We start from the raw sequence: 113,606 nt of genomic DNA, 5'->3' as shown, positions 1-113,606 counted from the left end.
CGGCTACCTGCGGCGGGACGACATCCGCGACGCGGTGATCCACCCGGAGGGCCTGACGCTGGACCGGCTCCCGGCCGGCAGCCGGATCGGGACCTCCTCGGTGCGCCGGATCGCCCAGCTCGCCGCCTCCCACCCGCACCTGGTCTGCGTACCGATTCGGGGCAACGCCAACAGCCGGCTGGCGAAGCTGGCGGCCGGGGAGGCCGACGCGCTGCTGCTGGCCGCCTCCGGGCTGGAGCGGATCGGCGAGAGCGGCCGGATCACCGAGATCCTCCCGCTCGACGCGATGTGTCCGCCGATCGGCGCGGGCGTACTCGCCCTGCAGTGCCGGGAGGACGACCACGCCACCATCGAGGCCGCCGCCGGTCTCGGGCACCACGACACCTGGCGCGAGGCGACGGCGGAGCGGATGTTCCTGCACGTCCTGCAGGGCCACTGCAACAGCCCGATCGCCGGGTACGCGACCGCCGAGCCGGACGGGCGGCTCGCGCTGCGCGGTCGGGTCTTCTCGCCGGACGGCAAGCAGATCCTGGACGCCCACGAGTGGGCCGGTGCGCTCAGCCCCGAGGACCTCGGGACCTCGGTCGCCCTCGCCCTCAAGCGGCAGGGCGCGCACGAGCTGATCGCCGCCATCCCGCACTGACTCGCCGTCAGGCCGCCTGCCGGAGGGTCTTAGCCCAGGGTGAGGTGGTCGCCGACCCGTAGGTGCCCGGGGCTGGTGACGGTGGCGAGGGCGTCCAGGCGGGCGTCGTGGGCCTGGGCGAGGGCCTTGAGGATCTCGGGGGCGTGCGGCAGGCCGGGCTGCGCCGTACCGGACATGACGCACCGTTCGCTGGCCTGGACGAAGGCGAGGGCCAGGCCGCCCGGGGTGGTGGCCGAGCGGCCGAACCAGCTGTCCTCGACGAACGGGGCGGTGCCCGGCGGGGTGCGGAGCAGGATGTTGGGCCGGAACCGGCGCTCGTCCACCACGGTGCCGGGGAGGGCCTCCCGGATCCAGTCCAGGGTGGCGGTGGTGAGCACGCTCACGGGCAGCTGGTCGAAGTGCGAAACGGTGTCCTCGCGGGCGAGTTCGACACCGTCCCGCTGGAGGTAGGCGCACAGGAAGGCGTTCGGGTCCGGCACGGGGCGGCCCAGCGGGTCGAGCAGTTCGGGGGCGGTCAGCCGGTTGCCGAGCCGGGATCCCAGGCGGAGCAGGCCGTCCATCCGGCGGAACCGTCGGGTGTTCTTCCCGGAGCCGATCCGGCCGGTGCTGTCCCGGACCGCGTACAGCCGGTCTCCGGCCAGTCCGCGTTCGTCCACCTCCACGGAGTCGAGCCGCTCGCCCCCGGTCGACTTGACCGGGTAGCGCCACAGCCGCTCGATCACCCCGACGATCTCTGCCATGGCGCGAGCCTAGCGCTGCCCCCGGTCGATGGTCTAGACCAAGGGGTCCAGGCGGCCGGTCCGGGGACCGCGCCGGCACCGGGAGGTACGGTCGCGGCCCCCGAACCGAGAGGAGTGGGAGGTCAGTTGTTGCCGACGCCGATCACGTTGACGGAGTTGCCGCAGATGTTGATCGGGATGCTGATCGGGATCTGGATGTTGTTGCCGGAGAGCACCCCGGGTGACCCCACCACGACGGCGGACGCGCTGGCTCCACCGGTGTTCACGCAGGTGTTGCCGCCGCCGGTGAACTCGGGGGCGAACTCCTCCTGGTGCTGTACCGGGCCGAGCTCGTCGCAGTCGGCGGCCAGGGCCGGAGCGGTGCAGCTGAGGGCGAGGGCGATGCCGAGACCGACGGTCGCCGCGAACTTCTTGGTTCGGTTCATGGCGGAAGGAGTATCCAGTCCGGACCCGGCTGACCGGCTCCGCCGGGTCCGGTCACCCGATCGACCGGTCGGAATCACACCTGTCGTCAGTTCGACTGGGGCAAGTGGACGACCCGGGAGGCGCTCCGCCGGAAGCTACCCCAGCCGGGCGACCGCCCGGACCGGGGCGCCGTCGGCGGCGGTGAGGCGGAGCGGGAAGAACGAGACCGTGACGGCCAGCCCGGCGGCCGAGGCGTCGAGCAGCGGCGTCAGGTCGGCGAGGTTCTCGCACAGGACGGCGCCGCCCGGGCTGCCGAGCAGCGCCCGGTGGGCGGCCAGGGTGGGCAGGTCCGGGGCGGGGTCGTGCTCGTCGGTCAGGTCGGCGAGCAGGGCGGCCACCGCCGGGTCGGCCGGTCCCGGGTCGGGGGTCGGGTCGATGCTCAGCGCGTCCACGCCCACGCTGCGCACCCCGGCGGCGGCGATCGCCTCGGCGGCGCCCGGGGTGAGCCAGGGGTGGGCGTAGTAGTGGTCGGTGGCCCAGTACCGGTGCCAGCCGGTGGCCAGCAGGAGGACAGCGCCGGGCGTCACGGCGGCCAGCGCAGGGGCGAGCTGACCGGCCGTCACCCCGGTCCGCGGGGGCAGCTCGCGCAGGTCGGCGAGCACGGCGCGGCCGGTGAACAGGCCGAGCGGCAGCCCGTCCAGGGTCGGCCAGGTCACGTCCACGTGGTACGGCGCGTCCACGTGCGTGCCGGACTGCGAACCCAGGTGCAGCGACAGCACGTTGACCCCGTCGGTGGCGGTGGTGAGGGCGGGCCGCAGCGACACGGCCGGGTCCCCGGGGTACACCGGCATCCCGGTGGTGACCGGGTGGGTGAGGTCGATCAGCGTCGGCGGCATGGGTCCATCCTGGCCCGCGTGGCTCGTACGGGCACACGGAACGAGTCTTGCCCGCCGATCTGACGGACTGTAGGTTGCTCGCGTCGTCGGCCGGGTGTGCGTCCCGCCGGAGACTGCTCTCTCCCTGAACCCTCCCGGTCGGCAGCCCGGCGTTCGCTGCCTGTTCGGCCGACTGTGGTGGAGCGAAAGGGAGTTGCGTGAACACCGAGGTAACGACGCGGCAGATCCCGTGCACCGGGGCCCGCACCGGGGAGGGCCCCGTGACCTGGGGCCAGCAGGCCATCTGGACCGCGCTGCAGAAGCTGCGGCCGGGTGACCACGCGTACAACGTCCCGCTGGACGGCCCGGTCCCGGGCGGCATGCCGCTGGAGGTGATCGAGCGGGCGTTCAGCGGGCTGCTGTACGTCCACGACGCGCTGCGCACCCGGGTGGTGGCCGAGCCGGACGGCGAGCTGCGCCAGCACCTGGACGGGGACGGCGGCGCACCGCTGCACCTGCGCCACGGCACGCCGGAGCAGGCGGCCGGGATCGGGGCCGCGCTGCGGGAGGAGCTCTGGGGGCGGGCCTTCGACTACGCCGACGAGTGGCCGGTGCGGTTCGGCGCGGTGGTCTCCGAGGGGCTGGTGCACCACGTGGTGCTGATCTTCTCCCACACGGCGGCCGACGCCTGGGGCCTGCCCAGGCTGCAGGGTGACCTGCAGGCGCTGAGTCTCGGTGCGGATCCGGTCGAGGTACGGGCCGAGGCGGAGCGGGCCGGGGTGCTGCAGACCCTGGAGCAGGCGGCCGAGCAGGCCTCCCCGCGAGGGCGCCGGCTGGACGCGGCGGCCCGTCGGCAGTGGCGCTCGGCGGCGGCCGGCGCCCGGGCCCCGCAGATCGCCCCGGCGCCCCCGGCAGGGGAGCCGCGCTACCGCCGGGCCCACCTGCTCTCGCCCGCACTGCCGGGTGCGCTCGCCCGGGTCTGCGAGACCCACCGGACCAGCACGGCGAGCATTCTGCTGGCGGCGACCGCCGAGACGATGGCCGACTGGGCCGGCACCGGCAGGTGCGGTCTCCAGCTGATGGTCAACAACCGCTTCCACAGCGGGCTCGGCCGGGCCGGCGGACCGCTCGCGATGGAGGGCTACCTCGCGGTGCGCACCGAGGGCGCCGCCGACTTCGGAGAGCTGCTCGCCCGGACCAGGAGCGCCTCGCTGGCCACCTACCGCAGCGCCTTCTACGACAAGCGCGCCCTGGAGGCCGACCTCGCCCCGTACGCCGAGGACGCGGGCGTCACCTTCGAACGGTCCTGCTGGTACAACGACCAGCGGGTGGCCGCCCCCGAACCGGCCTCGGCGGACTGGTCATCCGAGGCGGCCGGGGAGTCGACCCTCAGCTGGGAGCCCGCGACCGACCACGGCGGCACCGTCAGCTACGTCCTGCACATGGCCGACAAGCCGGACGCCATCGAGATCGCGATGACCGCCGACACCCACCTGTTCACCCCCGCCGACATGGAGCGGCTGCTCCGCACCATCGAGCGCACCGTCCTCGACCAGGCGGCGACCTACCGGCCCGCACAGGCGGGCTGAGACGGAGCCCGTGCGGGGAGGGGCCCGGCCCTCCCGGTACGGTCCCCCGAGGCGATCCGGATGATCAAGGGGGACGGACGTGGCGTTCGCGCGTCGGACGAAGGTGCTGCTCGGGGTGGCCGCAGCGGCGGTGCTGGTCGAGCTGATCGGTGGGCTCAACCGGCTGGATGGCGGGTTCGTGCTGCTGCGCGGGCTGCACCGGCCGGGGCTGCTGTTCCCGGTGGTGCTGGTGGCGCTGCTGACGGCGGTGCTGCTCGGGCGGGCGGACGCCGGGACCAAGGTGCTCACGTCGCTCCTGGTGGGCCTGCTGCTGTTCCTGACGATGTCGGTCGCCATGGTCGGCGGCTTCGACGGCCCCCGGCGGACGGAGGTCCTGCCCGCCCCCGACGGTAGCGGCCGCCGCCTGGTGGTGGACAAGGGGGCGGACTGGATCGACCCGCTCTGGTGGGTCTCGGTGGAGTCCGGCAGCGGGCCGACGGCCCGGCGCTGGAAGATCGGCTACTTCGACGGGGACGACCACAGGAACGCCCTGGTCGAGGCGGTCTGGGACGGCCCGGGCCGGGTGCGGCTGGTCACCGGCGACCAGCAGGTCCACCTGATCGACGTGGGATCCGACGGCCGGCCGGGCCGGACGCTGTCGCTCCGTCGGTGACCCCTCGGCCGGACTATCGTGCCCGGTATGAGCAGTGATCAGCAGCAGACGCCACGTCAGCCCTGGGTGGTCGGGGTCTCCGGGGCGTCCGGGACGCCGTACGCCGCCTCGGTGATCCGGGCCCTGCTGACGGCGGGTGAGACGGTCGATCTGGTGGTCAGCCGGGCGGCCCGGCTGACCATCCTGGACGAGACCGGGATCTCCTTCCGGGACGCGCACTGGCGGGCCGACCTGGGGGAGTGGCTGGGCACCGAGGAGCTGGACGGCGTCCGGTACTGGGCCGCCGGGGACTTCGCGGCCGGACCGTCCAGCGGCTCGTACCCGGCGAAGGGGATGCTGGTGGTGCCGGCCACCACCGGGGCGGTGGCCGGGATCGCGCTCGGGCTGAGCAAGGACCTGCTCCAGCGGGCCGCCAGCGTCACCCTGAAGGAGCGCCGGCCGCTGGTGCTCTGTCTGCGCGAGACACCGCTCAACGGGGTGACGTTGAAGCACCTGGTGGAGCTGGACGCGCAGGGCGCCGTGGTGCTGCCCGCCGCGCCGGGCTTCTACGCCGGGGGCTCCACCGCCCGGGAACTGGTGGATTTCGTGGCCGGCCGGGTGCTCGACGCGGTGGGTGTGCCGCACACGCTGTACCGGCGCTGGGCGGGCGAGTTGGGCGACGGGGGGAAGGTCGGGTAGGCGGAGCGGCCGGGCGGGACGGTATGTTCATTGCGATATCCGGGTCGATCCAGGTGTGACGCCTTCGAATCCGGATAATGATCTGTGGGTCTGGAGAGGTTCGGAAGGACGCGGGCGGATACATGGACACGGTGGACAGACAGCTCATCCAGGCGCTTCGGGAGAACGGCCGCGCGTCGTACGCCGAACTGGGCCGCCTGGTCGGCCTGTCGGGCCCGAGCGTGACGGACCGGATCAACCGGCTGGAGCAGGCCGGGGTGATCACCGGCTACCGCGCCACCGTCAACCCGGCCTCGCTGGGCTTCGGGGTCACCGCCCTGATCGGTCTTCAGCTCACCGACGCCGCCGACCACGAGGACGTGGCGCACCGGCTGAAGGACCTCGGCGAGGTCGAGGACTGCTGGTTCATCGCGGGCGACGACTCGTACATGCTCAAGGTCCGGGTCTCCGACGTGGAGGGCCTGGAGTCGGTGGTCAAGCGGCTGTCCGGCACCAAGGGCGTGGCCCGGACCAGAACCACCGTCGTTCTCTCCACCAAGTGGGAGAACCGGGTCAGTGAACTGCCGTTGGAGCCAGGGGAGTAGCTCATGTCGTTGATCGGCCTGGAGGAACTGCGCGCGGCGCAGCAGCGGATCGCCGGAGTGGCGGTCAGGACCCCGCTGATGCCCGCCCCGTGGGCGGCCCAGGGGGAGCGGGCGCTCTGGCTCAAGCCGGAGGGCCTCCAGCCGACCGGCGCGTTCAAGATCCGCGGGGCGTACAACCGCCTCGCCGCGCTGACCGAGGCCGAGCGGGCCCGTGGTGTGGTCGCGCAGTCCAGCGGCAACCACGCCCAGGCGGTGGCGTACGCCGCCCAGCTGCTCGGCATCAAGGCCGTCATCGTGATGCCGGACGTCTCACCCGCCGTCAAGGTCGAGAACACCCGCTCCTTCGGCGCCGAGGTGTTCCTGGTCGGGGCCGGCGAGCGGGACAGCCTGCCCGCCGAGCTGGCCGAGAAGCACGGCTACGTCTGGGTGCCGCCCTACGACGACCCGTACATCATCGCGGGCCAGGGCACGGTCGGCTTGGAGATCGCCGAGGACGCCCCCGACGAGCTGGACACCGTGCTGGTGCCGGTCAGCGGCGGCGGCCTGATCAGCGGCACCGCCGCCGCGCTCAAGCTGGCCTGCCCGGGCGTCCGGGTGATCGGCGTCGAGCCCGAGCTGGCCGCCGACGCACAGGCCAGCTTCCGGGCCGGCGAACGGCTGAGCTGGTCCACCGACCTGACCTACCGGACCATCGCGGACGGGCTGCGCACGCCCAGCGTCGGGGTGCTCCCGTTCGAGCACATCCAGGCGTACGTGGACGACATCGTGACCGTCTCCGAGCAGCAGATCCGGGACACCGTGGCACTGCTGGCCCGGCGCGGCCGGCTGGTCGCCGAGCCCTCGGGCGCGGTCGCCGCAGCGGCCTACTTCCACTGCGCGGCGGAGCTGGAGGGGCGGGTGTTCGGCGCGGTCGTCAGTGGTGGGAACATCGAACCGAGCCTGCTGGCCGAGCTGCTGGCGGCTGCGCCTCACCCGGCAGGGGAGGCCCCGTGAGGAGCGTCGTTCGGTGCGTGCTATCGGCGTGCCGGCCGGAGGCCCTCGTAGCGGAGCTACTTGGGCCTTTGGCCGGTGCGGCGAGAGTGCGTGCCGGGCGGCGCGACGGGGTGGCCCCTGCCGGGTGAGGCGCAGGGCGTAGGCTCGGCGAAGGTCAATTCTCACGGCACGAGGAGGCAGGTCACCGCATGGACGCAGGGCTGAAGCGTGAGCTGGAGGCGAAGGTCTACGCGGGTGAGCGGCTGACCCGCGAGGACGGCGTCGCGCTCTACGAGAGCGACGACCTGGCCTGGCTCGGCGGTCTGGCGCACCACGTGCGGACCGAGAAGAACGGCGACGTGGTCCACTTCAACGTCAACCGTCACCTCAACATGACCAACGTCTGCGCCGCCTCCTGTGCCTACTGCTCGTTCCAGCGCAAGCCGGGCGAGAAGGACGCGTACACCATGCGGATCGAGGAGGCCGTCCGGCTGGCGAAGGCGATGGAGGTCGACTCGCTGACCGAGCTGCACATCGTCAACGGTCTGCACCCGACCCTGCCGTGGCGCTACTACCCGCGCAGCCTGCGGGAGTTGAAGGCCGCACTGCCGAACGTCTCGCTGAAGGCGTTCACCGCCACCGAGATCCACTGGTTCGAGCGGATCAGCGGCCTGACGGCCAGTGAGATCCTGGACGAGCTGATCGACGCCGGTCTGGAGTCGCTCACCGGCGGCGGCGCGGAGATCTTCGACTGGGAGGTCCGCCAGCACATCGTCGACCACGAGACCCACTGGGAGGACTGGTCGCGGATCCACCGCCTGGCGCACGAGAAGGGTCTGAAGACCCCCGCGACCATGCTGTACGGGCACATCGAGGAGCCCCGGCACCGGGTCGACCACGTGCTCCGGCTGCGGGAGCTGCAGGACGAGACCGGCGGCTTCCAGGTCTTCATCCCGCTGCGCTACCAGCACGACTTCCACGACTCCAAGGACGGCGTGGTCCGCAACAAGCTGATGGCCCGCACCGAGATGGCCACCGGCGCCGAGGCGCTGAAGACCTTCGCGGTCTCCCGGCTGCTGTTCGACAACGTCCCGCACGTCAAGGTGTTCTGGGTGATGCACGGTGTCACCACCGCGCAGCTGGCGCTCAGTCACGGTGCGGACGACATGGACGGCTCGGTGGTCGAGTACAAGATCACCCACGACGCGGACAACTTCGGCACCCCGAACAAGCTGGGCCGCGACGACCTGCTCGACCTGATCAAGGACGCCGGCTTCCGCCCGGTCGAGCGGAACACCCGGTACGAGATCATCCGCGAGTACGAGGGTCCGGACCTGAACCGCCGGGAGACCCCGCAGGCGATGCGCCTCTGACTGCTCTGCCAGCACGCCCTCCGAGCCGAACCGGCTCGGAGGGCGTTGTCGTTTCGGGGGGTGCCGTATGCTCACAGGCTCACCACACGCCAGGGGTTCCGTTTCGGCCCACGGCTTTGGAAGGATCGTCCGCATGTCCGGTTCCCATCGTGCCAAACCCCGCAGTCGGGCCGACGTGCCCGCCGACGCGGCGACCAGGCCCCGTGGGCACCGTCGGAAGACGAAGAAGAAGCGCGGTGGCCGCGCCCTGATGGGCAGTACGGCGATGCTGCTGGCCGCCGTCTCGGGTTGGTTCACCGTCGGCCCCGGGCGCTCCACCCCGGAGGTCGCCGCCGCCGGGATGCCGGACCTGCCGCTTCCTGACACCTCGTCGGCCGCCCCGGACGCGGTCGCCGCCCAGGCCGGGCAGCGGACCGAGCAGCCCGCCGCCGACCGCTCCGACCGGAGTGACGGGAGCGTCCTGACCATCCCCGGCCTCGGCCCCAAGTTCACCGCGCAGATCCCCGCCGACACCCGGCAGCTGGTGGTCGCCACCGGCAAGGACAAGAACGCCTCGGAGACCGGCGTCACGCTCTGGACCAGGACCGAGGACAACCGCTGGAAGCCCGGCGCGGTCTGGGCCGGCCACAACGCGTACAAGGGGTGGACCACCGACCACCGCCAGGGCGACCTGCGCAGCCCGGTCGGGATCTTCGCGCTGACCGACGCGGGCGGCCGCAAGGCCGACCCCGGCAGCAAGCTCCCGTACGACCAGGACAAGGCCTTCGTGATCGGCGGCAACGGCTTCAACGGCGAACCGCTGGCCGGCTCCTTCGACTACGTGGTGGCGATCAACTACAACCGGGTGGCCGGCACCTCGCCGCTCAGCACCAAGTACCCCGAGGGCGTCGCCAAGGGCACCGGCATCTGGCTGCACGTCGACCACGGCGGCCCGACCCACGGCTGTGTCTCGCTGCCGGAGGCGCAGATGATCGAACTGATCAAGGCGCTCGACCCGGCCGCCAAACCGATGGTCGTGATGGGTGACGCCGCCGCACTGGCGTCCTGAGGCCGGATTCGGGCGAGTCGTTGGCCCAGACCCCGCAAGGGCTATTGTCCGGCCCCTACAGGTTCCGACCTTGGACGTTGTACCCGGGCGTCACCCACGGACTGGTCGGTAACGTTGTTGAGTGGCGGTATGACCGCCTCCCGTATCGTGTCGCTCGGCCACTTCCAGCCGCCGAAGGTCCTCACCAACGACGACCTCGCCCTGCTGGTCGACACCGACGACGAGTGGATCCGCTCCCGGGTCGGCATCAGGTCCCGGCACCTCGCCGAGGACGAGACCCTGGTCGACATGGCCACCGAGGCGGCCCAGAAGGCGCTCGCCAACAGCGGCCTGCTGCCCGAGCAGATCGACCTGGTGGTGGTCGCTACCTGCACCGCGGTCGAGCGCAGCCCCAACACCGCCGCCGCCGTCTCCGCCCGGCTGGGCATCCGCTCGCCCGCCGCGTACGACATCAACACCGTCTGCTCCGGCTTCTCCTACGCGCTCGCCACCGCCGACCACGCGATCCGGGCCGGCTCGGCCACCCGGGCGCTGGTGATCGGTGCCGAGCGGATGTCCGACACCATCGACTGGAGCGACCGGACCACCGCGGTGATCTTCGCGGACGGGGCCGGGGCCGCGGTGGTGGAGGCGGTTCCTGACGAGCAGTCCGGGATCGGCCCGGTGCTCTGGGGCTCCGAGCCCGACAAGGGCGACGCCGTGGTGATCACCGGCTGGGACCCGACGATCAGTCAGCAGGGCCAGACCGTGTTCCGCTGGGCCACCACCCAGCTCGCCCCGCTGGCCCGGGAGACCTGCCGGAAGGCCGGGATCGAGCCGTCCGAGCTGCGCGGCTTCGTCGCGCACCAGGCCAACCTGCGGATCATCGACGCGATCGCCAACAAGCTCGGGCTGGCCGAGGACGCGGTGGTCGCCCGCGACGTGGTGGAGTCGGGCAACACCTCGGCCGCCTCGATCCCGCTGGCGCTCAGCAAGCTGGTCGAGCGGGGGGAGCTGCGGACCGGGGACCCGGTGCTGCTGTTCGGCTTCGGCGGCGGGCTCGCGTACGCCGGCCAGGTCGTGCGCTGCCCGTAGCCTCCGCAGGACGTGCCGAAGGGGCGGCCCGGGTGGGCCGCCCCTTCTTGGGGTTTGTGCGTGTTGCGCGGTCAACGTCGGCGAACCTCCCCCGAGGACACGGCCGCCGTCCGACGCGCCCCGGACAGGAAACCGGGACGGAGCACGCGGGGTGGACGGGTGGGTTACTTGGGCGGCTTCTTGCCCGTCACACCCAGGTAGACCTGGAGGGCGAGGTTGGGTTTGAGGTCCTTGACCTTCACGCCCCAGGCGGTGAAGGCCTTGGAATGCTCCGCCGCCGAGGCGAGGAGCGAGACCAGGGACCCGGAGAGAGCGGCCGGATCGACCGACTTGTCGGTCTTGGCCTGGTTGGCCTTGATGGCTTCACCGAGTGGCCCGGCCACCGAGTTGAGGACCTTCATGCGGATCTTGAAGAACCGCTTGTCCCCTTCGGCTGCACCGAGAGTGACCACTCGGAGAATGGCATCGTTCTTGCGCCAGAAGGCGAGAAATCCGTCCACCAGGTCTTCCGACGTGGTGAAGCCGGTCTTTCCCACCCAGGACTTTCCATCGAGGAGCTCCTTGAGCTCCACGCTGTCCTCGGCCATTTCCTCGGCGATTTCGAGGACAGCGCCCTCGACATCCGGGAAGTACTGGTAGAAGGTCGCGGGGGAGGTACCCGCCATACGGGCGACGTCGATGACCTTGACGTCCCGGTAAGGCGACGTGCTGAGCATCTCGCGGAGGCAGTCGAGCAGCTTCTGCCGCGTCTCCTGTCCGCGTCGCCCGGCGACGCGACCGTCGACGGTGCGAACTTGTCCTGTCATGCCGTCAGCTTACCGTGGCAAGATCTTGGCGCGATTCGGTGATGTGACTATTACTCCAGGCGAGGGGCGATCAGCCGACGGATATTCAGTTGCCGCTCCCGCGCACGATGCCCCCCCGTGTTCTGACGGAGCCCCAGCGTGACGGGGTGTCGGCTGAGGGATGGTCGGGTCGCGCAGAGTGACCGTCAGGGCCCGGAGCCGTCGGTCCGTCAGTTCCGGTCCGGCACCACGCGGTGCGAGGGCCCCGAGCAGGGCCGATTCGCCTGGCGGCGGGGGAGATTGGATCAGGCGGGGCAGGCGTTGGAGAATCGGGGGCGGCGCACCCCGACCGGGTGGCCGCAGGACGGGGAGGTGGCAGCGGAGTGGACCAGCTTTCAGCGCACGATCCGAGGCGGATCGGGCCCTTCGAGGTGCTCGGGCGGCTCGGTGCGGGCGGGATGGGCCTGGTCTACCTGGCGCGCTCCGCGTCCGGCCGGCGGGTCGCGATCAAGACCGTACGGGGGGAGCTGGCCGAGGACGAGCTGTTCCGGGTCCGGTTCGCCCGGGAGATCGCGGCGGCCAAGACGGTGGGCGGCTTCTACACCGCGGCCGTGGTGGACGCCGACGCCGACGCACCGGTGCCGTGGCTGGCCACCGCGTACGTGCCCGCGCCCTCGTTGGAGGAGCTGATCGGCCACTGCGGGCCGCTCCCGGTGGACGCCGTCCGCTGGTTGATCGCGGGCATCGCCGAGGCCCTGCAGTCCATCCACGCGGCCGGGTTGGTGCACCGCGACCTCAAGCCGTCCAACGTGCTGGTGGTCGAGGACGGCCCCCGGGTGATCGACTTCGGAATCGCCGCCGGGGTCTCCAACTCCCGGCTCACCATGACCAATGTCGCGGTCGGCACCCCCGCCTACATGTCGCCGGAGCAGGCGAAGGACAGCCGCAGCGTGACGGGCGCCAGCGACGTGTACTCGCTCGGCTCGCTGCTGGTCTTCTGCGCCACCGGCCACGCCCCCTACCGGGGCGCCAACCCGGTGGAGACGGTCTTTCAGCTGCTCCGCGACCAGGCCGACCTGTCGGGTCTGCCGGTCGAACTGGCCGACCTGGTCCGGGCCTGCATGCGCCCCGCCCAGGAGGAGCGGCCGACGCCCGCGCAGATCCAGGCCGAGCTGGCCCCGCACCTGTTCTCCCGGGACGACGCGGCCGGCGAGGCGGGGGACTGGCTGCCGACCGTCGCGCTGGACCTGATCGAGCGCAAGCGCACCCGCCGGACCGTCTCACCCCCGCCCGTACTGCCGCCGGTGGTGCCCCCGCAGCCGCCGGGGCCCGCCTCGGTGGTCACCGAGAAGATCGCCGAGCGCCGGCCGCCGGCCGCCGGGGAGATCCGGCTGGCGCCGCCCCGGTCTCGCCGCCCGCGCCGCGCTGGCGGCCGTGGCGGTTCCGGATGTCCAACGACGTCTGGGGCACGCCCGTGGTCGCGGGGGGCACCCTGTTCGTCTCCAGCTTCGAGGTGCACGCCCTGGACATCGGCTCCGGGCAGCGCCGTTACAAGACCCGCGACGTGGCCTGGGCGCTGGCCGTGGACGCCGGGCGGGTGCACGCCGCCGACGGTCCGCACCTCTACACCGTGGACGTGGCCGACGGCACCGAGCGCTGGCGCAACTCGCTGGACGGCTGGATCTACTCGCTGGACGCCGCCGACGGCGTGCTCTGCTGCGGCATCAGGGGCGGCGGCGTGCAGCTCCGTTCGGCCGCCAGCGGTGCCGAGCTGTGGCGGGCCGACGACGCCCAGCAGGACTACGAGAACCCGCAGTCCGGGCCCGCGCTGGTGGGCGGTGCGGCGTACTACTACGGCGGTGGGCGGCTGCGCTGCGTCGATCCGCGCGGCGGGCGGCTGCGGTGGGCCTTCCAGGTCGGCGAGGAGGTGCCGTCCCGGCCGGTCGAGCTGGGTGGAACGCTCTATCTGACATCCGGTACGCGGGTCTACGCCCTGGACGTCGCGACCGGGGCCGAGCGGTGGCGGTTCGAGGCGGCGGTGGTGCTCTTCACCCCACCGGCGGTGGACGGCGGGGCGGTGTACGTCGCGGACTACCTCGGGACGGTCTACTCGCTGGACGCCGCGACCGGACGGGACCGCTGGCGGGGGCGGACCGGGAGCCGGCAGGGGGCCGAGCCAGTGGTGGTCGCGGGCGGCACCGTCCTGGTCGGGGCGGGGGACACCCTGCACGCCTTCGACACCGGGTCGGGGCGGGAGCGCTGGCGCTACAGCGCGCGCGGCGAACTGGTCGGCGCGCCGGCCGTCGCCGACGGCCTGGTCCACCTGGGCAGCCGGGACCACTCGCTGCACACCCTCGATCTGAGCACGGGTCAGCTCCGCTGGGAGCTCGGCACCAAGGGCGAGCTCACCGGCTCCCCGGTGGCGGTCGGCGGCCGGGTCTTCGTCGGCAGCAAGGACCGCTGCGTCTACGCCCTGGACGCCTTCTACGGCACGGCGGTGCCCAGCTGATCGAAGCGGGTCGCCGGGTAGGACCGGGCCCGGCAGGCCGTACCCCCCTTGCGCGGTGGGTGGCCTGCCGGGCCCGGCTGTCGGTGGGTCAGAGACTGCCGAGGGTCACCTCGGCGGTCTTGGTGGCGCCGTCGCGCTGGTAGGTGACGGTGACCTTGGCGCCGGGCTGGAGCGCGGCCAGCGCGGTGGTCAGACCGTTCAGGTTGGTGATGGTGGTGTCGCCGATCTTGGTGATCACGTCGCCGGGCTGGAGGCCCGCGTCGGCGGCCGGGCCGCCCGCGGTGACCCCCACGACCACCGCGCCCGCGGGCTGGTAGTCGGCGTCGAAGTAGGTCCGGGCGGTGATGCCGAGCGCGGCCCGGCCGGAGTTGGTGACCTTGCCGTCCTTGATCAGCTGATCGGCGATGTTGGTGATGGTGGCGGACGGGATGGCGAAGCCGATGCCGGGGGCTGCGCTGCCGTTCATGTCCGGGTCGGTGGCGGCCAGGGTGTTGATGCCGATCACCTGGCTGGAGAGGTTGACCAGCGCGCCGCCGCTGTTGCCCGGGTTGATCGCGGCCGAGGTCTGCACCATGTTGCCGATGGTGGCACCCGGTGAGTCGCCGCCCTTGGGCTCGGAGACGGTCCGGCCGGTGGCCGAGACGATGCCCTGGGTGACGCTGGAGGAGAGCCCGAGCGGGCTGCCCATGGCCAGCGTGATCTGGCCGACCTCGACCTTGCCGGAGTCGCCGAAGGCGGCTGGCTTGAGCCCGCTCGGCGGGCTGTCGAGCTTGATCACCGCGAGGTCGGACTCGGGGTAGCTGCCGACCAGCGTGGCCGCGAGGGCCTTGCTGCTGTTGGCCAGCGTGACGGTGAAGGTCTTGGCGCTGCCGACCACGTGGGCGTTGGTGATGATGTTGCCCTTGGTGTCGTAGACGATGCCCGACCCCAGCCCACTGGCGGTGGTGATCTGCACCACCGAGGGCAGCACGTTGGCGATCACCTTCTGGTAGTCGTCCTGGAGCTGGTTGCCGCTGGACGGTGCCGGGGTCGAGGGGCTGCCGGATGCACCGGCCGAGGAGGAGGAACCACTGCTGCTGCAGCCGCTCACCAGGGCGGCGGCCAGCACCAGGGCAGACCCGGAGAGCAGCAGGCGGGGCCCGGTCGGTCGCGGACCCGCCGGGATCGGGCGGGTGGGTTCCTTCTTGGGGTGCACCTGGACGTCCTCCGGTTCCGTACGCGGACAGCATTGGGCAGCATTGCACCGATATGTCCGATTCGGCAGAATCGACGCGCCGTCACGTCCGGGGCTGTTCTCGTCCGGTCCACCCCGGTGGCGGCAAGGTAGTATCCGGGGCATGACGTGGTTGATCACCGGCGGAGCCGGCTACATCGGCCGACATGTGGTGCACCAGCTCGCCGAAGCGGGTGAACGCGTGGTGGTGCTGGACGATCTCAGCAGCGGTTCGGCCGACCGGATCCCCGCCGGGGTGCCACTGGTGCAGGGATCCACCCTCGACCGAGCGGACCTGGACGCGGTCATCAAGGGCCACGGCGTCACCGGCGTGCTGCACATCGCCGCCAAGAAGCAGGTCGCCGAATCGGTCGCGGAGCCCCTGCTCTACTACCGGGAGAACCTGACCGGGCTGCAGAACGTGCTGGAGGCCGCCGTCGCGGGCGGTGTCCGCAAGGTCCTGTACTCCTCCTCCGCCGCCGTCTACGGCACGCCGGACGTCGACCTGGTCACCGAGTCGACGCCCTGCGCACCGATCAACCCGTACGGCGAGACCAAGCTGGTCGGCGAGTGGCTGATCCAGGCCGCGGCCAAGGCGTACGGGCTGTCCACCGTCGCACTGCGGTACTTCAACGTCGCCGGGGCCGCCGCTCCCGAGCTGGGCGACGACGGTGTCTCCAACCTGGTCCCGATGGCCTTCCAGCGGCTGACCGACGGTCAGGCCCCGCTGATCTTCGGCGACGACTACGCCACCCCCGACGGCACCTGCGTCCGCGACTACATCCACGTCGCCGACATCGCCTCGGCCCACGTCGCCGCGGTGCGCCGACTGAACGCCGCCGCCGAGCCGATCTCGCTGACCCTGAACATCGGCCGTGGCGAGGGTGTCTCGGTCGCCGAGATGCTGGCCGTCATCGCCCGGATCAGCGGCAACCCGGTCGCCCCCCAGGTTGCCCCCCGTCGCCCCGGCGACCCGGCCCGGGTGGTCGCCTCCGCCGAGCTGATCCACCGTGAGCTCGGCTGGAAGGCCGAGCACGACATCGACTCCATGGTCAGCTCCGCCTGGGCCGCCTGGCAGCTCAGGCACTGACCACCCGTCAGCGGGCCACCCGGGTCCGCCAGGGGAGCTCGACGGTGACCGAGGTCGGGCCGCCGGCCGGGCTGTCGACCAGCAGCAGGCCGTCCACCGCGCCGATCCGTTCGGTGAGACCCGCCAGGCCGCTGCCGGGGTAGGAGGCCGCGCCGCCCTTGCCGTCGTCCTTGACCTGGAGCATCAGGCGGTCGGGGGCCTGCCAGACCTCCACCGAGGCGGACCTGGCCCCGGCGTGCTTGGAGATGTTGGTGAGCAGCTCGCTGACGGTGAAGTAGGCGATGCCCTCGACGGCCGAGTCGGGCCGGCCCGGCAGGTCGACCTTCACGGTGACGCCGCCGGGGACGGTGCAGCGGGCGGCGATCGCGGAGAGGGCGCCGTCCAGCCCACGGTCCGTCAGGACGGCCGGGTGGATGCCCCGGGCCAGGTCGCGCAGCTCCTGCAGGGCCAGCTTCACCTCGCCGTGCGCGGCGCCGACCATCTCGGCGGCCGCCTCGACGCTCCGGGGGTCGGAGATCTCGGTGAGCTTCTCCTTGGCGAGACCGAGATCCATCGCCAGGGCCACCAGTCGGGCCTGGGCGCCGTCGTGGAGGTCGCGCTCGATCCGGCGCAGGTCGGCGGCGGCGGTGTCGACCACCGCACCCCGGTCATCCTCCAGCTCGCGGACCCGCTCGGAGAGCGGGTTCGGGCTGAGCAGGCTGTCCACCAGCATCCGGTCCACGGTGGACAGGAAGCGGGCCGCCCACGGCAGCAGGGGCCAGCCGATCAGCACCAGCACCACGGTGAGGGTGAAACTGATGATTCCCCAGGGCAGCAGCAGCACCGCGTACAGCGCCGAGCGCCAGCCCAGCGCATCCGTCAGAGCCGCCGAGACCCGGGCGGCGAGACCCGGACGAGTGGCCAGGACCGGCGGCGCCTCGGTCATCTCCAGATCCAGCGCCAGCGCGCAGCGGTGGCGGGCGAACTGGCCGAACCGGCGGCAGCCGGTCAGCCCCGCAGCCAGCAGCGGCAGGCCGACCACCGTCACGGCGAGCGCGAGCCCCACGCTCAACAGCGTGACCGTGAAGGTGAATCCGACCACCCCGAGCGGCAGATTGAGCAGTAGGTGCTGTACCTGGCGCCAGAGCTTCGCCCCGTAGAGCGGGGGACGGTCCGGGGTCTCCTGCATCATGCACCAAGCCTCTCGTAGAACCTCTGTGACCAGCATCGCGGTTGGGGACGGGCCGGGACCATGGGGGCAGTTGGCATTCCGGGGGTGGGGATATCCCCACCGCGGTGTGTCTTACGGGTCGGGCAGGGGGTAAGGGGAGCAGGGCGCTGCACTTAGACTCACGCCTTGACGGTTTCGGATGTGTGAGATCAGCGGTGCACCGGGAGGCGAACGCATGGAGGGGCAGTCGGCCGTGGCCGACCCTGCCGTGGGTGGTGGCTACTTCGACGCGTACGCGGCGGTGGGCCTGCTCGCGGTCGTCGGAGTGCTGTTCATCGCGGTGTCCTTCACCGCCAACCGCCTGCTCCGGCCGGTGGTGCACTCGCCGGAGAAGCTGCTCGCCTACGAGTGCGGCGTGGACCCGGTCGGTGAGGGCTGGGCGCACACCCAGATCCGGTACTACGTCTACGCCTTCCTCTACGTGATCTTCGCGGTCGACGCGATCTACCTCTTCCCGTGGGCGACCGTCTTCGCCGCCGCCGGGTTCGGGATGGCCACGCTGGTGGAGATGTTCGTCTTCATCGGCTTCCTCGCGGTCGGGCTGCTCTACGCCTGGAAGAAGGGCGTTCTGGAATGGACGTGACGCACTCGCACGGTGCCGGGGGCCCGATCCCGCTGGGCATCCCCGACCCGGCCAACCCCGGTGCGGTGGAGCCCGCCCGGCTCGGCCCGCTGGCCCGGCTGGCGCCGGACCCGGTCAAGGTGGTGCTCAACTGGGGCCGCCGGTACAGCCTCTGGTGCTTCAACTTCGGGCTGGCCTGCTGCGCGATCGAGTTCATCGCCGCCTCGATGGCCAAGCACGACTTCATCCGGATGGGCGTGATCCCGTTCGCACCGGGCCCCCGGCAGGCCGACCTGATGATCGTCTCGGGCACCGTGACGGACAAGATGGCGCCCGCCGTGAAGCGGCTGTACGAGCAGATGCCCGAGCCCAAGTACGTGATCTCCTTCGGCGCCTGCGCCAACTCCGGTGGTCCGTACTGGGATTCGTACTCCGTCACGAAGGGCGTCGACCAGATCATCCCGGTCGACGTCTACGTGCCCGGCTGCCCGCCCCGTCCCGAGGCGCTGCTCCAGGGCATCCTCAAGCTGCAGGAGAAGATCGCGGCCGAGTCGCTGCCGCAGCGGTACGCGGCGCCCGCCGCCGCGCTGCGCCGACCGCTGGTGGCCGGGCCGGAGGCTGACCAGAAGTGACCGACCCCCAGACCACCGCCGAGGCGATCGGCGAGTGGGCCACCGCCGCCGAGGCGTACGACCTGCTCACCGTGGACGTGCCCGCCGAGCACTGGATCGAGGCGCTCACCGCCGCCCGGGACACCCTGGGCCTCACGTACTTCGACTGGCTGAGCGCCGTCGACGAGCTGGCCGACGGCTTCTCGGTCGCCGCGCACCTGGCCGATGCCGGGTCGGGCCCGGTGCGCCACCTGCTGATCCGCACCAGGGTCGCCCGCGCCGCCGCCGCGCTGCCGACCGCCGTCGGCGTCTACGCCGGGGCCGGCTGGCACGAGCGGGAGACCGCCGAGATGTTCGGCATCGACTTCACCGGCCACCCGCACCTGGTCACCCTGCTGCTGCCGGACGGCTTCGAGGGCCACCCGCTGCGCAAGGAGTTCGTGCTCGCGGCCCGGGTCGCCAAGGCCTGGCCCGGCGCCAAGGAGCCCGGCGAGAGCGAGAGCGAAGGCCCGGCCCGCCGCAAGATGCAGCCGGCCGGTGTGCCCGACCCGAACGAGTGGGGTCCGCTCAAGGGCACCCTCCCCCCGATCGCCGAGCGCCCGGCGCGCGCCGCCCGTACGCCCCGCGCGGCCGCCGCAGGGCCGGCTGCGGAGGGCGCGGCAGGCGCTGAGGCCGCACCCCGTCCGCGCCGTACCCGCAGCATCAGCGACGGCTCGGTCAGCCAGAGCGAAGGCACCCCGCCCGCGCCCGAGCGCCCGCGCCCGGCGCGCACCCAGTCCTCGGACGCGCCGTGGCACAACCCGGTCCCGGCGACCGCTGACGAACCGTCGACTCCGCCCGCCCCGCCCGCCCCGCCCGTGAGTGGTGGCCCGGGCGCCCCGGCGGTACCCCCCGTGTCCACGGAGCCCGAGCCGAAGGACGGAGACAGCGCATGACCTTCCTCGAAATGCTGCTGCGCTGCGTCGCGGTGCTGATGGTCTTCCTGGTGTTCCCGCTGGTGATCGGCCAGACCGAGCACAAGGTGATGGCGCACATGCAGGGCCGGCTCGGCCCGATGTACGCGGGCGGCTTCCACGGCTGGGCCCAACTGGTGGCCGACGGCGTGAAGTTCGTCCAGAAGGAGGACATCGTCCCGGCCGACGCCGACCGCCGGGTCTTCCAACTGGCGCCCGCCGTCGCGCTGCTGCCGTACCTGGTGGTGCTGCTGGTGATTCCGGTCGGGCCCGGCGGCTTCGTCGGGCAGGCGGTCGACGCGGGGATCTTCTTCGTGCTCGCCGTGATGGGTATCGGGGTGCTCGGCTCGCTGATGGCGGGCTGGGCCTCGGCCAACAAGTTCTCGCTGCTCGGCGGTCTGCGCACGGCCGCCCAGCTGATGGCGTACGAGCTGCCGATGCTGCTGGCCGCCGCCTCGGTGGCGATGGCGGCCGGCACCCTCTCGCTGCCCGGCATCCTGGAGCAGTTCGAGTGGTGGTGGGTGCCGTGGCAGATCGTCGGCGCCTTCGTGTTCTTCGTGGCGGGGCTGGCCGAGCTGCAACGTCCGCCGTTCGACATGCCGGTGGCCGACTCCGAGATCATCTTCGGCGCGTACACCGAGTACACCGGTATCCGCTTCGCGTTCTTCCTGCTCTCCGAGTACGTGGGCATCCTGGTGATCTCCGCGCTCACCACGGTGCTCTTCCTGGGCGGCTGGCACGGCCCGCTGCCCGACCAGCTCGGCTGGCTCTGGACGATCCTGAAGACCTTCGCGCTCGCCCTGGTGGTGATCTGGCTCCGGGTCACCTTCCCCCGGCTCCGAGAGGACCAGCTGATGCGGTTCGCCTGGACCACGCTGATCCCGCTCGCCCTGGCCCAGCTCGCCCTCACCGGCATCGTCAAGGTGGCGATCACTTCATGAAGCTCCCCGGCAGCGGCCTCGCCAAGGGCCTGGCCGTCACGCTCCGCACCATGACCAAGAAGACGGTCACCGCGCAGTACCCCGAGGTGCAGCCCGACCTCGCCCCGCGTACCCGGGGCGTGATCGCGCTGCTGGAGGAGAACTGCACGGTCTGCATGCTCTGCGCCCGGGAGTGCCCGGACTGGTGCATCTACATCGACTCCCACAAGGAGACGCTGCCCGCCGTCGACCCGAACGCCCGGGCCCGGACCCGCAACGTGCTGGACCGGTTCGCGATCGACTTCTCGCTCTGCATGTACTGCGGGATCTGCATCGAGGTCTGCCCGTTCGACGCGCTGTTCTGGTCCCCGGAGTTCGAGTACGCCGAGACCGACATCCTGGAGCTGACCCACGAGCGGGACCGGCTCCGGGAGTGGATGTGGACGGTGCCCGCACCGCCCGCGCTCGACCCGGCGGCCGAGGAGCCCAAGGAGATCGCGATGGCCCGCAAGGCCGCCGACAAGGCGCACGCCGCCGCCGCGGCCGCGAAGGCGGGTGACGAGTCGTGAGCCTGCTGGCCGCCGCCGGCCCGTTGGAGCCGGCCGCCCGTTCCTTCCTCTCCCCGACCGGGGTGGAGATCGTCTTCCTGCTGGTCGGCGTCGCCGTGCTGGGCGCTGCGCTGGTCACCGTGACCACCAGGCAGCTGGTGCACGCCGCGCTCTGGCTGGTGGTCGCGCTCGGCGGCCTGGCGGTGGAGTTCCTGCTGCTCACCGCCGAGTTCATCGCCTGGGTGCAGGTGCTGATCTACCTCGGCTCGGTGGTCGTGCTGGTGCTGTTCGGCCTGATGCTCACCAAGGCCCCGATCGGCCGCTCCCCGGACGCCGACTCCGGCAACCGGTGGGCCGCGCTCGCCGTCGGCCTGGCCACCGCCGGCACCCTGGTGACCCTGGTGGTGGACGCGTTCCGCACCTCCTGGATCGACCTGGGTGCGGGTGCGGGCAGCGCCAAGGCCACCGGCGAGTACCTGTTCCGGCACTGGGTGCTGCCGTTCGAGGCGCTCTCCGTGCTGCTGCTGGCCGCGCTGGTCGGCGCGATCGTGCTGTCCCGCCGGGACGACGAGGGCAAGAAGCCCAGGCCGCGCCCGGGCAAGCTGCGGGCCGGCAAGCCGGTCGGCACCAGTAGCGGCAAGGAGAGCTGACGATGCATCTGGCCTACCCCGCCGTCCTGGCCGCTCTGCTCTTCGCGATCGGCGTCTACGGCGTGCTCGCCCGGCGCAACACGGTGCTGGTGCTGATGTCCGTCGAGCTGATGCTCAACGCCGTCAACCTCAACCTGGTCGCCTTCGACGTCTGGCTGCGCGACGCGCTGCACGGCGGCCAGGCGCTCACACTCTTCACCATCACGCTGGCCGCCGCCGAGATCGGCCTCGGCCTGGCCATCGTGCTGCTGGTCTTCCGCACCCGCCGCACCGCCGACATCGACCGCCTCACCGCGCTCGGCGACCCGGCCGAGGACGGGCCCGCAGAAGACGACGAAACGTCGGACGCCACGTCAGCAGAGGCCGTCGCATGAACCTCGCCCTCCCCGTCCTGGTCCCGGTGCTGCCCGCACTCGGCGCCGTCGCCACCCTGGCCTCCGGCAAGCGGGCCCCCGGCCTGACCCGGCCGCTGGCGATCCTGCCGGTGGCCGCCTCGGCGGTGCTCGCGCTGGTGGTCGCCCTCCAGCTCGGCACCGGCCAGAGCCTGGACGCCGCCACCCGGCTGGCTCCGACCGGCGGCCCCGAGCTCTCGCTCGCCCTGCACCTGGACGGTTTCAGCTCGCTGATCTCGGTCCTGGTCGGCCTGGTCGCCACCTGCGTGCAGGTGTACTCGACCGCTTACCTCAAGGACGACCCGCGCTACCCCTCGTACGCGGCGCTGGTCTCGCTCTTCACGGCGGCGATGTTCCTGGTCGTCTACTCGGGCGACCTGGTGGTGCTGCTGGTCGGCTGGGAGGTGATGGGCATCTGCTCGTACTTCCTGATCGGCCATCACTGGGAGACCGCCGACGCCCGCTCCGCCTCGCTCAAGGCCTTCCTGGTCACCAAGCTCGGCGACGTGCCGTTCCTGATCGGCATCTTCCTGCTCGGCGCGGACGCCGGCACGTTCCGGATCGAGGGCGTGCTCAAGGCCGCCACCGAGGGCCAGCTCTCGCACCCGACACTGACCGCGCTGCTGCTGCTCGCGGGCGTCGCGGGCAAGAGCGCCCAGTTCCCGCTGCACACCTGGCTGCCCGACGCGATGGCCGGTCCGACGCCGGTCTCCGCGCTGATCCACGCCGCCACCATGGTCGCGGCCGGCATCTACCTGGTGGCCCGGCTGCTGCCGGTCTTCCTGACCTCCGGCGCCGCTCTGGTGGTGCTGTCGGTGATGGCCGCCGTCACGATGGTCGGGTCCGCCCTCTGCGCGCTCGCCCAGGACGACCTCAAGCGGGTGCTGGCGTACTCGACGGTCGGTCAGCTCGGCTACATGGCGGGTGCGCTGGCCGCCGGTGACCGGCAGGCCGCCGTCTTCCACCTGGTCAGCCACGGCGCCTTCAAGGCACTGCTGTTCCTGGCCGCCGGTGTGATCATCCATGCCGCGCACACCAACTCGCTCAGCGCGATGGCCCGGATGCCCGAGCTGCGCAAGAAGGTGCCGGACGCCTACTGGACGATGGGCATCGCACTGATCGCGCTGATCGGCCTGCCGCCGTTCTCCGGCTTCTTCAGCAAGGAGGCGGTGCTCACCGCCGCCGAGCACGCCGCCACCGGCGAGGCGCTGACCAACGGCCTCGGCCCGGCCTCCGCCGTACCGTCCGCCGCCGGCTGGATCGTGCTGGTCGCCGCCGGGCTGACCGCGCTGCTCACCGCCGCGTACGCCGCCCGGCTCTGGCTGCTGGCCTTCCACAGCGCGCCGGTCGCCCTGACCGCCGCCACCGACGCCCCGTACTCCGCCGAGATCGACGAGGCCGACCCGGCGCACGCCGAGCCGCCCGCGATGCGCTGGCCGCTCTGGGTGCTGGCGATCCCGACGATGGGCTTCGGCCTCTTCGGCCTGCGCTCGGACTGGCTGCCCGCGCTGCTGGACGGCGGCTCGCTCCGGCCCGCCCTGGAGACCGCCGTGATCGCCACCGGCCTCGCGGTGGCCGGCGCCCTGATCGGGTACGGCGCCTGGCGCTCCGTCACCGCCCGGGCCGCCGCGGCCGCCGAGCGCGTACCGGAGCAGGCGGGCCCGCCCGCCGCCGAGACGCTGGCCCCGGCGCTGCCCAAGCCGCTCGCCGACCCCGGCCGGCTGCTGCTCGGGCCGCTGTTCGGCCCGGCGCTGCACGGCTTCCACGTGGACCGGCTGTACAGCGCGCTGTTCGTCCGCCCGACCCTGGCCGCCGCGCAGCTGGTCCGCTTCCTGGACCGCGAGGTCGTCGAGACCTACGTCCGGGGCACCGGCACCGGTGCCAACCTGCTCGGCTGGGCGGTCCGCCGGAGCCAGACCGGCAACGCCCAGACCTACCTGAGCGTGCTGCTCGGCGCCGTCGTGGTGCTCACCGTCCTGGTGGCGGTCGGCTCATGACTCTCTCTCACCTCTGCTGCTCCGGAGGCCCCCGGTGAACGTGCTCCTCATCGCCCTCCTCGTCCTGCCGCTGCTGGGCGCCGCCCTCACGCTGGCCCCGCTCGGCGAGCGCGCCGCGCTCCGCCTCGGCGTCGGGGTCACCGGCGCCGTGCTGGCCGGCACCGTCGCGCTGGCCGCCTGGTTCGACCACTCCGCGCCGGGGCGGATGCAGGCGGTCACCGACGCGAGCTGGATCCCCGCGATCGGGGTCAGGTTCCACCTCGGGGTGGACGGCATCTCGCTGCCGCTGCTGGTGCTGACCGCGCTGCTCACCTTCCTCTGCGCGGTGTACTCGACCCGGAAGCTCCCGGCCGGGCCCGGCGCGCGGGCCTTCACCGGTCTGGTGCTGCTGCTCGAAGTGGGCATGCTGGCCACCTTCGTGGTGCTCGACCTGGTGCTGTTCTTCCTGGCCTTCGAGATCGTGCTGATCCCGATGTACTTCCTGATCGCGCGGTGGGGCAGCGGCGCCAAGGTGCCGGCCGCCAACCGCTTCATCCTGTACACCCTGCTCGGCTCCGCCCTGATGCTGCTCGGCTTCCTGCTGATCGGCAGTCAGGCGGGCACCTTCGACCTGACGCAGCTGGCCGCCGCGCACGGCAGCGGCCTGACCCACACCACCCAGGTCACCGCCGCGCTGGCGATCATGATCGGCCTGGCGGTGAAGGCCCCCGCCTTCCCGCTGCACAGCTGGCTGCCGGACGCGCACACCGCCGCGCCCACCGTCGGCTCGGTGCTGCTGGCCGGCGTGCTGCTCAAGATGGGCACCTACGGCCTGGTCCGGGTGCTGCTCCCGGTGGTCCCGGACGGCACCGCCACGCTGGCCCCGTACCTCGGAGCGCTGGCCGCCGTCGGCATCGTCTACGGCTCGCTGGCCTGCCTGGCGCTGGCCAGGCCCGGCGCCAAGGGCGACCTCAAGCGGCTGATCGCGTACTCCTCGGTCGGCCACATGGGCTTCGTGCTGCTCGGCATCGCCTCGCTCACCCCGAGCGGGGTGAACGGCGCGCTGTTCGCCAACATCGGCCACGGCCTGATCACCGGCCTGCTGTTCTTCCTGGTCGGCGCGGTCAAGGACCGCTACGGCACGGCCGACCTGGACACCCTCGCCGGAGCCACCGGCGCCGCCCTCTACGGCCGGGCCCCCAGGATCGGCGGGCTGCTCGCCTTCGCCGCCGTGGCCAGCCTCGGCCTGCCCGGACTGGCCGGCTTCTGGGGCGAACTGCTCGCCATGTACGGCGCCTTCGACCCGGCCGCCGGGCTCTCCCGCCCGGCCTTCCTCACCTACCTGGTGCTGGCCGGCCTCGGCACCCTGCTCACCGCCGGCTACCTGCTGGTGGTGGTCAAGCGGGTCTGCATGGGTGACCCGAAGCAGCCCGGCCTCTCGGACGTGCCCGACCTGCAGGCGTACGAGGCCGTCAGCTGGACCCCGCTCGCCGCGCTCACCGTGGTCGCCGGGCTCTGGCCCGCGCTGCTGCTCGGGCTCTCCGACCCGGCCGTCAAGCACCTGCTCGGAGGTGGCTGACCGTGCTCACCTCCACTCCACTCCTGACTCCACTTCTGGGGCAGCCCGCCATGACTCCTCTCGCCGTCGCCGACCCGGGCGGCCTGGTCCAGTCCGTCGACTGGGTGGCCATCGCGCCCCCGCTGACCGCCGCGCTGGCCGGTCTGGTGGTGCTGGTGGCCGATCTGTTCTTGAAGGGCAGTCAGAAGAAGGCGCTGTCCTGGATCGCGATCGGCGGCCTGGTGCTCGCGCTCGCCGCGCTGCTCCCGCTCGCGCTCGACTCTGACGCCCGCTCGACCTTCTGCCTGGCCGACGGCGGCTGCTCGTACGTCGCGGACCACTTCACCCTCGCCTTCCAGCTGCTCGCGCTCGGCGGCGCGCTGATCGCCGCGCTGCTCTCGGTACACACCGTCGCGGCAGACCGGCTGCCCGGCGGTGAGTTCTGGTTCCTGCTGCTCAGCAGCGCCGCCGGGGCCGCCCTGCTGCCCGCCTCGCGGGACCTGGCCACCCTGGTGGTCGCGCTGGAGGTGGCCTCGCTGCCCGCCTTCGCCCTGGTCGCGCTGCGCCGGGACGGCCGGGGCGCGGAGGCCGCGCTCAAGTTCTTCCTCACCTCGGTCACCGCTACCGCCGTGATGCTGCTCGGCGTCAGCTTCGTCTACGCCGCGACCGGCACCCTGCACCTGTCGGCGATCGCTGACGCGCTGACCGTGGCACCCGCCCAGCTGCGCCATCTGGCCGAGGCCGGGGCGGTGCTGACCCTGGTCGGTTTCGCGTTCAAGACCGCCGCCGTCCCGTTCCACTTCTGGGTGCCGGACACCTACGTCGGCGCCCCGGTGCCGGTCGCCGGTTACCTTTCGGTGGTCGGCAAGGCGGCGGGTCTGGCCGGGCTCGCCCTGGTCACCACCGTCGCGTTCCGCCCGTACGGGCACACCTGGGGCCTGGTGCTCGCGGTGCTCGCGGCCGTCACCATGACCGCCGGGAACGTCGCCGCGCTGCGCCAACGCGCTGCTGCCCCCAACAGCGCGGTGCGCCTGCTCGCCTGGTCCTCCGTCAGCCAGGCCGGGTACCTGCTGGTGCCGCTGGCCGCCGCCGGGTACGCCGACTCCGACCGGCCGGTCGGGGCCACCGTGGCGTACGCGCTGGTCTACGGCGTGGTGAACCTGGGCGCCTTCGCGGCGGTCGCGGCCACCGGGCACTCCCGGCTGGACGACTTCCAGGGCCTGTTCGCCCGGAACCGCTGGACGGCGCTGGCACTGGCGTTCTTCCTGCTCTGCCTGGCCGGGCTGCCGCCGGGCGTGGTCGGCCTGTTCGGCAAGGTGGTGGTCTTCCGCGCGGCGGTGGACGCCGGGCTCGGCTGGCTGGCGGTGGTGATGGCGGCCAACGTGGTGGTCGCGCTGTACTACTACCTCGCCTGGACGGCGAAGCTCTTCGCCGCCGGGGCCAGTGCCCCGGCCCGGGTCCCCGGCCCGCTGCGGGCCACCCTGGGGCTCACCGCCGCGGTCGCCGTGGTGCTCTCGGTGGCCCCGCAGCTGGTGCTACAGGTGGTCTCGGGCTCGCTCTTCTGACCCACCTCGAGTGGTGCCGGGAACGAAGCCGCCTCGTCCTGCCGTTGATCCTGGCAGAGGGACGATTTCAGAAGGCTTCCCACCGCACCACCTGGAGGGCCTGCGTGCACCGGCAGCACAACGGGTTGAGGACGGCTGCACTGCTCGGCGGGCTGTCGGCGCTGATCCTGGTGATCGGCAGCTTCTTCGGCCGGACGGGCTTCGTGCTCGCGCTGCTGATCGCCCTCGGCACCAACGCCTACGCGTACTGGAACAGTGACAAGCTCGCCCTGCGGGCGATGCGGGCCCGCCCGGTCAGCGAGATCGAGGCACCCCGGCTGTACCGGATCGTCCGAGAGCTCTCCACCTCGGCCCGGCAGCCGATGCCCCGGCTCTACATCTCGCCGACCCCGGCCCCGAACGCCTTCGCCACCGGGCGGAACCCGCGCAACGCGGCGGTCTGCTGCACCGACGGCATCCTGCAGCTGCTCGACGAGCGCGAGCTTCGCGGGGTGCTCGGCCACGAGCTCAGCCACGTCTACAACCGGGACATCCTGATCTCCTCGGTGGCCGGGGCACTGGCCACGGTGGTGATGTTCCTGGTGAACTTCGCCTGGCTGATCCCGTTCGGCCGGAGCGAGGACGACGACGGGCCCGGCCTGTTCGGGATGCTGGCGATCATGATCCTCGGCCCGCTCGCCGCCTCCCTGATCCAACTGGCCGTCAGCCGCTCCCGGGAGTACCAGGCCGACGCCGACGGAGCCCGGATCACCGGCGACCCGCTCGCCCTGGCCAGCGCGCTGCGCAAGCTGGAGACCGGCACCCAGCGGCTCCCGCTACCCCCCGAGCCCCGGCTGAAGGCCGCCGGCCACATGATGATCGCCAGCCCGTTCCGGACCGGCGAGAGCGGCACCCGCTTCTTCGCCACCCACCCACCGATGGCCGAGCGCATCGCCCGCCTGGAGCGGATGGCCGGCCACCGGCTGCCGTGACGCCTCGGTCCGGACGCCGCGACGCCGCCCACCATGTGCCGGTCGGTCTTAGTCCCGGTAGGTGCAGAGCGCCCAGACCACGAAGGCGCTCAGCGCGATCGCGACCAGGGACCAGAGCGGGTAGTAGGGCAGGAAGAGGAAGTTCAGCACCAGGTTGAGCGAGACCAGGGCGATGCCGATCACCCGGCCCCAGGCGGCGCCCTTGAGGACACCGAAGCCGACCACGGCGAGCACCACCCCCATCGCCAGGTGGATCCAGCCCCAGGTGGTCAGGTTGAACTGGAAGATGTAGTCCCGGGTGGCCACGTAGAGGTCGTCCTTGGCGATCGCGATGATGCCCTGGAAGATCCCCAGCAGGCCGCCGACCAGCATCATCACCCCGGCGAACATCACCAGGCCGGTGACGGCCCCGGAGTTTCGGCGGCCTGCGCCCGAGACCGGCACGGGACCTGACGGATCGTAGAGCGGACCGGATGCCTGGGCCATGGCTGCCTCCTGTTGATCATCTGACGCTGTACCAGTTTGTCCAAGTATGTGAGGACGGTCAGTGTCCGGCATTTCGGCCGGAGCGGCAGATGGACGGCCGACCGGCGCCGGGAGACGATGAAGTGGCAGGAGAGGGGTCAGTCATGAGCGAGCACCGCTTCCACCGGGACCACGGCAGCCACTCGGTCACCGTCAACCTCCGGCACGGTCGGCACACCGAGATCGAGCTGCTGGTGGACGGCAAGGAGGTCGGGCTGCAGCGCGTCCAAGGCCACGGCCCGTGGACCGTGCGGGACGCGCTGCCGGACGACCCGCCCCGGCCGTTCAGCGTCCGGATCGGCCCGGAGGGGCCGGCCTGCGTGCTGGAGATCGACGGTACCGAATGGCCGATGGTGGTCAGCTGACGTGCAGTTCGGCCCCGGTCGGCGGGTTGGCCCCGGCCCGGGAGACGGTGACCGCGGCGGCCCTGGCGGCGTACCGGAGCAGCTCGGCCAGGACCGCCGGGGTGATCGCGGCGAGGGCCGGGCGGGCGGCCGCGCCGAGCAGTCCGCGGGTGGCCAGTGCGTCCAGGGCGGCCGACATGAAGGAGTCACCCGCGCCGACGGTGTCGACCACGGTGGCCGGTGCGGCGGGTTCCTCGACGGTGCAGTGCCGGGTGAAGGCGGCTGCCCCGTCGCCGCCCCGGGTGATCAGGACCAGCGCGGGGCCGAGGCTCAGCCAGCGCTCCGCCACCTGCTGCTCGGACCACCCCGGGTGGAGCCAGGCCACGTCCTCGTCGCTGGCCTTCACCACGTCGCCGAGCGCGACGCAGCGCTCGACCTCGGGCAGCACCTCGGCGCGGGAGCCGAGCAGGGCGGCCCGAATGTTCGGGTCATAGCTGACCGAGGCGCCCGCCCGGAGCCGTGCCACCAGCCCGAGCGTGGCGTCCGCACCGGGCGGCAGCACGGCCGCGATCGACCCCAGGTGCACGTGGTCGACCCGGACCGGCGGGTCCACCGGCCGCAGTGACCAGTGGATGTCGAACTCGTACCCGGCCTTGCCGTCCGGATCGAGCGTGACGATCGCGGTAGGCGTCCGCACCCCGCTCTGACCATCGGTCAGCACCTCCACCCCGGCCGACCGCAGGTGGGCGGAGATCAGCCCGCCGGCCTCGTCCGCCCCGAGCTGGGTGAGCAGCGCGACGCGGTGGCCCAGCCGACCCAGCCCGTACGCCACGTTGGCCGGGCTGCCGCCGGGGTGCGGGACGTCCGGCTGCCCGGGGGCGCGGACGATGTCGGCCACGCTCTCGCCGACGACGAGGAAGGACGGGGAGGAGGTCATGGACCGTCAGGCTCCAGTACGGGTGGGGAGGGTCGCGGACGACCTTCACCGTACCGATCACCCTGGCTGCCGGGGAGTGGGCCGGTTACGCTGGCCGCTCCTGGGGCGGGAGGTGGGCGTGGTGGGGGAGGGCGAGCTGCTGGCCGAGCTGCTGGCGGCGGTGCGACAGCTGGCCGGCCGGTCGGCGGCCCGGCCGTGGCTGGTGCGGCTGGCCTCCGGGGAGGTGTCTGCCGAGACGCTGCGGGTGGCCGTCGAGGCGGCCGGACTGGACCCGGACGAGGGCTTCCAGGGCTGGGCGGTGGACGGGCCGGAGGCGACGGAGGCACAGGAGCGGCTGGACCGGCTGCCGGGGCGCTGCGCGGTGGGGGAGGGCCCGGAGGGGCTGCTGATTCTCAGTCAGGGTGTCCTGGAGAGCGATCTGCCGGCGGCGCTCGGGGACGTGGGCCGGGTGGCGGTCGGACTGCTCAGGATCGGCCCCCACGCCGCCCGGGAGACGCTGGCGGACGTCCGGGCGGTCGCCGCACTGGCGGGTGGCCGGGCCGGGCTCTGGCGGTATCAGGACCTCTGGCCGCTGGCGGCGACGGCGGCCCTCGCCGACCGGCTCGACCCGCTGCTGGCGCCTGCCGTCGCCACCGCCCGGACCTTCCCTCATCTGGCCGACGCGGTACGGGCGTTCGCCGACCACGGCTTCGCGGTGGACTCCGCCGCCCAGGCCCTGCGGCTGCCCGCCGACACGCTGGCCCGCCGCCTCGACCGCTGGCAGCAGCTCACCGGCGCGGACCTGCGCACGCTGCCCGGGCTGACCGCCTCGCGCACGGCGGTGGAGCTGGCGGCGCGCGGGTCATGAGTCAGCTGGTCTCGGGCGGCAGGCCGACTCCGGTGCGGAACGCCGTGAGGGCGAGGGAGAGTTCGACGATGTGGGCCGGTTCGCCCAGCGTTCGGCTGGTCAGCTGCTCCAGGCGGCGGATCCGGTTCAGCACGGTGTTGCGGTGGCAGTAGAGGCGGTCGGCGGCGGTGGTGGCCGAGCCGCCGGAGTCCAGCCAGGCGGCCAGGGTGTCGAGCAGGGAGTGCCGCTCGGCGTACGGCAGGGCGAGTACCGGGGCGAGCAGCCGGGTCAGCCGCTGGGCCAGGTCGGGCTGGGCCACCAGCAGGGCGGCGGGCAACCGGTCGTCCAGATGGGCCAGTTCGGGGCCGTCGGCAGTGCAGGTCTGCAGGGCGGTCTCGGCCAGCCAGCGGGCCCGTCCGACATCGGCGAGCGAACCGACCACCGGGCTGATCCCGACCCGGACCGGCTGCCCGCCGAACTGCCGCCCCAGCTCGGCCGGTTCATGGCCGCGCAGCTGGACCAGCGCCACCTCGCGGTCGGCATGGATCCGCCAGAGGACCCGCAGGCCATCTTGATCACCAGTCAACTGCTCGTGGCTCGCCCGGGATTGGTGACCGGGCAGGGGGCGGAGCACCGCCACCAGGTAGCGCCCGCGCTCGGGCAGCCCGAGCCGGGAGACCGCCTCCGGGATCGATCCGGTGGCCACACCGGAGCCGTCCAGCAGGGTGTCGAGCAGCGCGGTACGCCGGTCCTGGTCCCGGGCCGCCAGCGCGGCCGCGGCGCTGCGGTACGACTCGGTGACAGCGTCGCAGGTCTGGTCCAGGACGTCCCACAGGTCGGCGGCCAGCGGCAGCAGATCGGGCAATGCCCCGGGGTGGTCGACCCGGACCAGCTCGGTCACCCGCAGCCACATCAGTCGGCCGCCCCGGCGATAGGCGTGCAGCAGTGAGGCCAGCGGCAGCCCCTGCTCGGCCCGGCGGCGGCCGGTCAGGGTGGCGTCGGCCAGGTCGATCGGCCGCCCCTGGGCATGGTCCAGCAACGCGGCCAGCGCCTGGCAGAGGTTGTGCTGGATCCGGGCCCGCAGCTCGGCGGGCGGCACCAGCTCGACGTACGCGGTGTCCTGGCGCAGGATCTCGGCGGTCAGCTGGTGCGCCACCGCCGGGAACCCGGCGGTCAGCGCCCCCTGCACCAGGCCGACGATCCGGATCGCCTCGGAGCGGCCGGGGGCGGTGGTTGTGGCCCGAGCATCCATGCCGCTCTCCTTCGCTGTCGTCCGCCTCGCCTCCGCCGAACGCTGCGCGGCAGGTCAGCGTGGCACGGAAGGCCGGGCGCGGGTAGCCCTCCGTCGCGAACCGTCCGCCGGACTGTGCGGGTGCACAGCCGGGCCGGGGGCGGGTTGGGGAGGTGCAGCGGATTGCCTCGGGGTGCTTCTCCGCCCGGTCGGGCGGGTGCTGTGATGCCTGGCCACCCACCCCCTTCGACTAGGAGACCCCGTGCTCAGCACCATGCAGCGGCACCAGCTGAACGTCACCACCCTGCTGCGGCACGGCGCCACCGTGCACGGCCGCAGCGAGGCGGTCACCTGGGCCGGGGAGACGGCCCGGCGCACCAGCTACGCCGCGACCGCCGACCGGGCCGCCCGGCTGGCCGGGGCGCTGCGCGCACTCGGGGTGGACGGCGACCAGCGGGTCGCCACTCTGATGTGGAATCAGCAGGAGCACCTGGAGGCGTATCTGGCCGTTCCGGCGATGGGCGCCGTCCTGCACACCCTCAACCTGAGGCTGCCCGCCGACCAGCTCGCGCACATCGCCCGGCACGCCGAGGACCGGGTGGTGATCGTCTCCGCGGACCTGCTCCCGGTGCTGCCGACAGCCCCCTCGATCGAGCACGTCGTGGTGGTCGGCGCGGCCGAACTCCCGTCCCTGCCGGGTGTGCTGGTGCACGACTACGAAGCCCTGCTGGCCGCCGCCCCGAAGCGGTTCGACTGGCCGGAGCCGGACGAGGACTCGGCGGCGGCGGTCTGCTACACCTCCGGCACCACCGGCGACCCCAAGGGCGTGGTCTACTCGCACCGCTCGGTCTACCTGCACTCGATGCAGGTCTGCCTGCCCGAGGCGCTCGGCCTCTCCGACGCCGACCGGGCGCTGGCGGTGGTCCCGATGTTCCACGCGATGGCCTGGGGCATGCCGTACGCGGCCTTCCTGGCGGGCAGTTCGCTGCTGCTGCCGGGCCGGCATCTGCAGGCCGCCCCGCTGGCCGCCTTCATCGCGGCCGAACGCCCGACCACGGCCGGGGCCGTCCCCACCGTCTGGGCCGCACTGCTCGCCCACCTGGACGCCGAGGGCGGCGACGTCTCCTCGCTGCGCGAGGTACTGGTCGGCGGCGCGGCCTGCCCGCCCGCGCTGATGACCGGCTTCGAGGAGCGGCACGGCGTCCGGGTGATCGCGGCCTGGGGGATGACCGAGACCTCGCCGCTCGGCACCGTGGCCCGTCCGCCGCAGTACGCCAGGACCGCCGAGCAGCAGTGGCCCTACCGGAACTCGGCAGGCCGCCCGCCGGCCGGCGTACGGCTGCGGCTGACCGCCGAGGACGGCACCGTACTGCCCCAGGACGGCGTCGCCATAGGCGAGTTGGAGGTCAGCGGCCCGTGGGTCACCGGCTCGTACCATCTGACGGCGGCACCCGACAGCTTCCGGGACGGCTGGCTGCGCACCGGCGATCTCGGCACGCTGACCGCCGACGGCTGCCTGCGGCTCACCGACCGGGCCAAGGACGTGATCAAGTCCGGCGGGGAGTGGATCTCCTCGGTCGAGCTGGAGAACCAGCTGATGGCCCACCCCGCCGTCCGGGAGGCCGCCGTGATCGGCGTACCCGACCAGCGCTGGGACGAACGCCCGCTGGCCGCAGTGGTGTTGACCGAGCCGGTGGCACCGGCCGAGCTGGCGGCCTTCCTCGGCGAGCGGATCGCCCGCTGGCAGCTACCGGAGCGCTGGGCAGTGCTGGCCGAGATCCCGAAGACCGGGGTGGGCAAGTTCGACAAGAAGGAACTGCGGTCCCGCTACCGCGCGGGCGAACTGACCGTCACCCTGCTCGGTGCGTGAGAGCGCCGGCCGAGGGTCGGTTCTGGCCCTCGGCCGGCGGTCGGTGCCGTGCTCAGGTGAGCAGCTTGGCTTTTGCCTTCTGGTACTCCTCGTCGGTGAGGGCGCCCTGATCCTTGAGCGCGGCGAGCTTGGCGAGTTCGTCGGCCCCGCTGGCGGCGGCCGCGCCGCCCGCAGGTGTGCCCGCAGCCTCGCGGACGTACTCCTTGAATGCGGCGTCGGCCTTCTGGGCCTGTTCGACATCCCGGTGGCCCATCGACCTGCCACGGGCGATCAGGTAGACGAAGACGCCGAGGTAGGGCAGCAGGATCACGAAGATCAGCCAGCCCGCCTTGCCCCAGCCGCCCATGTCGTGGCTGCGGAAGATATCCGTGATGATCTTGAAGAGCAGGAAGAACCAGAGGATCCAGAGGAAGAGCCACATCATGGTCCAGAACACGTTGAGCAGGGGATAGTCGTCCATGCAACCCACAGTGGTGACTGCTCGGGCGCCCCGCGCGCGGAGCCGCAGCAGGTTGCGCCGTTCGGGGCAGGCCGGCCGCACGGGGCGGGCAGCTGGACTCGCCAGCGGGGGATGAACCCTTGCACGAGCCGGGATCGTGGGAGGGTGGGTGCCATGAAGGTGCTCGGTTTCGTGCTGAACGTGCTCTGGTTGATCTTCTGTGGCATCTGGATGGCTCTCGCCTACGTCGCCGCCGGGATCATCTGTTGCGTCCTCATCGTCACCATCCCGTTCGGCATCGCGTCGTTCCGGATCGCGGGGTACGTGCTCTGGCCGTTCGGGCGGACCACGGTGGAGAAGCCGGACGCCGGTGCGCCGTCCTGCGTCGGGAACGTGATCTGGCTGGTGTTCGCCGGCTGGTGGCTGGCGATCGGCCACCTGGTGACCAGCATCCCGCTGTTCCTGTCGATCATCGGGATCCCGTTCGGGTGGGCGAACCTCAAGATGATCCCGATCTCGCTGATGCCGCTCGGTCGTGAGGTCGTGCCCACGGACGAGAAGTTCGGCGCTCGCTGAGGCGTCGGGGCCGCCGGCCTCAGGCTTGCTGCTGCTCGTTTCCGCGCCGCAGCAGGCCGTACGCCCAGCGTTCGTTCAGTCCGGCGAGGAAGCCGACACTGCCCCAGAAGAACCAGGCCTTGATCAGCGCCTGGTGCCCGGCCGGTGTCAGCGGTACGGCTCCGCAGAGGTCGTCCGGCGTGGCGGGCGGGGTGAGCAGGGTGAGGATGCCGCCGTTGATGAGCAGGAAGAGCGAGGTGGCCAGGAACCAGCCGACCACCACCCGGTACCAGCCCTCCTGACGCATGGTCCGGGCCAGCTGCACGGGGTTGGCCGGGAGGTCGGGCGAACCGCTGCGGAGCGGCCCGCGCTGTATCAGCTGGTAGGCGTCGCGGAGCCGGATGATGACGCTGAAGACCGCGCCCATCGCCCCGCCCGAGAAGCAGACCAGGGAGTACATCAGGCTGAGCTGTTCCGGGCAGCCGAGGGTGCCGTGGAAGAGCGGCGGCACGGCCCGGCCCACGGCGAGGGTCAGGATCAGGACGACCGGGCTGAGGAGTATTCCGAAGGCCAGGCCCGTGTTGAGACCGCGGCCGCCGGCCAGTGCCGCGTCCGCTTCGAGCTGCTGGGCGGCCCCATCCGCCTCGTCCTTGAGGTAGTCGGGCTCTCGGGCGGGGGCGGTCGCCGCCTCCCGCAGGGCGACGCGCACCACGCGCTCCAGAGCCCGGCACACGTCGACGCGCGTACGCCGCTCGAAGGCGTGCTGTGCTGCCGTGTGCAGGCGCTCGATCCGGACGAGAAGCTCCGGCTCCGCATGCCGCAGGTGCTGCAGCCCGGGAGCGTCCTCGGCCAGGCCGAGCGCGGCGGCCAGTGTCCTCGGCTCGGCCGGGGCCGCCCCCAGCAGCCACTCCCTGACCCGTTGTGCCTGACCTGCTCGCTGCTCACTCACGTCTGTCCCTTGGCGTCGTAGTCGATGTGGTCAGCTGGTGCCCGGGGTGGCCCGGGCACGGAGGATCGTGGCGGTGGCCTCGTCGGCCGGCAGGAACGCCTCCAGGTGCAGCTCGGCGAGCGTGACGTCGAGTGCGGTGGCGAACGAGGTGATCGTGGTGATCAGGCGCAACTCCCCGTCCGGCGTGGCGAGTCGGAGTGGGACGGCGAAGCCGAGGTGGTCCGGGTCGGGGGCGGCGGGCGGCAGGTAGCCCTCCAGCTCGGCGATGAAGGCGGCCAGGCGTGGGTCGTGGCCACCGTTCGCCAGGGCCCGGTGCATGTTCTCGGTGACGTGGCGGCCCCACTGGGGGAGGTTCAGCACGCGGCGGGCCATGCCGTCGGGGTGCAGCAGCAACCGGAGCATGTTGACCGGGGGAGCGAGGAGTTCGGCCGAGCAGCCCTCGGTGATCAGATCGACGGCGCTGTTCGCGGCGACCAGTTCACCGTACGGGCGGAGCACCAGCGCGGGGTAGGGCAGATGGCCGCGCAGGATGACCTCCAGCGCTTCCCGCACGGGGCCGAGCATCGGGGTCTCCAGTCGGGACTCGGGGTACACGGGTGCGTAACCGGCCGAGTGCAGCAGGGAGTTGCGGTCGCGCAGCGGCAGGTCGAGGGACTCCGCGATCCGGATCACCATGGTCCGGCCCGGGCGGGAGCGGCCGCGTTCCATGAAGCTCAGGTGCCGCTGGGTGGTGCCCGCCCGCAAGGCGAGGTCGAGCTGGCTGAGCCTGCGTTCGGTCCGGCGGCGGCGTAACTCGGCAGGGAACGGGCTGGGTTCGGTAAGGGTGGTCACCGGACGGTTATAGCCCGCGCCGTCATTCCCTGCACGGAATTGTCCGCACTCGGCGGCTCGCGCAGGATCGTTCCTGTCACCCCGTCGAGGAACGGAAACCACCATGAAGAGCTACCACGTGACCGGCGCCGGCACCGGAACAGCAGGTCTGACACTGCGTCAGCACGATGTGCCGGAGCCCGGCCCCGGGCAGGTGCTGGTGCGGATGCGTGCCAACGCCGTCAGCTTCCGGGACGGACTGATCCTGGCCGACGATTACCCGCTGCCGGTCGTACCGGACGTGGTCGCCGGGTGCGAGGGAGCGGGCGAGGTGGTCGCGGTCGGGCCGGCCGTCGGCACCTTCGGCCTCGGCGACCGGGTCATGCTGACCGTCTTCCCGGACTGGCTGGACGGCCCGTTCGGGCTGGACCGGGCCGCCCAGCTGGGTTCCTCGCTGGATGGCGCGCTGGCCGAGTACCGGGTGGTCGCGGAGCGGGCCCTGGTGCGGATACCGGGCCACCTGTCGTACGAGGAGGCCGCCGCGCTGCCGCTCACCGCGCTGACCGCGTGGAACGCCCTCACCGGCGGCCGGCCGCTGCTCCCCGGCGAGACCGTGCTCACCCTCGGCACCGGCGCGGTCAGCCTGGCCGCGGCGCAGCTGGCGCTGGTGGCCGGGGCGCGGGTGATCGCCACCACCTCGGGCGGGCCGAAGGCCGTACGGCTCAAGGAACTCGGCGTGCACGAGGTGATCGACCGGACCGCCGAGCCGGACTGGCACCAGCGGGTCCGCGAGCTCACCGGCGGCCGGGGTGTGGACCAGGTGGTGCACGTCGCGGGGCCGCTGGACCAGTCGCTGCGCTCGGCCGGGATCGGTGCCGAGCTCGCGTACGTCGGTTACCGGGTCGCCGACGCCCCCACCGCTCCGCCGGTCGACGCCCGGCTGCTGTTCGCCTCGGGGGTGCAGGTGCGGAGTGTCGCGGTCGGCAGTCGGGCGCAGTTCATCGCGCTGAACCGGGCGGTGGAGGTCCACCGGGTGCGGCCGGTGGTGGACCGGGTGTTCCCGTTCGACCAGGCCCCGGAGGCGTTCCGGTACCACCGGGAGGGCGGCGCCTTCGGCCGGGTGGTGATCAGCCACGGGTAGGGCCACGGGTACGGCTCAGGCGCCGGAGCCGAGCCGTCCGCTGAGTGCCCCGTGCAGTTCGGCGCTCCGGGAGTTGAGGCCCACCAGTTCGACGGTCTTGCCGCGCTGGGCGTACTTGCCGGTGATCGCGTCCAGGGTGGCGACCGAGGTGGCGTCCCAGATATGGGCCTCGGTCAGGTCGATGACCACCTTCGCCGGGTCGTTCGCGTAGTCGAACCGGGTCACCAGGTGGTTGCTGGAGGCGAAGAAGAGCGCGCCGGTCACCGCGTAGTTCACCTGGTCGCCGCCGGGTTCGGTGACCGAGGTGACGTCCGCGAGGTGGGCGACCCGGCGGGCGAAGACCACCATGGCGCTGACCGAACCGATGATCACTCCGACCGCGAGGTTGCCGGTGGCGACCACGCAGCCGACGGTGATCACCATGACGGCGCTCTCGCCGACCGGCAGGCGGCGCAGGGTGCGCGGGCTGACGGAGTGCCAGTCGAAGGTGGCGACGCAGACCAGCATCATCACCGCGACCAGGGCGGCCATCGGGATCTTCGAGACCACCGGCCCGAAGACGATGCAGAGCACCATCAGGAAGGCGCCGGACAGGAAGGTGGAGAGCCGGGTCCGGGCGCCGGAGGCCTTCACGTTGATCATCGTCTGGCCGATCATCGCGCAGCCGCCCATCCCGCCGAAGAAGCCGGTGACGATGTTGGCGACGCCCTGGCCGATGGACTCCCGGGTCTTGTTCGAGCGGGTGTCGGTGATCTCGTCGACCAGCTGAGCCGTCATCAGCGACTCCATCAGCCCGACCAGCGCGAACGCCAGCGCGTACGGCGCGATCAGGGTCAAGGTGGCCAGGGTGAACGGCACGTCGGGCAGGCCCGGCAGCGGCAGCCCGGACGGGAGCTCGCCCTTGTCGCCGACCGTGGGCACGGCCAGGTGGGCGCCCACGGTGACGGCGGTCAGCGCAACGATCGACACCAGCGGCGCCGGGACGGCCGTGGTGAGCCGGGGGAGCAGGGCGGTCAGCGCCAGGCCGCCGGCCAGCAGCGGGTAGACGGCCCAGGGGACGTCCACCAGGTTCGGCAGTTGGGCCAGGAAGACCAGGATGGAGAGGGAGTTGACGAAGCCCAGCATCACGCTGCGCGGGACGAACCGCAGCAGCCGGGCCACCCCGAGCGCACCGAGGGCGATCTGGCAGAGACCGCCGAGGATCACGGTGGCGATCAGGTAACCGAAGCCGTGCTCGCGCGCGAGCGGGGCGACCACCAGGGCGATCGCACCGGTGGCGGCGGAGATCATCGCCGGCCGGCCGCCGACCACCGCGATCACCACGGCCATCGTGAACGAGGCGAACAGCCCGACGCTCGGGTCCACGCCCGCGATGATCGAGAAGGAGATCGCCTCCGGGATCAGCGCGAGGGCGACCACCAGGCCGGCCAGCACCTCGGTGCGGGCCACCTTCGGGGCGAGCCAGGACGGGCGGAAGTCGCGCAGGCGCGCGGCGGCGGACAGCATGGCAGTGGGCAAGACGGGTACCTGTCGTACTCGGTTCGTACTCGGTCGCGGTCGACGCGGACACGCGGGGCAGTGGGCGGGCGGCCGAGCCACGGCGCGGTGGCGCCCGGGGCTGCCCGACCGCTCGACTCTACCGGCGCCCGGAGAGCAGCTCCGGCCGTCCGCCCGGTCCGAGGTCGGACGGTGGGGTGCGGAGCGGCCGAACTCCTTTTCTGTGGACGGTGGTTCGCCCGGTGGATGGCGCCACGTGAATTCGGTGTGTCCAGTCCGGGGCGCCATTGCGGGCCGCCGACGGAAGCCCCTATTCTCGCCTGCATGGCAGCCGGAGAGATCCTCGCTGCCCGCCGCCACGTCGATTTCGGCCGACTGGCCAGCGGGCTCTGTAGCGCCGCCGCGTGACCTTCGCGGCCCGTCGCCGCTGATCGCAGCGTCGACGCTGCTTCTGTCGTGAATCCCGGGATGTTCCTTTCCCCCCTCGGGTTCACGCGTTCTCCCACAATCCCGGTGCCGATATCGGTGTGTCCTGCCGTGCGCGCCGGAGTTCACCGACGCCGAAAGGAATTCCGTGGTGCCCGAGAACACCCGTCCCGAATTCGGCCGGCGGGGCTTCCTCGCCGGAGCCGCCGCCGTGGCCGCCGCCGGAGCGGTCCCGCTGGCGGTGGCCGCCGCCCCGGCCGCTGCCGCTACCGCCGCCCGCCCGAACGTCCTGCTGATCGTCACCGACGACCAGCCCAAGCACACCGACTGGGCGATCCAGAACACCATCGCCTGGCTCGGCGGCCAGGGGGTGACGTACTCCAACGGGCACGTCGCGACGCCGCTCTGCGCGCCGTCCAGGTCCTCGATCTTCTCCGGCCGGTTCGCCCACAACCACGGGGTCCGCAACAACGGTGCCTCGGCCGCGTTGGACCAGCACACCACCGTGCAGCGCTACCTGAGCCAGGCGGGCTACCGCACCGGCCTGTTCGGCAAGTACCTCAACTCCTGGGCGCTGGCGGACAATCCGCCGCACTTCGAGGACTGGCTGCTGCTCCAGCCGTCCTACCAGGACGCCAACTACAACGACAACGGCACCGTCCGCACCATCAGCGGCTACGCCACCAACGTGATCAAGAACCACACGCTGGCCTTCCTCGACAAGGCGGCCACCGACACCCGCCCGTGGTTCGCCTACGTCACCCCGTACGCCTCGCACGAACCGAACCAGCCGGCCGCCAAGTACGCCGACACCCCCGTACCGGCCTGGAACGGCCGCCCCTCGGTCACCGAGGCCGACCGCAGCGACAAGCCCGCCTACATCCGCAACGCCACCGCCACCCTGGCCGACGCCCAGGCGCTGCGGCAGCGTCAACTCCGCACCCTGCTCTCGGTGGACGACGCGGTGCAGGCGTTCCACGACAAGCTGGCCGCGCTCGGCCAGCTCGACAACACCCTGGTCATCTACGTCGGCGACAACGGCTACACCTGGGCCGACCACGGCTGGCTGAAGAAGTCCGTGCCGTACTCCCCGTCCCACCAGGTGCCGTTCTACCTCTCCTGGCCCGCCGGCGGGCTCGGCGCGGGCACCACCGACAACCGGATCGCCGCCAACATCGACATCGCCCCGACGATCCTGGACGCGGCCGGGATCGTCCCGAACACGCCGCAGGACGGGCACTCACTGCTCACGGCCTACCGGCGGGACCACCTGCTGGTCGAGTGGTGGCGGCAGGGCGCCGGGACGGGTACGCCGAACACCTGGGCCTCGTACGTGGCCACCGATCGGCAGTACACCGAGTACTACGATCTGAACACCGATGCGAACGGGACGGTCTCCGGCACCGGGCAGGTGCTGTTCCGGGAGTACTACGACCTGGCGAGCGACCCGTACCAGCTGCAGAACCTGCTCCACCAGGCCACCCCACAGCAGGAACAGGCCCTCGGCATCCCGGCGCTGGCCGCCCAGTTGGCGGCCGACCGCGCTGTCTGACCCGCCACCGTCCCCCGGGCCGCCCGGCCCGGGGGACACCTTCGAGAGGACGACCAGCCGTGAGCACCGAGCCGACCAAGCCCTGCTGCACCCCGGCCCGGGCCGAGTCGGGCCCGGCGGTGCTCACCGTGGCCGCCGCTCCGGTACGGCCCGCCCGGGGGCTGCTCGCGCTGCCGGGCGGACGGTTCCTGATGGGCACCGACGACCCGGTGGGCTTCCCCGCCGACGGCGAGGGACCGGTCCGCGAGGTCGAGGTCGGCCCGTTCCGGATCTCGCCGACCGCCGTCACCAACGCGCAGTTCGGCACCTTCGTGAAGGCCACCGGGTACGTCACCGAGGCCGAGCGGTTCGGGTTCAGCTTCGTCTTTGAGGGCTTCCTCACCGCGGCGGTGGCGGCCACCGCGCAGTCGGTGGCGGGCGTCCCGTGGTGGCGCGCGGTGCCGGGCGCCGACTGGCGGCGGCCCGAGGGCCCCGGCTCCTCGGCGGGCGACCGGCAGAACCACCCGGTGGTGCACGTCTCCTGGCACGACGCCCAGGCGTACTGCGCCTGGTCCGGCAGCCGCCTGCCCACCGAGGCCGAGTGGGAGTACGCCGCCCGGGGCGGGCTGGAGCAGCAGCGCTACCCGTGGGGCGACGAACTCACCCCCGGCGGGCGGCACATGTGCAATATCTGGCAGGGCGTCTTCCCGACCCTGAACACCGCCGCCGACGGCCACCGGGGGACCGCCCCCGTGAAGACCTACCGCCCCAACGGCCACGGCCTGTACAACGTGGCGGGCAACGTCTGGGAGTGGTGCGCCGACTGGTTCAGCCCCGACTTCCACCGGACCGGCCCGAGCCACCACCCGGTCGGCCCGCCGGACGGTACCCGCCGGGTGATGCGGGGCGGCTCGCACATGTGCCACGACTCGTACTGCAACCGCTACCGGGTCGCCGCCCGTAGCTCCAACACCCCCGACAGCTCGGCGGGCAACATCGGCTTCCGGGTGGCCGCCCAACAGACTGGCGCCGCCGTCCGGTAGGAGGTAGACAGACCGTCATGAGTGCTGACGTTCCCCTGAACTTCCTGCCCACCTTCGCCCCCGCCGACCTGGCCGGGGACGGCTTCGGGCTCCGCCCGTGGAGCCTGATAGGTGAACCGGCTCGCCGGGCCCGGGAGTTGTCCGCACTCGCCGCCGACCCCGCGATATCCCTCTGGAACCCGCTCCCGGTGAGCAGCGTGGCGCACGCCGAACGCTGGCTGACCGGCCGGGCGGCCGGCTGGGAGCGCGGCGACCTGGCCTCCTTCGCGCTGCTCGCCCCCGACTTCGACGAACTCCTCGGCGCTGTCACCGTCCGCTGGGCGGACCGGGCGGACGGCCTCGCCATGATCGGCTACTGGCTGCTCCCCGACGCCCGGGGCCGCGGCCTCGCCACCCGCGGTCTCGAAGCGGTCACCCGCTGGGCCTTCACCACCGCCGACGCCCGCCGGATCGAACTCGCCCACGCCGTCGGCAACTCCGCCTCCTGCCGAGTGGCCGGCCGGGCCGGCTACCTCCTGGAGGGCACCCTCCGCGCGAGCCACTGCTTCGGCGACGGCAAGTACCACGACGAACACCTGCACGCGCGCCTCGCCAGCGACTGAGTGGGCAGGTGCTCAACCATGTGAGACCAGGGGCTCGGGGAACGGCGACGCCAGCCTCGTAGAAGGTGATCCGTGCGTAAGGGGTCAGGCACTTTCGCAGTGACCGCACGTTCCCCGAGCCCCGCACATCACCCGAGCACCGTCACCGCCCGCTGCCGCAGCGCCCAAGCCGCCGCAACCACCGTGCACGGCACGGCAATCGCCGCACACGCCCCAGCCGTCCCGCCGAGCGCCTGCCACGGCACCACCAGCGGCGGATCAACCCCCAGCAACCGCAGCGCAACCTGCATTCCGCCCAGGTTGATCCCGGTCACCACCGCCCCGAGCACCGCCCCCACCGTCACCGCGAGCAGCGACTCCGCCGTCACCACCCGGATCACCTGGGCGCGGGTCGCCCCGGCCAGCCGCAGCTGGGCCAGCTCCCGCTTCCGGTCCACCGTCGCCAGGACCAGCGTGTTGGCCAGCCCGATCGCGGTGTAGAGCAGCGCGAGTCCGAGCACCAGCACCGCCCGCAGCCAGGACACCCGGTTCGGCGCGACCGGGTAGGCGGCCGCCAACCACGCCTCCCCGGTGGCCAGTTCAGCACGGTACCGAGCCGCCAGCACCCCGATCGCCGACGCGCCGATCGCCGACGCGCCGATCGCCGCCGTGCCGGAGCCGCGCAACTCGATCCGGTCGGTCCGCGCCCCGGGCGCGTTACGCGCCGTCAGGTACAGCCCGTTGTTCCCGGTCCCGTCCCGCAGGACGCCCGCCACCCGGAGCGTCCGCCTGCTGCCGTCCGCGAGCACCAGCTCCACCGGCGCGCCCACGGTGTGCTGCTCCCACTCCTCGGGCAGGACCACCGACTCGTCGTCCAGATCCGCCAACGACCCGGCCAGCAGCGGGAGTCGGGACACCTCGCCGTACGTCGCCGGATCCACCGCCCGGGCCTCCGTCCGTACCTGCACCCCGTCGCTCTCCAGGACCGAGACCACGGTCGGCGCACTCGGCGAGACCACGACACCCGGCAGGGCCCGCAGCTCCCGTACCAACGCGTCCACCCCGGCGCCCCGTTGCGGCGTCAGCACGTGGTCCGGCACGCTCTGCGCCTGCGCTTCGGCGGCCCGGCCCGCCGCCACGGTGTTCATCCCGCCGAGCAGCGAGCCCGCCAGCGCCACCGAGACCAGCACCGGCGCGGCCACCGCACCCGTACGCCTGACCCCACCCAGCGCGTTCGCCCGGACCAGCCGCCCGGCGTACGAGGTCAGCCGGGCCGGCAGTGCGCCGAGGCCCTGCAGCAACGGTCCGGCCAGCACCGGGGTCAGCAGGCCGCAGGCGGAGATCAGCACCATCGGCTGCACGGTGTAGTTCTTCCGCCGCAGCAGGGTGCCCGGGGCGTCGACCAGGGCCGTACCCATCAGCACCATCGCCGTGACCAGCAACCCGATGCCCCACAGCCAGCGGCCGGGCGTCATCACCCGGGAGTTGACGTCCGCCTCGCGCAGCGCGTCCAGCGGGCCGAGCCGTCCGGCCCGGTAGGCCGCCGCCGCGACGCCCGCGACGGCGACCAGCAGGCCGGTCCAGAATGCGGCGTGCAGCGGCCAGCTCTCCGTCCCGATCGCGAACCCGTCCGGCGCGGTGCCGACCAGGACCAGCTCCCGCCCGAGCCGGGGCGCACCGGCCGCGCCCAGCGCGCAGCCCGTCGCCGAGGCCGCCACGCCGAGCGCCAGCGCCTCGAACAGCACCATCCGCCGGATCTGCCCCCGGCTCGCCCCGGTCAGTCGGAGCAGCCCCAACTCCCGCTGCCGCTGCGCCACCACGTACGAGAAGGTGGAGGCGATCACGAAGCCCGCGACGAAGGTGCTCACCCCACCCGCCGTCCCGAACGCGGAGTTCAGGCCGATCGCGGCCTCGCCCCACGGCAGCCGGGCGGTGGCCGCCAGCCCGAGCAGCATCACCGTCATCAGCGCCACACCGAGCGACAGTGCGACGAAGGCCCCGATCAACGAGACCCAGCGCACCCGCAGCGACTTCCAAGCGATCCTCGACATCCTCATGCCCCGAGCCAACCGCCCCGCGCCCGTCCGATCACCAGCCCGGGCCCCACTCCCGGAGGTAGGGCCAGCCCTACCTGAGAGGGTGGCCCGGTACGAGTCCCCGACCCTTCGGAGGTGGTGCGGGATGTCTGCGTCCGCCGACGCCTGGCAGGCCCTGGCCCGCCCCGGCTTCCTGCGGTCGGCCCGGCCCTGGCGGTCGGCCGGCTATCTGCTGGCCACCGGGCTGTCCGGGCTGCTGCTCTGCGTCGTGCTGCTGGTCAGCGCGGTCGTCGCGGGCGTGTTGGTGACGGTCGTGATCGGCCTGCCGATGCTGGCCGCGCTCGCTCTGGCCGGGCTGCCGTACGCGGCGCTGGAGCGCCGACTGCTGCGCCTGCTGCCGGACCAGGCGCCGGTGGAGTCACCGCACCGCGAGCCGGACCGGCCGGGCCTGGTGGCCTGGCTGCGCACCCGCTACCGGGAGCAGGCCACCTGGCGTGAACTCGGCTGCGCCGCGCTGGCCGCCCTGATGCTCTGGGTGATCGACCTCACCGCGATCGGCGGCGCGGTCTTCGTCCCGGTCTGGCTGCTGGCGACGCCGGTCCTGCTGGCCCTGGACGGTGAGCAGGTGAACGTCCTGAAGGTCTGGCAGATCCACGACCAGCCGACGGCGTTCGTACTGACCCTGGCCGGCGCGCTCCTGCTGGCGGCCCTGAGCTACCCCCTGGCAGCCGTCGCGGTCGGCCGCGCAGCCCTGGTCCGCCGGCTCACCGGCCGGACCGAGCAGGACCACCGGATCGGCGAACTGGTCCGCTCCCGGGCCCGGTTGGTGGACGCTTTCGAGGCCGAACGCCGCCGGATCGAGCGCGATCTGCACGACGGTGCCCAGCAGCGGCTGGTGGCCCTGGCGATGAACCTCGGCCTGGCCCGGCTGGACGTCCCGACCGGCAGCCCACTGGCCGGACGGCTGGCCGACGCCCATCGCGAGGTCGGTCAAGTGCTCTCCGAGCTACGCGAGTTGATCAATGGTATCCATCCGCAGGTGCTGGCCGACCGGGGCCTGCCGGAGGCGGTGGCCGACCTGGCCGACCGGTCCCCCGTCCCCGTCGACCTCGCCTTCGAGCTGCCCGGCCGGCCGCCACCCGCCGTCGAGGCGGCCGGGTACTTCGCGGTCGCCGAGGCGCTGGCCAACATCGCCAAGCACAGCGGCGCGAACCGGGCCCGGCTGACCGGCCGTTACGCTGGCGGTCGGCTCGCCGTCGAAGTGTCGGACGACGGCCACGGCGGCGCCGATCCGGCCCGGGGCACCGGCCTGACCGGCCTGGCCGACCGGCTCGCGGTGGTGGACGGCACCCTGACGGTGAGCAGCCCGCCCGGAGGACCGACCCTGCTGCGCCTGGAGATACCGTGCACCCTGACCAGTCCGCCACCGCACCGCTCCGGGTAGTGCTGGCCGAGGACAGCGTCCTGCTGCGGGAGGGCCTGGTCGGCCTGCTGGAGCGGTTCGGACACCAGGTGGTGGCGGCGGTCGGCGACGCCGAGGCGCTCCGGGAGGCGGTGGCCGAGCACACCCCCGACCTGGTGATCACCGACGTCCGGATGCCGCCCGGCCAGGCCGACGAGGGGCTGCGGGCCGCCGTCGAACTCCGCGAGGCCAGCCCCGGGCTGCCGGTTCTGGTGCTCAGTCAGTACGTCCAACGCTCCTACGCCGCTGACCTGTTGGACTCCGGCGACGGCTCCGGGGTCGGCTACCTGCTGAAGGACCGGGTCGGCCAGATCGAGGACTTCCTGGCCGCCGTCGGCACCGTGGCGGACGGCGGCACGGTGGTCGACCCGGAGGTGGTCCGGCAGCTGATCGGTCGTCGCCGCGACCCGCTGGCCCGTCTGACGCCCCGTGAGCGCGAGGTGCTGGCGCTGATGGCCGAAGGCCGTTCCAACGCGGCGATCTGCCGGGAGCTGGTGGTCACCGAGGCCGCCGTCTCCAAGCACATCGGCAACATCCTGGCCAAGCTCGACCTGCCGCCGGCCGAGCAGAGCCACCGTCGGGTGCTGGCGGTGCTCACCTTCCTCCGGGGCTGAACACAGCTCACTCCTCCCCGATCTGCACGATCGCCTTTCCGGTGTTCTCCCCGGCCAGCATCCCGAGGAAGGCGTCCACCGACCGGTCGAAGCCGACCGTCACGGTCTCGTCCGGCACCAGGGCCCCCGAGCGCAGGTACGGCGCGAGGTACTCCTCCAACTCGCCCTGCACCTCACGGTAGTTGCGCACCAGGAAGCCCTCCAGGCGCAGGCTCTTGCTCACCACGTCGTAGAGGTTGTACGGCGCGGCGGGCGGGTTCGCGGGATCGTCGTACTGCGCCACCGCGCCGCACCAGGCGATCCGGCCGCCGTCCCGCAGCACGTCGATGGCGCCCGCGAGGTGATCCCCGCCGACGTTGTCGAAGTACACGTCCAGTCCTTCGGGGGCGGCCCTGCGCAGCTGCTCGCCGACCGGGCCGTCGTGGTGGTCGAAGGCGGCGTCGAAGCCGAGCCGCTCGGTCAGGTGCCGCACCTTGGCGGCCGAGCCCGTGCTGCCGACCAGCCGGCCGACCCCCATCAGCCGGGCGAGCTGCCCGACCGCCGTGCCCACCCCGCCTGCCGCCGCGCTCACGTACAGGATCTCGCCGGGCTGCAACCGGGCGATCCGGGTCAGGCCGACGTACGCCGTCAGGCCGGTGCCGCCGAGCAGGCTCAGGTAGGTGCGCAGCGGCACCCCGGGCGGCGGGGTGACCACCCGGACTCCGGCCGAGCGGAGCGCCGGTACGCCGGGCTCGCGGAGTCGGACCTGGACGCCGCCCGGGTCGGGTGCCGAAGTGCGCGACGGGATCTGATCGGGGCTCAGCAGCGCGTGGGTCCGCCAGCCCAGTCGGTGCGCGACCAGGTCACCGGCCTTCAGATGATCCGACCGGGACTCCACCACCCGGCCGAGCGCGCGGCCCTCCATGGGGGCGTGCAGGTCGCCGAAGTCCATCACTTCCCGCATGTACGGATCGACCGAGAGGTACAGGTTCTCCACCAGCGCGCCGCCCGGTTCGACGGGCGGGAGCGGGGCCTCGACGAAGGCGAAGTCGGCGGGGGAGGGGTGGCCCTGCGGGCGGGCGACCTGGTGGACGAAGCGGGCGGTGCGGGTCATGATCGGGGACTCCCTGTTCGGTGTGATGATCACGCTAGAGAGACCCGGGCCGGCCGGGCAGGGGGTCGCGTCGATGGTTCGGGCCGTTCCATGAGCAGCCTTCATGGAAGCCGCCGGTCCGGGATAGGTTGCTCGGATGACCGACCTCGCCCCGCACGAGCTGCGCATCCTCGTCGCCGTCGACCGCGATCGCAGCTTCACCGCCGCCGCCACGGCACTCGGCATGTCCCAGTCCGCCGTCTCGCACGCTGTGCGCGGGTGCGAACGCAAGCTGGGCGCGGTGCTGTTCGAGCGAGGGCGCCACGGTGCGCGCCCCACCCCGGCCGGCGCGCAGGCCGCCGCCCACGCCCGGCAGATCCTGCACCTGCTCGCCACCCTGGCCACCGAGACCCGGGCCGCCGCCCAGCAGACCGCCGAACTCACCGGCCCGCTCCGCATCGTCGCCTTCCGCAGCGCCGCCGCCCACCTGCTCCCCGGCGTGCTCGCCCGGCTGACGGCACGTCACCCCGGCCTCGAACCGGAGCTGCGGATCGTCCGCGAGATCGGCCGTGGCACGGCCGGCGAAGTCGCCGACGGCCACGCCGAACTCGGCATCGCCACCCTGGACGCGGCCACCGGCCAGTCCCCGTCACCATCCCTGCCCGGACTGCTCGCGGGCCGCCTGTTCACCGAGCCGTACGCGCTGGCGCACCCGGTGGGCCACCCCCTGCCGCGCACCCTGCCGCTGGTCGACTGGGACGAGAACTGCGGCTCGTACACCCGCGACTGGTGGCGCAGCCAGGACTGGATCCCGGCCGCCACGGTGAACGTCGAGGACGACACCGTCACGCTCTCGCTGGTCGCCCAGGGCCTCGGGATGTCGATCATGCCCGCGCTCACCCTGCTCGGCGCCCCGCCCGGCGTGGCCGTCACCGGCCTCGGTCCGCAGCCACCCACCCGTACGGTCGGCTACGTCACCACCCCGGCCCTGGCCCGTACCGCAGCCGTCCGCGAACTGATCCGCGAACTCCGTTCCGTCCCCGCGCCGACTCTGGCTCCGTCCGTTTAGCGATCGGGGTTAGCGCTCGGGCAGCGCCTCGCGCAGGCGCCGGAACTCCTCGGCGATCCCGTCCAGGGTGTAATGAGCGTTCAGTCCACTCGGGTTGGGCAGCACCCACACCTCGGTGCCGCCGATCCCCTCCGGCTGCCGCCCGACCACCGCGCCCCGCCGCCCGAACGCGGTCCGGTACGCCCCGATCCCCAGCACCGCCAGCACCTCGGGCCGTAGCCGCTCCACCCGCTCCACCAGGGCCTGCCCGCCCGCCCGATACTCCTCGGCGGTGAGTTCGTCCGCCTTGGCCGTGGTCCTGGCCACCACGTTGGTGATGCCGAGGCCGTAGCCGAGCAACTCCAGCTGCTCCTCCGGCCGGAGCTGACGGGGCGTGAAACCCGAGCGGTGCAGCGCGGGCCAGAACCGGTTGCCCGGCCGGGCGAAGTGCTGCCCGGTCGCCCCCGACCAGAGCCCCGGGTTGATGCCGCAGAACAGCACCCGCAGGCCGGGCGCCGCCACGTCCGGCACGGTCCGGCCCCGGGCCGCCGCCAGTTCCTCGGCTCCGGGCCTGAGCTGACGAACCGTCGGCTCGCTCTCCTCGTTCATCCAGCCAGTCTGCACCGCTCCCGCCGGCACCCCGGCCGCCGAGCCCGTTCGAACGCACAGCGAGTTCGATAATCCGCTCCCGCACCGTTGTCGGAAGGCGCAGAATGGCTGGATGTCCTACGAACTGAAGGCGCTGATCGCATCACGGGAACTGCTCGACGTGGTGGCGGCCGAGGTGCCCGTCGCCCGGGTCGCCGGACTCGAACAGAAACTGGCGCTGATCCCGATGACGGACCTTCTCTTCGACACCGTCACCGAGCACGGCGGAGCGATCCAGCCCGGCTTCGCCTCCTTCCCCGGCGGCTTCGGCCGCCGGATGGCGGCCTGGTCCAAGGCGGGCCCGATCGGCTACGTCGAGGCGGACTTCTTCGGGGGCGAGGGCACCCAGCACGCGGCGGTCTGGTTCGACGCCCAGGTGGTGCTCGGCCCGCTCGCCTCGGTCACCGGTCAGCCCTTCCCCGCCGAGGGCAGCCCGATCTCCCAGGCGCTGCGCCGGGTCGGCGCCCAACACACCCACGGGCAGGACGAGTTCGAGGCGGTCGGGCTCGACCGGCACCGACGCCTGGTCGACTGGTGCTCCGGCTGACCTGGCCAAGACCGTTCTGGCGTCCGGGTCCCGGACCATTCGGCGTACAAGCAGTGGCCGGGGCAGGTGCGGTGGCCCAACGTGAAGTTCAGGCGATTCCGCCTGAACTTCACTGAGAGGAAGCGCATCCCATGCGTGCCACCTGGACGGCCGTCGTGCTGACCGCAACCCTTGGCCTCGCCACGGTCACCGCCACGTCCGTCACCGTCGCCAACGCTGCCGACACCGCCGCGGCGACCACCATCCGTCCCCTCGCCCTGCCCCTCCCGCTGCCGCCGATCGTTCCGCCGGCTCCCGACCTGCCGGTGCAGCCCCCGGTCGACCTGCCCGTGAAACCCCCGGGCGGCGTCGACCTCCCGGCCGTCCCCGATCCGGCCAAGAACCTCGCGGTGCTCGGCTCGCTCGGCGACGTCCTCGGCCAGATCACCAAGCTGGTGACCTCCGCGACCTCCGCCGCCCCCGACCCGGCCGCCCTGCAGAAGCAACTGGCCGACCTGCAGGCCGCGGTGAAGTCGCTGCTGGCCCTGCTGCCGGCTCCCCCGGTCCCGGTCCCGGCGACCGTCCCCGGCCTGCCGGTCGGCGACGCACGGGTCGTCCCGCCGCTGCCGGCCAACCCGGCGGACGCCCTCGACCAGGTCCAGAAGTCCGCGGCCGACCTGGTCACCAAGGCCACCGCCACCAAGCCGGACCCGACGGCCGTCAAGGACGCGGTCCCGCCGCTCTCCACCAGCACCGTCACCGCCACCGTGGCCACCGCGACCGCCTTGGTCACCGGCTGACCCCCACTCACGTGCACGGTCCGGGCCCCGACGGCGTCGCTGCCGCAGCGTCAGCGGTAGTTCACGAACTGGATCGCGAACTCCAGGTCCTTGCCCTTGAGCAGCGCCTGAATGGTCTGCAGGTCATCACGGCTCTTCGAGCTGACCCGCAGCTCGTCACCCTGAACCTGCGCCTTGACGCCCTTCGGGCCCTCGTCACGGATGATCTTCGCGACCTTCTTCGCGTCGTCCTGGGAGATGCCCTCCTTCACGTCCGCGGTGATCCGGTACTCCTTGCCGGAGAGCTGCGGCTCGCCTGCGTCGAGCGCCTTCAGCGACAGGCCACGCTTGATGAACTTGTCCTTCAGCACGTCCAGGATCGCCTTGACGCGCTCCTCGCCGTTGGCCTTCATCTCGATCTTCTCGCCCGACCGCTTGACCTCGCCGCCGACGTTCTTGAAGTCGAACCGGGTGGCGATCTCGCGGGAGGTCTGGTTGATCGCGTTGTCGACCTCCTGCCACTCGACCTTCGAGACGATGTCGAAACTGGAGTCGGCCATGTGTCTTGGTCTCCTTGATGCTCTGGCTTCACTGTCCGCCCCCACCCCAACGGAGCAGGCGCCGCCCAAGCCTATCCACCCCCGCCCCCGCCCACCCCCGCCAGCCACGCCCCATCCCCTTGATCATCACGTGACCAACCAAGTGGCGAAGCACCCCCATCCATCAGGTATCGTTTACGAGGTCGAACGGGGCAGCGCCCCGCAAGACACCATCCTGGCTGGTTGCCCGAGCGGCCAAAGGGAGCAGACTGTAAATCTGCCGCGCAAGCTACGCAGGTTCGAACCCTGCACCAGCCACAGGATAAAGAAGGGCCCCTGACCAGCGGAAACGCCGGTCAGGGGCCCTTCTGTTGTGTCTGGATGACCTTCACAAAAGTCACCCGTTTTGTGCGGCTTGTCTCACCCCGTCTCGCCCGGATCGCAGGTCCGACCAGCACTTCCGGACCAGTCACGGACCAGACTCAGGGGCCGGCCGAGCGCGGCCGTCGAGCCACTGGCCGATCAGCTGATTGGCCCGCTCCTCATCCCCGTGGATGCACTTCGCATAGACCCGGTGGAGCACGGCAATGCTGTGCCCGGCCCGGCGAGCGCACTCGGCCGGCGCGACACCGGAAGCCAGCCAGCCTGAGATCCCGGCGTGCCGCCAGTCGTACGGACGCTCGCAGAGCGACGTCTCGCGCTGTTCGGGAGTCAGTGCCTCGGCATGGGCCTTGGACCAGACGACACCGTTCGAACTCTCCTGGACCAGGCCGCCCCCGAAGGTCTGGAACAGCCGCTCGTCCGGCGCTGTGCCGTACTTCTCGATGTGCTCGCGGAGCAGCCGCACCAGGACCGGCGCGTGGCCGGCCTCGATCCGGTCCTCGTCAGCGAGCATCATCAGCTGCTCAAAGGCCAGGGCCCGACGGCGCTCCGCATCGGTCAGGTCCATCAGCAGGTCATGTTCGGTGCGCGGCATCGCCCTGATGTCGTGAGTTGCCGAGTAGGCCAGCACATTTGCGTAGACGCAGGACCGAATATCACCGGCGTACTCGACGTAGGTGTCGAGCGTCTTCTTATCCCAGCGGACCTGGAGTCCGTCCTTCGCCTGCTCCGCTCCATCATCTGGTTCGTCACGTAGGTGGTCTGCGCACCCAGAGCTACGGCGGCGCGGGTCACGAGCTGGGTGATGGTATCCGCGGGCCCCGCACAGGATGTGAAGCACAGTCAGCTCAAGCTGCCGAGCCTAGCGGCGGGCGGGCCGGAAGTGCATGGGAGAGCGAGGAAAGGGAGTGATGAGAAGGAGTGCGCAAAAATCTTCTCTACGGGTTCAAGGCGCGCGCGGCCTCAGCCGCTCGCCGTCGCTCCTGTCTTCGCCCCGCTTCGGCGGCGGCCAGCCGCGCCAGGCGAGGAACGGTCAGAGGGGTGGCCAACCCCGCCGTGGCTGGCGGCGGGCGGTTCCACGGTTACCCACGTGTCGGGACCGGGACCCGCACCGAGCAAGGCCCTGACCGAGACGCGATGAGCTTACGGCCCCCCGATCATGCTCGGACCCAGATCAGACAGGGCACCGGCAAAACCGCTCCACCACCCGCGAGTCAAATGTTGCTCACGTCACCATTCGAGCATTTGTTGTATATCTCCTGTGGCGTATGGGGCTGGGAGGAACTCTTGTGACTCATGAGGCAAAAAACCGCCATAGTCCCGCCATGCACCACGACCACTTCGCCAGGCTTCGCCAGGGTCAGCCAGTGGTAGGCGCCCTAGCTCGTGCCTCAAGCTAAGGGAACATAACGAAGCCCGCCGACGCCGCAGGGGTCTGGACAACCATGCGCGGCGTGGCGGGCTATGACAGTCCTACGAAGGGAACCATCACAGTGAGCATGACGCCTCTGCCCCATGACCTGTCAACCCTGCAGTCCCTCGCTTGGCCCACGATGTTGATCATCATCGTGGTGGTGCTCCGGGTGCCGGCGCGGGCGCTGCCAGGTATTTGCCATGCTGCGATTGCACAGGTCCGGCGACCGTGAGGGGCGTAGTCGCGAGCGAAAGAGCCCCCAGTAGTATTGAGCGTCTAGTTGCCCGAGTTGCTTCGGGACGAAAGGTCCTAATTCGCTGACTGCGTGAGAGATCCGGGGAGTGGCGGGGTTGGAATGCCACGATCCGGACCAATCGCGGACCATGGTTTGTGCGTTGTTGGTCCGCAGCAGGTCAAACGCAGTTTGGCCAGCGCCTGTAAATCTGCCGCGCAAGCTGCGCAGGATCGAACCCTGCATCAGCTGTAGGGCGAATAAGGGCCCCTCGCCGGGCGGAAATGCCGGCCAGGGGCCCTTATTCGTAGCCCGGTCGCCGAAGGCGATGGGCTGTTCAGTCACGGTGCCCTACCGGCGTTGGCCGGAATGGCACCGCGAAGTGCCCAGCAGAGCTCAGAGGGGGAGCGAGTCTGCTTCGTCGCTGATCGCCGCTAGGTGCAGGCGACGGGCGGTCTTTGCGAGGGTGCGGCTGAGCCGATCCTTGTTTGCACCATGTGTCTTCAGTGCATGGCAGTTGGGGCAGAGGGCAATCATGTTGGGTGGGAGGTCTATCCCACCCTTGGCCAGGTCGTGGACGTGGTCTACCTGCAGGATTGGTCGTCCGGCGGTGGTGAGTTCTGAGGGGTGGCCGGCGCAGCCTGGGTTTTCGCAGCGCCCCCCGCTGCGGCGTATCACCGCGGCTCGGGCGCTGCGGCTCCGTAGGTGACGGTCCACGGTGGACTGCTGCCTGGCGTTGTGTCGCTCTGCGGACCGGCGCTCGGCAGCCTCGGCCAGGCGCCGGTATGCGGCCTGGTCGGTTTCCTGTGTGGACCGTTGGGCGGGGTCGACGTCGCCTGGCTGGTAGTCCGTCGTGTCGTCATGGATCTCGCCGGTGTCGCTGGCGAGCGCCTCCAGTACATCGGTTGGCCAGCTCTCAGGGGAGGGCGAGGGGACGGGCGCCAGGATCCAGAGGAATTCACGGCGCCACGCCTTGTCCTTCCCCTGCCCCCAGCGTCGACGAAGCTGGACGACGACAGCCCACGTCTCGAAGGTGAACTCGCCCTTATATGGCATGTGCCAGTAGCGCAAGGGCCGTTGCGCAGCTTGATGCTCTGTCAGGACTTGGTTGCCGGCGACAAGTTGCTGGTCGCCTGAGAGTCCGTCGCCAACGTAGGAGATCCAGTTGGTGTCGGGGAGTCGGCCATCGGCATACGGGCCCTTGTCGTCCGAGAACACGCTGAGGATGCCATCGTTCAGGTGGCCGATTCCGGCCACCTTCTGCCCGCCGTAGGTCTGCCAGATGGCGGTTCGGTCTTTGAAACGTTCCCCGCAGAGTGGACGCAGTGCGTTGGCCCACCGGCTCGTCAGCAGGTCGTGCAGTCCCAGGTCTTCTAGGAGGTCGCCCGGCAGTGGGGAGAAGTAGCGGAGCAGGAGCCCCGCCGCTGCCTCGGCAGCGACTGCTGGGTATGCCTTCAGCAACTCGTAGTCGCTCTCCGGCAGTCCGGCTTTCGGGTTCAGCGATTCCAGGGTGTGACGCAGTTCCTGGCTGACGGAGCCCGGACGAGTAGCGGTGACCTGCGGCATGACCCACAGGTCATCGCGCGTGAGCGTCGCGAATGGGTAGAGCGCGTCCTTGGCACCGTCCTGCGTATCTCCGTACTTTTCCAGCAGCGGGGACAGTGCAGACCGGGTGTCAGACCAGGAAGCTGCGCGAGGCGCGCCTGCCAGCGCACGCCCGATGGCCCACAGCAGCAACAGGGCCTTGTGGGTGGCTAGGGAATCGCCAGCTTTCTTGGGGCGCACATCGCCAATGCGCCTGACGAAGGACTTGGAGACCTTCAGCACGGTGAAGCCCTCGCGTTCCAGCCAAGCGACTGCGTTCTGCTGGTCGCCGCTGAACTCGTTCGGCTTGAGAGCTCTCCCGAACGTGTAACGGTGCGCGACGCCCGCGATGGCCTTGGCCTCGTACTCCTGGCCTTCATGTGCGACTACGAACCCGGAGGCCTCACGGTAGCCGTGGGTGCTTCGGAAGGTTTCTTCGCCGAGGGTGTCGTGCTCTCCGAGTACTTCGAGCACGTCTGCTCGCGTGATAGCGCCCAGTTCCATGGCCGTACGGTATGGCACTCGAGTGACATCTGAGGGCGGGGCCGGGGCTACGCAGGCTGAGCCTCGCCGCTCAGTTTGAGGGGCGAGGCTCAGAGCTGTCACCAGGGGCAGGCTGGGTCAGGCGCCCGTGGCGGTGGTGAAGCGGGTGGTGACGTCGGTCCAGTTGACGATGTCCCAGAGGCGGGTGACGTAGTCGGGGCGGACGTTGCGGTACTGGAGGTAGTAGGCGTGCTCCCAGGCGTCGAAGGCGAGGAGCGGGGTGGTGCCCTGGCCGACGTTGCCGTGGTGGTCGTAGACCTGCTCGACGATGAGGCGTTGGCCGAGGGGTTCCCAGGAGAGGATGCCCCAGCCTGAGCCCTGGACGCCGACGGTGGCGGCGGTGAGTTGCTTCTTGAAGGCCTCGAAGCTGCCGAAGTGTTCGGTAATGGCGTCGCCGAGGGCGCCGTCGGGGCGGTCGCCGCCGTCGGGGGAGAGGTTCTCCCAGAAGAGGGAGTGCAGGACGTGGCCGGAGAGGTGGAAGCCGAGGGTCTTCTGGAGGCCGACCAGGCCGCCGAAGTTCTCCTTCTCGCGGGCTTCGGCGAGCTGCTCGAGGGTGGTGTTGGCGCCGGCCACGTAGGCGGCGTGGTGCTTGGAGTGGTGCAGCTCGAGGATCTCGGCGGACATCGCCTTCTCCAGCGCGGAGTAGTCGTAGGGCAGATCGGGGAGCGTGTACTGACCCATGAGTAGAGGGCTCCTAGTTGCTGTGCGTAGGGGTCTGCGGCATGCCGGGCCAACACTATTGCGTATACCTTGCAATTACATTCAGATGGCAGCAGAGTGTCGAGCGGGGGTGGCCGGCCCGTGTCCAGCCGCCTGCTGACGTACGTCCCGGCCGTCGCGCCGGGGGTCCCTCCGCCCGTGCTGATCGTCTTCCCAACCGGCGCCCGCCGGGACGTCCGGTCCGCCACCCCCACCACCAGGCAGACCAGGCGGACCGGGTGAGTGCCCGTCAGGTACGAATCGGGACACGCCGGACATCCGCTGGCCCCGGAAACCTGACGCCCCGGCACTTACGCTCGCCAGTGTGTTCAACGTGCCCCAGGCGCTGAAGCGCCTCGTGATCGGCCGGGCCATGCGCAGCGAGGAGCTGGGCGAGACCCTGCTCCCCAAGCGCCTGGCGTTGCCGATCTTCGCGTCCGACCCGCTCTCCTCCGTCGCGTACGCGACCCAGGAGATCCTGCTGGTGCTGACCGTCGGCGGTACGGCGTTCCTCTACCTCACCCCGTGGGTCGCGCTCGCGGTCGTGGCGCTGATGGTGGTCGTGGTGCTGTCGTACCGTCAGGTGGTGCACGCCTACCCGAGCGGTGGTGGCTCCTACGAGGTGGTGTCCAGGAACCTCGGCCCCAACTCGGGTCTGGTGGTGGCGGCTTCGCTGCTGGTCGACTACGTGATGACGGTGGCGGTGTCGGTCGCCTCCGGGGTGGCGAACATCATCTCCGCGCTGCCGAGCCTGGTGGACTACCGGGTGGTGATGGCGGTCGGCTTCGTGGCGCTGCTGGCGGCGATGAACCTGCGCGGCGTACGGGAGTCGGGCAACGCCTTCGCCGCGCCGACCTATCTCTTCATCGGCGGCATCCTGATCATGGTGGGCACGGGGCTGGTCCGGTACCTGCTCGGGGACGCGCCGGTGGCCGAGAGCGCCAAGTACGGGATCACGCCGGAGCCGGGGGAGGAGACCTTCGCCGGGTTCGCGCTGCTGATGCTGGCGCTGCGGGCGTTCGCCTCCGGGTGTACGGCGCTGACCGGGGTGGAGGCGATCTCGAACGGGGTGCCGGCGTTCCGGAAGCCGAAGTCGCGGAACGCCGCCACCACGATGGCCGTGATGGGCATCACCGCGATCGCGATGTTCTCGGGGATCACCACGCTGGCGATGGTCGCCAAGGTGCACATCACGGACGACACCTGCCAGCTGATCGGATACACCGGGGACTGCGACACACCGCAGCAGACCGTGATCGCCCAGCTGGCGGCGGCGATCTTCGGCGGCAGCGACAGCATCCCGTTCTACCTGATCCAGGCAGCCACCGCGCTGGTCCTGGTCCTGGCGGCGAACACCGCGTTCAACGGCTTCCCGCTGCTGGCCTCGATCCTGGCCGAACACCGTTACCTGCCACGGCAGCTGCACACCCGCGGCGACCGCCTGGCCTTCTCCAACGGCATCATCGCGCTGGCCGTGGTGGCCGGCGGGCTGCTCTGGCTCTACGACGCCAACGTCACCAGCCTGATCCACCTCTACATCCTCGGCGTGTTCACCTCCTTCACGCTGTCCCAGATCGGCATGGTCCGGCACTGGAACCGCACCCTGCGCGAGCACCCCACCCGGCAGGCGCGACGCGACGCGCACCGGGCCCGGGTGATCAACGCGCTGGGCGCGGTGGTGACCGGCCTGGTGCTGGTGATCGTGCTGGCCACCAAGTTCACCCAGGGTGCCTGGCTGGCCGTACTGGCGGCGGTCGTGCTCTGGCTGATGATGCACGGCATCCGGCGCCACTACGACCGGACGGCGGAGGAGCTGGCGGTCGACGACCCGCACGAGGAGTCAGTCCGCCCGTCGAAGGTGCACGGCATCGTGCTGGTCTCCAAGCTGCACAAGCCGACCCTGCGCGCGCTCGGCTACGCCCAGGCCTTCAAGCCGGACACCCTGGAGGCGCTGACCGTCGCGGTCGAGCGCGACAGCACGGACGAACTCCGGCAGAAGTGGGACGAGTTCGACATCCAGGTGCCGCTCAAGGTGCTCGACTCGCCGTTCCGGGAGATCACCCGGCCGGTGGTCGGGTACGTCCGGAGCGTCCGCCGGAGCAGCCCGCGCGACGTGGTCGCGGTGTTCATCCCGGAGTACGTGGTCGGGCACTGGTGGGAGAACCTGCTGCACAACCAGTCCGCCCTCTGGCTCAAGAGCCGGCTGCTCTTCACGCCCGGCGTGATGGTGATCAGCGTCCCCTGGCAGCTCAACTCCTCGGCCGCGGCCAACCACCCGACCGGCCGCGCGCCAGGGGCGGTCCGCCGGGGCGAGCCCGCCAACCCGAAGAGCAGATAGCCGCTACCGGGGCGCGCTCAACAGCCACCCCGGCGTGCGCAGCGGTCACGCGGTCACCCCGGGGTGCTTTGCCGGGGCAGCGCCAGCGCCACCGTGTCGGCGAACTCCCGGACGGCGCTGGTCCGGCTCACCACCCGGCCACTGTGGATCACCAGCCGGCTGTGCCCGCCCGCCAGCGCCCCGGCCAGCGAGTCGCCCCGGACCGCCAGCAGCTCGGCCGGGAAACCGGCGTCGACCCGGACGGGCTGCAGCCCGAGGGCCGTCCGGGCCTGGTGGGAGACCGCCTCGTACGCCGCCTCCAGGCTCATCCCGCCGCCCGCCGCGAGCAGGTACGCGGCCTCCAGCGGGTCGGCCCGGCCGACCGGGTTGGCGAGGTCCCGCAGGCCGCCCGCGCCGGCGGCCAGCGGGATCCCGGCCTCGGTCAACTCCCGTACCTGGAAAGGCCGCAGAGGAGCAGCCGGGCCTTCGAGGCCGACGCAGCCGCCGTTCTGCGGCAGGCAGACCACCCGCAGTCCGGCGCCGGCCAGCACCGCCGCCCCGCCGTCCGCCAGCGCACTCACCGGGCCGACCGTGACCCGGGGCCGCAGCGGCGCCAACACGGCGGCCATTCGGGCGAGTTGAGCCGGGTCGCGGCCCAGGGTGTGCAGGTCCACCGGGCAGTCCGCCTCGCGGGCCGCCTCCAGCAGGACCTGGACGTAGCCCACCGGGTCCGGGTCGAGGTCCGGGCAGCCGCCGGCCGCCGCCGCGCCGAGCTTGAGCGCCTCCCGGAGCTGGGCCCGGCCGTCCGCACCGGCCCGGCCGGTGAGCAGCCGGGGCATCGCCACCGCCTGGAGCTCGGCCAGTCCGCGCAGTGCCTGGCGGGCCGTCAGGACGGCCTCCAGCCGGCGCAGCCCGTGCGCGCCGCCGATCCCGACGTGGGTGCGCTGGGCGGTCGCCCCGTACCCGAGCGCGGTGAGCGCGCCCTCGGTGACCCGGCGGATCAGGTCGGCGGGGGTCTCCGGCGGGGGTGTCGGCAGGGCGGCGGAGAAGGCGACGTCGTAGTGCGCATGCGGTTCGGCGGGGGCGGGCAGCAGGAGGTAGCCGCCGAGGTCGATCCGGGCGCCGGTGGTGCTGGTGGGGCTGCCCGGCGTGGCGGGCAGCGGGCCGAGGCTGCCGGTGGTGCCGACCGCCTGGATACGGTCGCCGCGGATCCGGACGTCCACCACCCGGCCGTCGGTGAGCCGGGCGTTGGCGAGCAGCAGGACCGGGCCGTGGCCGAGCGGGTTGGGTCCCTTCGACGACCCCTCGCCCGGGTGCGGCCCCTCGGCGGGTGCGCTGTCCGCGGTCATCGGCCGGCTCCTCGCTGCCCGGCGGCCTCGGGGCGCCCCGGGAGCCGCAAGATCACTGAGGGTCGAGCCTATGGGGAGTCGGGGCGGGGTGCTCGGAGGCTCGCAGCAGTCGTACCGGGTCGAGGGTGGCCGGCACCGTCGGTTCCGAGGCACCGTCGAACGCGAGTACTGCACAGGAGCGTCCGTACGGGCCGCCCACCTGCGATCTTCCGGGCCGGATACGGATTTCACCTCTGGCCGGGAAACGTGTAATCTCTTCCTCGTTCGCCCCTATAGCTCAGTCGGTAGAGCGTCTCCATGGTAAGGAGAAGGTCTGCGGTTCGATTCCGCATGGGGGCTCTGGTGAGAAGGTTTCAGATCTTGGTCTGACGCACGATCATCAAAGCGGTGTAGCTCAGTTGGTAGAGCAAGCGGCTCATAATCGCTGTGTCACCGGTTCAAGTCCGGTCACCGCTACCCGCGTAGTCGGTCGGGAGATCGAACTCCCGATCGGCTACTCTTGTTGTGTCATCACCCATTTTTTAGGAAGGCACTCCCGTGGCTGCCACCGACGTCCGCCCGAAGATCACGCTGGCCTGCGTGGAGTGCAAGGAGCGGAACTACATCACCAAGAAGAACCGGCGTAACGACCCGGACCGTCTTGAGATGAAGAAGCACTGCCCCCGTTGCAACTCGCACACCGCGCACCGCGAGACCCGCTGACCCCGCAAGGCGTCGTCGGGCCTGGTGTGATCAGGCTCTAGGCTCCAGGCCGTGTCCCGCAAGGGGCACGGCCTGGAGCTTTTTTCTGTACCAGCTGTGTGACCCACTGTCAGAGGAGTAGCCCATGGCCCTCGACCCCTCGTTCATCGGGCGGACCTACCCGCCCACCGAGCCGTACGAGGTAGGCCGGGAGAAGATCCGCGAGTTCGCGACCGCGATCGGCGACGCCAACCCGGCGTACACCGACGTCGAGGCCGCGAAGGCACTCGGGTATCCGGAAGTGATCGCGCCACCGACCTTCCCGTTCGTGATCACCTACCGGGCCGCGGCCCAGGTGGTGAACGACCCCGAGCTGAACCTGGACTTCAGCCGAGTGGTGCACGGCGACCAGAAGTTCAGCTACAGCCGCCCGGTGCACGCCGGGGACCGGCTGACGGTCACTGTCGCGATCGACGCGATCAAGTCGCTGGCCGGCAACGACGTACTGACCGTCAGCGGCAAGGTGCACGACGAGAGCGGCGAGCACGTGGTGACCGCGATCATGACGCTGGTGGCCCGGGCCGCCGACCAGGCGGGGGAGTGACCAGGATGACCATCAGCTTCGACCAGGTCGAGGTCGGCACCGAGTTGCCCGCCCAGTCCTTCCCGGTGACCCGCGCCACGCTCGTCCAGTACGCGGGCGCCTCCGGTGACTTCAACCCGATCCACTGGAACGAGAAGTTCGCGGTCGAGGTCGGCCTGCCCGACGTCATCGCGCACGGCATGTTCACCATGGCCGAGGCGATCCGGGTGGTCACCGACTGGGTCGGCGACCCGGGCGCGGTGCTCGACTACGGAGTCCGCTTCACCAAGCCCGTCCCCGTCCCCAACGACGGCGTCGGCACCGTGATCGAGGTCACCGGCAAGGTCGCCGCCCTGCTGGACGACCGCCGGGTCCGGGTCGACCTGCTGGTGAAGAACGGCGAGAACAAGGTGCTCAACATGTCCCGCGCGGTGGTCCAGCTCGGCTGACACCCGAAGGCGAGGGTCGTCCTGCCCACCGGGCCGGGCGACCCCCGTACGCTGGGGGCGTGCTTGTTGAACTGGACGCCCCCCTCGCCCCGCTGACCACCCTCCGGCTCGGCGGACCGGCCCGTCGGCTCGTCACCGCCACCACCGACCAGGAGGTCGTCGAGACCGTCCGGGCGGCGGACCAGGCGGGCGAGCCGCTGCTGGTGATCGGCGGCGGCTCCAACCTGGTGATCGGCGACCAGGGTTTCGACGGAACGGTGCTGCGACTTGCCACCACCGGGTTCGCCCTGGACGGGGTCGAGCTGGAGCTGGCGGCCGGCGAGGTCTGGGCCGACGCGGTGGCGAGGGTGGTGGACGCCGGGCTGGCCGGCATCGAGTTCCTGGCCGGCATCCCCGGCTCGGCCGGCGCCACGCCTGTGCAGAACGTCGGCGCGTACGGCCAGGAGGTGGCCACCGGCATCACCGAGGTGGTCGCGTACGACCGGCGGGTCGGCGAGACGGTCACGCTGACCAACGCGGAGTGCGAGTTCTCCTACCGGCACAGCCGCTTCAAGGCCGACCCCGAGCGGTACGTGGTGCTGCGGGTCCGGTTCCGGCTGGAGGACGCCGAGGGGCAGTCCACGGCCGTCCGGTACGCGGAGGTCGCCAGGACGCTGGGCGTCGAGGCCGGGGAGCGGGTCGCACTGCGGACCGCCTACAAGACGGTGCTCGGCCTGCGGGCGGGCAAGGGCATGGTGCTCGACCCGGCGGACCATGACACCTGGTCGGCGGGCTCGTTCTTCACCAACCCGGTGCTGACGGCCGCTCAGTACGCCGACTTCCTGGCCCGGCTGGGGGAGCGCACGGCGCCCGCCTACCCCGCGCCGGGCGGATGCACCAAGACCTCCGCCGCCTGGCTGATCGACCAGGCCGGCTTCGGCAAGGGGTACGGGGCGGGCGCGGCCACGCTCTCCACCAAGCACACGCTGGCCCTCACCAACCGGGGCGCAGCCAGCACCGAGGACCTGCTCGGCCTGGCCCGCGAGATCCGGGACGGGGTACGGGCCGTGTTCGGCGTCGAGTTGGTCAACGAACCGGTCATGATCGGCGTCAACCTCTGAGAGCAACCACCAGGGGCTCGGGTCACTGCGAAGGTGCCTGACCCTGTACGTACGTTGAACACTCCTGAGGTCGGCGTCGCAGTTCCCCGAGCCCCTGGTGGTGCAGCCCGGCTGTCTAGGCGCCGAGCCAGGCGTCGATGTCCGCCAGGAGTTGTTTGCGGACGTCCTCCGGGGCGCGGGTGGCGCGGACGGACTGCCGGGCCAGCTCGGCCAGCTCGGCGTCGCTGAAGCCGTGCACGTCGCGGACCAGCTCGTACTGGGCGGCCAGCCGGGAGCCGAACAGCAGCGGGTCGTCCGCGCCCAGCGCCATCGGGACGCCCGCCTCGAACAGCTTCCGCAACGGCACCTCCTCGGCGCGCTCGTAAACCCCGAGCGAGACGTTGGAGGACGGGCAGACCTCGCAGGTGATCTGACGGTCCGCCAGCCGCTGCATCAGGCGCGGATCCTCGGCGGCCCGGACGCCGTGGCCGATCCGGCCCGCGCCGAGGTCGTCCAGGCAGTCCCGGACCGACTCCGGCCCGGAGAGCTCGCCGCCGTGCGGGGCGGCCAGCAGCCCGCCCCGGCGGGCGATCGCGAAGGCCCGGTCGAAGTCCCGGGCCAGGCCCCGCCGTTCGTCGTTGGAGAGGCCGAAACCGACCACGCCCTGGTCGGCGTAGCGGACCGCGAGCCTGGCCAGCGTGCGGGCGTCCATCGGGGACTTCATCCGGTTCGCCGCGACCAGCACCCGGATCCCCACGCCGGTCGCGGCGGAGGCCTCCCGGACGGCGTCCAGGATCAGCTCCAGGGCGGGGATCAGCCCGCCGAGCCGGGGCGCGTACGAGGTGGGGTCGACCTGGATCTCCAGCCAGCGGGAGCCGTCGGTGGCCTCGTCCTGGGCGGTCTCCAGCACCAGGCGCCGGATGTCGGACTCGTCCCGCAGCACCGAGCGCGCGGTGTCGTACAGCCGCTGGAACCGGAACCAGCCCCGCTCGTCGGTGGCCCGCAGCTGGGGCGGCTCGCCGGAGCTGAGCGCCTCGGGCAGCCGGACCCGGTGCTTGTCGGCCAGCTCCAGCAGGGTGGCGGGCCGCATCGAACCGGTGAAGTGCAGGTGCAGATGGGCCTTCGGCAGGCTCCGGACATCACGCTGGCGTTCCATTCACCGATCCTGCCGTATCAGGGCCCCGAACGGGAACCGCCCCTTTCACATCCCTCGAAGGGGTGAAAGGGGCGGTGACCGGCAGGACACCGGAAAGAGGGCGACGGACCGTCAGGCGCGGGCCTCGCCGAGCAGCTTCTGCATCCGGCCGATGCCCTCGGCCAGGTCTGCGTCGCCGAGCGCGTACGACAGCCGCAGGTAGCCGGGGGTGCCGAAGGCCTCGCCGGGTACGACCGCGACCTCGGCCTCGTCCAGGATCAGGGTGGCCAGCTCGGCGGAGGTGGCCGGGCGCTTGCCGCGGATCTCCTTGCCCAGCAGGTCCTTGACCGAGGGGTAGACGTAGAACGCACCCTCGGGCTCGGGGCAGAACACGCCGTCGATCTCGTTCAGCATCCGCACGATGGTCTTCCGGCGGCGGTCGAACGCGGTCTTCATCTCGTCCACCGCAGCCAGGTCACCGGAGACGGCGGCCAGCGCGGCGCGCTGCGCCACGTTGGAGACGTTGGAGGTGGCGTGCGACTGCAGGTTGGCGGCGGCGTTCACGACGTCCTTCGGGCCGATCATCCAGCCCACCCGCCAGCCGGTCATCGCGTAGGTCTTGGCCACACCGTTGACCACGATGCACTTGTCGGCCAGCTCGGGGAGCAGGGCGGGCAGCGAGGTGAAGGTGGCGTCGCCGTAGACCAGGTGCTCGTAGATCTCGTCGGTGAGCACCCAGAGGCCGTGCTCCAGCGCCCAGCGGCCGATCGCCTCGGCCTCGGCCTCGGTGTAGACCGAGCCGGTCGGGTTGGACGGCGAGACGAAGAGCACCACCTTGGTGTTCTCGGTGCGGGCGGCCTCGAGCTGCTCGACCGAGACCTTGTAGCCGGTGGTCTCGTCCGCGACGACGTCGACCGGGACACCGCCGGCCAGCTTCACGGCCTCGGGGTAGGTGGTCCAGTACGGCGCCGGGATGATGACCTCGTCGGCCGGGTCCAGGATCGCGGCGAAGGCCTCGTAAATGGCCTGCTTGCCACCGTTGGTGACCAGCACCTGGGAGGCGTCCACCTGGTAGCCGGAGTCGCGAAGGGTCTTCGCGGCGATCGCGGCCTTCAGCTCCGGCAGGCCGCCGGCCGGGGTGTAGCGGTGGTTCTTCGGGTCCTGGCAGGCGGCGACGGCGGCGTCGACGATGTAGCCGGGGGTCGGGAAGTCCGGCTCTCCGGCGCCGAAGCCGATCACGGGGCGGCCGGCCGCCTTGAGGGCCTTCGCCTTGGCGTCCACCGCGAGGGTGGCGGACTCGGCGATGGCACCGACACGGGCGGAGACGCGGCGGTCTGCGGGGCGGGGGGTGGGAGCGCTCATGCCGCAATCGTTGCAGAGTCCTTCAAGGCCGCGTACGGCGGTTTCAGCATGTGTACGGATCCGTCCACTATGCGTACCCGCCGGTGGGCGGTCCGTGAATGGGGTTCGACCAAACGCTCCGGAACACGTACACTCACTGCTCGATGGCTCCCGAAGTGCGGCTCCACCGGTGCGTAACTCACGCAGCGACCCGGATGCGGTAGGTTGGTGGTCATCTCCGGAGCCGCAAAGCTCCGTAGGGCAATAGCTCAATTGGTAGAGCACCGGTCTCCAAAACCGGCGGTTGGGGGTTCAAGTCCCTCTTGCCCTGCTGCTTGAACCGTATCCAGCCCGTTCGCTCCACAGGAGTGAGCGGGCTTGATGCGGAGATGGCTCCACCGCACTGCATTCGCCGGATCGCCCGCACCAACGCGAAGCGACGCTCGGCAGGACCCGGATTCAGGTGAGGACGAGTGACGGAGACCACGGGCTCCACCGCAACGCCTGAGAGCGGCAACCCCGACGGCGCGGAGGCGACTTCCGCCGACGTCAACGACAAGGTGCCCTCGCGTCGCGACCGTAAGCGTGCCCAGAAGTCCGAGGGCGGTGACGGCGAGAAGAAGTCCGGCAAGCGGGCCAAGAAGAGCATCTTCGCCCGGACGGCGCTGTTCTACCGCCAGATCATTGCCGAGCTTCGCAAGGTCGTCTGGCCGACCCGCAGCGAGCTGACCCAGTACACCACCGTCGTGGTGGTCTTCGTGGTCGTGGTCATGGGCCTGGTGGCCAGCATGGACTACGGCTTCTCCAAGCTCAGCCTGTGGGTGTTCGGCTGACCGGCCGTCACCTCCCCAGCTCCATCCCGACCCGGGCCGTGCAAACGGTCCGGGTCGAGCTGTCGGCGCACTCAGGGCGATCCCGCTACCGTTGACTCGGTACTGTGGAGGTATCCGAGTTGTCCCCGCAACGTGCCCGTGAGGGTGCCGGACAGTCCGGAGCCGTTCCAACTCACATCCCAGGAAAGAAGCAGCCACCGTGTCTGAGTCCCCCCTGTACGACGCCGACGAGACCGTCCGCGAGGCGGATGTCGCGGCCGAGGCTGCTGACGTCGAGGACGCCGAGCAGATCCTGGACGCGGTCGACGCCGACCAGGACGAGGTCGAGGCAGCGGACGAGGCCGAGGCGGGCGTGCCGGCCGAGCAGGACGCGGTGCACGAGGTGACCGAGGACGAGTCCCTCGAGGAGGACGAGACCGAGGCCGCCGAGGACGAGGCTGCCGAGGACGTCGAGGACGAGACCGAGGCTGAGGACGTCGAGGCCGAGGACGAGGTCGAGATCGACCCGGTCGTCGCCTTCCGGGAGCAGCTGCGCACCGCGCCGGGCGAGTGGTACGTGATCCACACCTACGCCGGGTACGAGAACCGGGTGAAGCAGAACCTGGAGCAGCGCGCCGTCTCGCTGAACGTCGAGGACTTCATCTTCGAGTCCGCCGTTCCGCAGGAGGAGGTCGTCCAGATCAAGAACGGCGACCGCAAGACCGTCCGGCAGAACAAGCTCCCCGGCTACGTGCTGGTCCGGATGGACCTCACCCCCGAGTCCTGGGGCGTCGTCCGCAACACCCCGGGTGTCACCGGCTTCGTCGGCAACGCCTACGACCCGTACCCGCTGACCCTGGACGAGGTCGTCAAGATGCTCGCCCCCGACGTCGAGCGCGACGCGGCCAAGGCCGCCGGCAAGGCGTCCCCGCACCGCCCGGTCGAGGTCCAGGTGCTCGACTTCGAGGTCGGCGACTCGGTCACCGTCACCGACGGTCCGTTCGCCACCCTGCAGGCGACCATCAACGAGATCAACCCGGACTCGAAGAAGGTCAAGGGCCTGGTCGAGATCTTCGGCCGGGAGACCCCGGTCGAGCTGTCGTTCGACCAGATCCAGAAGAACTAGTCCAAAGCTTCGATTCGGGGGCGGAGCTTCGGCTCCGCCCCCGAACTCGTTTTGGTCCAGGCCGCAACAGCGGTTAGCCTGGTCCGATGTGTGTTCTGCCTGGCCGGGTGTCGCTCCGGCTGCGGACGCACCAGTAATCCACTCTCGGAAGGACCCGGAGAGCATGCCTCCCAAGAAGAAGAAGGTCACGGGGCTTATCAAGCTCCAGATCAAGGCCGGCGCGGCCAACCCGGCTCCGCCGGTCGGCCCCGCGCTGGGTCAGCACGGCGTCAACATCATGGAGTTCTGCAAGGCCTACAACGCCGCGACCGAGTCGCAGCGCGGCATGATCGTGCCGGTGGAGATCACGGTCTACGAGGACCGCACCTTCACCTTCATCACGAAGACGCCGCCGGCCGCGCGCCTCATCCTGAAGGCCGCCGGCGTGGACAAGGGCTCGGCCGAGCCGCACAAGACCAAGGTCGCGAAGCTCACCAGCGCCCAGGTCCGCGACATCGCCACCACCAAGCTCCCCGACCTGAACGCCAACGACCTGGACGCGGCGGCGAAGATCATCGCCGGCACCGCCCGGTCGATGGGCATCACCGTCGAGGGCTGAAAAGCCCCCTAGTCCACCGTGGTAGGGCCCGCGCGGCCCGTCCCACGAACTCCATTCACCTTCAGGAGAAGCAGTGAAGCGCAGCAAGGCTCTCAAGGCCGCGGACGCCAAGGTCGACCGCAGCCGGATCTACGCTCCCCTCGAGGCCATCCGCCTCGCCAAGGAGACCTCCACCGCCAAGTTCGACGCGACCGTCGAGGTTGCCATGCGTCTGGGTGTCGACCCGCGCAAGGCCGACCAGATGGTCCGCAGCACCGTGATCCTTCCGCACGGCACCGGTAAGACCGCTCGGGTCCTGGTCTTCGCGACCGGCGAGCGTGCCGAGGCCGCGCGTGCTGCGGGCGCCGACATCGTGGGCTCGGACGAGCTCATCGACGAGGTCGCCAAGGGCCGCCTGGACTTCGACGCCGTCGTCGCCACCCCGGACCTCATGGGCAAGGTCGGCCGCCTCGGCCGCGTGCTCGGCCCGCGTGGTCTGATGCCGAACCCGAAGACCGGCACCGTCACCCCCGATGTCGCGAAGGCTGTCAACGACATCAAGGGCGGCAAGATCGAGTTCCGCGTCGACAAGCACTCGAACCTGCACTTCATCATCGGTAAGGCCTCCTTCACCGACGAGCAGCTGGTCGAGAACTACGGCGCCGCGCTGGACGAGGTCCTCCGGGCCAAGCCGTCCGCCGCGAAGGGTCGCTACATCAAGAAGACGGCGATCTCCACCACGATCAGCCCCGGCATCCAGGTGGACCCGAACCGCACCCGGAACCTCCTCGTCGAGGAGGACCCGGCCTCCGTCTGAGCCCTCGAGCTCCAGCGGTAACCGCGTTCAACGGGCCCGTATCCCCCTTCGAGGGGGGTGCGGGCCCGTCGGCGTATGTACATCAATTAGAGTCCGCTTTCCGAGATCCGAACGAGGGGGAGACAGCCATGCGGGACCTGCGGACGATTGCCGTCACGGCGCTGCTGGTGGGCGGCCTGACCGCCTGCGGTTCGAGCGGATCGGGGGCGGGCGAGGCGGCCAAGCCCTCGGCGTCCGCCAGCCCCTCGGCCGGTTCGAGCGGTACGGCGGCCCCCCAGCCGGGCGCCTCCTCCCCGGCCGCCGCCACCGCAGGCGCCACGGCCGGCGCCGGCCAGGTCCCGGCGCCCACCGGCGCGCCCAAGGACGTCCTGCTGGCGGCCGCCGGCGTGATGGCCAAGGCGGGCAACGCCGGCCTGGTGCTCAGCACCGGGGGAGCGGACACCGGCAGCGGTGCCCTGCGCTGGGGCGGGTCGGCCGCCGCCGACCTGACCTTCAAGGTGGACGGGCAGGACGCCAGGCTGCGCTCGGCCGCCGGGGCCAGTTTCGTCGGCGCCTCGCCGGAGACCTCGGCGCTGGCCGGTGGGCGGCACTGGATGAAGGTGAACGCCGCGGCGCCCGCCAACGGCGCGGGCCTGTCGGCCGGCGGCGAGGACGCCCGGACGCTGGCCGTCCTGATGAAGGCGCTCGACCCGGCAGTGCCGCTGGCGGTCGGCGCGGCCAGCCCCGGGCTGGCCAAGGTCGGGGTCGAGCAGGTGAACGGCGCCGAGGCGGTGCACTTCCACGCCGCCGGGGTGGCCCAGGCGCTGGTCGGCGCGATGGCCGGGCTGACGGAGGACCAGAAGGGGCAGGCGCTGGCCGAGCTGGGCAAGGGCGGCGGCGCGCTGGACCTGTGGATCAACGGCCGGAACGAGCTGGTCCAGCTCCGCAGTGCGGACCTCACCCCGGCCAGGACCGGCGAGATGACGGTCCGTTACACCGAGCTCGGCAAGGCCCCCGAGGTGGCCGCCCCGCCCGCCGCGGATGTGTTCGAGGTCGCAGATCTGCTCAAGGGCTTCGGCGGCTGAGCTCCGCATGACAGGGTGTCGGAGGGAACATCGGCGGCGGGGGGACAGGGTGACGGCAGGTCAGCGGTCGGTGGCCGCGGCGATCGCCGTGCTGCTGCTCACCGGCGTGGCCGGCTGTGGCGGCGGACCGGAGCCCCGGCCCACCGCCACCCCCTCGGCCAGCGCCGTGCCGACCGGCCTGCCCAGCCCCACCGACCGGTCGCCGCACGGCGTGCTGCTCTCCGCCCAGCTGGCGATGAGCACCGCCCGGCGGGCCGAGTTCTCGTACCGGCTGGGCGGCGACCCGGCCAGTGGGGTGCTGTTCTGGGCGCCGAAGACGGTGCTCAAGGTCAAGTACCCGGACACCGCCGAGCAGCTGATCGTGCTGGACACCACCGCCTACCGGGGCGGCGACCAGGCCACCGCCGAGCGGACCGGCGGGCGGCACTGGGAGAAGTTCACCGTCCCGGGCGGCCGGCGGGAGATCCCGTACGCCGAGCTGGTCGACCGGATCAACCCGATGGTGGGGCTGACCGCCGCCGTCGCCGCCGAGAGCCCGAGGCTGGTCGGTGAGGAGGAGCTGGGCGAAGCCACCGTCCAGCACTACCGGGTGGACATCGGCGTGGACCGGTACGTCGCGGCGCAGACCCAGCTGCCCGCCACCCGGCAGCAGGCCCTGCAGGCCGCGCTCGGAGCCGGCGGGGTGCGCCGGCTCACCCTGGATCTGTGGCTGAACGACAAGGACCAGCTGGTCCAGCTTCGCCGCAGCGGCGGGGGCGGCCCGGACGACACCGTGACCTACCGGGGCTTCGGCGGCCCGATCTCGGTGCAGGCCCCGGCCGAGAACGACACCGTGGACACGGGCAGCCAGAGCCTGCCGCCGCTCGTCTCCTGACGGATTTGGCCGATTCGCGGGGGGTCGAGTACGGTGGGGGCTGCCAAAGACCGCTGGTTGTCGGCTGCGCCCGCAAGGGTGCTGACGACCGAAGGTTCCGCGATTCGTCGCGGACAGCCCGCGCAGGAGTGTTTGGAGCTTGGACTTCCGGTCCGTGCGGCTTGCCGCCTGGATCGTTGAGGTCATTCAGAGCCCCGTGCGCCTGCGCACCGGGGCTCTCACTGTTTCTGCAGAGCTTCCTGGCCGGTGGTTTGAGGCGTTGGATGGTCGACTGTTCGAAGGTCGGCCTGACTTCGACATCACGGAAGGAGGCGTAAGCCTATGGCAAGGCCCGACAAGGCTGCTGCCGTCGCCGAGCTCACGGACAAGTTCCGTGCCTCGAACGCGACGCTGCTCACCGAGTACCGCGGTCTCACGGTGAAGCAGGTCAAGACCCTGCGTCGCTCGCTGGGGGACAACGCCCAGTACGCCGTGGTGAAGAACACGCTGACCAAGATTGCGGCCAATGAGGCCGGGATCTCCGAGCTGGACGACCTGTTCTCGGGTCCGACGGCTGTTGCCTTCGTCACCGGTGACCCGGTGGAGTCGGCGAAGGCTCTGCGTGACTTCGCCAAGGACAACCCCGCACTCATCATCAAGGGCGGTGTCCTTGACGGTAAGGCGCTGTCCGCCGATGACATCAAGAAGCTCGCGGACCTCGAGTCCCGCGAGGTGCTGCTCGCCAAGTTCGCGGGTGCCCTGAAGGCCAAGCAGTCCCAGGCTGCCGCGCTCTTCCAGGCTCTCCCGTCGAAGCTCGTCCGCACCGTGGACGCGCTTCGCGACAAGGTCGAGCAGGGCGGTGCCGGTGCGCCGGCTCCCGCCGCCGAGGACGAGGCCGCCGAATAATTCGGCAGGCTCACGCCTCGCTGCGGGCCAGTGCCCGCCCAATCCGTACATCCGGCACCTACCTGCCGATTTAGTGGAAGGACGCCAAATCATGGCGAAGCTGACCCAGGACGAGCTGCTCGCGCAGTTCGAGGAGCTCACCCTCATCGAGCTCGCTGCCTTCGTGAAGGCCTTCGAGGACAAGTTCGACGTCACCGCTGCCGCCCCGGTCGCCGTTGCCGCCGCCGGTGGCGCCGGTGTCGTGGCCGAGGCCGTCGAGGAGCAGGACGAGTTCGACGTCATCCTCGAGGGTGCCGGCGACAAGAAGATCCAGGTCATCAAGGAGGTGCGCGCCCTCACCTCCCTCGGCCTGAAGGAGGCGAAGGACCTCGTTGACGGTACCCCCGCCACCGTCCTGGAGAAGGTTGCCAAGGACGCTGCCGAGAAGGCCAAGGCCCAGCTCGAGGCCGCTGGCGCCAAGGTCACCGTCAAGTGACTCAGTGCCCCCTCTGAGGGGGCGCGAGGCCGGGCCGATCACCCTTGCGGGTGGTCGGCCCGGCCTTTTTGCGTACCCGGCCTCGGGCCTGCTCCACCCGCTCGCCCAGCAGGGTCCACCCGGTCGGCGGACGGGCTTCACCAGCCTGGCGGACTGTGTACTCGGCCACTGTCGGCAGGGCCCGGTAGGGTGAGCGCAGTCACTGGGGAGGCTCCCACCACGGGTTCTGTAACGCGGTGGCCTGCTCGGACGATGAACGCTTCGAGGTCCGCACTCCGGTGAGGGCCTTGACGAACTCCACCGGGCGCGCGATTCTCAAGGCGCGCCCCACAGGAGGCGAGTCCAACCGGTCGATGTGGTTCCGGATGCATATTCGGTGGCCCCGACGGGAATTGACTCTTGGTGAGGTGCGGTGGCTCGGAGCGTCCGGGGCACGGCGGAGCGGTATGAGGGGAGTCTCCGATTCGGTCTCCGAATCAGAGCTTGTCAGCAGTGTGCCTTTTGGCTACACTGTCCCTTTGCGCTGCCTGTTAGCTGCTCCGTGACTCGTCGCCCGGAGCAAGCACTGCCCTGAAGGGGTCTGGCACCGCCTCCGCAAAGCGGCTCTGACCTGGGAGATCTTCCCGGCTGAGACCCACGGCGCCGGGGGTGGGACCAAGCCCGTCGAGGCCGGCCGGTACGCGCGCAGTGAGCTCCGAGCCCTCGGAAGGACCCCCCTCTTGGCCGCGCCGCGCAACGCCTCGAACAACGCCAATTCCACCGCCCCGCTCCGCGTCTCCTTCGCGAAGATCAAGGAGCCCCTCGAGGTCCCGAACCTCCTGGCCCTGCAGACCGAGAGCTTTGACTGGCTCCTCGGCAATGCGGCCTGGAAGTCTCGCGTCGAGGCGGCCCTGGAGAGTGGTCAGGACGTCCCCACCAAGTCCGGTCTGGAGGAGATCTTCGAAGAGATCTCCCCGATCGAGGACTTCAGTGGGTCGATGTCGCTGACCTTCCGCGACCACCGTTTCGAGCCGCCGAAGAACTCGATCGACGAGTGCAAGGACCGCGACTTCACGTTCGCGGCCCCGCTCTTCGTCACGGCCGAGTTCACCAACAACGAGACCGGTGAGATCAAGTCCCAGACGGTCTTCATGGGCGATTTCCCGCTCATGACCCACAAGGGCACCTTCGTGATCAACGGCACCGAGCGTGTCGTGGTCTCGCAGCTGGTCCGTTCGCCGGGTGTGTACTTCGACTCCACCCTGGACAAGGTCTCCGACAAGGACATCTTCTCCTGCAAGGTCATCCCCTCGCGTGGTGCCTGGCTGGAGATGGAGATCGACAAGCGCGACATGGTCGGTGTCCGCATCGACCGCAAGCGCAAGCAGTCGGTCACCGTGCTGCTGAAGGCGCTCGGCTGGACCAACGAGATGATTCTCGAGGAGTTCGGCGAGTACGAGTCGATGCGCGCCACCCTGGAGAAGGACCACACCCAGGGCCAGGACGACGCGCTGCTCGACATCTACCGCAAGCTGCGCCCCGGCGAGCCGCCGACCCGCGAGGCCGCGCAGACGCTTCTGGAGAACCTCTACTTCAACCCGAAGCGCTACGACCTCGCCAAGGTCGGCCGTTACAAGGTCAACCGCAAGCTGGGCAACGCCGAGTCGCTGGACTCCGGCGTGCTCACCGAGCCCGACATCATCGGTGCGATCAAGTACCTGGTGAAGCTGCACGCGGGCGAGACCGACTGGCGGGACGACGCGGGCCGCGACATCGTCGTGGAGGTCGATGACATCGACCACTTCGGCAACCGTCGTCTGCGCAATGTCGGCGAGCTGATCCAGAACCAGGTCCGTACGGGTCTTGCCCGTATGGAGCGTGTCGTGCGCGAGCGCATGACCACCCAGGACGTCGAGGCGATCACGCCGCAGACCCTGATCAACATCCGGCCGGTCGTCGCCTCCATCAAGGAGTTCTTCGGCACCAGCCAGCTGTCGCAGTTCATGGACCAGACGAACCCGCTCTCGGGTCTGACCCACAAGCGTCGTCTGTCCGCGCTCGGCCCCGGTGGTCTGTCCCGTGAGCGGGCCGGCTTCGAGGTCCGTGACGTGCACCCCTCGCACTACGGCCGCATGTGTCCGATCGAGACCCCCGAAGGCCCGAACATCGGTCTGATCGGCTCGCTCGCGTCCTACGGCCGGGTGAACGCCTTCGGCTTCATCGAGACCCCGTACCGGAAGGTCATCGACGGTGTCGTGACCGAGGCGGTCGACTACCTCACGGCAGACGAGGAGGACCGCTACGTCATCGCGCAGGCCAACGCCCCGCTGACCGACGAGCTGACCTTCGCCGAGCCGCGTGTCCTGGTCCGCCGCCGTGGTGGCGAGATCGACTACATCCCGGGCACCGAGATCGACTACATGGACGTCTCGCCGCGCCAGATGGTGTCGGTCGCGACCGCCATGATCCCGTTCCTCGAGCACGACGACGCCAACCGCGCGCTCATGGGCTCGAACATGATGCGCCAGGCCGTTCCGCTGCTGCGCAGCGAGGCGCCCGTGGTCGGTACCGGCATGGAGTACCGCTGTGCGGTCGACGCCGCCGACGTGATCGTGGCCGAGAAGGCGGGTGTCGTCCAGGAGGTCTCGGCCGACTACGTCACCGTGGCCAACGACGACGGCACGTACACCACGTACCGCGCCGCCAAGTTCACCCGCTCGAACCAGGGCACCGCCTTCAACCAGAAGGTGCTCGTGGACGAGGGCGCCCGGGTCGAGGTCAGCCAGGTGCTGGCCGACGGCCCGTGCACCGACCAGGGTGAGATGGCGCTGGGCAAGAACCTGCTCGTGGCGTTCATGTCCTGGGAGGGTCACAACTACGAGGACGCGATCATCCTGTCGCAGCGCCTCGTGCAGGACGACGTCCTCTCCTCGATCCACATCGAGGAGCACGAGGTCGACGCCCGTGACACCAAGCTGGGCCCGGAGGAGATCACCCGGGACATCCCGAACGTCTCCGAGGAGGTCCTCGCCGACCTCGACGAGCGCGGCATCATCCGGATCGGCGCCGATGTCACCACCGGCGACATCCTGGTCGGCAAGGTCACGCCCAAGGGTGAGACCGAGCTGACCCCGGAGGAGCGCCTGCTCCGCGCGATCTTCGGCGAGAAGGCCCGTGAGGTCCGCGACACCTCGCTGAAGGTGCCGCACGGTGAGTCCGGCAAGATCATCGGTGTCCGCGTCTTCGACCGCGAGGAGGGGGACGAGCTTCCCCCGGGTGTGAACCAGCTGGTTCGCGTCTACGTCGCCCAGAAGCGCAAGATCACCAACGGTGACAAGCTGGCCGGCCGTCACGGCAACAAGGGTGTCATCTCCAAGATCCTGCCGGTCGAGGACATGCCGTTCCTCGAGGACGGCACCCCGGTCGACATCATCCTCAACCCGCTGGGTGTCCCGTCCCGAATGAACCCGGGACAGGTACTGGAGATCCACCTAGGGTGGCTCGCCAAGCAGGGCTGGGACGTCTCCGGTCTCGCCGAGGAGTGGGCCACCCGCCTGCAGGCGATCGGCGCGGACAAGGTCGAGGGCGGCACCAACCTCGCCACCCCGGTCTTCGACGGCGCCCGCGAGGACGAGATCACCCACCTGCTGGACCACACCACCCTCACCCGTGACGGTGAGCGCCTGGTGAACTCCACCGGTAAGGCGCGGCTGTTCGACGGCCGCTCCGGTGAGCCGTTCCCGATGCCGGTCTCGGTCGGCTACATGTACATCCTGAAGCTGCACCACCTGGTCGACGACAAGCTGCACGCCCGTTCGACCGGTCCGTACTCGATGATCACCCAGCAGCCGCTCGGTGGTAAGGCGCAGTTCGGTGGTCAGCGATTCGGTGAGATGGAGGTGTGGGCCCTTGAGGCGTACGGCGCCGCCTACGCACTGCAGGAACTCCTCACCATCAAGTCCGACGACGTTCTCGGCCGGGTGAAGGTCTACGAGGCCATCGTCAAGGGCGAGAACATCCCCGAGCCGGGCATTCCTGAGTCCTTCAAGGTCCTCATCAAGGAAATGCAGTCGCTCTGCCTCAACGTGGAGGTGCTGTCCTCGGACGGCCAGTCCATCGAGATGCGGGACTCCGACGAGGATGTCTTCCGTGCCGCCGAGGAGCTCGGCATTGACCTGTCCCGGCGCGAGCCGAGCAGCGTCGAAGAGGTCTGACGGAGGTTGGGTCGGCCACCCAGTGTGGCCGGCCCGCCCCCAGGCCCCCTCAGACCAGATGAACACCTTTCGACTTACGAAAGAGGGCTTGACGACCAGTGCTTGACGTCAACTTCTTCGACGAGCTCCGCATCGGCCTCGCGACCGCCGACGACATCCGCCAGTGGTCCCACGGTGAGGTCAAGAAGCCGGAGACCATCAACTACCGCACCCTGAAGCCGGAAAAGGACGGGCTCTTCTGCGAGAAGATCTTCGGCCCCACCCGGGACTGGGAGTGCTACTGCGGCAAGTACAAGCGCGTCCGCTTCAAGGGCATCATCTGTGAGCGCTGTGGCGTCGAGGTCACTCGCGCCAAGGTGCGTCGTGAGCGGATGGGCCACATCGAGCTGGCCGCGCCGGTCACCCACATCTGGTATTTCAAGGGTGTCCCCAGCCGCCTCGGCTACTTGCTCGACCTGGCGCCGAAGGACCTCGAGAAGGTCATCTACTTCGCCGCCTACATGATCACCTGGGTGGACGACGAGCGTCGCCAGCGCGACCTCCCGTCCCTCGAGGCGCATGTCTCGGTCGAGCGTCAGCAGATCGAGAACCGCCGCGACTCCGACCTCGAGGCCCGGGCCAAGAAGGCCGAGACCGACCTGGCCGAGCTCGAGGCCGAGGGCGCCAAGGCCGACGTGCGCCGCAAGGTGCGCGAGGGTGCCGAGCGCGAGATGAAGCAGCTGCGTGACCGTGCGCAGCGCGAGCTGGACCGTCTGGACGAGGTCTGGGCCCGCTTCAAGAACCTCAAGGTCCAGGACCTCGAGGGCGACGAGCTGCTCTACCGCGAGCTGCGCGACCGCTTCGGCACGTACTTCTCCGGCTCGATGGGCGCCGCGGCGCTCAAGGACCGCCTGGAGACGTTCGACCTGGCCGAGGAGTCCGAGCGGCTGCGCGAGATCATCCGCAGCGGCAAGGGCCAGAAGAAGACCCGGGCGCTCAAGCGCCTCAAGGTCGTCTCCGCCTTCCTGCAGACCACCAACAAGCCCAACGGCATGGTGCTGGACTGCGTCCCGGTCATCCCGCCGGACCTTCGCCCGATGGTGCAGCTGGACGGTGGCCGCTTCGCGACCTCCGACCTGAACGACCTGTACCGCCGCGTGATCAACCGCAACAACCGCCTGAAGCGGCTTCTCGACCTCGGCGCGCCCGAGATCATCGTGAACAACGAGAAGCGGATGCTCCAGGAGGCGGTCGACGCCCTCTTCGACAACGGCCGTCGTGGTCGCCCGGTCACGGGCCCCGGCAACCGTCCGCTGAAGTCCCTCAGCGACATGCTGAAGGGCAAGCAGGGTCGTTTCCGCCAGAACCTGCTCGGCAAGCGAGTCGACTACTCGGCCCGTTCGGTCATCGTCGTCGGCCCGCAGCTCAAGCTGCACCAGTGCGGTCTGCCGAAGGCCATGGCGCTGGAGCTCTTCAAGCCGTTCGTGATGAAGCGCCTGGTGGACCTCAACCACGCGCAGAACATCAAGTCGGCGAAGCGCATGGTCGAGCGCGCCCGCCCCGTGGTGTGGGACGTCCTCGAAGAGGTCATCGCCGAGCACCCGGTGCTGCTGAACCGTGCACCCACCCTGCACCGCCTCGGCATCCAGGCCTTCGAGCCCCAGCTGGTCGAGGGCAAGGCCATCCAGATCCACCCGCTCGTCTGCACCGCGTTCAACGCGGACTTCGACGGTGACCAGATGGCCGTCCACCTGCCGCTCTCCGCGGAGGCGCAGGCCGAGGCCCGCATCCTGATGCTGTCCTCGAACAACATCCTGAAGCCGGCCGACGGTCGCCCCGTCACCATGCCGACCCAGGACATGGTGCTCGGTCTGTTCTTCCTGACCTCGGACCGGGAGAAGGTGAAGGGCGGTGGTCGCTCCTTCACCTCCGCCGCCGAGGCCGTGATGGCGTTCGACGCCAAGCAGATCGACGTCCAGGCCGTGGTCGACATCCGCCTGCCGATCGGCACCGTCCCGCCCCGTGGCTGGACCCCGCCGGTCGACGAGGACGGTCAGTCGAGCTGGTTCGAGGGCGAGTCCTTCCGCCTGAAGACCACTCTGGGCCGCGCGCTCTTCAACGAGCTGCTGCCCGAGGACTACCCGTTCGTCGACTACGAGGTGGGCAAGAAGCAGCTCTCCGCGATCGTCAACGACCTGGCCGAGCGGTACCCCAAGGTCGTCGTGGCGGCGACCCTGGACAACCTGAAGGCGGCCGGTTTCCACTGGGCCACCCGCTCGGGTGTGACGGTGTCGATCTCCGACGTCGTGGTGCCGCCGAACAAGCCGCAGATCCTCGAGGGCTACGAGGCCCAGGCCGAGAAGGTGCAGCGTCAGTACGAGCGCGGCCTGATCACCAACGAGGAGCGCAAGAGCGAGCTCATCGGCATCTGGACCCGTGCGACCAACGAGGTCGCCGAGGCGATGAACGCCAACTTCGAGAAGACGAACCCCATCTTCATGATGGTGGACTCGGGCGCTCGAGGAAACATGATGCAGATGCGTCAGATCGCCGGTATGCGTGGTCTGGTGTCGAACGCAAAGAACGAGACCATCCCGCGACCCATCAAGGCGTCGTTCCGTGAGGGTCTCACCGTGCTGGAGTACTTCATCTCCACCCACGGTGCCCGTAAGGGTCTGGCCGACACCGCGCTGCGTACCGCCGACTCCGGCTACCTGACGCGTCGTCTGGTCGACGTCTCGCAGGACGTCATCATCCGCGAGGAGGACTGCGGCACCGAGCGCGGCCTCAAGCTGGCGATCGGCACGGTCGAGAACGGCGTCCTTCGCAAGACGGACGACGTCGAGACCAGCGTCTACGCCCGGATGCTGGCCGAGGACATCACGGTGGACGGCAAGCTTCTTGCCACCGCCAACACCGACCTCGGTGACGTCCTGATCGACGAGCTGATCCGCCACGGCATCAGCGAGGTCAAGACCCGCTCGATCCTCACCTGTGAGTCGGCAGTCGGCACCTGTGCCTTCTGCTACGGCCGTTCGCTGGCCACCGGCAAGCTGGTCGACATCGGTGAGGCGGTCGGCATCATCGCCGCCCAGTCCATCGGTGAGCCCGGCACCCAGCTGACGATGCGTACCTTCCACACCGGTGGTGTGGCAGGTGACGACATCACGCAGGGTCTGCCCCGTGTCGTCGAGCTCTTCGAGGCCCGTACCCCCAAGGGTGTGGCCCCGGTTGCCGAGGCTCAGGGCCGGGTCCGGATCGAGGACACCGAGAAGACCCGCAAGCTCGTCGTCACCCCCGACGACGGCACGGACGAGATCGCCTACCCGATCTCCAAGCGCATCAAGCTGCTGGTCTCCGAGGGCGAGGCGGTCGCGGTCGGCCAGAAGCTGACCGCCGGCACGATGAACCCGCACGACGTCCTGCGGATCATGGGTCAGCGCGCCGTCCAGATCCACCTGGTGGCCGAGGTCCAGAAGGTCTACAACTCGCAGGGTGTGTCGATCCACGACAAGCACATCGAGATCATCATCCGGCAGATGCTCCGCCGCGTGACGATCATCGAGTCGGGCGACGCCGAGCTGCTCCCGGGCGAGCTCGTCGAGCGCGGCCGCTTCGAGACCGAGAACCGTCGCGTGGTCTCCGAGGGCGGTCACCCCGCCTCCGGCCGTCCGCAGCTGATGGGTATCACCAAGGCCTCGCTGGCGACCGAGTCCTGGCTGTCGGCCGCCTCCTTCCAGGAGACGACCCGGGTGCTCACCGACGCGGCGATCCACGCCAAGTCGGACCCGCTGCTGGGCCTCAAGGAGAACGTCATCCTCGGTAAGCTCATCCCGGCCGGTACGGGTCTCCCCCGCTACCGCAACATCCGGGTCGAGCCCACCGAAGAGGCCAAGGCCGCGATGTACTCGGCCGTCGGCTACGACGACTACGACCTGTCGCCGTTCAGCGCCGGCTCCGGCCAGGCAGTCCCGCTGGACGACTACGACTACGGCCCCTACACCGGCTGAGTCACGGTCACCTGATCGCACGCAGGGCGGTCACCCCACACGGGGTGGCCGCCCTGCGGCGTTTCCTCCCCCGGGCGGGGGAGGGCGGGGAACCGCTCGGGGGAGGGATCCGCGGCCGGGGGGTCGGGCGGAAGGATTCTCGGGGTCAGAAGGTGTGCAGCGAGGGGAGCTTGTCGTGAAGCGGGTACTGGCCGGGCTCGGGGTTGCGGTGGCTGTGGTGGCGGGGGTCACCGGGTGTGCGGCGCAGGAGGAGCGGGAGGTCGGGTACGGGGTGACCGAGGCGGTGCGGGTGCTGGTGGTGGACGGGGGGACCGGGGATGTCGAGGTGGTCGGGGACGGGTCGGAGGTGCGGGTGACGGAGCATCAGTCGTACCGGGGGACGGCGCCGGAGGCGACGCACCAGGTGGCGGACGGGACGCTGACGCTGTCGTACCGGTGCCCGGAGGACGGCTGCGGGGTGAGCTACCAGGTACGGGTGCCGGCCGGGACTGTGGTGAAGGTCAGGTCGGGGACCGGGAACGTGCGGCTGACCGGGCTGACGGGTGAGGTGGAGGCCTCGGCCGGGACCGGCGGGATCACGGCGGAGCGGCTGGGCGGGCAGAAGGTGCAGCTGACCGCGGGCACGGGCGACGTGAAGGCGGGCTTCGCCGTGGCGCCGGCCGAGGTCCGGGTGAAGGCGGGCACGGGCAGTGTGCGGGTGACGGTGCCGAAGGGCGAGGAGTACGCGGTGGAGGCGGCCGCGGGTACCGGCAGGGTGGACGTCCAGGTGCCGGTCCGGACCATGTCGGAGCGGAAGATCGTGGCCCGGGCGGCGACCGGTGACGTCACGGTCAGTGGTGGTTGATCAGGGCACGGTGCGGCATGATCGACTTCACGGGGGTGGGAACGTGGAGTTGATGTCGCGCTGGCAGGCCCGGGCGGCCGGTTTCGGGGAGCGGGTGCAGGCACGCTTCGCCGGGGTGAACCCGTACGTGCTGGACGTGCTGTTGGCGGTGGCCTCGTTGGGGGTCGCGCTCTGGACGGTCTGGCACGACGAGGGGGGCTGGTCCTGGTGGGTGTACGCGCTGGCGGCCGGGACGGTACTGCCGCTGCCGTGGCGGCGGCGGGCGCCGTTCACCGTGTTCGCGCTCAACGGCCTGGCCTCGGTGCTGCTTTCGCTGGCGGCGCACTCGGTGATGCCGCAGCTGCCGCTGGCCTCGGTGGTGGCGATCTACACGGTGGCGGACCGGGGCCGGGAGTGGCAGCGCTGGCTGATGCTGGCGTTGCTGGTGTGGGGCAACGTGGCGGGCACCAAGTCGGTGAACGGGGCGCTGTTCAGCCTGCTCACCTCGGTCGGGGCGTTCGTCTTCGGTTCGGTGGTACGGGAGTTGCGCCGGCTGGCCCGGGTGCAGGCGGGCCGGGCCGAGGAGGTGGGCCGCCGGGCGGCGTCGGACGCGGCGCGGGCGGTGGCGGAGGAACGGGCCAGGATCGCCCGGGAGATGCACGACATCCTGGCGCACGCCGTCTCGCTGATGGTGATCCAGGCGGAGGCGGGCCCGGTGGTGGTCCGCAGCGATCCGGACCGGGCGATCCGTACCTTCGACACCATCGCCGACTCCGGTCGCGACGCGATGGTCCAACTCCGGCGCGTGCTGGGTGTGTTGAAGGAGCAGGGCGCCGGTCCCGAGCTGGCCCCGCAGCCGACCCTGGCCGAACTGCCCGCGGTGGTCGAGCGGGTGCGCGAGTCCGGGCTGCGGGTGGATCTGACGGTGCAGGAGTACGGCCCGGCCGACGTCCAGGCGGCCGCGTACCGGATCGTGCAGGAGGCGCTCACCAACACGGTGAAGCACTCCGGTGCGACCCGGGTCGCGGTGCGGGTGGCGAAGGTGCGGGAGGCGTTGGAGGTCGTGGTCGAGGACGACGGCCTGGGTGTGCCGGTCTCGGTGACGGGGGTCTGGTCGGGCGGCCGTGGTCTGGTCGGCATCCGGGAGCGGGCCGCCGCCTGTGGCGGCCGGGCGGAGGCCGGTCCCGGCCCCGACGGTCGCGGCTTCGTGGTCACGGCCACGCTGCCATTGGGGAGTTGAGAGGGAGAGCATGACGATTCGGGTGGTGGTCGCGGACGACCAGGAGCTGGTCCGGGCCGGGTTCGGGATGATCCTGGACGCGCAGCCGGACATCGAGGTGGTGGCCGAGGCGGCGAACGGCGCCGAGGCGGTCGAGGCCGTCCGCGAACACGCGCCGGACGTCCTGCTGCTGGACGTCCGGATGCCCGTGATGGACGGCCTGGAAGCGGCCCGCCGGGTCTGCGCGGACCACCCGGACACCAAGGTGATCATGCTGACCACCTTCGATGTGGACGACTACGTCTACGACGCCCTGTACGCGGGCGCCAGCGGCTTCCTGCTCAAGGACGTCCGCCGGGACGACCTCGCCCACGGGGTACGGATGGTGGCCTCCGGGGAGGCGCTGCTGGCCCCCTCGGTGACCCGTCGGCTGATCGCCGAGTTCGCCGCCCGCAAGGGCAGTGGCCCGCAGGCGGTGCGGGCGCCGTCCCGGCTGCTGGAGCAGCTCACCGGACGGGAGACGGAGACCCTGCGGCTGCTCGCCCGGGGCCACTCCAACGCCGAGATCGCGGCCGAGCTGGTGGTCAGCGAGCACACCGTGAAGACGCACGTCTCCAACGTGCTGGCCAAGCTCCGACTCCGGGACCGGGTGCACGCGGTGGTGTTCGCGTACGAGTCCGGCGCGGTGGTCGCGGGCGAGGACTGAGGACTGAGCCCCTAGGGGTTCAGCCCTGAAAGGTCCCCTCCCCCGCGTGGGGGAGGGGACCTTTTCGCCGGTGCGGGCGATCCGGGGCGAGGGGTGGCCGGAGCAGGATTCGGGTGTCGAACCGAGCTGCTCCGAGAGGGACTTGAGATGAAGAAGTACCAGCCTGCCCTGGCCGCCCCGCTGTTGATCGGCCTGTACGGCGCGATCCGGCTGCTGCCGGGCAGCAAGGAGCCCGAGGCGGGCTGGCTGCTCGGGCACGCCGCCCTGCTGGCCGGGCTGCTGCTGTTCGTGCCGGTGTTGCTGGAGCTGCGCCGCCGGGTGGCCTCCCGGCTGCTGGGCACGGTCGCGCTGGTGGTGGCGGGCACCGGTCTGGCGGCCTCGGTGGGGCAGACGCTGATCGACCTCTGGGTCGGTGCGGTGGCGGTGGACAAGGCAGACCAGCACCGGCTGTTCGGCGAGATCCAGGACGTGCCCGGGGTGCTGCCGGTCTTCTACACGGCGCTGCCGACGCTGTTCTACCTGGGCCTGCTGGTGCTGCTGGTCGCGGCGGCCCGGCAGATCCCGCTGTGGAGTCCGCTGCTGGTGCTGGTCGCCACCGTGCTGATGGCGATGGACCTGGACCTGATGACGCCGGGTGCGGTGCTCTTCGCCCTGGCGCTGCGCCCGCTGACCGTCCCGGCGGCTGCTCCGGCCCGGTCGGTGGTGCGCAGTCGGATCGTCAGCACGCGCTGAGCAGGGCCGCCGCGAGGGCGGCGGCGCCGTCGGCCGGGGGTGGCACGGGGAGCGGGGTGGCGGCCCGTTCGACCGTGACCACCCCGCCGGGCGTCTCGGGTACGGGGGCGTAGCCCGCCTGCCGGAGCGCGGCCAGGGTGGTGTCGGCGTCGGCCGTGCCGGTCAGCACGGTGGGGGCGATCCGGCGCAGGCCGAGGCCGGACAGTACGCGGGCATGGGCGAGTTCGAGCACCAGGGCCTCGTCGTCCGAGCGCAGCACGCAGCCGACCCGGGACACGGTGATTTGGCCGTGGGTGCGGGCGGCGTCCTTGACCAGGTACTCCAGCGGCTGGGGCAGGTCGCCTCTCGCGCGCAGCCGGTCGACCAGTTCGGCGGCGTCCAGTCCGGTGTCGAGGGCGCGGCGGACGGTGGCGGGGGTGAAGCGCCAGACGGTGGCCTGGCCGTCCGACTCCCGGTCGGCGGTCAGGTCCAGCAGTCCGGCCAGTTCGGCGGTGGGCGGACCGGTGACCACGGCGGTCAGGTCGGCCTGGAACCGGGCGGTGTCGACCATCGGTGGCATCAACTCGACCAGCGCGTCCTGGAGTTGGCGGGTCGGCGGGACGGCCGGGAAGCAGTGCGCGGCCCCGGTGTCGAGCAGCTCGCGGACGGCGCGCCCCACGGGGGTGGGCACGCCGTGCGCGAGCACCCCGAGCAGTTCGGCTTCGGCGAGGGTGGCGGTCACGGCGGCCGGCTCCGGGGCGGGGCCGAGCGGGCGGTGCCAGGCCGCTGCGGCGAGCAGGTCCGCCGGTGCCACCAGGCCGTGGCCGGGCGGGAGGTGGGCCAGTGCGTGCAGCAGGGCATGGCGCAGCGGTACGGCGGTCGGATCGTTCGGAGTGGTGAGCACGGCCGGGGCGGTGCCGAACACCGCCGGGGTGACCGCCCAGGCGGCGATCAGCGGCGCCAGGCGTTCGGCGGGCGGGCCGGCCACCCAGTCGTCGTACCGGGCGGTGGGCAGCAGCCGGAGTGGCGCAGGGGAGGGGGCGAGCAGCCCGGCGTTGGCGGCCAGGTCGAGCCAGAGCGCCGCGTGCGGCTCGGTGAGCCCTGCCTCCTTGGCGAGCTGCCGGACCTCCCGGACGGCGAGGCCGCCGGCCCGGCGGATGGCCGGGGGCTGCGCGGCGGCGGCCCGGAGCAGCAGCCCGACCCGGGCGGCGGCCTCCGTGACGGCGGCCCGGGCGGCTCCGGCGGCGTGGGCGGGCAGCGCAGTGGCCGGCAGCGGCGGTGCTTCCGGCGTGAAGTCGAGGGAGCGGTACGGGGGTTGCTGGTGCAGCGCGGCGGGGACCAACAGCTGATCGCCGTGCGGGGGCAGCAGCAGGGCGCGTTCGGCCAGCCCGGCCAGCAGGGGGGTGGCCCGGTCGCCGAGCAGGTCCAACAGCGCGGAGCGGGGGACCGGGCGGGACGCGGGGTCGAGGGCGGGCCCGGCGGCGCCGCTGATCCGCCGCCCGGCGAACCCGGCCGGAGCACTCGGCACGGGCACCGGGGCGGGCCCGTACCGACGCTCCGCCAGCACGGCCACGGCGGACAGCACCTGGAGCTCGGCCAGGTTCAGCGTGGTCAGCGCGAGCCGGACGGACGGGTTGCCGAGCAGGAAGGCCGCCAGTCGACCCGGCTCGGCCAGCCCCGGGACACCCGCGTACGGCAGCTGCCGCCGCTCCAGCAGGACGGTCAGCTGATCGGCGGTCCGGCTGGTCAGCCAACTGGTCAGGTCCTCGGCGCTGCTCACCGCCCCACGGTACGGGAAACCGGTGGCCCGTCCGGGGCGCGAGCCCGTAGCGTCGGCCGGTATGAACGCCAAGCGACCGCTGATCGCCGTCCTGACCGGAGCCGGGATCTCCACCGACTCGGGTATTCCCGACTACCGGGGCCCGAAGGGTCTGTGGCAGCGCGATCCGAGCGCGCAGGACCTGGTGACCATCGGCCCGTACCTGGCCGACCCGGAGGTGCGTCGGCGGGCCTGGCTGATGCGCCGGGACGCCGGGGCCCTGGCGGCCGAGCCGAACGCGGCGCACCACGCGCTGGTCGAGCTGGAGCGGGCCGGTTTTCCGCTCCGGGTGCTCACCCAGAACGTGGACGGGCTGCACCAGGCGGCCGGCCAGTCGCCCCGCAAGGTGCTCGAACTGCACGGCACCGCGCAGGAGGTGGCCTGCGAGACCTGCGAGGACCGGAGGTCGATGGCCGGGACGCTGGAGCGCGTCGCGGCCGGGGAGAGCGACCCGGAGTGCGTGCGCTGCGGTGGTGTGCTCCGGCCCGCGACGGTGATGTTCGGCGAACAGCTCGACTGGGAGGTGATCCAGCAGGCCGACGCGATCGCCAAGAACTGCGACCACTTCATCGCGGTCGGCACCAGCCTCCAGGTGCACCCGGCCGCCGGACTGGTCGACACCGCCGTCCAGTACGGCGCCCGACTGACCGTGATGAACGCCGAGCCGACCCCGTACGACGTGCTCGCCCAGGAACTGATCCGTGAGCCGATCGGCACCGCGCTCCCCGCCCTGGTGGCCCGGCTGCTGGCGAGCTGACCGGCTGCGTACGATGGCGCTCCCGACGAGCTGGGAGTGGACGATGACCGAGTACGACCCGTGGTCGCCGGAGTTCGTGGCGCATCCGTACGGAGCCTACGAGCGGCTGCGGAAGGAGGCGCCGGTCAGTTTCCACGAGCCGACTGGCCAGTGGCTGGTGGCCCGGCACGCCGACGTCAGCGCGCTGCTGAGGGACCGTCGGCTGGGGCGGACGTACACCCACCGGTTCAGTCACCAGGAGTTCGGCCGGCCGGAGCCCGATCCGGCGTACGAGCCGTTCAACACCCTCAACGAGCAGGGGCTGCTCGACCTGGAGGGGGCGGACCACGGGCGGATCAGGCGGCTGGTGTCGAAGGCGTTCACGCCCCGGACGGTCGAGGAGCTGCGCCCGACGGTGGCCCGGCTGGCCGGGGAGCTGGTGGACGGGCTGGTCCGGGACGGCGGTGGTGACCTGATCAAGGCCGTGGCCGAGCCGCTGCCGGTCGCGGTGATCGCCGAGCTGCTCGGGGTGCCGGAGGCGGACCGGGGGCTGCTGCGCCCCTGGTCGGCCGACATCACCGCGATGTTCGAGCTCAACCCGGCGCCCGAGGTGGCCCGGCGGGCGGTGGCGGCCAGTGTCGAGTTCTCGGACTACCTGCGGGAGCTGATCCGGCAGCGGCGGGCCGTGCCCGGCACCGACCTGATCAGCGGCCTGGTCCGGGCGGCGGACGGCGACGACGCGCTGACCGAGCAGGAGATGGTCTCCACCTGCGTCCTGCTGCTCAACGCGGGCCACGAGGCGACCGTGAACACCACCGGCAACGGCTGGTGGTCACTGTTCCGGAACGAGGACGAACTCGCCCGGCTGCGCGGCTCGGTGGACGAGCTGCTGCCCACCGCCGTCGAGGAGTTGATGCGCTACGACACCCCGCTGCAGATGTTCGAGCGCTGGGTGCTGGACGACATCGAGGTCGGCGGGGTGACCGTGCCGCGCGGCGCCGAGGTGGCGCTGCTGTTCGGCTCGGCCAACCGCGACCCGGAGCGGTTCACCGACCCCGACCGGCTGGACGTCGGCCGGGTCGACAACCCGCACATCACCTTCGGCGCCGGAATTCACTTCTGCCTGGGCGCCCCGCTGGCCAGACTGGAGCTCATCGAGTCGTACGGGGCCCTGCTGCGGCGGGCGCCCGGGCTGCGGCTGGTCCGCGAGCCGAGTTGGCAGCCCGGGTACGTGATCCGGGGGCTGACGGAGCTGGTGGTCGAGGTCTGAGGGGACGAGTATGAAGCGCGCGACGGGCACCTTGCTGGGTCTGGCGATCGGCGATGCGCTGGGCAAGCCGACCGAGTTCAAGGAGTACGACGAGCTGCTCCAGTGGGGCGCGCAGTGGCGTGAACTCCCGCTGCCCGAGCCCGCCTCGGTGACCGACGACACCCAGATGACGCTGGCGCTGGCCCGGGGTCTGCGGACCGCCCAGGAGCGCGGCCCGCTGGGGCCGCTGCGGCTGGCCCGGCCGGTCCGGGAGGAGTTCGTGCACTGGTACTTCGACCCGGACAACAACCGCGCGCCGGGCATGACCTGCCTGAAGGCGTGCCTGCGGCTCAGCAAGCCCGAGCGCCGGTGGCAGGAGGCCAGCGACATCGGCTCCAAGGGCTGCGGCGCCAACATGCGGGTGGCCCCGGTCGGCCTGCTCCCGGGGCTGACGGACCAGGCCAGGTCCGGTGTGGCGCAGCTCCAGTCGGCGCTGACCCACGGTCACCCGACCGCGCTGGCGGCCAGCGACCTCACCGCGTACACGGTCCGGCTGCTGGTGGACGGTGTCGAGCCGGCCGAACTGCCCGCCCGGCTGCGGGAGTACGCGCTGACCACCAAGGCCCGGGGCTACGACGAGTACTGGCTCGGCGACCTGGCCGCGCACGCGCAGGACCCGTCGCCGAGGATGTTCAGCGACCGGGGCTGGGACGACTGCCTGCTCGAACTCGACCGGCTGGACGCCGCATTGGCCCGGCCGGAGCCGGAGGGTGACCCGTGCACGGTGACCGGCGAGGGCTGGGTGGCGGAGGAGGCGTTCGGCACCGCGCTGCTCTGCTTCCTGCTGTTCCCGGACGACCCGGTGGCGGCGGTGCGGCGGGGTGCGTTCTCCTCGGGTGACTCGGACTCGATCGCCTGCCTGGCCGGTGCCTTCGCGGGTGCCCGGCACGGTGCGGCGGCCTGGCCGGCCGACTGGGTGGAGCGGATCGAGTACCGCGACGAGCTGCTGGAGCTGGGCGCGCTCTGGGACTGAACGAGCGGTCACCCGGGGCACGGGCCCCGGGTGACCGTGGGTCAGACGGTGTCCTTGAAGGTGGTGCCGGCCGAGCGCAGGGCCGCGATGTTCGCGGTCACCTGGGCCGGGCTGAGCACCTGGTCCTTGACGAAGTAGACGTAGTCGACCTGCTCGTCGTACGAGCGCGGGGTGCTGCTGGTCTGGCCGTTGAGGTCGATCAGCCAGTGGTTGAAGTCGATCCACTGCGGGGTCTCGGGCAGGTACGGCTCGCCGTGACTGGCGAACTGCACCCCGTCGATCCAGTAGGTGATGGCGGAGTTGTCGACGGTCAGCACCAGGTCGTGCCAGCCGTCGTAGGAGCGGCGCTGCTCGCCGTGGGCGTTCACCGCGTTCCACGGGTCGGGGTTGTAGGTCTCCCAGGAGGTGGTGTACATGATGTTGCCGGTCTCGCCCCAGCCGCCGTTCGGCAGGTACTCGAAGTCCTGCTCGCTGTAGTCCGGATCCATCGGCGCGTTGAGCGGGGTGAAGGTGAAGAAGGTCTGGTTGACGTGGTCGCCGTCCGGGCCGCCGGTCGGGGTGTCGTCGAACTTCACCCGGGCCGCGTAGGTGCCGTTCTTGAACTTCCGCGCGGTGGTCTGGAGCTCGGTCTCCTTGGTGCCCGCTGCGGTGCCGTCGGTGGTCAGCCGCATGTTCATGATGCTGTTGCCGCCGGAGGCGGCGAAGGTGATGTCCCCGGGCGACCAGGTCGCACCGGGCACCCCCGGGCCGCCCTGCCCGGACTTCACCGTCCAGCCGTGCTGCTGGAGCGAACCGTCGGAGCTGGACGAGTAGTTGAAGTCGTCGAACAGCACCGGAGCGTTCGGGTTCGGCGGCGTGCTCGTACTGGTGCTGGGCGACGGCGATGGCGAGGGGCTGGGGGTGTTGCCCGCCGGTGCGGTGCCGAAGACCACCGCGCCGGACCGCTGCACCGTCACCTTGTCCCAGGTGACGTACGAGGTCTGGCCGCCACCGAACGAGTAGTCGTCGGACTGGGTGATGGTCTGCCAGTCCGAGCGGTAGAACCGCAACTGCATGTCACCGGTGGACTGTCCCGGCGCGAGCGACCCGGCCCCGGCGGTGAAGCCGACCTCCAGGTAGCGGTCGGCCGTGGCGGTCGGGTTGGCCAGGGTGCCGAAGGTGCCGGTGATGTTGGCGCAGCCCTTCACCGCCCAGGAGCAGGCGAAGCGGTAACTCACCGACGGGCCGTCGGACTTGAAGTAGTAGCGGAGCGTCAGCTGACTGAGCGGCACGGTGCCGGTGCCGGTGTTGGTGAGCTGGAACCACGGCTCGACCTGGTCGGCGGTGGCCCCGCTCGCACTGGTCCGGTACTGGGCGGTGACCGCCTCCCCGGCCGCCGAGGCGGTCGGGGTGAGCAGGACGGAGCCGGCCAGCCCGGCGGCCGCGCAGACGGCCAGGGCCGCCCGCAGCCGGGTGTTCTTACGCAGTCGTACGGACATCGGAGTCCTTTCCTCGTGGGGGAGTTGCTGCGCGTACGGGCGCGCGGTGGGGGCGCGCCCGGTGTCTCACCTCCGGGCCCGGACGCCGAACGCCGAGAGGCGCCGCTCGTGCCGGGGCAGGGCCGGGAGGAAGTCGGTGGTCCAGTCCGAGGCCGGGTTCCAGGCCCGGTCGGCCAGCGCGGCCAGCCGGGGGAAGGCCAGGTGGTCGAACGCGTCCCGGGTGGCCATGAACTCGCTCCAGAACTGGGCCTGGGTGCCGAGCACCCGGCCCCGCTCGGCGGCCGTCCAGTGCGCCGGGGTCGGCTCGTTGGCGTGCACGGTGGCCAGGTCGACCACCGCGCCCGCCTGGCCGAGCGGCTCGTCCGGGTGGTCGCGCTGGGGGTAGTCCAGGTAGGTGGAGCGGTGCGGGGCCATCACCACGTCGTGCCCCCGGCGGGCCGCCGCCAGGCCGTGGTCGGCGTCCCGCCAGGGCATCACGGTGAACTCGGCCGGCAGCGCGGAGGTGCTGTCCTCGGCCCAGCAGACCGGGCTGCGCCCCCGCTCCAGCAGGAACCCGCCGACCTGGCCGAGGAACCAGCCGTGCAGCTCCTTCGGCGAGGCCAGCCCGAGTTCGGCGGCCCGGGCCACCGCGGCCGGGCTGTGCTCCCACTCGGTGGTCGGGCACTCGTCGCCACCCAGGTGCACATAGCGGGACGGGAAGAGGTCGGTCACTTCGCCGAGCACCGTGCGGCAGAAGTCCAGCACCTGGTCGTGCACGCCGAGCACGTTCTCGCAGACGCCCCAGTCGGTCCACACATCCAGCTGCCGGTCAGGCCGATTTCCCAGCGGCGGGTAGGCCGCCAGCGCGGCCCGGGTGTGGCTGGGCATCCCGATCTCCGGCAGCACGGTCACGCCGCGCACGGCGGCGTACCGGACCAGCTCCGCCAACTCACCCTTGGTGTACGAGCCCTGGTGCGGCCGGTCGTCGTACTCGGTGGACCCGGCCTGCCCGACCATGGACCGGGACCGGCGCGAACCGACCTCGATCAGGCGGGGGTAGGCGTCGACCGGGAACCGCCAGCCCTGGTCGTCGGTCAGGTGCAGGTGCAGCACGTTCAGCTTGTGCAGGGCCAGCAGGTCGACCGTCCGGAGCAGGAAGGGCAACGGCTGGAAGTGCCGGGCCACGTCCAGCAGTGCGCCGCGCCAGGCGTGCCGGGGGGCGTCGGTGATCTCGACGCAGGGCAGCCGCCAGACCACCCCGGGGGCCGGGCGCGGTGACAGTGCCTCGGGCGGCAGCAGCTGACGCAGCGTCTGGATGCCGTGCCGCAGCCCGGCGGGTCCTGCGGCGGTCAGCCGGATGCCCTCGGGGGTGATGCTCAGGCGGTAGCCCTCGCCTTCGTCCCCGGTGAGGCCGAGCCGCAGAGCGCCGTCGGGGCTGAGCGGCAGCGGCAGCCCGGTGGCCGGGCCGAGCAGGGTGCGGAGCAGCGCGGCGGCCGGTCCGGCGCGGCCCGGGGCGTGCACGGCGGTGTCCCGGTCGAGGACGAACTCCCCTGCGCTGCAGGTGAGTTCGACGGGAGTTGGCAGGATCACGAGTGGTCCTCTGTTGGAGGGCGGCCAGGAAGGCGATCAGCCCTTGACGGCACCGGCGGTCATCCCGGTGGTGACGTTGTTCTGCAGGACCAGGAAGACCAGCAGCACGGGCAGCATGAAGAGCGAGGCGGCGGCCATGGTGGCGCCCCAGTCGGTGCCGAAGACGTTGCCGAAGGAGGACAGCCAGACCGGCAGGGTCCGGGCGTCCTGGTTCTTGATGATCAGCGTGTTGGCGAAGGCGAACTCGTTCCACGCCGTGATGAAGCCGAACAGCGAGGTGGCGAGCAGCCCCGGGGCCAGCAGCGGCAGGGTGACCCGGCGGAACGCGGCCGGCCGGGTGCAGCCGTCCACCTGCGCGGCCTCCTCCAGCTCGGCGGGCACGGTGGCCAGGAAGCCGCGCAGGGTGACGATGGTGAAGGGCAGCGTGGTCATGAAGTAGACCAGGGTGAGCATGGTCAGGCTGTCCAGCAGACCGGTGTCCCGGGCGATCACGTACATCGGGATCAGCAGCGCCTCCCAAGGTGCCATCTGCGCGGTGAACACCAGCAGGACGAACGCTCGCCGCCCGCGCCAGCGCAGCCGGCCGACCGCGAAGACGGCGGGCAGCGCGACCAGCAGGGCGAGCAGTACGGCGCCGACGGTGACCAGCAGGCTGTTGCGCCAGAACCCGGCGAACCCGGCCGAGCCGACGGCGGTGCGGAAGTGTTCCAGGGTCGGGTGCAGCGGGAGGAAGGTCGGGGTCTCGGCCTGGATCTCGACGGCCGGTTTGAAGGCGGTCAGCACCATCCAATAGACCGGGAAGACCGCGACCGCCAGGACGGCCAGTGCCGCGAGGTTGAGCGGTAGTCGGCGCAGGGTTCTCATGACTGTTCCTCGCGTTCCTGACGGAACATCCGGCGGAGGTTGACCAGCAGGGCACCGAGCAGGATCAGCACGGTGAGGGTGGAGGCGGCCGAGCCCACGTCGTACTTGTGCAGCGACTGGGCGACCTGGAAGGCGTACACCGGCAGCGTGGTGGTGGCGCCGCTCGGGCCGCCCTGGCTGACCACCCAGATCTGGGCGAAGCACTTGAAGGTCCAGATCACCTCCAGCGAGGTGACCAGCGCGAACAGTGGCCGCAGCAGCGGGAAGGTGACCAGCCGGAAGGTCTGCCACCGCCCCGCGCCGTCCAGCCGGGCCGACTCGTACAACTCGGCCGGGACGGTGGTCAGTCCGCCGTACAGGGTGAGTGCGGCGAACGGGACCGACTGCCAGACCACCAGCGCCACCAGGACGGCGAAGGTCGGGCCGCCGTGCGCGAACCAGGCGTACTCGCGGAAGCCGTGCAGCCCCAACTGGTCAAGCAGCCAGTTGACCACTCCGTACCTGGACTGGAACAGCCACTGGAAGACGGTGGTGGCCGCGATCACCGGCGTCGCCCAGGTGAGCACCAGGGCGCTCAGCACCGCCAGCCGCAGCCACCGGCCGAGCCGCACCAGCAGCAGCGCGACCAGGGTGCCGAGCACCGTGATCAGGGCGGTGTTCAGCGCCGTCCAGCCGAGCGTGCGGCGGACCACGGTCCAGAACTCCGGGTCGCCGAGCAGCTCGGTGTAGTTCCGCAGACCGACGAACTCCGGGTTGCCCCGGATGAGTTGGGCCATCCGGAAGTGCTGGACGGACATCAGCAGGTTGCGCAGCACCGGGTAGAGCAGCAGGTAGGCCGCGCCCAGCAGGGTCGGGGCGACCAGCAGGTAGGGCAGGAGGGCGCCGAGCCGGGCGCGGGTCGCGGTCATCCGGCGCTGTTCAGGGCCTTGGTGATCGCTGCGGAGGCGGCCCGCCCGGCGGCGGGGTCGGCCCCGGTGAGCACCTGGGTGAGGAACTGCTTGACCGGGTTGTTGGCCTCCACGGCCGCCCAGGTGGGGGAGTTGGGAGTGGCGTGGCCGTTCGCCGCGCCCGCCGCCATCGCCGCCGCGCCCTCGTTGCCGCTCAGCGCCCCGGCCAGCGAAGTGCGGTTGGGGACGTAGCTCATCTCCTTGGCGATCTCGCGCTGCCACTTCTCGCCCGCCAGCTCCCTGACCACCTGGTACGCGGCGTCGGCGTGCCGGGACGCCTCGGGGATCACCAGGTCGGAGCCGCCGGTGAAGACGGCGCCGGGCTTGGCGGCGGTCTTGCCGGGGATCGGGAAGAAGCCCAGCTTGTCCTTGAGCGCGGGGTTGGCCTTGAGGATCGCGGCGGCGCCACCGGGGGAGGAGATCAGCTGGGCGGTCTTCCCCTTGGCGAACACCTCGGCCTGCAGCGGCTTGGCCTCGTCGGAGTCCTTCGGGCCGTGGCCGAGCGCCTGGAGTTGCTGGTAGAACGCGGTCGCGGCGGCGGCCTGCGGGGTGTCCAGGGCGCCCTGCCACCTGCCGTCCGATCCCTTGACGGCCAGGTCGCCGCCCTCGTCCCAGAGGAAGCCGGCCAGTACGAACCAGTTCTGCCCCGGCAGGTAGATCCCTTCGGTGTCACCGGAGTTGAGCTTCGCGGTGGCGGCGGTCCACTCGTCCCGGGTCTTCGGCAGGGCGGTGATCCCGGCCTGGGCGAACAGGTCCTTGCGGTAGATCACCACCCGGTTCGCCGCGTACCAGGGGATGCCGTACTGCTTGCCGTCGACCTTGCCAGGCTCGGCGAGGCCGGGCAGCCAGTCGGCGCCGTTCAGCTCGGCGGTCCTCGCGGAGAGGTCGCGGACGCCGCCGCCGGCCGCGTACTGGGCGACCTGGGTGTTGCCGACCTCGATCACGTCGGGGGCATCGTTGCTGGCCAGGGCGCTGGTGATCTTCTGGCCGATGCCGTCCCACTCCTGGATCTGGATCTTCAGGGTGGTGCCGGGATGGGTGGCCTCGAAGTCGGCCTCGAAGCGCTGGAGCAGGCCGTCGGTCAGGCTGTCACGCATGATCCAGACGGTCAGCTCGGCCGGTCCGGTGGAGCCGGCCGAGCCCGCGGAGGAGCAGCCGGCCGCCGTGAGCAGGGTGACGGCGGCCAGGGAGAGGGGGAGTAGACGCGAACGCACGGGGGTTGCCACCTCGGTGTTGATGTTTACCAGTTGGGCCAGTGGTAAGAGAAGGTGGCATAGACCAGTTGGGCCGTCAATACCCTTGTGCTGACCGGGATGTGGCGGAAGGTGCGGGGTGCCGTGGCGTCAAGATCCAGGACCGGCTAGGCTCAAGTGGTCAGATCCGGTGAACTGGTCAAGGAGTGGCGGCATGGCGGAGGCGGTGGGCCCGGCGTACAAGCGAACCCGGGTACGGGACTACCTGCGGGACCTGGTGGAGGCCCGCTCGGCCGGTGACCCGATCCCTTCCGAACGCACGCTCTGCGAGCAACTCGGCGTCTCCCGGCCCACCTTGAGGTCGGCGGTGGACGAGCTGGTGAGCACCGGGCTGATCGTCCGGGAGCACGGCAGGGGCATGTTCGTCGCCCCCGCGAAGATCACTCAGGAGCTGACCGCCGCTCCCGAGGAGCACGGCTTCACCCTGCCCCGGGCCGGCGGCTCCTGGGCCGGGCGGGTGCTGGAGTTCTCGGTGGTCCGGGCCGGCGCCCGGGTCGGCCGCAAGCTCCGCCTCTCCCCGACGGCCGAGGTCGCCTACATCGCCCGGCTGCGGCTGGTCGACGGCGAACCGATGGCGATCGAATACCTGCACGTACCGGCCGAGTTGGTGCCGGGGCTGCAGCCCGCCGACATGGAGAGCGGCGACTTCTACGAACTGCTCCGCGAGCGCCACGGCGTCCGGGTGCGCCAGGCCGTCCAGTCGATCGAACCCACCGTGGTCAGCGAGAAGGAGGCCCACCTGCTCGGCGTCCCGGCCTTCTCACCCGCCCTGCACTTCGAACGCCTCACCACCGACCACGACGGCCGCCCGGTCGAGTACGTCCACTCGCTCTACCGAGGCGACCGCTACCGCATCCTGTCCCGCATCACCCTCGGCGAGACCGCCCCGCCCCCGGCCCCCGGCGCCGACCGCCACCACCCCGGCATCCCACCCGGCGACCTGGCCACCCCGCGCAGCAGCCACACCCTGACCACAGGGGACGTGCAGCCGACGATCTAGGTCTAGGAGCTGATCGTCTTCCCGTCGTACGCGGCGAAGCCCCGCTCGATCAGCTCGCGCAGGGCCGTCTCGTCAAGGGCGTCCAGCCGCTTGACGTACAGACAGCCCTTGCCGGTGGTGTGCGGGCCGAGCCGGGCCAGCAGATCCTGGTGCGGCTCGAAGCCCTCGGCCACGTACAGCGTCAACGCCTGCTTGCGCGGCGAGAAGCCGACCGGCGGCCAGTCGCCGCTGCGCCCGCTCGCGCCCCGGTAGTGGTACGTGCCGAAGCCGACGATCGAGCTGCCCCACATCACCGGCGGCGCCCCGGTCACCTCCGCCATCAGCGCGCAGAGCGCCTCGGCGTCGGCCCGCCGCCGCTCGTCCGGCACGGCGGCCAGAAAGGCGGCGGGGTCGGCGGCGGTCGGCTTGGTCTTCGGCTCGGCCATACCCGTCAGGCTAGTTCGGCCCGCTCCAGCAGCGCATCGGCCATCCGGACGATCAACTCCCGGCCCTCGACCACCGCCAGCCAGTCGGCGGGCAGCGCCGCTGCGCCGTACAGCGCGCCGGCCAGGTTGCCGCAGACCGCGCCGGTCGAGTCGCTGTCGCCCGAGTGGTTGACCGAGAGCAGCAGCGCCGAGCGGGCGTCGGGGGCGGTCACCGCGATGGCCGGGCACTCCTCGGCGATCCAGCCCAGCCCGACGGTCGCCGCCAATGCCTCGGTCAGCACCAGGTCGACCAGCGCCGCGAACGCACCCGCCGCCAGCTGCCCGGTCGGGTGACCGTGAGTCAGCTGCGCGCACTGCGCGGCCAGTTCGAAGGAAGCCCCGGGCCCCAGCCCGCTCAGACAGGCGTTCCCCGGCGCCCGCCCGATGCTGCGTCAGCAACCAGTGCTGGTACGAGCGATGCAGGTCCGTCCTGGCAATGGGTTGCACTGCCCAGGGGCTCAGGGCTCTGCTGATGTGCGGCTCCGCCGCCGGGGCGACGGTTCGTGGCCGGCGGGGCCAATGCGAAGGTGCCTGACCGCCCATGTACGGATCACCTCGTACGAGGTCGGCGTCGCAGTTCCCCGAGCCCCTGACTCCGTAGCGGGCCGAGCACCTGCCCAGGCCTTACCGCTCGATGGCCCCCGTGCCGTGGTGGAGGGCGGCCCGGTCGGCGGCGGCGCGGCCCTCGTGCCAGCCGTGGGCGTTGCTGATCCGGACCCGCTGGGTGGTGAGCTTGGGGAACATCTCGCCGACGGCGTGGTCGACCGCCTGCTCGCGGGCGGCCAGCGCGGGCAGCAGGCGCTCGTCGGGGGTGAGCTGCTCGCTGCTGCCGTCCGGGTTGAGGTGCCGGCCGGCCGCGGCCTCGCGGGTGGTCTCCTCGGTGGCGGCGGCCAGCCGCTCGCGGATCCGGGTGGCGTACGCGATCAGGAAGGACTGCCGGAAGGACTTGGTCCTGGCCGCGCCCTCCTTGTGGTGCCGGCTGCCGGCCCGGTGCATGGAGGCGTTCGCCTGCACCAGCAGCGAGGTGTAGAGCAGCTCGACCGCGTCCAGGTCGGAGTCGAAGCCGATGATGGTGCAGAAGCCGAACTCCTTGGCCCAGACCGTCCGGCAGCGGTTCGCGGAGGCCACCGCGTCGAGCAGCATCGCCTTCGGGCTCTCGTACGGGTTGTCCACCCCGATCCGCAGCGCTCCCGGGGTGTCCCGGGAGGGCTGACTGGCCGTCAGCAGGGCCTCGTCGATGGAGTGCTGGGCGACCAGCTGCTGGGCCTTGGCGGTGAGCGCCTCGGCCTCCTCGGGGAACTCGGTGGACTCGGCCTTGGCGAGCAACGCCCGGATCCGGGACAGCATCCGGGGCTCGCCCGGCATCGGACCGTTCGGCCGGTACACGGTGGCCCGACCGGGGGTGGGGCCGACCGGGGTGACCGGCGGGAGCTGCGCCCAGAGCCGGTTCAGCTCCAGCACGGCGGTGGCCAGCGCGAACCGGTCCAGCCGGTGCCGGGTCGCGAAGTCGGCGAGGTACGCCTCGTCGCCGGACCACCAGATCTCGACGGCCAGCTCGCGCAGCTGCTCGTGCCAGCGCCGGTCCAGGGTGGCCGCCGGGTGGCTGCGGTTCTCGGCGGCGATCAGGTCGACCGCCAGCGGCTGGTGCACCGCGCCCAGCTCGCGTCGGACCAGCCGGACCAGGTCGGCGGGCCGCCAACCGATCGCCCAGGCACGGGTGACGGTGCGCTCGACCTGGGCGATCAGCGCCCGGCTGACCTCGGGCCAGTCGGCAGCCGCCAGCATCGACGCGGCGGTGTCGAGCGCCAGGTCGAGGGTGTCGGGGGAGGCGGCGACGACCTGGGTGGCGGCCTGGGTGACCAGGGCTTCGGCGGCGGACGGCTGGGCCACGGGGGATCGCCTCAAGAAGTTGGGGGTTGAACTGGCAATGATGCCCGAGCCCGGGACACTCCGGGCCCGGGCATCGGGTTCAGCGCTCGATCGCGGTGGCCAGGATCTCCGGCAGCCGGTCCAGCAGCCGCCCGGCGGCGAACCGGGTGCCGCCCAGAGCCAGCAGCACCCCGAAGCCGAGGCCGATCGGCAGCAGCGCCCAACCCGGCAGGACGAACACCAGCAGCCCGACCGGGGCAGTGACGATCAACACTCCGATCATCGAGCCGAAGGTGTTCAGCACCACCACCCCGCTCTGGCCCGGCGCGGCGTTCCGCATCGGGTTGGAGTCGGCCGGCATCGCGTACGGCGCCAGCACGCTGAGCAGTGCGCCGAGGCCGACCCCGGCGCCGAGCGCGGCGTAGGTCAGGCCCAGCGCGGGGGCCAGCTCGGCCCACTGCCCGGTGGCGGCGGCCAGCACCAGGCCGAGCACGGTGGCGGCCGGGACGGCGTACGAGAGCACCGCGTAGGCCCGGCCGCGCAGCTCGTCCCGGGCGTCGGCCGGGGTGGCCAGCGTGCTGGAGACCATCCAGAACGCCGAGCCGTCCATGCCGAAGAGGTTGACCATCTGCAGGCCGAGCATCAGACCGGCCATCACCACCACGTACACCGTGCCCCAGCCCTGCACCACCGAGAGCACGCAGAACACCAGGGTCATCCCGATGCTGGTGAAGACCGCCGCCTTGGCCCGGGGTTCGCGCCAGGCGTACCGGAGGTGACGCTGCATCACCGCGCCGACCCGGCCGTCCGGGAAGAAGGTCCGCGAGGAGGACCGGCCGACCGACCTGGCGGTGATCAGGGTCGACGCGTCGGCGGTCACCATCAGGTCCTGCAGGCTCCGCTGCCACCAGCGCAGCAGCAGCACCAGCAGCGCGCCGGTGGAGGCCAGCTGGAGCAGCGCCAGCGGGACGGAGTCCCCGGCGGTACGGGCCGAGTCCAGGGCGCTGACCGGCGGGATCCAGCGCAGCACCGAGGCGAACGGCTTCAACGGTGAGAGGTCGAGGCCCTCTTCGCCGGGCCGGCCCAGGACGCTCTGCGAGGCCAGGTTGCCGACCTGGATCAGGACCGCGAACAGCAGACCGCCGAAGATGGCGAAGTCCTTGCCCCGGCGGCTGGAGAGCAGCTTGGCGTTCCCGGCCGCGACCGAGCGGGAGAGGGTGACCAGGCAGGCCAGCGTCAGCGGTACCCCGAGCACGGCGAACGGGACCGACACCGCCCCCGCGGCGGCGGCGATCACGGCGCCGGACAGCAGCACCAGCGCGATCACCGGTCCCGGCCCGATCAGCGCGGCCAGCAGGGTGCCGCGCAGCAGCGGGCCCGGCCGCAGCGGCAGCATGGTGAGCCGGGTCGGGTCGGAGCTCTCGTCGCTGCTGAACAGGAAGAGCGGCAGCGCGGCCCAGCCGATCACCAGCGAAGTGGTGAGCATCACAGCCGCGTCCGCGGCGCCGGCGTGTCCGTTCAGGAAGGCGAAGGCGGTCGCGATCGCGGCGGTGAAGAGCACGCCGAGCACCGAACCGGCCATGTACAGCGCCCGGCGGCCGGGGCTGCGGCGCAGCCCGTTGGCGAGCAGCCGGAGCTTGAGCGAGACGAGGGTCCGGACCACCACGCGGTCCGCAGGGGCGTTCATCGGGCCTCGCCCAGCCAGTCCAGGCTCTGCTCGTCCTGCTCGCGGACCCCGATCAGGTCCAGGAAGGCAGTGTGCAGCGAGCGCTCGCCCCGGACGGTGTCCAGCGGGCCCTGGGCGATCACCTGGCCCGCGTTTATCACCGCGACCCAGTCGCAGAGCTGCTCGACCAGCTCCATCACATGGCTGGAGAAGACCACGGTGGAGCCGCTGGCGGCGTACCGCTTGAGCACACCCCGGATGGTCTGCGCGGAGACCGGGTCGACGCCCTCGAACGGCTCGTCCAGGAACAGCACGTCCGGGTTGTGCAGCAGCGCGGCGGCCAGACCGATCTTCTTCCGCATCCCGGTGGAGTAGTCGGCGACCAGCTTGTCCGCGGCAGCGGACAGGTCGAGGACGGTCAGCAGCTCCTCGGCCCGGCGGTCCACCTCGGCACCGGGCAGACCGCGCAGCCGACCGTTGTACTGGAGCAGTTCACGCCCGCTCAGCCGCTCGAACATCCGCAGGCCCTCGGGCAGGATGCCGATCCGCGCCTTGACCCCGACCGGGTCGGTCCAGACGTCGGCGCCGTGCACCAGCACGGTGCCCTGGTCCGGCCTGAGCAGGCCGGTGACCATCGAGAGGGTGGTGGTCTTGCCCGCCCCGTTGGGGCCGACCAGGCCGATGAAGGAGCCGGCGGGCAGGTCCAGGGTGAGTCCTGCGACCGCGGCGTGGTCGCCGAAGCGCTTCCACAGGTTGTGGATGCTGACGGCAGGTGTCATGTGGGTACTCCTGTTGGTACGGATGTGCGGTCAGCTTTTCAGAGGTGGGACCGGCAGCGGCACCCCGCGAACGACTGGTTTGTCTGCTCCGATCGGGTGAACGTGCAACTGTGCGGGTGTGCCGTTCGTCATGCACCATGAGAGTCCGTCAGGAGGTGGGTCGGGATGAGCATGCAGTCATGGGGACCGCAGCAGCCGCAGCCGTACGGCGCCGGTCAGGCCGCCATGCGCGCCGGGCACACCGACCGCGAGCGCGCGGTGGACGTGATCAAGGCCGCGTACGCCGAGGGGCGCCTGTCGGCGAACGAGTACAGCGCCCGGTTCGACGGGGTGCAGCGGGCCAAGACGTACGGTCAGCTCGCCTACCTGGTCTCGGACTTGCCGGTCGGCCCGGTGGCGCTGCCGATGATGGGTCCGATGGCCGGGCCGCCGATGATGATGCAGCCGGTGTACACGCCCCGGCCGAGGAACAACCCGCTGGCCGTCGCCTCGCTGGTGCTGGGCCTGCTCTGCCTGCCGAGCTTCGGGATGTTCGGCATCCCCGCCGTGGTGACCGGCCACCTCGCCAAGAGCCAGCTGCGCGGCAGCGGCGAGGAGGGCGACGGGATGGCCACCGCCGGGCTGGTGCTTGGCTGGCTGTCGGTCGGTGGCTGGGCACTGTTGGTCCTGCTCGGGTTGCTCGGCAGCATCACCTGAGGTATGCCGGATGCAACCGCTCTTCGGGGGCCGAGCTGCGGCGTTGCATTTGTTTTGACCGGCGCCGATGCGCTAGGTACGCTCTGATCTGTGCCTGGGGTGTCCCCGGGTCCTTGTGCGTGCCAGCAGACCGGCCGCCGTACCGGAGTGTTCACCACTCCGTGAGCGCCGCCGCTGCACATCGGCTCATGGATTCCGCCCTCGAAAGAGGCTCAACACACCCGACCGCGTGGGTCGGAGTGTTGGGGTCACCGCAGGTTAGTTTTACGCAGCCTTGGCACACAGAAAACGGAGAAACGGTGCCTACGATCCAGCAGCTGGTCCGAAAGGGCCGGCAGGACAAGGTCGAGAAGAACAAGACGCCCGCGCTGAAGGGTTCCCCTCAGCGCCGCGGTGTTTGCACGCGTGTGTACACCACCACCCCGAAGAAGCCGAACTCCGCGCTTCGCAAGGTGGCCCGTGTGCGCCTCACCAGCGGGATCGAGGTCACCGCCTACATTCCGGGTGAGGGCCACAACCTGCAGGAGCACTCCATCGTGCTGGTGCGCGGTGGCCGTGTGAAGGACCTTCCTGGTGTCCGCTACAAGATCATCCGCGGCTCGCTCGACACCCAGGGTGTCAAGAACCGCAAGCAGGCTCGTAGCCGCTACGGCGCCAAGAAGGAGAAGTAAGAATGCCTCGTAAGGGTCCTGCCCCGAAGCGCCCGGTCATCATCGACCCGGTTTACGGCTCGCCGCTTGTGACCTCGCTGGTCAACAAGATCCTGCTCCACGGCAAGCGCTCCACCGCCGAGCGGATCGTCTACGGCGCCCTCGAGGGTGTCCGCGAGAAGACCGGTGCCGACCCCGTGGTCGCCCTCAAGCGCGCGCTTGAGAACGTCAAGCCCACCCTTGAGGTGAAGTCCCGCCGCGTCGGTGGCGCCACCTACCAGGTGCCGGTCGAGGTCCGTCCGGGCCGCGCCAACACCCTGGCGCTGCGCTGGCTGGTCGGCTACTCCCGCGCCCGTCGCGAGAAGACCATGACCGAGCGTCTGCTCAACGAGATCCTCGACGCCAGCAATGGCCTCGGTGCTTCCGTGAAGCGTCGCGAGGACACTCACAAGATGGCCGAGTCCAACAAGGCCTTCGCGCACTACCGCTGGTAGTCCTAACCCCGTCACTAGACAGAGAGAGAACGAGCCACCATGGCTGCAACCTCCCTTGACCTGGCCAAGACCCGGAACATCGGGATCATGGCCCACATCGACGCGGGTAAGACCACCACCACCGAGCGGATCCTGTTCTACACCGGTGTCTCGTACAAGATCGGTGAGGTCCACGATGGCGCTGCCACCATGGACTGGATGGAGCAGGAGCAGGAGCGCGGCATCACCATCACGTCGGCCGCGACGACCTGTCACTGGACGCTCGATGACAGCGATCACACGATCAACATCATCGACACCCCGGGTCACGTCGACTTCACCGTCGAGGTGGAGCGTTCGCTCCGCGTGCTCGACGGTGGCGTGACGGTCTTCGACGGCGTCGCCGGTGTCGAGCCCCAGTCCGAGACGGTGTGGCGTCAGGCCGACCGTTACGGTGTCCCGCGCATCTGCTTCATCAACAAGCTGGACCGCACGGGCGCGGACTTCTACTTCTGCGTGCAGACCATCGTGGACCGCCTCGGCGCGACCCCGCTGGTCATGCAGCTGCCGATCGGCGCCGAGGGCGACTTCGCCGGCGTCGTCGACCTGGTGAAGATGAAGGCCCTGGTCTGGTCCGCGGACGCCCCCAAGGGCGAGATGTACGACACCGTGGACATCCCGGCCGACCTGGCGGACAAGGCTGCCGAGTACCGCGAGGCGCTGCTCGACACCGTGTCCAACGTCAGCGACGAGGTGATGGAGCTCGCCCTCGAGGGTGAGGACATCCCCGAGGAGCTGCTGATCGCCGCGATCCGCAAGGGCACGCTGAACTCGGACTTCACTCCGATCTTCTGCGGCTCCGCGTTCAAGAACAAGGGCGTCCAGCCCCTGCTCGACGCGGTCGTCAACTACCTGCCGTCGCCGCTCGACATCGAGGGCATCGAGGGCACCAAGCCGGGCGACGACTCGGTGAAGATCACCCGCAAGCCTTCGGACGACGAGCCGCTGGCCGCGCTGGCGTTCAAGATCATGTCCGACCCGCACCTCGGCAAGCTCACCTTCGTCCGGGTCTACTCCGGGCGCCTTGAGGCCGGCACCGCCGTCCTCAACGCGGTGAAGGGCCGCAAGGAGCGGATCGGCAAGATCTACCGGATGCACGCGAACAAGCGTGAGGAGATCGACTCGGTGGGCGCCGGCGACATCGTCGCCGTCATGGGTCTCAAGCAGACCACCACCGGCGAGACCCTGTCCGACGAGAAGCACCCGGTCATCCTGGAGTCCATGGACTTCCCGGCCCCGGTCATTCGCGTCGCGATCGAGCCGAAGTCGAAGGGTGACCAGGAGCGTCTGGGCACCGCGATCCAGCGGCTGGCCGAGGAGGACCCGTCCTTCCAGGTCAACACCGACGAAGAGACCGGCCAGACCATCATCGCGGGTATGGGCGAGCTGCACCTCGAGGTGCTGGTCGACCGTATGAAGCGTGAGTTCAAGGTCGAGGCCAACGTCGGCAAGCCGCAGGTCGCGTACCGCGAGACGATCCGCAAGGCCGTCGAGCGTATCGACTACACGCACAAGAAGCAGACCGGTGGCTCCGGTCAGTTCGCGAAGATCCAGATCGCGATCGAGCCGATCGAGTCCGGCGAGGGCTACGAGTTCGTGAACAAGGTCACTGGTGGCCGCGTTCCGCGCGAGTACATCCCGTCGGTCGACGCCGGCTGCCAGGAGGCCATGGAGTTCGGTGTCCTCGCCGGATACCCGCTCCAGGGCGTTCGCGTCACCCTGCTCGACGGTGCCTCGCACGACGTCGACTCGTCCGAGCTCGCCTTCAAGATCGCCGGTTCGATGGCGTTCAAGGAGGGTGCTCGCCGGGCCGGTCCGGCCCTGCTCGAGCCGATGATGGCCGTCGAGGTCACCACGCCCGAGGACTACATGGGCGACGTGATCGGTGACATCAACTCTCGCCGTGGCCAGATCCGGTCCATGGACGAGCGTCACGGTGCTCGCGTCGTCACGGCGCTGGTGCCGCTCTCCGAGATGTTCGGCTACGTCGGTGACCTGCGCAGCAAGACCTCTGGTCGCGCAAGCTACTCGATGCAGTTCGACTCGTACGCCGAGGTTCCGCGGAACGTGGCGGACGACATCATCGCCAAGGCCAAGGGTGAGTGACGTCCCGCAATCGGGATGTTCGTAAACCCTTAGGCTATTAGGAGGCGAACCTGGGGGATCCTCCCGGATCCCCCAGGCTCCTCCGCCCCCACCCGCGGGACGGCACGCTCCGTGCCAAACCCGATCAAAGACCAACTGACGTCAGCACGGCGTACAGAACTGTCCTCAGGAGGACTGCAGTGGCGAAGGCGAAGTTCGAGCGGACGAAGCCCCACGTCAACATCGGCACCATTGGTCACATTGACCACGGTAAGACGACCCTTACCGCGGCCATCACCAAGGTGCTGCACGACGCGTACCCGGAGATCAACCCCTTCACGCCGTTCGACCAGATCGACAAGGCGCCGGAGGAGCGGCAGCGCGGTATCACCATCTCGATCGCGCACGTCGAGTACCAGACGGAGGACCGTCACTACGCCCACGTCGACTGCCCGGGTCACGCGGACTACATCAAGAACATGATCACCGGTGCCGCGCAGATGGACGGCGCCATCCTCGTGGTCGCCGCCACCGACGGCCCGATGCCGCAGACCAAGGAGCACGTGCTCCTGGCCCGCCAGGTCGGCGTTCCGTACATCGTTGTCGCGCTGAACAAGTCCGACATGGTGGAGGACGAGGAGATCCTGGAGCTCGTCGAGCTCGAGGTTCGTGAGCTGCTCTCCGAGTACGACTTCGACGGCGACAACCTGCCGGTCGTCCGCGTCTCGGCGCTCAAGGCGCTCGAGGGCGACAAGGAGTGGGGCGAGAAGCTCCTCGGCCTCATGAAGGCTGTCGACGAGAGCATCCCCACCCCGGCGCGTGACGTCGAGAAGCCGTTCCTGATGCCGATCGAGGACGTCTTCACGATCACCGGTCGTGGCACCGTCGTCACCGGTCGTATCGAGCGTGGCGTGCTCAAGGTCAACGAGACTGTCGACATCATCGGCATCAAGGAGACCAAGACCACCACCACGGTCACCGGCATCGAGATGTTCCGCAAGCTGCTCGACGAGGGCCAGGCGGGCGAGAACGTCGGTCTGCTCCTCCGTGGCATCAAGCGCGAGGACGTCGAGCGCGGCCAGGTCATCATCAAGCCGGGTTCGGTCACGCCGCACACCGACTTCGAGGCCCAGGCCTACATCCTGTCGAAGGACGAGGGTGGCCGTCACACCCCCTTCTTCAACAACTACCGCCCGCAGTTCTACTTCCGTACCACGGACGTGACCGGCGTCGTGACCCTCCCCGAGGGCACCGAGATGGTCATGCCGGGCGACAACACCGCCATGACGGTCGTGCTGATCCAGCCGATCGCCATGGAGGAGGGCCTGAAGTTCGCCATCCGTGAGGGTGGCCGCACCGTCGGCGCCGGCCAGGTCACCAAGATCCTCAAGTAATTCGAGGGCCTGACCTGCCTGCACCACAGGCAAGCCGAGGGGCTCCGCACCCGTCCGCAAGGACGTGGTGCGGAGCCCCTCGGCCGTTCGTCCCTCCTTGGGGCCAACCGGTTCGGCAGCCGTCGGAGACAGGCCGCTAGACTGAGCGCCCCACAGCCTTCGCCAGGTGCGAGGGTTGATCGAGGCTTCTGAGCCCAACTCGCCGAAAGCTCTCTCGAATGACTTCTGCTCCGATCCTGACGAAGCCATCGCGCCTTCGGCGCCGCTCGGCGGCCCGCTCGCAGGATCCTTCCGCTCGTCCCCAGCGGCCCCGGCTGTACGCGCTCGACGGCATGCGGCTCTTCGCGGCGCTGAGCGTGCTCTCCTTCCACTGGACGGCGTATGTCGGAATCGCCGGTGTATGGCAGGGCGTCACCCCGAAAGAGGTACTTCCGGCGCTGAACCGGGTGGCCGCCTACGGCTGGCTCGGCGTCGAGCTGTTCTTCGTCATCAGCGGCTTCGTGATCTGCATGAGCTGCTGGGGCAAGCGAGCCGGTGAGTTCTTCACCTCCCGGGTCGTACGCCTGTACCCGGCCTACTGGGCGGCCGTCGGGCTGACCGCCTTCGTGGTGCTCACCTTCACCCAGTACGCCCGCTGGGGGGCCGACGAGGGCCTCGACACCAAGACCGTCCTCGGCAACCTGACGATGCTTCAGCAGCCGCTCGGCATGCGGCACGTCGACGGCGTCTACTGGACGCTCTGGGTCGAGATGCGGTTCTACCTGCTCTTCGCCATCGTGGTCGCGGCCGGTCTGACCTACCGCAAGGTGGTCGCCTTCTGCGGCATCTGGACGATATTCGCGGTGCTCGCCCCGCAGGCCCAGATCCCGCTGCTGACCACCTTCGCGATGCCGAACGAGTCGCCGTTCTTCATTGCGGGCATCGGCATGTTCCTGATGTACCGCTTCGGCCAGAACCTGCTGCTCTGGGGGATCGTCGGCTTCTCCTGGATCCTGGCGCTCACCCGGCTGACCTCCATCCAGACGATCTACGTCGGGGTCCTGAACCACCCCCTGTCGTGGAAGGTGATGGCCCTCGGGGTCACCCTCGCCTTCGCTCTGGTCCTCGGCGCGGCGCTGGGTCTGTTCAACTGGGTGCAGTGGAAGTGGCTGACGGTCGCCGGTGCGCTGACCTACCCGCTCTACCTGATCCACCAGGAGGCCGGCTGGACCATGATCCACTTCTCGCTCACCCGCGGGTTGGGAGTCAAGTCCGCCCTGCTGGTGGCGCTCGCCACGGCGCTGCTGACCGCGTGGCTGATCCACCGGCTGGTCGAACGCCCGGTCTCGAAGTGGCTGAAGAAGGGGATGGACCGCTCGATGGCCACCCTTCGCCGGGTGTCCGACGAACCCGCTCCCGACAAGAAGTGATCCTGATCGCCCCGGTGACCGCTCGTGGGACGACGAACCGCGTGGGGCGGTAACCGCCCGGCTGCCAGACTCCGTGGCCCCGGCCCGACCACGCAGCTCCCCCGCATCCGTAGTCGGTCGGCCGGCGGATCCGGCGAACCCACCGACCTCGGCCGAACGCTCTCAGAGACATAAGGACAGGCGAACAGCGATGTACAACGCAGCAGCACCGGCCGGCGGCACCACGGCGCCCGCTCCTCTGTTGTCGGTAGTGATCCCGATCTACAACGAGCAGGAGGCGCTGCCGCTGACCGTCGAGCGGCTGCGTCCGATCCTGGACGCGCTCGACGTGACCTACGAGGTCGTCGGCATCGACGACGGCAGCACCGACGCGACGCCGCAGATCATGCACAAGATCCGCCAGGACTGGCCACAGCTGCGTATCGTCCGGTTCGCTCGCAACTCCGGCCACCAGGCCGCGCTCACCGCCGGGATCCACCGGGCCTTCGGAGACTACGTCGTCAGCATCGACGCTGACCTCCAGGACCCGCCGGAGAAGATCACGGAGATGCTCGCACTCGCCCGCGAGCAGAACCTCGACATCGTCTACGGCGTGCGTGGTGACCGCAACACCGACACCTTCTTCAAGCGCCGCACCGCAGGTGGCTACTACTGGCTCATGCGCAAGCTCGTCGGCAAGAAGATGCCCGCGCACGCCGGTGACTTCCGCCTGCTCAGCCGGGCCGCCGTGAACGCGCTCAAGTCGCTGCCCGAACACCAGCCGGTCTACCGCCTGCTCGTTCCGTGGCTGGGCTTCAGCAGCGGGGAGGTCGTCTACGACCGCGAGGAGCGGGTGGCGGGCAGCACCAAGTACCCGCTGTCCAAGATGATCCGATTGGCTCTCGACAGCATCACCAACTTCTCCGCCAGCCCGCTGCGGCTGGCCACCTGGCTCGGCGCGATGAGCTTCCTGGTCTGCTTCGGCCTCGCCGTCTACACCACGGTCAGGTACCTGGCCGGTGCCACCGTGCCCGGCTGGTCCTCGCTCTTCATCGCCATGCTGTTCATCGGGGGGGTCCAGCTCATCTGCATGGGCCTGCTCGGCGAGTACGTCGGCCGGATCTACGAGGCTGCCCAGGCCCGCCCGGCCTACTTCGTCGGCTACGACTCGGCGGAGGAGGCCCCCCGGGTCGGCCTCGCTCAGGCGGCGCACGCCGCAGGGTGAGGCAGGCGGTCCCGTGGCAGTGCGGCCACTGCCACGGGACGATTCAGCAGGACCCGGCACAACCACGCGGCTGACCGCAGAGCTCGCAGGAGATCACGTACCGATGGACACCACCGACAGCACCGCACCCGTCTCCGGCGCGTTGACCGCGCCAGGAGGGCGGTCGAAGACCGCGGGCCGGGGTGCGAGACCGGTCGGTGCCGCGCTGTGGAGGTTCCTGCCGGCCGTCAGCGCCTATCTCCTGCTCGCCGGGCTGCTGCTGGCCGCCGACACCTCGGCCGGTGACATCGCGCGCTACACCGGGTATGTCGCCTGGGGCGTGCTGCTGCCGGGCACGCTCGTCTTCCGGGCTCTGCGCCGGCGGCCGCACACCCTGGTCGAGGACCTCGCGTTCGGCGCGGTCACCGGTCTCGTCCTTGAGCTGGCGGCCTGGGCGGTCTTCATGGCGGCGGGCGTCCAGTCGGCGGTGATGGCCTGGCCGCTGCTGGTGGTCGTCCCCTTCGCGGCGGTGCCGCGGCTTCGCCGGCACTGGCGGCCGCGCGGCTACCTGGCCACCTCGCTCGGGTGGTCGTGGTCGGTCGCCGCAACGGTCGGCCTCGGCAGCACCTACCTGTACGCGGTGTTCCTGCGGAAGTACGAGGTGCTGCCGGTCGAGGGATACGCCAAGCAGTACGTCGACCTGCCCTACCTGCTCTCGCTGGCGGGCAACGCCAAGCACAACTTTCCGCTGACCTTCCCGCAGGCGGCCGGTGAACCGCTGCACTACCACTGGTTCACCTTCGTCCACATGGCGATGACCGACATGGTCGGGCACATCGACCTGGCCGTCGTGCAGATGCGGCTGATGGTCCCCGCGCTGGTGGCGCTCACCATGGTGATCACCGCGGTGGTGGCCCGGCGGCTCACCGGCCGCGCCTGGGCCGGCCCGGTGGCTGCCGTGCTGGTCTTCCTGATCGGCGACTTCAACGCGATCTACCCCAACAACGTCCCGAACTGGACGTTCGGCGCGACCGCCGTCCCCCTGATGGCCTGGGCGAGCCTCTCACTGACCTACAGCCTGCCGCTGCTGATCGCCCTCATCGGCGTCATCGGCGACGTTCTGCGCGGTCGGCAGGCGGACGGCGTCGACAGCGGTGCCGCAGGTGACACGCCGCCCGGCGGCACCGGTGGGCAGGTCCCGGGGCTGGGGCGCGGGGCCTTCGTCCTCACCGCGATGTTCGCGGTGGCCTCCAGCGCGGCCAAGGCCAGCTCCCTCCCGGTCACCCTGGCCGCGCTCGCCTTCGCCGGGCTGATGGTGCTCATCGGCACGCGGCGGATCCCCTGGGCCATCGTGGGTCTGGGCGCGATCGTCGGGGCGGCGCAGCTCTTCGCCACCGCCGTCCTGTTCAAGTTCGAGAGCTACGGTCTGCAGGTCGTGCCGGCCGGCAACATCAGCCGGTACTGGGCCGACCCGCTGCACACCCGCACCACGACCGGCCAGGCCGCGGTGGTCGCCATGACGCTGGCGGCGTTCCTGCTCAACCACCAGCTGCGCATGGTCGGCGCGATCCCGCTGATCTGGCGTCGGCGGCTGAGGCTCGACCCGGTCCAGTGGTTCCTGCTCGGCGGCGCGATCGCGGGCCCGGCCGTCTACCTCGTGGTGAACGGCTTCAACGCCAGCTACTTCACCCTGGCCGGGATCCCGTTCGGCGTGCTGCTGTCCGCCTGGGGATACTGCGAGGTCTTCGAGCGGGCGGAGCTGTCCGTCCGCGCGAAGGTCCTGCTCGGGGTGGGCAGCCTCGCCTTCACGGCCCTGCTGACGGTGGGCATCTACCGGTATGCCGGTGACTGGGCGACGTTCGTGCTGAAGCTGTTCGACGACAGCACGGGCACCAAGTCGTACACGGCGTTGCTGCCGGCGCTCGGCGCCGCGGCGGCGCTGGCCGCCATCGCCGCCGTGCTGGGCCTCCTGTGGCGGGGCGCGGGGTGGCTGCTGCCGGGCCTGCGCAGGCGCGGCGGCGTCGTGCTGCTCACCGCAGCCCTGATGGCGAGCGCCCCCGCGCTCGTACTGGACGTCCTCCAGACCTCGCAGAGTGCATGGATCGGGACGGCGCTGCTCCCGGCGGAGCAGGTCCAGGCCGCCCGCTGGGTCCGCGCCCACAGCGATCCTTCGGACGTCCTGGCGACCAACAGCCACTGCCAGTCGTTCGACGACTACGCCGACCCCGGCTGGGTCTGCACCAACAACGCGCAGTCCTTCTGGCTCAGCGGCTACTCCGAGCGATCGGTGCTGGTCGAGGGCTGGGCCTACTCGCCCCGGCTGATGTCGGAGCAGTCGACGGCCTTCTGGGACCTTCCGCTGCTCAAGCTCAACGAGGACGCCGTCTACGCCCCGACGGCCGGGCTGCTCCACACCTTGCGGGTCGAGCACCACGTCCGGTACGTGGTGGTGGACCGCAAGGTCCACGCCGAGTCCGCGCTGCTGAAGTCGCTGGCTCGGCCGGTGTACGACAACGGCCGGGTGGCCGTCTACGAGATCTCCTGATGGCACCAGTCCATATCCCAAGCGAATCGGTGGCTTCTCCCATGCTCCCTCTCGACGACTCGGCCGCTGCGCCGCAGGCCGGTCCGGACGCCGGGTCGTCCGGCACGATGAAGCGGCAGCTCCCGGCTTTTCTGGTCATCGGGATCCTGAGCACCCTCTTCTATCTGCTCCTCTACGTGGCGGCCCGTCAGGTCGTCGACGCGCAGCTGGGCAATCTGATCGCACTGCTGGTCAGCGCGGTCGCCAACACCGCGGCCAACCGCCGCTTCACGTTCGGTATCACCGGCTCCGAGGGCGCGCTCCGGCACCAGCTCCAGGGCGGGGTGGCCTTCGTGGTCGGCCTCGCCCTCAGCAGCGGTGCGCTGGCCCTGCTCGAGCTGGCTGCGCCGGACGCCTCGCGGGCGGTCGAGGTCGGGGGCCTGATCGTGGCCAACGGCTTGGCGACGCTCGTGCGGTTCCTGCTGATGAAGGTCTGGGTTTTCAAGTCCGACTAAGCCTTTTCAGTGGTAGGCCGTGCTGATAACCAGGGAGTTCCGGTAGGAGCTGCCGGGCGCTCAAGTACCATGACCGGTGGCTTCCGGGAATCCGCAGATCGGGCTTTCCGACAGGCGGCGCGGCGGTTGCACAAATCAGACCCGACCGTGATGTGAACGATACTTATTTCGCGTATGGGTATTCAAGGAGACGGTGGGGACATGGCAAGCCAGCTATCGGAGTCGACGGAGCGCCCGGGCGTCCCGCAGCCGAGCCCCGCCCCGGGCCCGCGCGGTCGGCGGTTGGGGCTGCTGGCCGGCGCGCTGACCGCCTCCTGGGTCCTCCCCGTCGTGCTCGACGCGCTGAATCTGGACATCGTCCTGATCCCGGTCTTCGTGCTCGCGGTTGCGAGTCTGCTGAGGGTCGGCGGAGGCCTGCTCGACCGGCTGGTCATCGCCACCTTCGTGCTCTGCGGTTCACTCCTGGCACTCGGTCTCGTGCTGTCGCTGTGGCCCTGGGGGATGCAGCCAGTCCCGACCTCCGGTGTGATCCTCTCGACGGTCAGCATCGCGGCCTGGGTCGGTCGCCGGGCACCCCGGCTGCCCTGGCGTTTCCGCACCTCCGACCTGGTGATCATCGGTACCGGTGCGCTCGTCTGGCATTACATCCACCACCCGCTGATCGGGCGTTCGTCGACGGGGCGTCTTCCTTTCGTCCTGTCCATCGAGGACCGAATCGTCCATTTCTCCATTTTTGACGCGATCCACCAATTCGGTGGATTTCTCTTTTTCCACCAGGAATCCGCCAAGGTCCTGGTGCCCACGCCGACCGAGGCGGTCTATCCGCAGGGCTCGCATTTCCTGCTGACCTGGTTCGACATCTTCGTGCGGTCGAACACCGCGACCGGTGACCCGACGGCCGCGTACAACCGCTACTACCTCTATGTGCTGGCGTCGTTCGCGATCCTCTGCGCCCTGATCGTCTGGGGCGCCCGGTGGATCGCCGGACCGCGGCTGACCGGTTGGCGGACGGCGGCGGTGTGCACCCTGGTGGCCGGGCTGGCGGTGGCGAGCCCGCTGGGGGGCATGGTCAAGGTCGGCTTCGACTCGCAGATCTCGGGCCTGATCTTCCTGGCGGTGGCCATCCCGCTGATCGTCCGCCCCGCGATGGGCTGGGGCACGTACGCGGCGGTGTCGGTGGCCGCCTTGATCACGGTGGCGTACACCTACAACATCCTCGCGGTGTTCGTGGGCATCGCGCTGGTGGTCGCGGCCTTCGTGTACCGCAAGCGCCAGGCCCGCCACTGCTGGCTGCTGTACGCGATCCAGGCGGTGGGTGGCGCGGTGGCCGTGCTCCCGAGCCTGATGTCGGTGATGGGTACGTTCGACGTCGAGGCCCAGGCTCAGGCCCGGGGGATGGTGCTGCCGTTCGACCGGTCGCTGCTGCTCGGCCTCGCGCTGCTGATCGTGCTGGTCGCACTGCTGGCCGGCCGGCGGCGCACCGGCGTCGGGATGATGATGCTCGGCACCGTCGCGGGTGGGGCCCTGGTGCTCGGGGTGTTCGGCGCCTGGCAGATGCACACCATAGGGAGCCTGCCGTACTACTTCGAGAAGCTCGCCACCGGCGGTTTCGTCCTCTGCCTGGTCGGGCTCGGCACGGTGGGGACGATGCTGCGTCCGTTCGGTCCGTCGGCCAAGACCTTCCGCAAGGGCTGGTGGATCGAGGGCGTCGCCTCGGTGGTGGCGTTCGCGGCCGGACTGAGCCTGTTCGCCGGGATCCAGTGGGGAGTCCCGTCGGTGCAGGCCGCTCCCACGGTCTGGCAGAGCAGTGAGCTGGCCCAGTGGAGCAAGGAGAAGGGCGGGGACAGTACCGTCGCCAGGATCCTGGTCACCCGCGACATGGCGCGGGTCGAGGAAGGCTCGGCCGTGGTCACCCTCTACACCAACGATGGCTACGTGAACTGGAAGCTCAGCTTCTTCGCCACCACGCTGGCCCGTCGGGGCGGCCTGGCCGCGAAGTACAGCGACCTGCTCAACGTCTACATCGGTGGCAGCCCGGTCGCGAAGGCGCAGTACGACAACTCGGTCACGTCGCTCAAGCATGCGATCGAGCTGATGCCGGCCGGCAAGGTGACCCTGCTGGTCGCGGACGCGACGACGGCCGACAGCCTCCGCAGGGATCTGGGCTCGCTCAAGAACAAGACCGTCACCGTGCTGCACACGCCGGTCCAGGGCTGACCGCGCGGGAGTAGCGGAACGGGCCGTGGGCCGGGGCTGAT

The 113,606-nt window shown here is 71.0% G+C and carries 102 protein-coding genes, 4 tRNA genes and 1 pseudogene (1 of these 107 only partly in view); 73 read left to right on the top strand and 34 right to left on the bottom strand.

What is annotated here, in order from left to right; all coding sequences use genetic code 11:
* Nucleotides 1–643: the 3' portion of a hydroxymethylbilane synthase gene (gene hemC, locus ASC99_RS13220; RefSeq protein ID WP_057231545.1), read on the top strand. 293 nt of this gene lie to the left of the window's left edge; 643 of the gene's 936 nt are visible here — the last part of the coding sequence; its start codon lies beyond the left edge, outside the window; the stop codon is at nucleotides 641–643.
* A 29-nt stretch (nucleotides 644–672) separates the two neighbouring features.
* Here the strand turns inward: hemC and ASC99_RS13215 are convergent, their stop codons facing one another.
* The 3 genes from ASC99_RS13215 to ASC99_RS13205 form a co-directional block, all read right to left on the bottom strand.
* Nucleotides 673–1,383, bottom strand: coding sequence for an MOSC domain-containing protein (locus ASC99_RS13215; protein WP_057231543.1), 711 nt, complete (start codon nucleotides 1,381–1,383; stop codon nucleotides 673–675).
* Nucleotides 1,384–1,505: 122 nt separating this feature from the next.
* The gene (locus ASC99_RS42110) at nucleotides 1,506–1,808 is read right to left on the bottom strand and encodes a chaplin (protein WP_057231541.1); all 303 of its coding nucleotides are present in this window, start codon (nucleotides 1,806–1,808) and stop codon (nucleotides 1,506–1,508) included.
* 135 nt (nucleotides 1,809–1,943) lie between these two features.
* A complete protein-coding gene (locus ASC99_RS13205; protein WP_057231539.1) occupies nucleotides 1,944–2,684 on the bottom strand; it encodes a cyclase family protein in 741 nt (246 codons plus the stop codon).
* A 260-nt stretch (nucleotides 2,685–2,944) separates the two neighbouring features.
* Between ASC99_RS13205 and ASC99_RS13200 the strand changes: the two genes are divergently transcribed.
* From ASC99_RS13200 to ASC99_RS13165, 8 genes are all read left to right on the top strand, one after another.
* Entirely contained in the window at nucleotides 2,945–4,252 is a 1,308-nt protein-coding gene (locus ASC99_RS13200; protein ID WP_162257874.1) for a condensation domain-containing protein, read from the top strand.
* Nucleotides 4,253–4,331: 79 nt separating this feature from the next.
* Nucleotides 4,332–4,904, top strand: coding sequence for a hypothetical protein (locus ASC99_RS13195; RefSeq protein WP_057231535.1), 573 nt, complete (start codon nucleotides 4,332–4,334; stop codon nucleotides 4,902–4,904).
* Nucleotides 4,905–4,931: 27 nt separating this feature from the next.
* Nucleotides 4,932–5,582, top strand: coding sequence for a UbiX family flavin prenyltransferase (locus tag ASC99_RS13190; protein WP_057231533.1), 651 nt, complete (start codon nucleotides 4,932–4,934; stop codon nucleotides 5,580–5,582).
* Between the two features lie 122 nt (nucleotides 5,583–5,704).
* Entirely contained in the window at nucleotides 5,705–6,166 is a 462-nt protein-coding gene (locus ASC99_RS13185) for an Lrp/AsnC family transcriptional regulator (RefSeq protein ID WP_057231532.1), read from the top strand.
* Nucleotides 6,167–6,169: 3 nt separating this feature from the next.
* Nucleotides 6,170–7,159, top strand: coding sequence for a threonine/serine dehydratase (locus ASC99_RS13180; RefSeq protein WP_057231530.1), 990 nt, complete (start codon nucleotides 6,170–6,172; stop codon nucleotides 7,157–7,159).
* Nucleotides 7,160–7,347: 188 nt separating this feature from the next.
* Nucleotides 7,348–8,511, top strand: coding sequence for an aminofutalosine synthase MqnE (gene mqnE / locus ASC99_RS13175; protein ID WP_057231527.1), 1,164 nt, complete (start codon nucleotides 7,348–7,350; stop codon nucleotides 8,509–8,511).
* 133 nt (nucleotides 8,512–8,644) lie between these two features.
* Complete coding sequence (locus tag ASC99_RS13170) at nucleotides 8,645–9,559, top strand: L,D-transpeptidase family protein (protein WP_057231525.1); 915 nt, start codon at nucleotides 8,645–8,647, stop codon at nucleotides 9,557–9,559.
* A gap of 129 nt (nucleotides 9,560–9,688) precedes the next feature.
* Nucleotides 9,689–10,633, top strand: a complete 945-nt coding sequence (locus ASC99_RS13165; protein ID WP_057231522.1) for a beta-ketoacyl-ACP synthase III — start codon at nucleotides 9,689–9,691, stop codon at nucleotides 10,631–10,633.
* Between the two features lie 164 nt (nucleotides 10,634–10,797).
* Here the strand turns inward: ASC99_RS13165 and ASC99_RS13160 are convergent, their stop codons facing one another.
* A complete protein-coding gene (locus ASC99_RS13160) occupies nucleotides 10,798–11,439 on the bottom strand; it encodes a TetR family transcriptional regulator (RefSeq protein ID WP_057231520.1) in 642 nt (213 codons plus the stop codon).
* A gap of 362 nt (nucleotides 11,440–11,801) precedes the next feature.
* Between ASC99_RS13160 and ASC99_RS13155 the strand changes: the two are divergent.
* A pseudogene (locus ASC99_RS13155) lies at nucleotides 11,802–13,927 on the top strand (PQQ-binding-like beta-propeller repeat protein).
* Between the two features lie 88 nt (nucleotides 13,928–14,015).
* On the opposite strand, the gene ASC99_RS13150 reads toward ASC99_RS13155, so the two are convergent.
* Nucleotides 14,016–15,092, bottom strand: coding sequence for a S1C family serine protease (locus tag ASC99_RS13150; protein WP_057232123.1), 1,077 nt, complete (start codon nucleotides 15,090–15,092; stop codon nucleotides 14,016–14,018).
* Nucleotides 15,093–15,264: 172 nt separating this feature from the next.
* Here ASC99_RS13150 and galE point away from each other — a divergent pair, with 172 nt between their 5' ends.
* Entirely contained in the window at nucleotides 15,265–16,230 is a 966-nt protein-coding gene (galE, locus tag ASC99_RS13145) for a UDP-glucose 4-epimerase GalE (protein WP_057231518.1), read from the top strand.
* Nucleotides 16,231–16,237: 7 nt separating this feature from the next.
* On the opposite strand, the gene ASC99_RS13140 is transcribed toward galE, so the two are convergent.
* The gene (locus tag ASC99_RS13140; RefSeq protein WP_057231517.1) at nucleotides 16,238–17,401 is read right to left on the bottom strand and encodes a sensor domain-containing protein; all 1,164 of its coding nucleotides are present in this window, start codon (nucleotides 17,399–17,401) and stop codon (nucleotides 16,238–16,240) included.
* 214 nt (nucleotides 17,402–17,615) lie between these two features.
* Here ASC99_RS13140 and ASC99_RS13135 point away from each other — a divergent pair, with 214 nt between their 5' ends.
* The 11 genes from ASC99_RS13135 to htpX all read left to right on the top strand — a co-directional run bounded on the left by ASC99_RS13135 (nucleotide 17,616) and on the right by htpX (nucleotide 28,146).
* Entirely contained in the window at nucleotides 17,616–18,023 is a 408-nt protein-coding gene (locus tag ASC99_RS13135) for an NADH-quinone oxidoreductase subunit A (protein WP_057231515.1), read from the top strand.
* Nucleotides 18,014–18,634: an NADH-quinone oxidoreductase subunit B gene (locus tag ASC99_RS13130; RefSeq protein WP_057231513.1), complete on the top strand. Its 621-nt coding sequence runs from the start codon at nucleotides 18,014–18,016 to the stop codon at nucleotides 18,632–18,634. Before ASC99_RS13135 ends, ASC99_RS13130 begins: the two co-directional genes overlap by 10 nt.
* Complete coding sequence (locus tag ASC99_RS13125; protein WP_057231511.1) at nucleotides 18,631–19,548, top strand: NADH-quinone oxidoreductase subunit C; 918 nt, start codon at nucleotides 18,631–18,633, stop codon at nucleotides 19,546–19,548. The genes ASC99_RS13130 and ASC99_RS13125 overlap by 4 nt, the downstream gene beginning before the upstream one ends.
* A complete protein-coding gene (nuoH, locus tag ASC99_RS13120; RefSeq protein ID WP_057231510.1) occupies nucleotides 19,545–20,507 on the top strand; it encodes an NADH-quinone oxidoreductase subunit NuoH in 963 nt (320 codons plus the stop codon). Before ASC99_RS13125 ends, nuoH begins: the two co-directional genes overlap by 4 nt.
* Complete coding sequence (locus ASC99_RS13115) at nucleotides 20,504–21,055, top strand: NADH-quinone oxidoreductase subunit I (RefSeq protein ID WP_057231508.1); 552 nt, start codon at nucleotides 20,504–20,506, stop codon at nucleotides 21,053–21,055. Before nuoH ends, ASC99_RS13115 begins: the two co-directional genes overlap by 4 nt.
* Before the next feature lie 5 nt (nucleotides 21,056–21,060).
* Nucleotides 21,061–21,684, top strand: coding sequence for an NADH-quinone oxidoreductase subunit J (locus ASC99_RS13110; protein WP_369824198.1), 624 nt, complete (start codon nucleotides 21,061–21,063; stop codon nucleotides 21,682–21,684).
* A gap of 2 nt (nucleotides 21,685–21,686) precedes the next feature.
* Entirely contained in the window at nucleotides 21,687–22,058 is a 372-nt protein-coding gene (nuoK, locus tag ASC99_RS13105) for an NADH-quinone oxidoreductase subunit NuoK (RefSeq protein ID WP_057231504.1), read from the top strand.
* The gene (locus ASC99_RS13100; RefSeq protein WP_057231502.1) at nucleotides 22,055–24,073 is read left to right on the top strand and encodes an NADH-quinone oxidoreductase subunit L; all 2,019 of its coding nucleotides are present in this window, start codon (nucleotides 22,055–22,057) and stop codon (nucleotides 24,071–24,073) included. Before nuoK ends, ASC99_RS13100 begins: the two co-directional genes overlap by 4 nt.
* A 34-nt stretch (nucleotides 24,074–24,107) precedes the next feature.
* On the top strand, nucleotides 24,108–25,631 hold the full coding sequence (locus tag ASC99_RS13095; RefSeq protein ID WP_057231500.1) for a NuoM family protein: 1,524 nt from the start codon (nucleotides 24,108–24,110) through the stop codon (nucleotides 25,629–25,631).
* Nucleotides 25,632–25,681: 50 nt separating this feature from the next.
* Nucleotides 25,682–27,175 carry an NADH-quinone oxidoreductase subunit N gene (locus ASC99_RS13090; protein WP_057231498.1) on the top strand — a complete coding sequence of 498 codons (1,494 nt, stop codon included), beginning with the start codon at nucleotides 25,682–25,684 and terminating at the stop codon, nucleotides 27,173–27,175.
* A 104-nt stretch (nucleotides 27,176–27,279) separates the two neighbouring features.
* Nucleotides 27,280–28,146, top strand: a complete 867-nt coding sequence (gene htpX, locus ASC99_RS13085; protein WP_057231496.1) for a zinc metalloprotease HtpX — start codon at nucleotides 27,280–27,282, stop codon at nucleotides 28,144–28,146.
* A gap of 48 nt (nucleotides 28,147–28,194) precedes the next feature.
* On the opposite strand, the gene ASC99_RS13080 is transcribed toward htpX, so the two are convergent.
* Entirely contained in the window at nucleotides 28,195–28,632 is a 438-nt protein-coding gene (locus ASC99_RS13080) for a hypothetical protein (RefSeq protein WP_057231494.1), read from the bottom strand.
* A 143-nt stretch (nucleotides 28,633–28,775) separates the two neighbouring features.
* Between ASC99_RS13080 and ASC99_RS13075 the strand changes: the two genes are divergently transcribed.
* Complete coding sequence (locus ASC99_RS13075; protein WP_057231492.1) at nucleotides 28,776–29,036, top strand: hypothetical protein; 261 nt, start codon at nucleotides 28,776–28,778, stop codon at nucleotides 29,034–29,036.
* Here ASC99_RS13075 and ASC99_RS13070 read toward each other — a convergent pair.
* Nucleotides 29,029–29,952, bottom strand: a complete 924-nt coding sequence (locus ASC99_RS13070) for a carbohydrate kinase (RefSeq protein ID WP_057231490.1) — start codon at nucleotides 29,950–29,952, stop codon at nucleotides 29,029–29,031. The genes ASC99_RS13075 and ASC99_RS13070 overlap by 8 nt on opposite strands.
* A 118-nt stretch (nucleotides 29,953–30,070) precedes the next feature.
* On the opposite strand from ASC99_RS13070, the gene ASC99_RS41905 reads away from it, so the two are divergent.
* Nucleotides 30,071–30,799 (top strand): helix-turn-helix domain-containing protein, encoded by a 729-nt coding sequence (locus ASC99_RS41905; RefSeq protein ID WP_057231488.1) that lies wholly within the window; start codon nucleotides 30,071–30,073, stop codon nucleotides 30,797–30,799.
* A 1-nt stretch (nucleotide 30,800) separates the two neighbouring features.
* Here the strand turns inward: ASC99_RS41905 and ASC99_RS13060 are convergent, their stop codons facing one another.
* Complete coding sequence (locus ASC99_RS13060) at nucleotides 30,801–32,030, bottom strand: CdaR family transcriptional regulator (RefSeq protein ID WP_057231486.1); 1,230 nt, start codon at nucleotides 32,028–32,030, stop codon at nucleotides 30,801–30,803.
* 241 nt (nucleotides 32,031–32,271) lie between these two features.
* Here ASC99_RS13060 and ASC99_RS13055 point away from each other — a divergent pair, with 241 nt between their 5' ends.
* Nucleotides 32,272–33,879 (top strand): long-chain fatty acid--CoA ligase, encoded by a 1,608-nt coding sequence (locus ASC99_RS13055; RefSeq protein ID WP_057231484.1) that lies wholly within the window; start codon nucleotides 32,272–32,274, stop codon nucleotides 33,877–33,879.
* A 52-nt stretch (nucleotides 33,880–33,931) separates the two neighbouring features.
* Here ASC99_RS13055 and ASC99_RS13050 read toward each other — a convergent pair whose 3' ends face one another.
* Nucleotides 33,932–34,339, bottom strand: coding sequence for an SHOCT domain-containing protein (locus ASC99_RS13050; protein ID WP_057231482.1), 408 nt, complete (start codon nucleotides 34,337–34,339; stop codon nucleotides 33,932–33,934).
* A 153-nt stretch (nucleotides 34,340–34,492) separates the two neighbouring features.
* Here ASC99_RS13050 and ASC99_RS13045 point away from each other — a divergent pair, with 153 nt between their 5' ends.
* Entirely contained in the window at nucleotides 34,493–34,894 is a 402-nt protein-coding gene (locus tag ASC99_RS13045) for a YccF domain-containing protein (protein ID WP_057231480.1), read from the top strand.
* A 19-nt stretch (nucleotides 34,895–34,913) separates the two neighbouring features.
* On the opposite strand, the gene ASC99_RS13040 is transcribed toward ASC99_RS13045, so the two are convergent.
* Together ASC99_RS13040 and ASC99_RS13035 are read right to left on the bottom strand one after the other, a co-directional pair.
* Nucleotides 34,914–35,822, bottom strand: a complete 909-nt coding sequence (locus tag ASC99_RS13040; protein WP_057231478.1) for a hypothetical protein — start codon at nucleotides 35,820–35,822, stop codon at nucleotides 34,914–34,916.
* A gap of 30 nt (nucleotides 35,823–35,852) precedes the next feature.
* Nucleotides 35,853–36,653, bottom strand: a complete 801-nt coding sequence (locus ASC99_RS13035; RefSeq protein ID WP_057231476.1) for a helix-turn-helix transcriptional regulator — start codon at nucleotides 36,651–36,653, stop codon at nucleotides 35,853–35,855.
* A gap of 103 nt (nucleotides 36,654–36,756) precedes the next feature.
* Between ASC99_RS13035 and ASC99_RS13030 the strand changes: the two genes are divergently transcribed.
* Nucleotides 36,757–37,773 carry an NAD(P)-dependent alcohol dehydrogenase gene (locus ASC99_RS13030; RefSeq protein ID WP_057231475.1) on the top strand — a complete coding sequence of 339 codons (1,017 nt, stop codon included), beginning with the start codon at nucleotides 36,757–36,759 and terminating at the stop codon, nucleotides 37,771–37,773.
* Nucleotides 37,774–37,788: 15 nt separating this feature from the next.
* Here the strand turns inward: ASC99_RS13030 and ASC99_RS13025 are convergent, their stop codons facing one another.
* The gene (locus ASC99_RS13025; protein WP_057231473.1) at nucleotides 37,789–39,279 is read right to left on the bottom strand and encodes a SulP family inorganic anion transporter; all 1,491 of its coding nucleotides are present in this window, start codon (nucleotides 39,277–39,279) and stop codon (nucleotides 37,789–37,791) included.
* A gap of 568 nt (nucleotides 39,280–39,847) precedes the next feature.
* On the opposite strand from ASC99_RS13025, the gene ASC99_RS38460 reads away from it, so the two are divergent.
* From ASC99_RS38460 to ASC99_RS13010, 3 genes are read left to right on the top strand one after another with little or no spacing between them, the layout of a single operon-like run.
* Nucleotides 39,848–41,248: a sulfatase gene (locus ASC99_RS38460; RefSeq protein ID WP_057231471.1), complete on the top strand. Its 1,401-nt coding sequence runs from the start codon at nucleotides 39,848–39,850 to the stop codon at nucleotides 41,246–41,248.
* A 59-nt stretch (nucleotides 41,249–41,307) separates the two neighbouring features.
* Complete coding sequence (locus ASC99_RS38455; RefSeq protein ID WP_157531505.1) at nucleotides 41,308–42,270, top strand: formylglycine-generating enzyme family protein; 963 nt, start codon at nucleotides 41,308–41,310, stop codon at nucleotides 42,268–42,270.
* Nucleotides 42,271–42,287: 17 nt separating this feature from the next.
* On the top strand, nucleotides 42,288–42,872 hold the full coding sequence (locus tag ASC99_RS13010; protein WP_057231469.1) for a GNAT family N-acetyltransferase: 585 nt from the start codon (nucleotides 42,288–42,290) through the stop codon (nucleotides 42,870–42,872).
* A 128-nt stretch (nucleotides 42,873–43,000) separates the two neighbouring features.
* Here the strand turns inward: ASC99_RS13010 and ASC99_RS41900 are convergent, their stop codons facing one another.
* Nucleotides 43,001–44,902, bottom strand: coding sequence for an FtsX-like permease family protein (locus ASC99_RS41900; protein WP_162257873.1), 1,902 nt, complete (start codon nucleotides 44,900–44,902; stop codon nucleotides 43,001–43,003).
* Nucleotides 44,903–45,032: 130 nt separating this feature from the next.
* Here ASC99_RS41900 and ASC99_RS13000 point away from each other — a divergent pair, with 130 nt between their 5' ends.
* Entirely contained in the window at nucleotides 45,033–46,331 is a 1,299-nt protein-coding gene (locus ASC99_RS13000; RefSeq protein ID WP_057231465.1) for a sensor domain-containing protein, read from the top strand.
* On the top strand, nucleotides 46,331–46,963 hold the full coding sequence (locus tag ASC99_RS12995; RefSeq protein ID WP_304440489.1) for a response regulator transcription factor: 633 nt from the start codon (nucleotides 46,331–46,333) through the stop codon (nucleotides 46,961–46,963). Before ASC99_RS13000 ends, ASC99_RS12995 begins: the two co-directional genes overlap by 1 nt.
* 7 nt (nucleotides 46,964–46,970) lie before the next feature.
* On the opposite strand, the gene ASC99_RS12990 is transcribed toward ASC99_RS12995, so the two are convergent.
* Nucleotides 46,971–48,056, bottom strand: coding sequence for an NADP-dependent oxidoreductase (locus ASC99_RS12990; RefSeq protein ID WP_057231461.1), 1,086 nt, complete (start codon nucleotides 48,054–48,056; stop codon nucleotides 46,971–46,973).
* Nucleotides 48,057–48,192: 136 nt separating this feature from the next.
* On the opposite strand from ASC99_RS12990, the gene ASC99_RS12985 reads away from it, so the two are divergent.
* A complete protein-coding gene (locus tag ASC99_RS12985; protein ID WP_057231459.1) occupies nucleotides 48,193–49,104 on the top strand; it encodes a LysR family transcriptional regulator in 912 nt (303 codons plus the stop codon).
* 9 nt (nucleotides 49,105–49,113) lie between these two features.
* Here ASC99_RS12985 and mug read toward each other — a convergent pair whose 3' ends face one another.
* The gene (mug, locus tag ASC99_RS12980) at nucleotides 49,114–49,692 is read right to left on the bottom strand and encodes a G/U mismatch-specific DNA glycosylase (RefSeq protein ID WP_057231457.1); all 579 of its coding nucleotides are present in this window, start codon (nucleotides 49,690–49,692) and stop codon (nucleotides 49,114–49,116) included.
* Nucleotides 49,693–49,804: 112 nt separating this feature from the next.
* Between mug and ASC99_RS12975 the strand changes: the two genes are divergently transcribed.
* Both ASC99_RS12975 and ASC99_RS12970 read left to right on the top strand, forming a co-directional pair.
* Entirely contained in the window at nucleotides 49,805–50,278 is a 474-nt protein-coding gene (locus ASC99_RS12975; protein ID WP_057231455.1) for a hypothetical protein, read from the top strand.
* Nucleotides 50,279–50,409: 131 nt separating this feature from the next.
* Nucleotides 50,410–51,057 carry a hypothetical protein gene (locus ASC99_RS12970; protein ID WP_057231453.1) on the top strand — a complete coding sequence of 216 codons (648 nt, stop codon included), beginning with the start codon at nucleotides 50,410–50,412 and terminating at the stop codon, nucleotides 51,055–51,057.
* A 50-nt stretch (nucleotides 51,058–51,107) separates the two neighbouring features.
* On the opposite strand, the gene ASC99_RS12965 is transcribed toward ASC99_RS12970, so the two are convergent.
* Entirely contained in the window at nucleotides 51,108–51,596 is a 489-nt protein-coding gene (locus ASC99_RS12965; protein WP_057231451.1) for a YajQ family cyclic di-GMP-binding protein, read from the bottom strand.
* Between the two features lie 216 nt (nucleotides 51,597–51,812).
* Here ASC99_RS12965 and ASC99_RS12960 point away from each other — a divergent pair.
* Nucleotides 51,813–51,893 (top strand) — tRNA-Tyr (locus tag ASC99_RS12960).
* Between the two features lie 151 nt (nucleotides 51,894–52,044).
* Here the strand turns inward: ASC99_RS12960 and ASC99_RS12955 are convergent.
* The 3 genes from ASC99_RS12955 to ASC99_RS12945 form a co-directional block, all read right to left on the bottom strand.
* The gene (locus tag ASC99_RS12955; protein WP_157531504.1) at nucleotides 52,045–52,797 is read right to left on the bottom strand and encodes a hypothetical protein; all 753 of its coding nucleotides are present in this window, start codon (nucleotides 52,795–52,797) and stop codon (nucleotides 52,045–52,047) included.
* 1,201 nt (nucleotides 52,798–53,998) lie between these two features.
* A complete protein-coding gene (locus ASC99_RS12950; protein ID WP_057231447.1) occupies nucleotides 53,999–55,690 on the bottom strand; it encodes an HNH endonuclease signature motif containing protein in 1,692 nt (563 codons plus the stop codon).
* Nucleotides 55,691–55,807: 117 nt separating this feature from the next.
* Nucleotides 55,808–56,410, bottom strand: coding sequence for a superoxide dismutase (locus tag ASC99_RS12945; protein WP_057231445.1), 603 nt, complete (start codon nucleotides 56,408–56,410; stop codon nucleotides 55,808–55,810).
* A gap of 120 nt (nucleotides 56,411–56,530) precedes the next feature.
* Between ASC99_RS12945 and ASC99_RS38450 the strand changes: the two genes are divergently transcribed.
* On the top strand, nucleotides 56,531–56,671 hold the full coding sequence (locus ASC99_RS38450) for a hypothetical protein (protein ID WP_157531503.1): 141 nt from the start codon (nucleotides 56,531–56,533) through the stop codon (nucleotides 56,669–56,671).
* Nucleotides 56,672–56,801: 130 nt separating this feature from the next.
* A complete protein-coding gene (locus ASC99_RS12940; RefSeq protein ID WP_157531538.1) occupies nucleotides 56,802–58,766 on the top strand; it encodes an APC family permease in 1,965 nt (654 codons plus the stop codon).
* 53 nt (nucleotides 58,767–58,819) lie between these two features.
* On the opposite strand, the gene ASC99_RS12935 is transcribed toward ASC99_RS12940, so the two are convergent.
* A complete protein-coding gene (locus ASC99_RS12935; RefSeq protein ID WP_057231441.1) occupies nucleotides 58,820–60,094 on the bottom strand; it encodes a hydrolase in 1,275 nt (424 codons plus the stop codon).
* Between the two features lie 266 nt (nucleotides 60,095–60,360).
* Between ASC99_RS12935 and ASC99_RS12930 the strand changes: the two genes are divergently transcribed.
* The 6 genes from ASC99_RS12930 (at nucleotide 60,361) to ASC99_RS12905 (ending at nucleotide 62,907) form a co-directional block, all read left to right on the top strand.
* A tRNA-Thr gene (locus ASC99_RS12930) sits at nucleotides 60,361–60,433 on the top strand.
* Nucleotides 60,434–60,477: 44 nt separating this feature from the next.
* A tRNA-Met gene (locus tag ASC99_RS12925) sits at nucleotides 60,478–60,550 on the top strand.
* 81 nt (nucleotides 60,551–60,631) lie between these two features.
* Nucleotides 60,632–60,796: a 50S ribosomal protein L33 gene (gene rpmG, locus ASC99_RS12920; protein ID WP_006604855.1), complete on the top strand. Its 165-nt coding sequence runs from the start codon at nucleotides 60,632–60,634 to the stop codon at nucleotides 60,794–60,796.
* A gap of 124 nt (nucleotides 60,797–60,920) precedes the next feature.
* Nucleotides 60,921–61,379, top strand: a complete 459-nt coding sequence (locus tag ASC99_RS12915; protein ID WP_057231439.1) for a MaoC family dehydratase N-terminal domain-containing protein — start codon at nucleotides 60,921–60,923, stop codon at nucleotides 61,377–61,379.
* A 5-nt stretch (nucleotides 61,380–61,384) separates the two neighbouring features.
* Entirely contained in the window at nucleotides 61,385–61,807 is a 423-nt protein-coding gene (locus ASC99_RS12910) for a MaoC family dehydratase (RefSeq protein ID WP_057231437.1), read from the top strand.
* A gap of 59 nt (nucleotides 61,808–61,866) precedes the next feature.
* Nucleotides 61,867–62,907, top strand: a complete 1,041-nt coding sequence (locus ASC99_RS12905) for a UDP-N-acetylmuramate dehydrogenase (protein WP_057231435.1) — start codon at nucleotides 61,867–61,869, stop codon at nucleotides 62,905–62,907.
* Nucleotides 62,908–63,022: 115 nt separating this feature from the next.
* On the opposite strand, the gene ASC99_RS12900 is transcribed toward ASC99_RS12905, so the two are convergent.
* Nucleotides 63,023–64,042, bottom strand: a complete 1,020-nt coding sequence (locus tag ASC99_RS12900) for an adenosine deaminase (RefSeq protein WP_057231433.1) — start codon at nucleotides 64,040–64,042, stop codon at nucleotides 63,023–63,025.
* A gap of 111 nt (nucleotides 64,043–64,153) precedes the next feature.
* Nucleotides 64,154–65,383 carry a pyridoxal phosphate-dependent aminotransferase gene (locus ASC99_RS12895; protein ID WP_057231431.1) on the bottom strand — a complete coding sequence of 410 codons (1,230 nt, stop codon included), beginning with the start codon at nucleotides 65,381–65,383 and terminating at the stop codon, nucleotides 64,154–64,156.
* 237 nt (nucleotides 65,384–65,620) lie between these two features.
* Between ASC99_RS12895 and ASC99_RS12890 the strand changes: the two genes are divergently transcribed.
* The 15 genes from ASC99_RS12890 to ASC99_RS12820 all read left to right on the top strand — a co-directional run bounded on the left by ASC99_RS12890 (nucleotide 65,621) and on the right by ASC99_RS12820 (nucleotide 83,654).
* Nucleotides 65,621–65,693: transfer RNA gene (locus tag ASC99_RS12890), tRNA-Trp, on the top strand.
* A gap of 142 nt (nucleotides 65,694–65,835) precedes the next feature.
* On the top strand, nucleotides 65,836–66,195 hold the full coding sequence (secE, locus tag ASC99_RS12885; protein ID WP_082598284.1) for a preprotein translocase subunit SecE: 360 nt from the start codon (nucleotides 65,836–65,838) through the stop codon (nucleotides 66,193–66,195).
* Nucleotides 66,196–66,394: 199 nt separating this feature from the next.
* Nucleotides 66,395–67,300: a transcription termination/antitermination protein NusG gene (nusG, locus tag ASC99_RS12880; RefSeq protein ID WP_057231429.1), complete on the top strand. Its 906-nt coding sequence runs from the start codon at nucleotides 66,395–66,397 to the stop codon at nucleotides 67,298–67,300.
* A gap of 163 nt (nucleotides 67,301–67,463) precedes the next feature.
* Entirely contained in the window at nucleotides 67,464–67,898 is a 435-nt protein-coding gene (gene rplK, locus ASC99_RS12875; protein ID WP_057231426.1) for a 50S ribosomal protein L11, read from the top strand.
* Between the two features lie 73 nt (nucleotides 67,899–67,971).
* The gene (rplA, locus tag ASC99_RS12870; RefSeq protein ID WP_057231424.1) at nucleotides 67,972–68,694 is read left to right on the top strand and encodes a 50S ribosomal protein L1; all 723 of its coding nucleotides are present in this window, start codon (nucleotides 67,972–67,974) and stop codon (nucleotides 68,692–68,694) included.
* Between the two features lie 128 nt (nucleotides 68,695–68,822).
* On the top strand, nucleotides 68,823–69,758 hold the full coding sequence (locus tag ASC99_RS12865; RefSeq protein ID WP_057231422.1) for a hypothetical protein: 936 nt from the start codon (nucleotides 68,823–68,825) through the stop codon (nucleotides 69,756–69,758).
* A 49-nt stretch (nucleotides 69,759–69,807) separates the two neighbouring features.
* Nucleotides 69,808–70,632, top strand: a complete 825-nt coding sequence (locus tag ASC99_RS12860; RefSeq protein WP_157531502.1) for a hypothetical protein — start codon at nucleotides 69,808–69,810, stop codon at nucleotides 70,630–70,632.
* A 321-nt stretch (nucleotides 70,633–70,953) separates the two neighbouring features.
* Complete coding sequence (gene rplJ / locus ASC99_RS12855) at nucleotides 70,954–71,517, top strand: 50S ribosomal protein L10 (RefSeq protein WP_057231419.1); 564 nt, start codon at nucleotides 70,954–70,956, stop codon at nucleotides 71,515–71,517.
* Nucleotides 71,518–71,608: 91 nt separating this feature from the next.
* Complete coding sequence (gene rplL / locus ASC99_RS12850) at nucleotides 71,609–71,992, top strand: 50S ribosomal protein L7/L12 (RefSeq protein WP_057231418.1); 384 nt, start codon at nucleotides 71,609–71,611, stop codon at nucleotides 71,990–71,992.
* A 719-nt stretch (nucleotides 71,993–72,711) separates the two neighbouring features.
* Nucleotides 72,712–76,185 (top strand): DNA-directed RNA polymerase subunit beta, encoded by a 3,474-nt coding sequence (gene rpoB / locus ASC99_RS12845; protein WP_057231416.1) that lies wholly within the window; start codon nucleotides 72,712–72,714, stop codon nucleotides 76,183–76,185.
* 98 nt (nucleotides 76,186–76,283) lie between these two features.
* A complete protein-coding gene (locus ASC99_RS12840) occupies nucleotides 76,284–80,174 on the top strand; it encodes a DNA-directed RNA polymerase subunit beta' (RefSeq protein WP_057231414.1) in 3,891 nt (1,296 codons plus the stop codon).
* 175 nt (nucleotides 80,175–80,349) lie between these two features.
* Nucleotides 80,350–81,018 carry a DUF4097 family beta strand repeat-containing protein gene (locus ASC99_RS41895; protein ID WP_057231411.1) on the top strand — a complete coding sequence of 223 codons (669 nt, stop codon included), beginning with the start codon at nucleotides 80,350–80,352 and terminating at the stop codon, nucleotides 81,016–81,018.
* A 52-nt stretch (nucleotides 81,019–81,070) separates the two neighbouring features.
* A complete protein-coding gene (locus ASC99_RS40385) occupies nucleotides 81,071–82,237 on the top strand; it encodes a sensor histidine kinase (RefSeq protein WP_082598283.1) in 1,167 nt (388 codons plus the stop codon).
* 10 nt (nucleotides 82,238–82,247) lie between these two features.
* Nucleotides 82,248–82,922: a response regulator transcription factor gene (locus ASC99_RS12825; RefSeq protein ID WP_057231409.1), complete on the top strand. Its 675-nt coding sequence runs from the start codon at nucleotides 82,248–82,250 to the stop codon at nucleotides 82,920–82,922.
* A gap of 147 nt (nucleotides 82,923–83,069) precedes the next feature.
* Nucleotides 83,070–83,654 (top strand): hypothetical protein, encoded by a 585-nt coding sequence (locus ASC99_RS12820; protein ID WP_057231407.1) that lies wholly within the window; start codon nucleotides 83,070–83,072, stop codon nucleotides 83,652–83,654.
* On the opposite strand, the gene ASC99_RS12815 is transcribed toward ASC99_RS12820, so the two are convergent.
* Nucleotides 83,641–85,413: a helicase-associated domain-containing protein gene (locus ASC99_RS12815; protein WP_057231404.1), complete on the bottom strand. Its 1,773-nt coding sequence runs from the start codon at nucleotides 85,411–85,413 to the stop codon at nucleotides 83,641–83,643. The genes ASC99_RS12820 and ASC99_RS12815 overlap by 14 nt on opposite strands.
* Nucleotides 85,414–85,474: 61 nt before the next feature.
* Here ASC99_RS12815 and ASC99_RS12810 point away from each other — a divergent pair, with 61 nt between their 5' ends.
* Genes ASC99_RS12810 through ASC99_RS12800 form a run of 3 tightly spaced genes read left to right on the top strand, consistent with a single transcriptional unit; the run spans nucleotide 85,475 to nucleotide 88,470 of the window.
* A complete protein-coding gene (locus ASC99_RS12810) occupies nucleotides 85,475–86,209 on the top strand; it encodes a Sir2 family NAD-dependent protein deacetylase (RefSeq protein WP_057231402.1) in 735 nt (244 codons plus the stop codon).
* 43 nt (nucleotides 86,210–86,252) lie between these two features.
* Nucleotides 86,253–87,458: a cytochrome P450 gene (locus tag ASC99_RS12805; RefSeq protein WP_157531501.1), complete on the top strand. Its 1,206-nt coding sequence runs from the start codon at nucleotides 86,253–86,255 to the stop codon at nucleotides 87,456–87,458.
* Between the two features lie 10 nt (nucleotides 87,459–87,468).
* The gene (locus ASC99_RS12800) at nucleotides 87,469–88,470 is read left to right on the top strand and encodes an ADP-ribosylglycohydrolase family protein (RefSeq protein WP_057231398.1); all 1,002 of its coding nucleotides are present in this window, start codon (nucleotides 87,469–87,471) and stop codon (nucleotides 88,468–88,470) included.
* Between the two features lie 41 nt (nucleotides 88,471–88,511).
* On the opposite strand, the gene ASC99_RS12795 is transcribed toward ASC99_RS12800, so the two are convergent.
* The 5 genes from ASC99_RS12795 to ASC99_RS12775 form a co-directional block, all read right to left on the bottom strand.
* Nucleotides 88,512–89,948, bottom strand: coding sequence for a cellulose binding domain-containing protein (locus tag ASC99_RS12795; RefSeq protein WP_057231396.1), 1,437 nt, complete (start codon nucleotides 89,946–89,948; stop codon nucleotides 88,512–88,514).
* Between the two features lie 66 nt (nucleotides 89,949–90,014).
* Nucleotides 90,015–91,517, bottom strand: coding sequence for a beta-N-acetylhexosaminidase (locus tag ASC99_RS12790; protein WP_057231394.1), 1,503 nt, complete (start codon nucleotides 91,515–91,517; stop codon nucleotides 90,015–90,017).
* 36 nt (nucleotides 91,518–91,553) lie between these two features.
* On the bottom strand, nucleotides 91,554–92,381 hold the full coding sequence (locus ASC99_RS12785; protein WP_057231392.1) for a carbohydrate ABC transporter permease: 828 nt from the start codon (nucleotides 92,379–92,381) through the stop codon (nucleotides 91,554–91,556).
* On the bottom strand, nucleotides 92,378–93,289 hold the full coding sequence (locus ASC99_RS12780) for a carbohydrate ABC transporter permease (protein ID WP_082598282.1): 912 nt from the start codon (nucleotides 93,287–93,289) through the stop codon (nucleotides 92,378–92,380). Before ASC99_RS12780 ends, ASC99_RS12785 begins: the two co-directional genes overlap by 4 nt.
* Nucleotides 93,286–94,542: an extracellular solute-binding protein gene (locus tag ASC99_RS12775; RefSeq protein ID WP_057231391.1), complete on the bottom strand. Its 1,257-nt coding sequence runs from the start codon at nucleotides 94,540–94,542 to the stop codon at nucleotides 93,286–93,288. Before ASC99_RS12775 ends, ASC99_RS12780 begins: the two co-directional genes overlap by 4 nt.
* Before the next feature lie 193 nt (nucleotides 94,543–94,735).
* Between ASC99_RS12775 and ASC99_RS12770 the strand changes: the two genes are divergently transcribed.
* On the top strand, nucleotides 94,736–95,581 hold the full coding sequence (locus tag ASC99_RS12770) for a GntR family transcriptional regulator (RefSeq protein ID WP_057231389.1): 846 nt from the start codon (nucleotides 94,736–94,738) through the stop codon (nucleotides 95,579–95,581).
* A 2-nt stretch (nucleotides 95,582–95,583) separates the two neighbouring features.
* Here the strand turns inward: ASC99_RS12770 and ASC99_RS12765 are convergent, their stop codons facing one another.
* The 5 genes from ASC99_RS12765 to ASC99_RS12745 form a co-directional block, all read right to left on the bottom strand.
* On the bottom strand, nucleotides 95,584–96,006 hold the full coding sequence (locus ASC99_RS12765; protein WP_057231387.1) for a DUF1801 domain-containing protein: 423 nt from the start codon (nucleotides 96,004–96,006) through the stop codon (nucleotides 95,584–95,586).
* 5 nt (nucleotides 96,007–96,011) lie between these two features.
* Nucleotides 96,012–96,395 carry an ADP-ribosylglycohydrolase family protein gene (locus ASC99_RS12760; protein ID WP_369824197.1) on the bottom strand — a complete coding sequence of 128 codons (384 nt, stop codon included), beginning with the start codon at nucleotides 96,393–96,395 and terminating at the stop codon, nucleotides 96,012–96,014.
* A gap of 274 nt (nucleotides 96,396–96,669) precedes the next feature.
* Nucleotides 96,670–97,935 (bottom strand): DUF2786 domain-containing protein, encoded by a 1,266-nt coding sequence (locus tag ASC99_RS12755; RefSeq protein ID WP_057231383.1) that lies wholly within the window; start codon nucleotides 97,933–97,935, stop codon nucleotides 96,670–96,672.
* A 79-nt stretch (nucleotides 97,936–98,014) separates the two neighbouring features.
* Nucleotides 98,015–99,601, bottom strand: a complete 1,587-nt coding sequence (locus ASC99_RS12750) for a hypothetical protein (RefSeq protein WP_057231381.1) — start codon at nucleotides 99,599–99,601, stop codon at nucleotides 98,015–98,017.
* Entirely contained in the window at nucleotides 99,598–100,359 is a 762-nt protein-coding gene (locus ASC99_RS12745) for an ABC transporter ATP-binding protein (protein ID WP_057231379.1), read from the bottom strand. Before ASC99_RS12745 ends, ASC99_RS12750 begins: the two co-directional genes overlap by 4 nt.
* 165 nt (nucleotides 100,360–100,524) lie before the next feature.
* Between ASC99_RS12745 and ASC99_RS12740 the strand changes: the two genes are divergently transcribed.
* The 10 genes from ASC99_RS12740 to ASC99_RS12695 all read left to right on the top strand — a co-directional run bounded on the left by ASC99_RS12740 (nucleotide 100,525) and on the right by ASC99_RS12695 (nucleotide 113,565).
* Nucleotides 100,525–101,055: a DUF1707 and DUF4190 domain-containing protein gene (locus ASC99_RS12740; protein ID WP_235502480.1), complete on the top strand. Its 531-nt coding sequence runs from the start codon at nucleotides 100,525–100,527 to the stop codon at nucleotides 101,053–101,055.
* 299 nt (nucleotides 101,056–101,354) lie between these two features.
* Nucleotides 101,355–101,726, top strand: a complete 372-nt coding sequence (gene rpsL / locus ASC99_RS12735; RefSeq protein WP_014144289.1) for a 30S ribosomal protein S12 — start codon at nucleotides 101,355–101,357, stop codon at nucleotides 101,724–101,726.
* Between the two features lie 2 nt (nucleotides 101,727–101,728).
* Nucleotides 101,729–102,199, top strand: a complete 471-nt coding sequence (rpsG, locus tag ASC99_RS12730) for a 30S ribosomal protein S7 (RefSeq protein WP_030457432.1) — start codon at nucleotides 101,729–101,731, stop codon at nucleotides 102,197–102,199.
* Between the two features lie 39 nt (nucleotides 102,200–102,238).
* Complete coding sequence (gene fusA, locus ASC99_RS12725) at nucleotides 102,239–104,344, top strand: elongation factor G (protein ID WP_057231377.1); 2,106 nt, start codon at nucleotides 102,239–102,241, stop codon at nucleotides 104,342–104,344.
* 179 nt (nucleotides 104,345–104,523) lie between these two features.
* The gene (gene tuf / locus ASC99_RS12720) at nucleotides 104,524–105,717 is read left to right on the top strand and encodes an elongation factor Tu (RefSeq protein ID WP_057231375.1); all 1,194 of its coding nucleotides are present in this window, start codon (nucleotides 104,524–104,526) and stop codon (nucleotides 105,715–105,717) included.
* Nucleotides 105,718–105,935: 218 nt separating this feature from the next.
* A complete protein-coding gene (locus ASC99_RS12715; protein ID WP_063857067.1) occupies nucleotides 105,936–107,126 on the top strand; it encodes an acyltransferase in 1,191 nt (396 codons plus the stop codon).
* Between the two features lie 190 nt (nucleotides 107,127–107,316).
* A complete protein-coding gene (locus ASC99_RS12710) occupies nucleotides 107,317–108,330 on the top strand; it encodes a glycosyltransferase family 2 protein (protein WP_057231371.1) in 1,014 nt (337 codons plus the stop codon).
* Nucleotides 108,331–108,433: 103 nt separating this feature from the next.
* Complete coding sequence (locus ASC99_RS40380) at nucleotides 108,434–110,854, top strand: hypothetical protein (RefSeq protein WP_057231369.1); 2,421 nt, start codon at nucleotides 108,434–108,436, stop codon at nucleotides 110,852–110,854.
* Nucleotides 110,855–110,895: 41 nt separating this feature from the next.
* Nucleotides 110,896–111,348, top strand: coding sequence for a GtrA family protein (locus ASC99_RS40375; RefSeq protein ID WP_057231367.1), 453 nt, complete (start codon nucleotides 110,896–110,898; stop codon nucleotides 111,346–111,348).
* 201 nt (nucleotides 111,349–111,549) lie between these two features.
* A complete protein-coding gene (locus ASC99_RS12695) occupies nucleotides 111,550–113,565 on the top strand; it encodes a hypothetical protein (protein WP_157531500.1) in 2,016 nt (671 codons plus the stop codon).
* The last annotated feature ends 41 nt before the right edge of the window (nucleotides 113,566–113,606 follow it).

This window comes from Kitasatospora sp. Root107 (genome assembly GCF_001424875.1).
Taxonomy (GTDB): Bacteria; Actinomycetota; Actinomycetes; order Streptomycetales; family Streptomycetaceae; genus Kitasatospora.
Note: the sequence above shows the minus strand (reverse complement) of the source record. Positions and strands in the feature narration are given on the sequence as shown.

Bases quoted from the DNA above. Each gene is read 5' to 3' on its own strand.
- ASC99_RS12765 (WP_057231387.1), bottom strand. From the start codon at position 96,006: ATGGCCGAGCCGAAGACCAAGCCGACCGCCGCCGACCCCGCCGCCTTT.
- ASC99_RS12805 (WP_157531501.1), top strand. From the start codon at position 86,253: ATGACCGAGTACGACCCGTGGTCGCCGGAGTTCGTGGCGCATCCGTAC.
- ASC99_RS12710 (WP_057231371.1), top strand. From the start codon at position 107,317: ATGTACAACGCAGCAGCACCGGCCGGCGGCACCACGGCGCCCGCTCCT.
- ASC99_RS13205 (WP_057231539.1), bottom strand. From the start codon at position 2,684: ATGCCGCCGACGCTGATCGACCTCACCCACCCGGTCACCACCGGGATG.
- ASC99_RS13130 (WP_057231513.1), top strand. From the start codon at position 18,014: ATGGACGTGACGCACTCGCACGGTGCCGGGGGCCCGATCCCGCTGGGC.
- ASC99_RS12750 (WP_057231381.1), bottom strand. From the start codon at position 99,601: ATGAACGCCCCTGCGGACCGCGTGGTGGTCCGGACCCTCGTCTCGCTC.
- ASC99_RS13170 (WP_057231525.1), top strand. From the start codon at position 8,645: ATGTCCGGTTCCCATCGTGCCAAACCCCGCAGTCGGGCCGACGTGCCC.
- ASC99_RS12695 (WP_157531500.1), top strand. From the start codon at position 111,550: ATGGCAAGCCAGCTATCGGAGTCGACGGAGCGCCCGGGCGTCCCGCAG.
- rplK (WP_057231426.1), top strand. From the start codon at position 67,464: ATGCCTCCCAAGAAGAAGAAGGTCACGGGGCTTATCAAGCTCCAGATC.
- ASC99_RS13075 (WP_057231492.1), top strand. From the start codon at position 28,776: ATGAGCGAGCACCGCTTCCACCGGGACCACGGCAGCCACTCGGTCACC.
- ASC99_RS13030 (WP_057231475.1), top strand. From the start codon at position 36,757: ATGAAGAGCTACCACGTGACCGGCGCCGGCACCGGAACAGCAGGTCTG.
- ASC99_RS12900 (WP_057231433.1), bottom strand. From the start codon at position 64,042: ATGGAACGCCAGCGTGATGTCCGGAGCCTGCCGAAGGCCCATCTGCAC.
- ASC99_RS12820 (WP_057231407.1), top strand. From the start codon at position 83,070: ATGAAGAAGTACCAGCCTGCCCTGGCCGCCCCGCTGTTGATCGGCCTG.
- ASC99_RS12895 (WP_057231431.1), bottom strand. From the start codon at position 65,383: ATGAGCGCTCCCACCCCCCGCCCCGCAGACCGCCGCGTCTCCGCCCGT.
- ASC99_RS40385 (WP_082598283.1), top strand. From the start codon at position 81,071: ATGTCGCGCTGGCAGGCCCGGGCGGCCGGTTTCGGGGAGCGGGTGCAG.
- ASC99_RS41900 (WP_162257873.1), bottom strand. From the start codon at position 44,902: ATGTCGAGGATCGCTTGGAAGTCGCTGCGGGTGCGCTGGGTCTCGTTG.
- ASC99_RS13060 (WP_057231486.1), bottom strand. From the start codon at position 32,030: ATGGATGCTCGGGCCACAACCACCGCCCCCGGCCGCTCCGAGGCGATC.
- ASC99_RS13190 (WP_057231533.1), top strand. From the start codon at position 4,932: ATGAGCAGTGATCAGCAGCAGACGCCACGTCAGCCCTGGGTGGTCGGG.
- galE (WP_057231518.1), top strand. From the start codon at position 15,265: ATGACGTGGTTGATCACCGGCGGAGCCGGCTACATCGGCCGACATGTG.
- ASC99_RS13080 (WP_057231494.1), bottom strand. From the start codon at position 28,632: ATGGCCCAGGCATCCGGTCCGCTCTACGATCCGTCAGGTCCCGTGCCG.
- ASC99_RS12745 (WP_057231379.1), bottom strand. From the start codon at position 100,359: ATGACACCTGCCGTCAGCATCCACAACCTGTGGAAGCGCTTCGGCGAC.
- ASC99_RS12825 (WP_057231409.1), top strand. From the start codon at position 82,248: ATGACGATTCGGGTGGTGGTCGCGGACGACCAGGAGCTGGTCCGGGCC.
- ASC99_RS40375 (WP_057231367.1), top strand. From the start codon at position 110,896: ATGCTCCCTCTCGACGACTCGGCCGCTGCGCCGCAGGCCGGTCCGGAC.
- nuoK (WP_057231504.1), top strand. From the start codon at position 21,687: ATGCATCTGGCCTACCCCGCCGTCCTGGCCGCTCTGCTCTTCGCGATC.
- ASC99_RS12740 (WP_235502480.1), top strand. From the start codon at position 100,525: ATGAGCATGCAGTCATGGGGACCGCAGCAGCCGCAGCCGTACGGCGCC.
- ASC99_RS12935 (WP_057231441.1), bottom strand. From the start codon at position 60,094: ATGACCGCGGACAGCGCACCCGCCGAGGGGCCGCACCCGGGCGAGGGG.
- ASC99_RS42110 (WP_057231541.1), bottom strand. From the start codon at position 1,808: ATGAACCGAACCAAGAAGTTCGCGGCGACCGTCGGTCTCGGCATCGCC.
- nuoH (WP_057231510.1), top strand. From the start codon at position 19,545: ATGACCTTCCTCGAAATGCTGCTGCGCTGCGTCGCGGTGCTGATGGTC.
- ASC99_RS13180 (WP_057231530.1), top strand. From the start codon at position 6,170: ATGTCGTTGATCGGCCTGGAGGAACTGCGCGCGGCGCAGCAGCGGATC.
- ASC99_RS12770 (WP_057231389.1), top strand. From the start codon at position 94,736: ATGGCGGAGGCGGTGGGCCCGGCGTACAAGCGAACCCGGGTACGGGAC.
- ASC99_RS13000 (WP_057231465.1), top strand. From the start codon at position 45,033: ATGTCTGCGTCCGCCGACGCCTGGCAGGCCCTGGCCCGCCCCGGCTTC.
- ASC99_RS13050 (WP_057231482.1), bottom strand. From the start codon at position 34,339: ATGGACGACTATCCCCTGCTCAACGTGTTCTGGACCATGATGTGGCTC.
- ASC99_RS12865 (WP_057231422.1), top strand. From the start codon at position 68,823: ATGCGGGACCTGCGGACGATTGCCGTCACGGCGCTGCTGGTGGGCGGC.
- ASC99_RS12990 (WP_057231461.1), bottom strand. From the start codon at position 48,056: ATGACCCGCACCGCCCGCTTCGTCCACCAGGTCGCCCGCCCGCAGGGC.
- ASC99_RS12950 (WP_057231447.1), bottom strand. From the start codon at position 55,690: ATGGAACTGGGCGCTATCACGCGAGCAGACGTGCTCGAAGTACTCGGA.
- ASC99_RS12945 (WP_057231445.1), bottom strand. From the start codon at position 56,410: ATGGGTCAGTACACGCTCCCCGATCTGCCCTACGACTACTCCGCGCTG.
- ASC99_RS13025 (WP_057231473.1), bottom strand. From the start codon at position 39,279: ATGCTGTCCGCCGCCGCGCGCCTGCGCGACTTCCGCCCGTCCTGGCTC.
- ASC99_RS13160 (WP_057231520.1), bottom strand. From the start codon at position 11,439: ATGACAGGACAAGTTCGCACCGTCGACGGTCGCGTCGCCGGGCGACGC.
- ASC99_RS13100 (WP_057231502.1), top strand. From the start codon at position 22,055: ATGAACCTCGCCCTCCCCGTCCTGGTCCCGGTGCTGCCCGCACTCGGC.
- ASC99_RS12985 (WP_057231459.1), top strand. From the start codon at position 48,193: ATGACCGACCTCGCCCCGCACGAGCTGCGCATCCTCGTCGCCGTCGAC.
- rplL (WP_057231418.1), top strand. From the start codon at position 71,609: ATGGCGAAGCTGACCCAGGACGAGCTGCTCGCGCAGTTCGAGGAGCTC.
- ASC99_RS13135 (WP_057231515.1), top strand. From the start codon at position 17,616: ATGGAGGGGCAGTCGGCCGTGGCCGACCCTGCCGTGGGTGGTGGCTAC.
- ASC99_RS12800 (WP_057231398.1), top strand. From the start codon at position 87,469: ATGAAGCGCGCGACGGGCACCTTGCTGGGTCTGGCGATCGGCGATGCG.
- ASC99_RS13090 (WP_057231498.1), top strand. From the start codon at position 25,682: ATGACTCCTCTCGCCGTCGCCGACCCGGGCGGCCTGGTCCAGTCCGTC.
- ASC99_RS12785 (WP_057231392.1), bottom strand. From the start codon at position 92,381: ATGAGAACCCTGCGCCGACTACCGCTCAACCTCGCGGCACTGGCCGTC.
- ASC99_RS13140 (WP_057231517.1), bottom strand. From the start codon at position 17,401: ATGATGCAGGAGACCCCGGACCGTCCCCCGCTCTACGGGGCGAAGCTC.
- mqnE (WP_057231527.1), top strand. From the start codon at position 7,348: ATGGACGCAGGGCTGAAGCGTGAGCTGGAGGCGAAGGTCTACGCGGGT.
- ASC99_RS12780 (WP_082598282.1), bottom strand. From the start codon at position 93,289: ATGACCGCGACCCGCGCCCGGCTCGGCGCCCTCCTGCCCTACCTGCTG.
- ASC99_RS12910 (WP_057231437.1), top strand. From the start codon at position 61,385: ATGACCATCAGCTTCGACCAGGTCGAGGTCGGCACCGAGTTGCCCGCC.
- ASC99_RS13165 (WP_057231522.1), top strand. From the start codon at position 9,689: ATGACCGCCTCCCGTATCGTGTCGCTCGGCCACTTCCAGCCGCCGAAG.
- rplJ (WP_057231419.1), top strand. From the start codon at position 70,954: ATGGCAAGGCCCGACAAGGCTGCTGCCGTCGCCGAGCTCACGGACAAG.
- ASC99_RS40380 (WP_057231369.1), top strand. From the start codon at position 108,434: ATGGACACCACCGACAGCACCGCACCCGTCTCCGGCGCGTTGACCGCG.
- ASC99_RS13115 (WP_057231508.1), top strand. From the start codon at position 20,504: ATGAAGCTCCCCGGCAGCGGCCTCGCCAAGGGCCTGGCCGTCACGCTC.
- ASC99_RS12715 (WP_063857067.1), top strand. From the start codon at position 105,936: ATGACTTCTGCTCCGATCCTGACGAAGCCATCGCGCCTTCGGCGCCGC.
- ASC99_RS12915 (WP_057231439.1), top strand. From the start codon at position 60,921: ATGGCCCTCGACCCCTCGTTCATCGGGCGGACCTACCCGCCCACCGAG.
- ASC99_RS13215 (WP_057231543.1), bottom strand. From the start codon at position 1,383: ATGGCAGAGATCGTCGGGGTGATCGAGCGGCTGTGGCGCTACCCGGTC.
- fusA (WP_057231377.1), top strand. From the start codon at position 102,239: ATGGCTGCAACCTCCCTTGACCTGGCCAAGACCCGGAACATCGGGATC.
- ASC99_RS12795 (WP_057231396.1), bottom strand. From the start codon at position 89,948: ATGTCCGTACGACTGCGTAAGAACACCCGGCTGCGGGCGGCCCTGGCC.
- ASC99_RS13070 (WP_057231490.1), bottom strand. From the start codon at position 29,952: ATGACCTCCTCCCCGTCCTTCCTCGTCGTCGGCGAGAGCGTGGCCGAC.
- ASC99_RS12965 (WP_057231451.1), bottom strand. From the start codon at position 51,596: ATGGCCGACTCCAGTTTCGACATCGTCTCGAAGGTCGAGTGGCAGGAG.
- ASC99_RS12975 (WP_057231455.1), top strand. From the start codon at position 49,805: ATGTCCTACGAACTGAAGGCGCTGATCGCATCACGGGAACTGCTCGAC.
- rpsG (WP_030457432.1), top strand. From the start codon at position 101,729: ATGCCTCGTAAGGGTCCTGCCCCGAAGCGCCCGGTCATCATCGACCCG.
- ASC99_RS13185 (WP_057231532.1), top strand. From the start codon at position 5,705: ATGGACACGGTGGACAGACAGCTCATCCAGGCGCTTCGGGAGAACGGC.
- ASC99_RS12810 (WP_057231402.1), top strand. From the start codon at position 85,475: ATGAACGCCAAGCGACCGCTGATCGCCGTCCTGACCGGAGCCGGGATC.
- ASC99_RS13010 (WP_057231469.1), top strand. From the start codon at position 42,288: ATGAGTGCTGACGTTCCCCTGAACTTCCTGCCCACCTTCGCCCCCGCC.
- mug (WP_057231457.1), bottom strand. From the start codon at position 49,692: ATGAACGAGGAGAGCGAGCCGACGGTTCGTCAGCTCAGGCCCGGAGCC.
- ASC99_RS12970 (WP_057231453.1), top strand. From the start codon at position 50,410: ATGCGTGCCACCTGGACGGCCGTCGTGCTGACCGCAACCCTTGGCCTC.
- ASC99_RS12940 (WP_157531538.1), top strand. From the start codon at position 56,802: ATGCGCAGCGAGGAGCTGGGCGAGACCCTGCTCCCCAAGCGCCTGGCG.
- ASC99_RS13045 (WP_057231480.1), top strand. From the start codon at position 34,493: ATGAAGGTGCTCGGTTTCGTGCTGAACGTGCTCTGGTTGATCTTCTGT.